Origin of the sequence: Sphingomonas sp. (assembly GCF_017304615.1) — a bacterium.
In the GTDB taxonomy this organism is placed as follows: Bacteria; Pseudomonadota; Alphaproteobacteria; order Sphingomonadales; family Sphingomonadaceae; genus Sphingomonas.
Genome location: NZ_JAFKLZ010000001.1, coordinates 166,427 through 278,434 on the forward strand (window position 1 = coordinate 166,427; position 112,008 = coordinate 278,434).

Annotated in this window: 115 protein-coding genes (2 of these 115 only partly in view); 58 read left to right on the forward strand and 57 right to left on the reverse strand. The window is 65.2% G+C overall.

Annotation, left to right across the window (positions count from 1 at the left end):
* The 9 genes from prsK to J0J06_RS00915 all read left to right on the forward strand — a co-directional run.
* Positions 1-993, forward strand: partial view of an XrtA/PEP-CTERM system histidine kinase PrsK gene (gene prsK, locus J0J06_RS00875; RefSeq protein WP_294039472.1) — the end only. The gene continues 1,056 nt to the left of window position 1, outside the view; the window shows 993 of its 2,049 coding nt (coding positions 1,057-2,049); its start codon lies beyond the left edge, outside the window; its stop codon occupies positions 991-993.
* Positions 990-2,336 (forward strand): PEP-CTERM-box response regulator transcription factor, encoded by a 1,347-nt coding sequence (gene prsR, locus J0J06_RS00880; protein ID WP_294039473.1) that lies wholly within the window; start codon positions 990-992, stop codon positions 2,334-2,336. The genes prsK and prsR overlap by 4 nt, the downstream gene beginning before the upstream one ends.
* A gap of 10 nt (positions 2,337-2,346) precedes the next feature.
* Positions 2,347-4,380, forward strand: a complete 2,034-nt coding sequence (locus tag J0J06_RS00885; protein WP_294039474.1) for a tetratricopeptide repeat protein — start codon at positions 2,347-2,349, stop codon at positions 4,378-4,380.
* 15 nt (positions 4,381-4,395) lie between these two features.
* Positions 4,396-5,205, forward strand: coding sequence for a DUF815 domain-containing protein (locus J0J06_RS00890; RefSeq protein WP_294039475.1), 810 nt, complete (start codon positions 4,396-4,398; stop codon positions 5,203-5,205).
* 50 nt (positions 5,206-5,255) lie between these two features.
* Positions 5,256-6,281, forward strand: a complete 1,026-nt coding sequence (locus J0J06_RS00895; RefSeq protein WP_294039476.1) for a sensor histidine kinase — start codon at positions 5,256-5,258, stop codon at positions 6,279-6,281.
* Positions 6,282-6,312: 31 nt separating this feature from the next.
* Positions 6,313-7,083 (forward strand): metallophosphoesterase, encoded by a 771-nt coding sequence (locus J0J06_RS00900; RefSeq protein ID WP_294039477.1) that lies wholly within the window; start codon positions 6,313-6,315, stop codon positions 7,081-7,083.
* Positions 7,084-7,113: 30 nt separating this feature from the next.
* On the forward strand, positions 7,114-8,385 hold the full coding sequence (locus tag J0J06_RS00905; RefSeq protein WP_294039478.1) for a dipeptidase: 1,272 nt from the start codon (positions 7,114-7,116) through the stop codon (positions 8,383-8,385).
* A complete protein-coding gene (locus tag J0J06_RS00910) occupies positions 8,382-8,924 on the forward strand; it encodes a GNAT family N-acetyltransferase (protein ID WP_294039479.1) in 543 nt (180 codons plus the stop codon). The genes J0J06_RS00905 and J0J06_RS00910 overlap by 4 nt, the downstream gene beginning before the upstream one ends.
* Before the next feature lie 138 nt (positions 8,925-9,062).
* Positions 9,063-9,794 carry a hypothetical protein gene (locus J0J06_RS00915; RefSeq protein WP_294039480.1) on the forward strand — a complete coding sequence of 244 codons (732 nt, stop codon included), beginning with the start codon at positions 9,063-9,065 and terminating at the stop codon, positions 9,792-9,794.
* 1 nt (position 9,795) lies between these two features.
* Here the strand turns inward: J0J06_RS00915 and J0J06_RS00920 are convergent, their stop codons facing one another.
* The 5 genes from J0J06_RS00920 to sseA form a co-directional block, all read right to left on the reverse strand.
* Positions 9,796-10,263: a transcriptional repressor gene (locus J0J06_RS00920; RefSeq protein ID WP_294039481.1), complete on the reverse strand. Its 468-nt coding sequence runs from the start codon at positions 10,261-10,263 to the stop codon at positions 9,796-9,798.
* Between the two features lie 41 nt (positions 10,264-10,304).
* Entirely contained in the window at positions 10,305-10,691 is a 387-nt protein-coding gene (locus J0J06_RS00925; RefSeq protein WP_294039482.1) for a MerC domain-containing protein, read from the reverse strand.
* Between the two features lie 120 nt (positions 10,692-10,811).
* Positions 10,812-11,666 (reverse strand): TorF family putative porin, encoded by an 855-nt coding sequence (locus tag J0J06_RS00930; RefSeq protein WP_294039483.1) that lies wholly within the window; start codon positions 11,664-11,666, stop codon positions 10,812-10,814.
* A gap of 212 nt (positions 11,667-11,878) precedes the next feature.
* Entirely contained in the window at positions 11,879-13,069 is a 1,191-nt protein-coding gene (metC, locus tag J0J06_RS00935) for a cystathionine beta-lyase (protein ID WP_294039484.1), read from the reverse strand.
* On the reverse strand, positions 13,066-13,914 hold the full coding sequence (gene sseA, locus J0J06_RS00940; protein WP_294039485.1) for a 3-mercaptopyruvate sulfurtransferase: 849 nt from the start codon (positions 13,912-13,914) through the stop codon (positions 13,066-13,068). The genes metC and sseA overlap by 4 nt, the downstream gene beginning before the upstream one ends.
* Before the next feature lie 83 nt (positions 13,915-13,997).
* Here sseA and queF point away from each other — a divergent pair, with 83 nt between their 5' ends.
* The 3 genes from queF (at position 13,998) to J0J06_RS00955 (ending at position 18,185) form a co-directional block, all read left to right on the forward strand.
* On the forward strand, positions 13,998-14,444 hold the full coding sequence (queF, locus tag J0J06_RS00945) for a preQ(1) synthase (protein WP_294039486.1): 447 nt from the start codon (positions 13,998-14,000) through the stop codon (positions 14,442-14,444).
* 138 nt (positions 14,445-14,582) lie between these two features.
* The gene (locus tag J0J06_RS00950; protein ID WP_294039487.1) at positions 14,583-16,850 is read left to right on the forward strand and encodes a glycosyltransferase; all 2,268 of its coding nucleotides are present in this window, start codon (positions 14,583-14,585) and stop codon (positions 16,848-16,850) included.
* Positions 16,851-16,898: 48 nt separating this feature from the next.
* Positions 16,899-18,185, forward strand: a complete 1,287-nt coding sequence (locus J0J06_RS00955; protein ID WP_294039488.1) for a glycoside hydrolase family 130 protein — start codon at positions 16,899-16,901, stop codon at positions 18,183-18,185.
* On the opposite strand, the gene J0J06_RS00960 is transcribed toward J0J06_RS00955, so the two are convergent.
* The 8 genes from J0J06_RS00960 to J0J06_RS00995 all read right to left on the reverse strand — a co-directional run bounded on the left by J0J06_RS00960 (position 18,182) and on the right by J0J06_RS00995 (position 28,146).
* The gene (locus tag J0J06_RS00960; protein WP_294039489.1) at positions 18,182-20,134 is read right to left on the reverse strand and encodes an OPT family oligopeptide transporter; all 1,953 of its coding nucleotides are present in this window, start codon (positions 20,132-20,134) and stop codon (positions 18,182-18,184) included. The two genes, J0J06_RS00955 and J0J06_RS00960, sit on opposite strands and share 4 nt — an antisense overlap.
* A gap of 20 nt (positions 20,135-20,154) precedes the next feature.
* A complete protein-coding gene (locus tag J0J06_RS00965) occupies positions 20,155-20,808 on the reverse strand; it encodes a GNAT family N-acetyltransferase (protein ID WP_294039490.1) in 654 nt (217 codons plus the stop codon).
* 106 nt (positions 20,809-20,914) lie between these two features.
* Complete coding sequence (locus J0J06_RS00970; protein WP_294039491.1) at positions 20,915-22,120, reverse strand: M20 family metallopeptidase; 1,206 nt, start codon at positions 22,118-22,120, stop codon at positions 20,915-20,917.
* 35 nt (positions 22,121-22,155) lie between these two features.
* A complete protein-coding gene (locus tag J0J06_RS00975) occupies positions 22,156-22,803 on the reverse strand; it encodes an MOSC domain-containing protein (protein WP_294039492.1) in 648 nt (215 codons plus the stop codon).
* The gene (locus J0J06_RS00980; RefSeq protein ID WP_294039493.1) at positions 22,800-24,413 is read right to left on the reverse strand and encodes a helicase HerA-like domain-containing protein; all 1,614 of its coding nucleotides are present in this window, start codon (positions 24,411-24,413) and stop codon (positions 22,800-22,802) included. The genes J0J06_RS00975 and J0J06_RS00980 overlap by 4 nt, the downstream gene beginning before the upstream one ends.
* Positions 24,414-24,496: 83 nt before the next feature.
* Positions 24,497-26,020, reverse strand: coding sequence for a Do family serine endopeptidase (locus tag J0J06_RS00985; protein ID WP_294039494.1), 1,524 nt, complete (start codon positions 26,018-26,020; stop codon positions 24,497-24,499).
* Positions 26,021-26,149: 129 nt separating this feature from the next.
* Complete coding sequence (locus tag J0J06_RS00990) at positions 26,150-27,025, reverse strand: protease modulator HflC (RefSeq protein WP_294039495.1); 876 nt, start codon at positions 27,023-27,025, stop codon at positions 26,150-26,152.
* A complete protein-coding gene (locus tag J0J06_RS00995; RefSeq protein WP_294039496.1) occupies positions 27,025-28,146 on the reverse strand; it encodes a protease modulator HflK in 1,122 nt (373 codons plus the stop codon). The genes J0J06_RS00990 and J0J06_RS00995 overlap by 1 nt, the downstream gene beginning before the upstream one ends.
* Before the next feature lie 72 nt (positions 28,147-28,218).
* Here J0J06_RS00995 and J0J06_RS01000 point away from each other — a divergent pair, with 72 nt between their 5' ends.
* The 5 genes from J0J06_RS01000 to J0J06_RS01020 all read left to right on the forward strand — a co-directional run bounded on the left by J0J06_RS01000 (position 28,219) and on the right by J0J06_RS01020 (position 30,769).
* Entirely contained in the window at positions 28,219-29,178 is a 960-nt protein-coding gene (locus J0J06_RS01000; RefSeq protein ID WP_294039497.1) for an Mrp/NBP35 family ATP-binding protein, read from the forward strand.
* Complete coding sequence (locus tag J0J06_RS01005) at positions 29,178-29,609, forward strand: CoA-binding protein (protein WP_294039498.1); 432 nt, start codon at positions 29,178-29,180, stop codon at positions 29,607-29,609. Before J0J06_RS01000 ends, J0J06_RS01005 begins: the two co-directional genes overlap by 1 nt.
* Before the next feature lie 55 nt (positions 29,610-29,664).
* Positions 29,665-30,006 (forward strand): hypothetical protein, encoded by a 342-nt coding sequence (locus J0J06_RS01010; protein WP_294039499.1) that lies wholly within the window; start codon positions 29,665-29,667, stop codon positions 30,004-30,006.
* A complete protein-coding gene (locus J0J06_RS01015) occupies positions 30,003-30,443 on the forward strand; it encodes a hypothetical protein (protein WP_294039500.1) in 441 nt (146 codons plus the stop codon). The genes J0J06_RS01010 and J0J06_RS01015 overlap by 4 nt, the downstream gene beginning before the upstream one ends.
* A gap of 65 nt (positions 30,444-30,508) precedes the next feature.
* Positions 30,509-30,769: a hypothetical protein gene (locus tag J0J06_RS01020; RefSeq protein ID WP_294039501.1), complete on the forward strand. Its 261-nt coding sequence runs from the start codon at positions 30,509-30,511 to the stop codon at positions 30,767-30,769.
* On the opposite strand, the gene J0J06_RS01025 is transcribed toward J0J06_RS01020, so the two are convergent.
* From J0J06_RS01025 to J0J06_RS01040, 4 genes are all read right to left on the reverse strand, one after another.
* Positions 30,766-32,058: a homoserine dehydrogenase gene (locus J0J06_RS01025; RefSeq protein ID WP_294039502.1), complete on the reverse strand. Its 1,293-nt coding sequence runs from the start codon at positions 32,056-32,058 to the stop codon at positions 30,766-30,768. The genes J0J06_RS01020 and J0J06_RS01025 overlap by 4 nt on opposite strands.
* A 40-nt stretch (positions 32,059-32,098) precedes the next feature.
* Positions 32,099-32,479 (reverse strand): hypothetical protein, encoded by a 381-nt coding sequence (locus tag J0J06_RS01030; protein ID WP_294039503.1) that lies wholly within the window; start codon positions 32,477-32,479, stop codon positions 32,099-32,101.
* A gap of 53 nt (positions 32,480-32,532) precedes the next feature.
* Positions 32,533-33,486 carry a 2-oxoglutarate and iron-dependent oxygenase domain-containing protein gene (locus tag J0J06_RS01035; RefSeq protein WP_294039504.1) on the reverse strand — a complete coding sequence of 318 codons (954 nt, stop codon included), beginning with the start codon at positions 33,484-33,486 and terminating at the stop codon, positions 32,533-32,535.
* Positions 33,487-33,595: 109 nt separating this feature from the next.
* Positions 33,596-33,955: a DUF3597 domain-containing protein gene (locus tag J0J06_RS01040; protein ID WP_294039505.1), complete on the reverse strand. Its 360-nt coding sequence runs from the start codon at positions 33,953-33,955 to the stop codon at positions 33,596-33,598.
* Positions 33,956-34,116: 161 nt separating this feature from the next.
* Between J0J06_RS01040 and J0J06_RS01045 the strand changes: the two genes are divergently transcribed.
* The 7 genes from J0J06_RS01045 to J0J06_RS01075 all read left to right on the forward strand — a co-directional run bounded on the left by J0J06_RS01045 (position 34,117) and on the right by J0J06_RS01075 (position 38,365).
* Entirely contained in the window at positions 34,117-35,334 is a 1,218-nt protein-coding gene (locus J0J06_RS01045) for a multidrug effflux MFS transporter (RefSeq protein ID WP_294039506.1), read from the forward strand.
* Positions 35,335-35,408: 74 nt separating this feature from the next.
* A complete protein-coding gene (locus J0J06_RS01050; protein ID WP_294039507.1) occupies positions 35,409-35,738 on the forward strand; it encodes a DNA primase in 330 nt (109 codons plus the stop codon).
* A 39-nt stretch (positions 35,739-35,777) separates the two neighbouring features.
* The gene (locus J0J06_RS01055) at positions 35,778-36,371 is read left to right on the forward strand and encodes a YdeI family protein (RefSeq protein ID WP_294039508.1); all 594 of its coding nucleotides are present in this window, start codon (positions 35,778-35,780) and stop codon (positions 36,369-36,371) included.
* A gap of 79 nt (positions 36,372-36,450) precedes the next feature.
* Positions 36,451-36,858 carry a biopolymer transporter ExbD gene (locus J0J06_RS01060; RefSeq protein WP_294039509.1) on the forward strand — a complete coding sequence of 136 codons (408 nt, stop codon included), beginning with the start codon at positions 36,451-36,453 and terminating at the stop codon, positions 36,856-36,858.
* Between the two features lie 51 nt (positions 36,859-36,909).
* Positions 36,910-37,521, forward strand: a complete 612-nt coding sequence (locus tag J0J06_RS01065) for a hypothetical protein (RefSeq protein WP_294039510.1) — start codon at positions 36,910-36,912, stop codon at positions 37,519-37,521.
* A gap of 53 nt (positions 37,522-37,574) precedes the next feature.
* Positions 37,575-38,081: a CHRD domain-containing protein gene (locus J0J06_RS01070; protein WP_294039511.1), complete on the forward strand. Its 507-nt coding sequence runs from the start codon at positions 37,575-37,577 to the stop codon at positions 38,079-38,081.
* Positions 38,082-38,155: 74 nt separating this feature from the next.
* Positions 38,156-38,365, forward strand: coding sequence for a hypothetical protein (locus J0J06_RS01075; RefSeq protein ID WP_294039512.1), 210 nt, complete (start codon positions 38,156-38,158; stop codon positions 38,363-38,365).
* 4 nt (positions 38,366-38,369) lie between these two features.
* On the opposite strand, the gene J0J06_RS01080 is transcribed toward J0J06_RS01075, so the two are convergent.
* Complete coding sequence (locus J0J06_RS01080) at positions 38,370-38,705, reverse strand: DMT family protein (RefSeq protein WP_294039513.1); 336 nt, start codon at positions 38,703-38,705, stop codon at positions 38,370-38,372.
* A gap of 374 nt (positions 38,706-39,079) precedes the next feature.
* The gene (locus tag J0J06_RS01085; RefSeq protein WP_294039514.1) at positions 39,080-39,376 is read right to left on the reverse strand and encodes a YjhX family toxin; all 297 of its coding nucleotides are present in this window, start codon (positions 39,374-39,376) and stop codon (positions 39,080-39,082) included.
* 199 nt (positions 39,377-39,575) lie between these two features.
* Here J0J06_RS01085 and J0J06_RS01090 point away from each other — a divergent pair, with 199 nt between their 5' ends.
* The gene (locus J0J06_RS01090; protein ID WP_294039515.1) at positions 39,576-39,749 is read left to right on the forward strand and encodes a stability determinant; all 174 of its coding nucleotides are present in this window, start codon (positions 39,576-39,578) and stop codon (positions 39,747-39,749) included.
* Positions 39,739-40,026: a type II toxin-antitoxin system RelE/ParE family toxin gene (locus J0J06_RS01095; protein ID WP_294039516.1), complete on the forward strand. Its 288-nt coding sequence runs from the start codon at positions 39,739-39,741 to the stop codon at positions 40,024-40,026. Before J0J06_RS01090 ends, J0J06_RS01095 begins: the two co-directional genes overlap by 11 nt.
* A gap of 54 nt (positions 40,027-40,080) precedes the next feature.
* On the opposite strand, the gene J0J06_RS01100 is transcribed toward J0J06_RS01095, so the two are convergent.
* The 4 genes from J0J06_RS01100 to J0J06_RS01115 are packed head-to-tail and all read right to left on the reverse strand — an operon-like array spanning position 40,081 to position 42,644.
* Positions 40,081-41,154 (reverse strand): hypothetical protein, encoded by a 1,074-nt coding sequence (locus J0J06_RS01100; protein WP_294039517.1) that lies wholly within the window; start codon positions 41,152-41,154, stop codon positions 40,081-40,083.
* A 2-nt stretch (positions 41,155-41,156) separates the two neighbouring features.
* Positions 41,157-42,218 carry a ribonucleotide-diphosphate reductase subunit beta gene (locus J0J06_RS01105; protein WP_294039518.1) on the reverse strand — a complete coding sequence of 354 codons (1,062 nt, stop codon included), beginning with the start codon at positions 42,216-42,218 and terminating at the stop codon, positions 41,157-41,159.
* A 19-nt stretch (positions 42,219-42,237) separates the two neighbouring features.
* The gene (locus J0J06_RS01110) at positions 42,238-42,447 is read right to left on the reverse strand and encodes a hypothetical protein (RefSeq protein ID WP_294039519.1); all 210 of its coding nucleotides are present in this window, start codon (positions 42,445-42,447) and stop codon (positions 42,238-42,240) included.
* 2 nt (positions 42,448-42,449) lie between these two features.
* A complete protein-coding gene (locus J0J06_RS01115) occupies positions 42,450-42,644 on the reverse strand; it encodes a hypothetical protein (RefSeq protein WP_294039520.1) in 195 nt (64 codons plus the stop codon).
* Between the two features lie 59 nt (positions 42,645-42,703).
* On the opposite strand from J0J06_RS01115, the gene J0J06_RS01120 reads away from it, so the two are divergent.
* The gene (locus J0J06_RS01120) at positions 42,704-42,946 is read left to right on the forward strand and encodes a DUF2171 domain-containing protein (RefSeq protein ID WP_294039521.1); all 243 of its coding nucleotides are present in this window, start codon (positions 42,704-42,706) and stop codon (positions 42,944-42,946) included.
* Positions 42,947-43,049: 103 nt separating this feature from the next.
* Here the strand turns inward: J0J06_RS01120 and J0J06_RS01125 are convergent, their stop codons facing one another.
* The gene (locus J0J06_RS01125; protein ID WP_294039522.1) at positions 43,050-44,993 is read right to left on the reverse strand and encodes a ribonucleoside-diphosphate reductase subunit alpha; all 1,944 of its coding nucleotides are present in this window, start codon (positions 44,991-44,993) and stop codon (positions 43,050-43,052) included.
* A 464-nt stretch (positions 44,994-45,457) separates the two neighbouring features.
* Between J0J06_RS01125 and J0J06_RS01130 the strand changes: the two genes are divergently transcribed.
* Positions 45,458-45,808 (forward strand): DUF3147 family protein, encoded by a 351-nt coding sequence (locus tag J0J06_RS01130; protein WP_294039523.1) that lies wholly within the window; start codon positions 45,458-45,460, stop codon positions 45,806-45,808.
* Between the two features lies 1 nt (position 45,809).
* On the opposite strand, the gene J0J06_RS01135 is transcribed toward J0J06_RS01130, so the two are convergent.
* Together J0J06_RS01135 and J0J06_RS01140 are read right to left on the reverse strand one after the other, a co-directional pair.
* A complete protein-coding gene (locus J0J06_RS01135; RefSeq protein ID WP_294039524.1) occupies positions 45,810-48,446 on the reverse strand; it encodes an EAL domain-containing protein in 2,637 nt (878 codons plus the stop codon).
* A gap of 74 nt (positions 48,447-48,520) precedes the next feature.
* Complete coding sequence (locus J0J06_RS01140) at positions 48,521-49,690, reverse strand: serine hydrolase (protein ID WP_294039525.1); 1,170 nt, start codon at positions 49,688-49,690, stop codon at positions 48,521-48,523.
* Positions 49,691-49,760: 70 nt separating this feature from the next.
* Between J0J06_RS01140 and J0J06_RS01145 the strand changes: the two genes are divergently transcribed.
* Positions 49,761-50,408, forward strand: coding sequence for a glutathione S-transferase family protein (locus J0J06_RS01145; protein ID WP_294039526.1), 648 nt, complete (start codon positions 49,761-49,763; stop codon positions 50,406-50,408).
* 8 nt (positions 50,409-50,416) lie between these two features.
* Here J0J06_RS01145 and J0J06_RS01150 read toward each other — a convergent pair whose 3' ends face one another.
* On the reverse strand, positions 50,417-51,109 hold the full coding sequence (locus tag J0J06_RS01150) for a methyl-accepting chemotaxis protein (RefSeq protein WP_366931185.1): 693 nt from the start codon (positions 51,107-51,109) through the stop codon (positions 50,417-50,419).
* A gap of 116 nt (positions 51,110-51,225) precedes the next feature.
* On the opposite strand from J0J06_RS01150, the gene J0J06_RS01155 reads away from it, so the two are divergent.
* The 5 genes from J0J06_RS01155 (at position 51,226) to J0J06_RS01175 (ending at position 56,947) form a co-directional block, all read left to right on the forward strand.
* Complete coding sequence (locus tag J0J06_RS01155; protein ID WP_294039527.1) at positions 51,226-52,749, forward strand: fumarate hydratase; 1,524 nt, start codon at positions 51,226-51,228, stop codon at positions 52,747-52,749.
* Positions 52,746-53,666: an EamA family transporter gene (locus tag J0J06_RS01160; protein ID WP_294039528.1), complete on the forward strand. Its 921-nt coding sequence runs from the start codon at positions 52,746-52,748 to the stop codon at positions 53,664-53,666. The genes J0J06_RS01155 and J0J06_RS01160 overlap by 4 nt, the downstream gene beginning before the upstream one ends.
* Before the next feature lie 108 nt (positions 53,667-53,774).
* Entirely contained in the window at positions 53,775-55,121 is a 1,347-nt protein-coding gene (locus tag J0J06_RS01165; RefSeq protein ID WP_294040795.1) for a methyl-accepting chemotaxis protein, read from the forward strand.
* Positions 55,122-55,163: 42 nt separating this feature from the next.
* A complete protein-coding gene (locus J0J06_RS01170) occupies positions 55,164-56,336 on the forward strand; it encodes an MBL fold metallo-hydrolase (protein WP_294039529.1) in 1,173 nt (390 codons plus the stop codon).
* Positions 56,337-56,491: 155 nt separating this feature from the next.
* Positions 56,492-56,947, forward strand: coding sequence for a hypothetical protein (locus J0J06_RS01175; RefSeq protein WP_294039530.1), 456 nt, complete (start codon positions 56,492-56,494; stop codon positions 56,945-56,947).
* A 33-nt stretch (positions 56,948-56,980) separates the two neighbouring features.
* Here J0J06_RS01175 and J0J06_RS01180 read toward each other — a convergent pair whose 3' ends face one another.
* Together J0J06_RS01180 and J0J06_RS01185 are read right to left on the reverse strand one after the other, a co-directional pair.
* Entirely contained in the window at positions 56,981-57,502 is a 522-nt protein-coding gene (locus J0J06_RS01180; protein ID WP_294039531.1) for a DUF3617 family protein, read from the reverse strand.
* 2 nt (positions 57,503-57,504) lie between these two features.
* A complete protein-coding gene (locus J0J06_RS01185) occupies positions 57,505-58,062 on the reverse strand; it encodes a DUF3617 domain-containing protein (protein ID WP_294039532.1) in 558 nt (185 codons plus the stop codon).
* Positions 58,063-58,156: 94 nt separating this feature from the next.
* Here J0J06_RS01185 and uvrB point away from each other — a divergent pair, with 94 nt between their 5' ends.
* Positions 58,157-60,364, forward strand: a complete 2,208-nt coding sequence (gene uvrB / locus J0J06_RS01190) for an excinuclease ABC subunit UvrB (protein ID WP_294039533.1) — start codon at positions 58,157-58,159, stop codon at positions 60,362-60,364.
* A 9-nt stretch (positions 60,365-60,373) separates the two neighbouring features.
* On the opposite strand, the gene J0J06_RS01195 is transcribed toward uvrB, so the two are convergent.
* A complete protein-coding gene (locus J0J06_RS01195; protein WP_366931186.1) occupies positions 60,374-60,739 on the reverse strand; it encodes a PRC-barrel domain-containing protein in 366 nt (121 codons plus the stop codon).
* A 110-nt stretch (positions 60,740-60,849) separates the two neighbouring features.
* Here J0J06_RS01195 and J0J06_RS01200 point away from each other — a divergent pair, with 110 nt between their 5' ends.
* The 3 genes from J0J06_RS01200 (at position 60,850) to J0J06_RS01210 (ending at position 65,158) form a co-directional block, all read left to right on the forward strand.
* Positions 60,850-61,371 carry a hypothetical protein gene (locus J0J06_RS01200; RefSeq protein WP_294039535.1) on the forward strand — a complete coding sequence of 174 codons (522 nt, stop codon included), beginning with the start codon at positions 60,850-60,852 and terminating at the stop codon, positions 61,369-61,371.
* A 385-nt stretch (positions 61,372-61,756) separates the two neighbouring features.
* Entirely contained in the window at positions 61,757-63,514 is a 1,758-nt protein-coding gene (locus tag J0J06_RS01205; RefSeq protein ID WP_294039536.1) for a chloride channel protein, read from the forward strand.
* Between the two features lie 63 nt (positions 63,515-63,577).
* Positions 63,578-65,158, forward strand: coding sequence for an amidase (locus tag J0J06_RS01210; protein WP_294039537.1), 1,581 nt, complete (start codon positions 63,578-63,580; stop codon positions 65,156-65,158).
* Here the strand turns inward: J0J06_RS01210 and J0J06_RS01215 are convergent.
* Entirely contained in the window at positions 65,110-65,538 is a 429-nt protein-coding gene (locus J0J06_RS01215) for a DUF4345 domain-containing protein (RefSeq protein WP_294039538.1), read from the reverse strand. The genes J0J06_RS01210 and J0J06_RS01215 overlap by 49 nt on opposite strands.
* Positions 65,535-65,987: a DUF2721 domain-containing protein gene (locus J0J06_RS01220; RefSeq protein WP_294039539.1), complete on the reverse strand. Its 453-nt coding sequence runs from the start codon at positions 65,985-65,987 to the stop codon at positions 65,535-65,537. Before J0J06_RS01220 ends, J0J06_RS01215 begins: the two co-directional genes overlap by 4 nt.
* A gap of 81 nt (positions 65,988-66,068) precedes the next feature.
* On the opposite strand from J0J06_RS01220, the gene J0J06_RS01225 reads away from it, so the two are divergent.
* Positions 66,069-67,160: a GNAT family N-acetyltransferase gene (locus tag J0J06_RS01225; RefSeq protein ID WP_294039540.1), complete on the forward strand. Its 1,092-nt coding sequence runs from the start codon at positions 66,069-66,071 to the stop codon at positions 67,158-67,160.
* Here J0J06_RS01225 and J0J06_RS01230 read toward each other — a convergent pair.
* Positions 67,129-67,956 carry a ParB N-terminal domain-containing protein gene (locus tag J0J06_RS01230; RefSeq protein WP_294039541.1) on the reverse strand — a complete coding sequence of 276 codons (828 nt, stop codon included), beginning with the start codon at positions 67,954-67,956 and terminating at the stop codon, positions 67,129-67,131. The two genes, J0J06_RS01225 and J0J06_RS01230, sit on opposite strands and share 32 nt — an antisense overlap.
* Positions 67,957-68,110: 154 nt before the next feature.
* Between J0J06_RS01230 and J0J06_RS01235 the strand changes: the two genes are divergently transcribed.
* The 4 genes from J0J06_RS01235 to J0J06_RS01250 all read left to right on the forward strand — a co-directional run bounded on the left by J0J06_RS01235 (position 68,111) and on the right by J0J06_RS01250 (position 72,512).
* Positions 68,111-68,563 carry a MarR family winged helix-turn-helix transcriptional regulator gene (locus J0J06_RS01235; RefSeq protein ID WP_294039542.1) on the forward strand — a complete coding sequence of 151 codons (453 nt, stop codon included), beginning with the start codon at positions 68,111-68,113 and terminating at the stop codon, positions 68,561-68,563.
* A complete protein-coding gene (locus tag J0J06_RS01240; protein ID WP_294039543.1) occupies positions 68,556-69,644 on the forward strand; it encodes an HlyD family secretion protein in 1,089 nt (362 codons plus the stop codon). The genes J0J06_RS01235 and J0J06_RS01240 overlap by 8 nt, the downstream gene beginning before the upstream one ends.
* On the forward strand, positions 69,637-71,208 hold the full coding sequence (locus J0J06_RS01245) for a DHA2 family efflux MFS transporter permease subunit (RefSeq protein WP_294039544.1): 1,572 nt from the start codon (positions 69,637-69,639) through the stop codon (positions 71,206-71,208). Before J0J06_RS01240 ends, J0J06_RS01245 begins: the two co-directional genes overlap by 8 nt.
* A gap of 80 nt (positions 71,209-71,288) precedes the next feature.
* The gene (locus tag J0J06_RS01250) at positions 71,289-72,512 is read left to right on the forward strand and encodes an FAD-dependent oxidoreductase (RefSeq protein ID WP_294039545.1); all 1,224 of its coding nucleotides are present in this window, start codon (positions 71,289-71,291) and stop codon (positions 72,510-72,512) included.
* A 37-nt stretch (positions 72,513-72,549) separates the two neighbouring features.
* Here the strand turns inward: J0J06_RS01250 and trmB are convergent, their stop codons facing one another.
* A complete protein-coding gene (trmB, locus tag J0J06_RS01255; RefSeq protein WP_294039546.1) occupies positions 72,550-73,230 on the reverse strand; it encodes a tRNA (guanosine(46)-N7)-methyltransferase TrmB in 681 nt (226 codons plus the stop codon).
* A 186-nt stretch (positions 73,231-73,416) separates the two neighbouring features.
* Between trmB and J0J06_RS01260 the strand changes: the two genes are divergently transcribed.
* The gene (locus tag J0J06_RS01260; RefSeq protein ID WP_294039547.1) at positions 73,417-74,424 is read left to right on the forward strand and encodes a bifunctional 2-polyprenyl-6-hydroxyphenol methylase/3-demethylubiquinol 3-O-methyltransferase UbiG; all 1,008 of its coding nucleotides are present in this window, start codon (positions 73,417-73,419) and stop codon (positions 74,422-74,424) included.
* Positions 74,425-74,630: 206 nt separating this feature from the next.
* Positions 74,631-75,506 (forward strand): alpha/beta hydrolase, encoded by an 876-nt coding sequence (locus J0J06_RS01265; RefSeq protein WP_294039548.1) that lies wholly within the window; start codon positions 74,631-74,633, stop codon positions 75,504-75,506.
* A gap of 81 nt (positions 75,507-75,587) precedes the next feature.
* Here J0J06_RS01265 and metK read toward each other — a convergent pair whose 3' ends face one another.
* Complete coding sequence (gene metK, locus J0J06_RS01270; protein WP_294039549.1) at positions 75,588-76,796, reverse strand: methionine adenosyltransferase; 1,209 nt, start codon at positions 76,794-76,796, stop codon at positions 75,588-75,590.
* 81 nt (positions 76,797-76,877) lie between these two features.
* On the reverse strand, positions 76,878-78,449 hold the full coding sequence (gene lnt, locus J0J06_RS01275) for an apolipoprotein N-acyltransferase (RefSeq protein WP_366931187.1): 1,572 nt from the start codon (positions 78,447-78,449) through the stop codon (positions 76,878-76,880).
* Positions 78,450-78,586: 137 nt separating this feature from the next.
* Here lnt and J0J06_RS01280 point away from each other — a divergent pair, with 137 nt between their 5' ends.
* A complete protein-coding gene (locus J0J06_RS01280; RefSeq protein ID WP_294039551.1) occupies positions 78,587-79,003 on the forward strand; it encodes a VOC family protein in 417 nt (138 codons plus the stop codon).
* On the opposite strand, the gene J0J06_RS01285 is transcribed toward J0J06_RS01280, so the two are convergent.
* From J0J06_RS01285 to J0J06_RS01365, 17 genes are all read right to left on the reverse strand, one after another.
* Positions 79,000-79,494, reverse strand: coding sequence for a helix-turn-helix domain-containing protein (locus J0J06_RS01285; RefSeq protein ID WP_294039552.1), 495 nt, complete (start codon positions 79,492-79,494; stop codon positions 79,000-79,002). The genes J0J06_RS01280 and J0J06_RS01285 overlap by 4 nt on opposite strands.
* Positions 79,495-79,734: 240 nt before the next feature.
* The gene (locus J0J06_RS01290; RefSeq protein WP_294039553.1) at positions 79,735-81,060 is read right to left on the reverse strand and encodes a sorbosone dehydrogenase family protein; all 1,326 of its coding nucleotides are present in this window, start codon (positions 81,058-81,060) and stop codon (positions 79,735-79,737) included.
* A gap of 213 nt (positions 81,061-81,273) precedes the next feature.
* The gene (locus J0J06_RS01295; RefSeq protein WP_294039554.1) at positions 81,274-81,645 is read right to left on the reverse strand and encodes a hypothetical protein; all 372 of its coding nucleotides are present in this window, start codon (positions 81,643-81,645) and stop codon (positions 81,274-81,276) included.
* 151 nt (positions 81,646-81,796) lie between these two features.
* On the reverse strand, positions 81,797-83,974 hold the full coding sequence (gene katG, locus J0J06_RS01300; RefSeq protein ID WP_294039555.1) for a catalase/peroxidase HPI: 2,178 nt from the start codon (positions 83,972-83,974) through the stop codon (positions 81,797-81,799).
* A 232-nt stretch (positions 83,975-84,206) separates the two neighbouring features.
* The gene (locus J0J06_RS01305; protein WP_294039556.1) at positions 84,207-85,097 is read right to left on the reverse strand and encodes a hemolysin family protein; all 891 of its coding nucleotides are present in this window, start codon (positions 85,095-85,097) and stop codon (positions 84,207-84,209) included.
* Positions 85,098-85,106: 9 nt separating this feature from the next.
* Positions 85,107-85,616 (reverse strand): rRNA maturation RNase YbeY, encoded by a 510-nt coding sequence (ybeY, locus tag J0J06_RS01310; RefSeq protein ID WP_294039557.1) that lies wholly within the window; start codon positions 85,614-85,616, stop codon positions 85,107-85,109.
* A complete protein-coding gene (locus J0J06_RS01315; protein WP_294039558.1) occupies positions 85,616-86,614 on the reverse strand; it encodes a PhoH family protein in 999 nt (332 codons plus the stop codon). The genes ybeY and J0J06_RS01315 overlap by 1 nt, the downstream gene beginning before the upstream one ends.
* Positions 86,615-86,774: 160 nt before the next feature.
* Positions 86,775-87,563 (reverse strand): PEPxxWA-CTERM sorting domain-containing protein, encoded by a 789-nt coding sequence (locus J0J06_RS01320; protein ID WP_294039559.1) that lies wholly within the window; start codon positions 87,561-87,563, stop codon positions 86,775-86,777.
* 24 nt (positions 87,564-87,587) lie between these two features.
* On the reverse strand, positions 87,588-88,277 hold the full coding sequence (locus J0J06_RS01325; protein ID WP_294039560.1) for a PEPxxWA-CTERM sorting domain-containing protein: 690 nt from the start codon (positions 88,275-88,277) through the stop codon (positions 87,588-87,590).
* 87 nt (positions 88,278-88,364) lie between these two features.
* Positions 88,365-89,690, reverse strand: coding sequence for a tRNA (N6-isopentenyl adenosine(37)-C2)-methylthiotransferase MiaB (gene miaB, locus J0J06_RS01330; RefSeq protein ID WP_294039561.1), 1,326 nt, complete (start codon positions 89,688-89,690; stop codon positions 88,365-88,367).
* Positions 89,687-90,508, reverse strand: coding sequence for a 1-acyl-sn-glycerol-3-phosphate acyltransferase (locus J0J06_RS01335; RefSeq protein ID WP_294040796.1), 822 nt, complete (start codon positions 90,506-90,508; stop codon positions 89,687-89,689). The genes miaB and J0J06_RS01335 overlap by 4 nt, the downstream gene beginning before the upstream one ends.
* A gap of 44 nt (positions 90,509-90,552) precedes the next feature.
* Positions 90,553-90,975, reverse strand: a complete 423-nt coding sequence (locus tag J0J06_RS01340) for a Fur family transcriptional regulator (RefSeq protein ID WP_294039562.1) — start codon at positions 90,973-90,975, stop codon at positions 90,553-90,555.
* A gap of 113 nt (positions 90,976-91,088) precedes the next feature.
* Positions 91,089-91,505, reverse strand: a complete 417-nt coding sequence (locus tag J0J06_RS01345; RefSeq protein WP_294039563.1) for a MucR family transcriptional regulator — start codon at positions 91,503-91,505, stop codon at positions 91,089-91,091.
* Between the two features lie 109 nt (positions 91,506-91,614).
* Positions 91,615-92,085, reverse strand: coding sequence for a ribosomal protein S18-alanine N-acetyltransferase (rimI, locus tag J0J06_RS01350; RefSeq protein WP_294039564.1), 471 nt, complete (start codon positions 92,083-92,085; stop codon positions 91,615-91,617).
* On the reverse strand, positions 92,082-92,738 hold the full coding sequence (gene tsaB / locus J0J06_RS01355; RefSeq protein WP_294039565.1) for a tRNA (adenosine(37)-N6)-threonylcarbamoyltransferase complex dimerization subunit type 1 TsaB: 657 nt from the start codon (positions 92,736-92,738) through the stop codon (positions 92,082-92,084). The genes rimI and tsaB overlap by 4 nt, the downstream gene beginning before the upstream one ends.
* A gap of 87 nt (positions 92,739-92,825) precedes the next feature.
* On the reverse strand, positions 92,826-93,416 hold the full coding sequence (locus J0J06_RS01360; protein ID WP_294039566.1) for a malonic semialdehyde reductase: 591 nt from the start codon (positions 93,414-93,416) through the stop codon (positions 92,826-92,828).
* 44 nt (positions 93,417-93,460) lie between these two features.
* Positions 93,461-94,036 (reverse strand): NifU family protein, encoded by a 576-nt coding sequence (locus J0J06_RS01365; protein WP_294039567.1) that lies wholly within the window; start codon positions 94,034-94,036, stop codon positions 93,461-93,463.
* 143 nt (positions 94,037-94,179) lie between these two features.
* On the opposite strand from J0J06_RS01365, the gene J0J06_RS01370 reads away from it, so the two are divergent.
* Positions 94,180-95,841, forward strand: coding sequence for a hypothetical protein (locus J0J06_RS01370; protein ID WP_294039568.1), 1,662 nt, complete (start codon positions 94,180-94,182; stop codon positions 95,839-95,841).
* Between the two features lie 128 nt (positions 95,842-95,969).
* On the opposite strand, the gene J0J06_RS01375 is transcribed toward J0J06_RS01370, so the two are convergent.
* Positions 95,970-96,809 carry an aspartyl/asparaginyl beta-hydroxylase domain-containing protein gene (locus J0J06_RS01375; protein ID WP_294039569.1) on the reverse strand — a complete coding sequence of 280 codons (840 nt, stop codon included), beginning with the start codon at positions 96,807-96,809 and terminating at the stop codon, positions 95,970-95,972.
* Between the two features lie 193 nt (positions 96,810-97,002).
* On the opposite strand from J0J06_RS01375, the gene J0J06_RS01380 reads away from it, so the two are divergent.
* Together J0J06_RS01380 and J0J06_RS01385 are read left to right on the forward strand one after the other, a co-directional pair.
* A complete protein-coding gene (locus tag J0J06_RS01380) occupies positions 97,003-99,945 on the forward strand; it encodes a pitrilysin family protein (protein ID WP_294039570.1) in 2,943 nt (980 codons plus the stop codon).
* 78 nt (positions 99,946-100,023) lie between these two features.
* Entirely contained in the window at positions 100,024-100,524 is a 501-nt protein-coding gene (locus J0J06_RS01385) for a hypothetical protein (protein WP_294039571.1), read from the forward strand.
* A 71-nt stretch (positions 100,525-100,595) separates the two neighbouring features.
* Here J0J06_RS01385 and J0J06_RS01390 read toward each other — a convergent pair whose 3' ends face one another.
* From J0J06_RS01390 to J0J06_RS01400, 3 genes are read right to left on the reverse strand one after another with little or no spacing between them, the layout of a single operon-like run.
* A complete protein-coding gene (locus tag J0J06_RS01390) occupies positions 100,596-102,380 on the reverse strand; it encodes a long-chain fatty acid--CoA ligase (protein ID WP_294039572.1) in 1,785 nt (594 codons plus the stop codon).
* Between the two features lie 45 nt (positions 102,381-102,425).
* Positions 102,426-104,096, reverse strand: a complete 1,671-nt coding sequence (gene ggt / locus J0J06_RS01395; RefSeq protein WP_294039573.1) for a gamma-glutamyltransferase — start codon at positions 104,094-104,096, stop codon at positions 102,426-102,428.
* Between the two features lie 45 nt (positions 104,097-104,141).
* Positions 104,142-105,167: a quinone-dependent dihydroorotate dehydrogenase gene (locus J0J06_RS01400; RefSeq protein WP_294039574.1), complete on the reverse strand. Its 1,026-nt coding sequence runs from the start codon at positions 105,165-105,167 to the stop codon at positions 104,142-104,144.
* A gap of 226 nt (positions 105,168-105,393) precedes the next feature.
* Between J0J06_RS01400 and J0J06_RS01405 the strand changes: the two genes are divergently transcribed.
* From J0J06_RS01405 to J0J06_RS01445, 9 genes are all read left to right on the forward strand, one after another.
* A complete protein-coding gene (locus tag J0J06_RS01405; RefSeq protein ID WP_294039575.1) occupies positions 105,394-106,248 on the forward strand; it encodes an AraC family transcriptional regulator in 855 nt (284 codons plus the stop codon).
* Between the two features lie 117 nt (positions 106,249-106,365).
* The gene (locus J0J06_RS01410) at positions 106,366-106,866 is read left to right on the forward strand and encodes an SUF system Fe-S cluster assembly regulator (protein ID WP_294039576.1); all 501 of its coding nucleotides are present in this window, start codon (positions 106,366-106,368) and stop codon (positions 106,864-106,866) included.
* Positions 106,866-108,329, forward strand: coding sequence for a Fe-S cluster assembly protein SufB (gene sufB / locus J0J06_RS01415; RefSeq protein ID WP_294039577.1), 1,464 nt, complete (start codon positions 106,866-106,868; stop codon positions 108,327-108,329). Before J0J06_RS01410 ends, sufB begins: the two co-directional genes overlap by 1 nt.
* Positions 108,326-108,520: a hypothetical protein gene (locus J0J06_RS01420; RefSeq protein WP_294039578.1), complete on the forward strand. Its 195-nt coding sequence runs from the start codon at positions 108,326-108,328 to the stop codon at positions 108,518-108,520. Before sufB ends, J0J06_RS01420 begins: the two co-directional genes overlap by 4 nt.
* A gap of 9 nt (positions 108,521-108,529) precedes the next feature.
* Positions 108,530-108,922: a hypothetical protein gene (locus J0J06_RS01425; protein WP_294039579.1), complete on the forward strand. Its 393-nt coding sequence runs from the start codon at positions 108,530-108,532 to the stop codon at positions 108,920-108,922.
* A gap of 1 nt (position 108,923) precedes the next feature.
* A complete protein-coding gene (sufC, locus tag J0J06_RS01430; RefSeq protein ID WP_294039580.1) occupies positions 108,924-109,667 on the forward strand; it encodes a Fe-S cluster assembly ATPase SufC in 744 nt (247 codons plus the stop codon).
* Positions 109,664-110,416: a SufD family Fe-S cluster assembly protein gene (locus J0J06_RS01435; protein ID WP_294039581.1), complete on the forward strand. Its 753-nt coding sequence runs from the start codon at positions 109,664-109,666 to the stop codon at positions 110,414-110,416. The genes sufC and J0J06_RS01435 overlap by 4 nt, the downstream gene beginning before the upstream one ends.
* The gene (locus tag J0J06_RS01440; RefSeq protein ID WP_294039582.1) at positions 110,413-111,624 is read left to right on the forward strand and encodes a cysteine desulfurase; all 1,212 of its coding nucleotides are present in this window, start codon (positions 110,413-110,415) and stop codon (positions 111,622-111,624) included. Before J0J06_RS01435 ends, J0J06_RS01440 begins: the two co-directional genes overlap by 4 nt.
* A protein-coding gene (locus J0J06_RS01445; protein ID WP_294039583.1) for an SUF system Fe-S cluster assembly protein crosses the window boundary here: on the forward strand, positions 111,621-112,008 show its 5' portion. Its footprint extends 89 nt past the window's final position; only the first 388 of its 477 coding nucleotides appear in the window; it begins with the start codon at positions 111,621-111,623; the stop codon falls past the right edge of the window. The genes J0J06_RS01440 and J0J06_RS01445 overlap by 4 nt, the downstream gene beginning before the upstream one ends.

Below are 112,008 nucleotides of genomic sequence, written 5' to 3' on the forward strand. Positions count from 1 at the left end.
TGGCAGGGCGAGCCGCCAGTCGGCGTCGCGGGGGAAGGGTTGGCGCGCCTCCTGGCTAACGGCGCGCATATCGTCGAACTCGACACAGTGCGCAGCGGCGATGCCGAGCGCGATGAACTCGCCGCCGTCCCGCAATGGATGCTCGACCATCACGCCGCCTGGGCGGTAGTGCCGTTAGTTCATGTGAACGCGCTGATCGGCGCGATCCTGCTCGCTAGGCCGCCGATCGACCGCAGCCTGGACTGGGAGGATTTCGACCTGCTCCGCATCGCCGGGCGGCAAGTCGCCAGCTATCTGGCGGAGGCGCGCGCGCACGAGCAACTCGCCGATGCACGCCGGTTCGACGAATTCAACCGCCGTTTCGCTTTCATCCTCCATGACGTAAAGAACCTGGTCAGTCAGCTTACCCTGGTCGCGCGCAACGCCGAGCGTCATGCCGACAATCCCGAGTTCCGCGCCGATATGATCGCGACGCTGCAGGAGTCGGCGGGCAAGATGAACGACCTGCTCGCGCGCCTGTCGCAGCATAATTCCGGGCGCGCCGACGATCCACAGGCGGTCGAACTGATGCCGCTCGCCCAGCGTGTTGCCAAGACCCGCGGCGGTAGCCATCCGGTGATCGTGTCGGGTACGCGTGACGCGCTCGCGGTGGCCGATGCCGGTCGCCTCGAACAGGCGCTCGGCCATCTGATCCAGAACGCGGTCGAAGCGAGCGCGAACGGTGAGCCGGTGACGGTGACGGTCGGGCGCGGATCAATCGAGGTCGCCGACCGCGGAACCGGGATGACCGCAGCCTTCGTCCGCGACCATCTATTCCGCCCCTTCGTATCGACCAAGCATGGCGGCTTCGGGATCGGCGCGTTCGAGGCACGTCAGGTGATCCAGGCGATGGGCGGCACGCTCGACGTCGTTAGTCGCGAGGGCGAGGGCACCATTTTCACGATTCTCCTGCCGGCGATGTTGGCGCCGCAAGTGATGGAACGCGCAGCATGACGACCGCCAAACCCAAACTCCTGATCGTCGAGGACGATGCCGGGCTGCAGCGCCAGTTGCGCTGGGCGTATGACGGCTACGAGGTGATCGTCGCGAGTGATCGGCGCGAGGCAATCGACGCGGTGCGTGCCGAGGAGCCGTCGGTGGTGACGCTCGACCTCGGCCTACCGCCCGATCCCGATGGCGTGACCGAAGGGTTCGCGACGCTCTCCGAGATCCTGCGGCTCAAGCCCGACACCAAGGTCATCGTCGCCTCCGGTCACGGCGCGCGCGAAAGCGCGTTGCGCGCGATCGGCGAGGGGGCATGGGATTTCTACCAAAAGCCGATCGACATCGACGCGCTGGGTCTGATCGTCGCCCGTGCGTTCCATGTTCATGCGCTGGAGGCGGAGAACCGGCGGCTGGCGGCGTCGCCAGCGGCGGCGCTCGGTGGGCTGATTACCGGCGCGCCGGAGATGCTCAAGGTTACCGGCATGATCGAGCGCGTCGCGAGCGCCGACGTGTCGGTAATGCTGCTCGGTGCGAGCGGCACCGGCAAGGAAGTGCTCGCGCGCGGGTTGCACAACGCGTCGGGCCGGAAGGGCGAATTCGTCGCGATCAACTGCGCCGCGATCCCCGAGACCCTGCTCGAAAGCGAATTGTTCGGCCACGAAAAGGGGGCGTTCACCGGCGCGGTCAAGACGACCGAGGGCAAGATCGAACAGGCCAATGGCGGCACGCTGTTTCTGGACGAAATCGGCGACGTGCCGCTGCCTCTCCAGGTCAAGCTTCTGCGTTTCCTGCAGGAGCGCGTGATCGAGCGGATCGGCGGGCGCAAGGCTATTCCGGTCGATGTCCGCATCGTCTGCGCGACGCATCAGGATGTCGACGCGATGGTCGCGAGCGGGAGCTTCCGCGAGGACCTGTACTATCGGCTCGCCGAGATCATCGTGCGCATCCCCAGCCTGGCGGAGCGTGCAGGCGACGCGACGTTGCTCGCCAAACATTTCCTCCATCAGTACGCCAAGGCGATGAACCGGCCTGTCGTCGGCCTGTCGTCCGATGCGCTGGCGGCGATCGACGCTTGGGGCTGGCCGGGCAATGTCCGCGAGCTCGAAAATCGCATGAAGCGCGCGGTGATCATGGCGGACGGTAAGCACGTCACCGCTGCCGATCTCGACTTGGGCGGCAAGGACGAGGCCGAAGCGATCAACTTGAAGGCAGCGCGCGAAACCGCCGACCGCAAGGCGATCCGTCACGCGCTGGCGCGCGCCGAGGGCAATATCTCGAACACCGCCAAATTGCTCGGGATCAGTCGCCCTACGCTCTACGATCTGCTCAAGAGCTACGACCTCCATGCGTAGGATCAGCCCGATGAGGATGTTGGCCGCGGTGGCATTCGGCACCGCTGCGCTGACCGGGGTCGCGCTAAGCGCCGCCACGCCCGCGCATGCCGACGGCGCGGTCGCGAAGCGCGACGTGGTGCTGAGCCTCGGCCTGTTGACCGACGGCAATTTCAACGCCGCGCGCTCCTATGCGGAAAAAGCGATTGCCGCCGATCCGACATGGGGACTGGCGCATGCGATGCTGGCGCGGACCTATCTGGCGCTCGGCGACGGGGTAGGAGCGGAGGCCGAACTGGGTCGCGCCGCCGCGAATGGCTTCGACATGAAGCGTGGGCACCAGATGCTCGCACACGCCTGGCTGTTGCAGGGCGACGCCAAGCGTGCGCTGGCGGAGGCCGCGAAGGCCGATCCACGGTTCGGCGGCTATGCGACGCGCATTACCGCCAAGGCGCTGGCGATGCAGGGCAAGTCGCCCGACGCGATCGCCCTGCTCGGCGAATTGCTCGACGCCGATCTGGGTAATTCGTATGGCTGGTCGGACCTCGCGCGGATCCGCTACAATGCCGGTGACATTGCGGGCGCGACGGCCAACTCGGCGCGGGCGGTGTCGCTCGACCCGAACAATCTCGAGGCGCTGACTCTGCGCGGCGAACTGATGCGTCAGCAATATGGCCTGGCCGCCGCGACGCCATGGTTCGAGGGCGCGCTGAAACGCGATGCCTACTATTTCCCGGCGCTGATCGAATATGCCGCGACGCTCGGCGACATGGGGCGCTACAACGACATGCTGGCGACGACGCGCAAGGCGCTGGCGGCGCGGCCGGGCAACCCACAGGCGCTTTACCTCCAGGCGGTGCTAGCCGCGCGAGCGCAGAATTACGACCTAGCGCGCAGCCTGATGCAGCGCACCGGCGGTGCGATCGACGATCAGCCCGGCGTTCTGCTGCTGGGTGGAACGCTCGATTATCAGGCGGGCGCTTACGAACAGGCGATCGGGAAGTGGCGCGAGCTGATCGGGCGGCAGCCGATGAACGTGACCGCGCGTCGCTTGCTCGGCGTGGCGCTGCTGCGATCGGGTGATGCGAAGGGTGCGCTCGACGTACTGCGTCCGGTGGCGTTGCGCGGGGATGCGGACAGCTACACGCTGGCGCTGGTCGGCCGCGCGTTCGAGGCGACCGGCGAGCGCGACTGGGCGTCGAAATATCTCGACCGATCGGCCTGGCCCGCGACCGCAACGGCGACGCCGCTCGGCAGCGATGACGGGCTGGCGGTGCTGGCCAGCGCGGCGGCTAACGATCCCGGCAATCCGGTGGCGATGGTCGGGATGATCCGCGGGCTGATCGACGCGGGCCAAGCGGGCAGCGCGCTCGACAAGGCGAAGGCGCTCGTCGCTGCCAATCCCGGCGCGCCGGCCGCATACTTGCTGGTCGGCGACACGCTGATGACGATGAGGCGGTTCGGCGACGCCGCCGACGCCTATCGCCGCGCGGCCGACATTCGGTTCGACGAGACGACGATGCTGCGCGCGGTCGATGCGCTCGACCATGCCGGTCGGCGGCCGGAAGCGACTCGCGTGTTGTCGCTGTTCCTCGCCCAGCATCCCGAAAACGTACCCGCCTTGCGCTTCGTCGCGCACTGGCAGATCGCTGCGGGCGACTGGGAAGGCGCGATCGGCACGCTCGAGGATCTTCGCTCGCGCGTAGGGTCGCGCGATGCCGCACTGCTCGCCGAACTGACCTATGCCAATGTCGGGGCGCAGAATGTCGATGACGCGCTCGATTACGGCGCCGCCGCCTATGCGATCGCGCCGATGAACCCGGCCGCGACTGACGCTTACGGCTGGGCGTTTTATGCGGCGGGCGACAGCGAAAAGGCGAAGGACCTGCTGGAAAAGGCAGCGTTGCTCGCGCCGCGCCAGCCGGACATCCGCTGGCATCTCGCGCAGGCCTATGCCGATCTCGGCCGCAACGCAGAGGCGAAGGCGCAGATCGCGCTCGCACTTGCCGATCCGTCCTTCACCGATCGTGCCCCGGCGCAGGCGTTGCTCAAGACGCTTGGCTGAGTGTAACGCGGGCCGATGACCGACCCGATCGCTCGTATCGCCGCCGCGCTGGAGCGGATCGCGCCGCCCGCGCCCGTCGATGCCGATCCGCTAGCGCACCCGGCTTATGTCTGGCGCGACGGGGGTCTGGCGGCGGCGCGTGCATTCGACCCGGTGCCGATCGACCTGCTGTTCGGGATCGACGCGCAGAAGGCGACGTTGGTCGAGGATTTCCGCCGGCTTGCGGCGGGCCATGCCGCGCAGGACGTGTTGCTGTGGGGCGCGCGGGGCAGCGGCAAGTCGGCTTTGGTCAAGAGCGCGGTCGCCGCGATCCAGGCTGAAGGGGCGGCTATCGCCTTGATCGAGGTCGCGCGGATGGACGGCCTCCGCGCGCTGTTCGACCGGATCGAGGGTCTGCCGCGCGCCTATGTCCTGTTCCTCGACGATCTCGGATTCGACGCGGCGGCGGACGCCCGTGCGCTACGGTCGCTGCTACAGGGTGGGGCAGAGGCGCGTCCGGCGAACGCCCGCCTTGTCGTGACCTCCAACCGCCGCCACCTGCTCCCGCGTGACATCGCCGAGCAGGAAAGCGCGATCAACCCGCGCGACAGCGTCGACGATCATCTCGCGCTGGCCGACCGGTTTGGGCTGAGCCTGGGTTTCCACGCGCTCGACCAGAATGGTTATCTCGCAATCGTCCGGGCCTATGCCGATCGGTTCGGGTTGGTGTTCGACGCGGACGAAGCGATCGGCTGGGCTACACGGCGCGGCGGCCGGTCGGGGCGGGTCGCCTGGTACTATATCACGGACCTGGCGGGGCGCTCTGGACGCGGGCTACCTTTCTGATTAGGCAGGGTTAGTTTAGCCGCGTTCGGGCTGATATTGGGAGCACGGCTATGCCGAATTCGGTCGTGCCAAGACTAGGCGAACTCGATCTTCCCGATCGGCTCGCGCCGACCATACCGCGCTTTGGGACACAGCTTGGTGTAGCATTGTTGTGCGCGGCCGGCGTCGAGGTCAGCCGCGTGGCAGTCAACGCGATTGCGCCGGGCTCCGCGGTATTTGCCCTGATCTTTCCGGCGATAATGCTGGCGACCCTGCTGGCGCGCTGGCAGGCAGGGGCGCTGACGGCGGCGATCTCGATCGCCTATACCTTTTTCGTCGTCTATTTACCCACCGCGTCCGGCCGTACCCCGATCAACCCCCATTTGGCGGTGTTCGCGGTTGGCGTCTCGGCGTTGCTGACCATCGTTCTCGCCGAAACATTTCGCCGCGCCGTTCGGCGTGCCGCTACCGAACGCAATCGCCAGATCGCCGACCGCGACCTGATGCTGGCCGAATTCGAACATCGCGTGAAGAACAACTTCGCGGTCGTCGCCAGCATGCTCGACATTCAGCGGCGGCGTGCGGGAGACACCCCAGCCGGCGAGGCGCTGGGCGCGGCGATGATGCGGGTCGATAGTATCGCGCGCGCGCATCGCCATCTCTATCGCGACGGGCGCGGCAGCGAGGTCAACATCAAGGATTATCTGGAGGATCTGTGCGCAACCCTGTCCGATGCGCTGCTGTTGCGCGGTGGGGTGCGGCTGGAATGCGATGTCGATCCCGCGCCGATCCAGCGCGACCATGCCGTGTCGATCGGGCTGGTGGTCAACGAACTGGTGACCAATGCGGCGAAACACGCATTCGAAGGTCGCGAGAGCGGCAGAGTCATGGTGTCATGGAAACGCCGCCCGGAAGGCGGATGGCGGTTGACGGTCGCCGATGATGGCGTCGGCATACCGCCCGGGCCGCGTCCCAAGCGAAAGGACGGTGGCCTCGGCCAGCGATTGATCGAAGCCTTCGCGCATCAGGCTGGCGGCACGGTGACCACCGACAGTGACAAGGCCGGCACGCAAGTGATGATGGACGTGCCCGATTGATCGAACGCGGCGCGTGTGCGTTGGTGAAACCATGATCCGTCTGTTCCACGTCAGCGACGTCCATTTCGGGCGGGAGGACAAGGCGGCGGTGGCGTGGTTCGGCGGACTCGTCGCCGCCGAGCAGCCCGACGCGGTGGTAATGACCGGCGACTTGACGATGCGCGCGCGATCCAGGGAGTTCGCGAAGGGACTCGGCTGGCTGCAATCGCTCGGCAGGCCGGTGACGCTGGAGGTCGGCAATCACGATCTCCCCTATTTCAACCCGATCGACCGGATATTCCGGCCCTATCGCCGTTACAAAGCGATCGAGCGGATCATCGAGCAACCGCTCGACTTGCCCGGCGTGACGGTGGTGCCACTCAAAACCACGCGCCGCGCGCAGTGGCGGTGGAACTGGGCAGAGGGTCATGTCGGCCGCGTTGCGCTGGCCGAGACGTTGGCGTTGATCGCGGCGGCTCCCAAGGAGGGGCTGATATTCGTGGCTGCTCACCACCCGCTGGTCGATCTCGACGCCCGGGGATCGGCGAGGACGCACCGAGGGGAGGAGGCGCTGGCGGCGCTGGCGGCGGCGGGGGTGGATGCGGTGCTGACCGGGCATGTCCACGACGCGTTCAATATCGAACATAAGGTCGAGGGGCGCACCATCCGCACGATCGGCGCGGGGACGCTGTCCGAACGCACGCGCGCCGATCCGCCCTCCTTCAACGAGATCCGCATCGACGGGGGGATGTTCGAGGTGATGTGTCGCAAGATGGGCGCGCAACCGGACGAGGTGCTGCAGGTGGAGGCGGCGACCGCTTGACCGGGCCGGGGCTGGCGATACGCTGGCCCGATGCGCTACGCTTTCGCTCTCCTGCTCGCCGCGCCGCTGTTCGTCAGCGCCGCACCCGAAGACAAGGTTTCGGCCTATCAATCGCGCGTCGCCGCGGTGCTGGCGAAGACGCCGCTGATCGACGGGCATAACGACTGGGCCGAGACACTGGCCGAGAAAGCGGGCGATGCGCGCTGGACGATGGACCTCACCAAGCTCGACCCCAGCCAATTCAACACCGACATCACGCGGCTGCGTGCGGGGCGCGTCGGCGGTCAGTTCTGGTCGGTCTACGTTTCCGCCAGCCTGCCGGGACCGGAACAGGTCAAGGAAACGCTCGACCAGATCGCGCTGATGAAGGAGATATTCCGGCGCTACCCCAATGTATTCGCGCAGGCGACGACCGCCGCCGACGTTCGCCGCATCCACGCGCAGGGCAAGATCGCCAGCATGTTCGGGGTCGAGGGCGGGGGACAGATCGACGGCAGTTTCGCGGTGCTGCGCGCCTATCGCGCGCTCGGCGCATCCTATCTGACGCTGACCCATTCGAAGACGATCGAATGGGCGGATTCGGCGACCGACGACCCCAAGCACGGCGGGCTGACCAAGTTCGGCGAAGCGGTGGTGAGGGAGCTCAACCGGCTCGGGATGCTGGTCGACCTCAGCCATGTCAGCGAGGATACGATGATCGACGCGATCCGCGTGTCGAAGGCGCCGGTGATCTTCTCACACTCCTCGGCGCGCGGGGTCGACGATTCGCCGCGCAACGTGTCGGACAAGGTGCTGAAGCTGGTCGCGGCGAACGGCGGCGTCGTGATGGTCAATTATGCGCCGGGTTATGTATCTGAAGCACGACGGCGCTGGGACGCCGACCGCAATGCCGAGCGCGGCCGCTATTATTCGCCGCCCTATGGGGGACTGTATATCGGCCAGCCCGACCGCGCCAAAGCCGCGATGGCGGAATGGGAGCGCCAGCATCCGCGGCCTGTGGTGACTCTATCGCAGGTCGCCGATCACATCGAATGGATCGTCAAGGTCGCAGGCATCGACCATGTCGGGCTGGGCGGTGACCTCGACGGCACCGGCGGCGACTTGCCTGAGGGACTGGACGGGGTCGACACGAATCCCGCCTTGCTCGCCGAACTGATGCGGCGCGGCTGGACCGACGCGATGATCGCCAAGCTGGCGGGCGGGAATATCCTGCGCGTCATGGAGGCGGCGGAGCGTGTCGCGGCGGGTATGGCAAACGAGCCGCCGGCGACCGCGACGATCGCGATGCTCGACGGTAAATGAGCTTTACCACGCGGATTGCGACGGCCGACGACATTCCCGCCATCGCCGCGTTGATGGATCGTGCCATCGCCGAACTCCAGCGCCCCTATCTGAGCGATGCGGAGATCGCATCCAGTCAGCTGAGCATGGGACTCGACACACAATTGATCGCCGACGGCACCTATGTCGTGGTCGAGGACTTTGACGGCCGGATCGTCGGGTGCGGCGGATGGAGCTTTCGTGCGACTTTGTACGGTGGCGACCACAATCCCGCCTTGCGCGACGCCGCGCCGCTCGATCCGGCAAAGGACGCGGCGCGGATTCGGGCGATGTACACCGACCCCGATTACGTGCGGCGCGGGATCGGCCGGATGGTGCTCGCCGCGAACGAGAGGGCGGCGAAGGCGGCGGGGTTTCGGCGCGCCGAGCTGATGGCGACGCTGGCGGGCGAACCGCTCTATTTGGCGTGCGGCTACGAACCGATCGAACGAGTCAGCAAGATGAGCGACGGCGGGGTGCCGGTGCCGGGTGTACGAATGGGCAAGGCGCTGTCGAGCTGATCGGGAAGGGTCGGGCAGAAGACCCGGCGCGCCATGCAACAAACGCGCCCGCGACCCGTTTCGTCTCGGCTGCCTTGCCGCGTTAGCGCTGGTGAGGGTATGGCCATTTCAGTCATGGGGGCGGGAGAAACAACGACCATGACGTTGCGTGCGTACGTGATTTTTGTGGCCATGGGACTGGCGATCGGTCTTGCCGGATGTTCCCAGCCGACCCCGCCGCCCCGCTTCGTCGCGACGGTGACGCCGGTCAAGCCGCCGCCCCCGGTGATGCCCCCCGGCGGCTATCCCGAAGTCTATACCGCCCCACGGCGGCCCGACGGCACGTATATTCCCCCGCATTTCGATACGACGGACGGCGCTGCGGTCTGGCAATTGCGTGGCGCCCTCAATGTTGCGGCCTTGGGCTGCGACCGGGCGGGCGGGGGCGTGCTGGAGGGATATAACGCGTGGGTGCGCACTCACAGCGCCATCCTGACCCGCTATTTCAAAGAATATCTGCACGATTGGGAGGAAGCCGGCTGGAACGATTGGCGTAATGCGTTCGAAACCCAGCAGACGCGCTTCTACAACTTCTACAGCCAGTCGCCGATCAGGATGGCGTTCTGCGCCGCGGCGCGCATCGAAATCGCCAAGGTCGCGACGGTGCCGGACGCCGATTTGCCGACCTTCGCGCGGGCGTCACTCGCTCGTCTCGATCAGCCGTTCTTCGATTTCTACCGAGCCGTCGATGCGTGGCGCGACTATTATCATCCGAACACGCCACCGCCCGCGGTCGTGCCCACTATTCGGAATGAGGCTGCGAGCAGCGTGGCAGCGGCGGACGGATCGGCGTCCGTCAAGGCGCCGGATCCTCAGCCTGCGGCGAAATGACTTAGTCGCAATCCGCGCACTTGCCGCGCACTTCGATCACCGGGCGAACCGGCGAGAATCCTGCGGCCTCCGCAGCGTGGCGGACGTTGTCGGCGATCTTGTCGTCGTCGATATGCACGGTCTGGCCGCAATTGTCGCAGACCAGGAATATGCAGTCGTGCAGGCAATCCGGGTGGGCGTTCGCGACATACGCGTTCGAGCTTTCGACACGCCGCGCCAGATTGGCGCCCACGAACAGGTCGAGGATACGATAGACGCTGTTGGCGGCGACACGGCGGCCTTCGCTTTTCGAGACGGCTTCGGCGATGTCGTAGGCGCTGGCGGGTTTGTCGAACTTCGCCAGCGCGTCGAAAATGCTCGCGCGCATCGTCGTCCACTGCTCGCCCGATTTCTCGAGCGTCGCCTGCGCGGCAGCGGCCAGGTCGGCACCGGCCGGTTCGCTGTGGTGATGATGAGCGTGTGCGGACATGGGTGTAATTTAGGCGCTGCGAGCGCTGCTAACAAGCGTGGTTAGTTGGCCGCTCGCCGATTGAGATCGTGGCCGAGCGCCAGGATGGCGACGCCGACCAGCGTCCAGAATGTCTCGCCGCCATTGCCATGGGGCAGGGTCATTGCGCCCGCCATGATGCCGAGGCCGAACGAACCCGTCACGGCAGGCGCCATATAGCCGTGATCGAAGATGCCCCGTCCCAACGCCACCACACCGAGCCCGATCGCGATCGTCAGCCCGATTTCGTGGAACAGCGGATTGAGCAACATCCCGCCCGCGGTCGAGGCAAGCGCGACGAGCACCGCGCTCGCCAGGCAGTGCACCGCGCACAATCCCGACAACCCCATCGCGTAGCGATCGAGGCGTGGCATGTGTGAGGACAGGGTATGGCGAATCGTCGCGACCATGGCGTGCATCTAGGCGGATCGGCGCGACGTTACAATATCACATCTTATCTACTGATGTGATTTAGTGATGTGATTTAGACTTTTGGGCGGGGAAGGCCTGCGCCATCCCCGCCTGCTCGATCAGAAGCTGGCGCCGAGCGACACCACAACGCCGCTGCGCGCGGCATTCTTGCCATTGGCGAGCGTGAAGACGCCATCGGTGTCGACATAGCTGACGCCCAGCGTCAGGTTCTTCCACGCCAGCGAAGCGCCCACGCCCCAGTCGGTATATTCGTTGCCGAGCGCCAGCCAGCTCGGACCCCAAGTGTGGCCGATATGCGCCGAAAGCGAGAGCGGCGTCTTGGGGATCGCGGCGCTGAGATCGCCCGCCAGATAGACGTTGTCATTTTTCGGCAGCAGTCCGGTCTGGCCCTGGTCGAGCGACAGCGCCTTCTGCTTCCATGCGTAGTTGACCGTCACCTTCGCAGTGACCGGGCCGAGCGTATAGGAGACGTCGGCATAGGGTTCGAAGAAGTCCCCCTTGCTATTGTCGCCGACTGGCCGCGAGCGCGGATAGATATAGTAGAGCAGACCGCCGTCGAGCTTGAAGCCGCCGACCGTCTTGCTGTAACCAACGATGGCGTCGATTTCCTGGCTGCCGGTTCCCGAGAAGGTCACGTAGCCGGAGGTCGAGGAACTCCACACCGTGGCGTAGAAGCCCGATTTGTGGGTGACGCTCAACGTGCCCTGGATCGCGGGTTGCAGATTGGTCTGCGAGATGCCGCGAAAGCGATAATCCGACACTAGCGTCACGCCACCGGTCACGGTGATTTCGGGCGGTGGGGCGGTTTCGTCTGCGGCAGCGGCGGGCGCAGGTGCTTCGCCGGCGGGCGCTGCTGCAACGGGATCGACCGGCCCGGCCGGCTTGGGATCCGCAAACGCGGGGGTGGCGACGGCAAGCGCAAGCGCGCCGAGGCTAACGTGGGAGAAGCGCATGTTATTCCTTTCCGATCGGAAAAATCGTGCGTTCCCGCCTGCACGTGTCGGCTCTGCCTCTTTATCGGTTGAAAGCCGACGGGCCGTTGCTTCGACACGGCAACATCAGTGCCCTTTTGCGCTGCGCCGCACAACACTTTTCGGACGCAGATTGTCGCACGAACGTAATGATGTTGCGATCGCGCAACAGTTTCGGCCGTGATTCCGGCTGTTCAGCCCTGAGCGGCGCGAAAGGCGACGAACCCCTGGTCGAGGTCGGCAATCAGATCGTCGGCATCCTCCAGCCCGATATGCAGCCGCACCAGCGCACCGCCATGATGGGGTACGCCGAGTGCGCGCTTCGGATCGGCGGGTATCGCGAGGCTTTCGAATCCGCCCCAGCTGAAGCCGATCCCGAACAGGCGAAGCGCATCGATGAACGCAGCGCGGCTGGCTTCGTCGCCGTCCCTCAACGCGAACGAAAAGAGTCCCGACGATCCCTTGAAATCGCGGACGAAATATTCGTGGCCGGGGCAGCTTGGCAAAGCGGGGTGGAGGACGGTCGCAACTTCGGGCCGAGCCGACAGCCATTGCGCGATCTTCAGCGCGCTTGCCTCGTGTTGCTTGAGCCGCACCGCCATCGTGCGCAAGCCCCGCGCGCCAAGCCAGCAATCGTCCGGACTCGCGACCTGACCGAGTTGGAAGCTGATGTTGCGCAGTTTCGCAAAGAAACCGGGTCCGGCGGTGACCGACCCGAGCATCGCGTCCGAATGACCGACGACATATTTGGTGCAGGCCAGGATCGTCAGGTCGATGCCTTTTTCGATCGCCGGGAACAGCAACGGCGTCGCCCAGGTATTGTCGAGGATCGTCACGATCTCGCGCGCTTTCGCCGCCGCGACGATCGCGGGAATATCCTGCACCTCGAACGTCAGGCTGCCCGGGCTTTCGAGCAGGATCGCGCGCGTTTTCTCGCCGATCAGCCCGGCGATACCGCCGCCGACCAGCGGGTCGTAATGGCGCGTTGCAATGCCGAATGTCTTGAGGAACCCGGCGGCGAAGTTGGTCGTCGGGTCGTAGGCAGAGTCGACCAGCAGCAGTTCGTCGCCAGGCGTCAGCACCGACAGCAACGCCGCCGTCACTGCCGCCACGCCCGAGCAATAGAGGAAGGTGCCCTCCGCACCCGGCTCGAGTTCGGTCAGCGCATCGGCGAGCGCCCATTGCGTCGGCGTACCGCGGCGACCGTAATAAAGCGTGTGGTGCGTGTCGCGGCGTTTTCCGGTTTCGCGCAGATGGGCGACATTGTCGTAAAGGATCGTCGAGGCGCGCCAGACAGGAGTGTTGACCACACCCTGCGTCCATTCCTTTCGCCGCCCGCCGGTGACGACGCGGGTTGCCGGTTGATCGTCGTCCTTGCCGCTCATGCCGTTCCCGTCGATTTGGGTGTGGAAGGATCGCCGCCCCATTCGGACCAGCTCCCGTCATAGAGCGCCGCGTCGTTGCCGAGGAGATGCGAGCCGAATGCGAGGACGGCGGCGGTGATGCCAGAGCCACAGGTCGTGACCAGCGGCTTGGCAAGGTCGATACCGGCGGCGTCGAACTCGGCACGGAGCGCATCGTAGCGCTTCCACGTGCCATCGGCATTGAGCAAACGCCCATAGGGCAGGTTGCGCGACCCCGGAATGTGCCCCGACGCGGTGGCGGGACGAGGGTCGGCCTCTTCTCCCGTGAAACGCGCCGCGCCGCGCGCGTCGAGCATCTGCTCTGTCCGGCTCGCGACGTTGACCTTCATCTGATCGAGCGTGCGGACGCCCTTCGGATCGAACCGGGCGGTGAAAGAGCGCGGGGTGGGGTGTTCCACTCCACTCGCGACCGGGCGTCCCTCTGCGCGCCACTTCGCGAGGCCGCCGTCGAGGATCGCGACGTTGCGCGCGCCAATCGTGCGGAGCATCCACCACGCACGTGTCGATGTGTGATAGTGCGACACATCGTAGAGCACTATCCGATCGCCGTTGCCGATGCCGAGGGACCCAAGGCGCTCGGCGAACTGTCCGGGCGGAGGAAGCATCGACGGCAAGTCGCTGGTCGCGTCGGCCAGCGTTTCGAGGTCGAGGAACACCGCGCCCGGTATATGCGCCGCCTGGTACTCAGCGCGAGCGTTGCGCCCCGGACCGCCAGGTACCGACCCGAAATAGGTCGCATCCACCACGCGCAGATCGGACGCGCCCAGTTCCCCCGCCAGCCATTCGGTCGTCACCAGCGCATCCATCGCCACCCCTTAGCCTTATCGCACGGCGCCGGGAAACCCTCTGCCCACGTTGCTTTGGCCGACCATGCGCCTAAATATCGGCCATGACCCCCAAACATCTCGGCCAATCCAGTAGCTTGCCCGCGTCGCCTGACGAAGCGGTGCTCGACTATGTGCCCAATCCGCGCCCCGGTCGGCCCTATCTGGTGCGCTTCACCGCGCCCGAATTCACCTCGCTGTGCCCGGTCACCGGCCAGCCCGATTTCGCGCATCTGGTGATCGATTACGTGCCGGGCGACAGCATCGTCGAATCCAAGTCGCTGAAGTTGTTCCTGGGCAGCTTTCGCAATCATGCTGGATTTCACGAGGATTGTACGGTCGGGATCGGCGAGCGGCTGACTGCGGAGATGAAGCCGCAATGGCTGCGTATCGGCGGCTATTGGTATCCGCGCGGCGGCATTCCGATCGATGTGTTCTGGCAGTCCGGGCCAGTGCCCGATGGGCTGTGGCTGCCCGATCAGGGCGTGCCGACCTATCGTGGCCGCGGGTAACTTTCCTCGGACATTTAACGCAGGTCAGCATGAATCCTTTGTTGCAATGCAACAAAAGCGCAACCATATTTCTTTCAGTCCGTTCAGGGAGGTGAGTCGCGGGAAAAATCCCGGCTTTGTCCAGCAAGAAAGACCGAAATGGCCACGTCGTTCGTCCAGCCACGCACTCGTCATATCGCCCTGATCGGCAACTTTCTGCCGCGCCAATGCGGCATTGCGACATATACGACCGACACATTCAAGGCGCTGACCGATCGCTTTGCCGACCTTAAGGTCGATGTTTATGCGATGAACGACCGGCCGCAGGGTTACGATTATCCCGCCGCCGTCACCGGTACGATCGATCAGGAAGACCGCATGGCGTATCTCGCCGCGGCGCGCGATATTGGGGCGAGCGGTGCACAGGCGGTCTGGGTCCAGCACGAATACGGCATCTATGGCGGCCCGGCGGGCGAACATATCCTGGCGCTGCTCGATCGGTTGACGGTGCCGGTCATCGTCACGCTTCATACCGTGCTCGACCAGCCCAACGACGATCAGCGCCGCGTGATGGACGGCCTGCTTCAGCGCGCCGCCAAGGTCATCGTGATGGCGGAGATCGGCCGGGAGATTCTGGTGCGCGTCTATGGCGCCAATCCCAAGGCGATCATGATGATCCCCCACGGCGTGCCCGACCGTGAACTGATCGAGCCGGACACGATGAAGCAGCGTTTTGGCTGGGAAGGGCACAAGGTACTGCTGACGTTCGGGCTGCTCGCGCCGAACAAGGGAATCGAAAGCGTCATTGCGGCAATGCCGACGGTGGTCGCGGCCAATCCGGACGCGCTGTACGTCGTGCTCGGCGCAACGCACCCCAATCTGGTCGCGCATGAGGGAGAAGCCTATCGCGACCGGCTGAAGGCGCTGACCGTCGATCTGGGCGTAGCTGGCAACGTGCGCTTCATCGATGGGTTTGTGGAGCACGAGCAATTGCTCGATTATCTGCAGGCCGCCGATCTCTACGTCACGCCCTATACCAATCCTCAACAGATCACCTCCGGCACGCTGAGCTACGCGGTTGGCGTCGGGAAAGCGGTGGTATCCACGCCCTACATTCACGCGACCGAGATCCTGGCGGACGGGCATGGCGTGCTGGTCGATTTCGGCGATGTCGACGGCTTCGCGCGCGTGATCGCCCGCTTGCTGCATGACGATGCCGAACGCGCTGAATTGTCGGGGCGCGCCTATGATCGTGGCCGGACCATGATCTGGCCGCGGCTCGCGGAAACGTCGATGGCCGCGATCGACTCGATCGTCGCCGCGCGTCCGCGCCGTATCAAGAGCGCGATGCCGCTGCCGGTGCTCGAACCCAGCATCGCCGCAGTCGAGCGGATGAGCGACGCGACCGGTATGTTCCAGCATGCGATCCTGTCGGTGCCCGATCGCCGCCATGGCTATTGCATCGACGACAATGTCCGTGCGCTGATGCTGATGAGTGCGATCCCCGACCTCGACGCCGAAGTGCGCGACAAGTGGATGACCATCTACGCCGCGTTCGTCCAGTATGCGTGGAATCCGGATGCGCGGCGTTATCGCAACTTCATGCGGTTCGACCGCAGCTGGTGCGAGGATGCTGGATCGGAGGATTCGAACGGCCGCACGATCTGGGCGCTGGGCGTCACCGCGAAGCGTGCAGGTCTGGCCAAGCATCGCGACTGGGCGCTGCGTCTGTTCGACGAGACTGCCAGTCTGGCATTCGACCTGGTCAGCCCGCGGGCGCAGGCGTTCGCGATGCTCGGCGCAGCCGCTATCCTAGGCGCGCATCCCGGGCATCAACTTGCATGCAATATCCTCGAACGTTTCTCGGCGGACCTGCTCGCATTGCTCGAGGAAGCACGGCGGCCCGAATGGGAATGGTTCGAGATTGTGCTGGCCTATGATAACGCCCGGCTCCCTGAGGCGTTGATCCGCGCCGGAATGGCGCTAGGCCGCGACGATCTGCTCAAGGCCGGCCTTGCGACGCTCGACTGGATCGTCGAGCAACAGACCAGCCCGGAAGGCCGCTTTCGCGCGGTCGGCACCGAGAGTTTCGGGCGCCCCTATGAAGCGCCGCTCGCGTTCGACCAGCAACCGTTGGAAGCGCAAGCGACGATCGACGCATGTGCGGCGGCGTTCAAGGCGACCGGCGACGACAAGTGGCGCGACGAAGCGGCTCGCGCCTATCGCTGGTATCTAGGCCAGAACGACCTCGATCTGCCGCTTGCAACGGCACAGGACGGGGGCTGTTTCGACGGGCTGATGCCCAGCGGTCTGAACCGAAATCAGGGCGCCGAGTCGATTTTGGCGCTGCAATTGGCGAGTTGCGCGATTTCCGCTCTTGGAAAAGCGGCGAAAACCGTGGCAGGGACGAGTCGCGCCGTCGCGTAGCAACGACACGCGGCGCCGCTTGGGCGGGATTACAAGCGGGGTCTTTCGTTGCTCGATATTTTCACGCATCGCCTGAAGCTGCATGCCGATCCGTCGCGCGTCGTGGTGCGGCCGTTCCATATCGGCTGGGCGCCCGGCGGGGTGTCGTCGGGCCGGACGGAGCGGCTGGTCGGCGAAGTGCTGGCGCTGTCGACGCAGGAAACGCGCGCCGAACTGGAGACGGTGCTCAAGGATTTCGAGGCGCGACACTGGCAGACACGCCGCGTCTTTATGACCCGCTACGACGAGATCGAGGAGATGATGGGCCTCGACGGGACCGAGATCGGCGACGAGAAGCGGCAGTTGATCGGCGCCTATTTCTGCCACGAATACAGCTATGCCGCCGCCGCGCTGATGAACCCCAGCGCGGTGCCGCATTTCGACCAGTCGGGCATGCCCAAAGGGTCGATGCGTATCCTGATGTCGTTGCGCGCGGTGGGTGAGGGTCACATTTCGTCAGTCGCGTTCCGCGAGGGCATCATTACCGCGAAGAACGAACTCAAGCTCGCGCCCGAACCGCCCTTCGCGACCGCCGCCGACATCTATGGCAGCGACGAGGAGCATATCCCGTCGGGACCGGTCACGGTGCATCGCCATCGCGATTCGACCTTGTCCGGCACGGTAATCTTCCCGATCACCGCCGCGCAGTCGAAGGGGCTGGAGGATCTGCGTCTCGTCCAGTTCACGCACGACGACGGTGAGATCGAATGGCTCGGCACCTATACCGCGTATAACGGCTCGCAGATTCAGTCCGAACTGCTGCGGACCAAGGATTTCCGCTCGTTCGATCTCGTGCCGATGACGGGTCCGGCGGCGCGCAACAAGGGCATCGCCCTGTTCCCGCGCAAGATCGGCGGGCGCTATCTGGCGATCGGGCGGCAGGACGGCGAGAATCTGTTCCTGCTCGATTCCGACCGGCTGACGCACTGGGAGGAGGGGGTTCGTATCCTCGAGCCACATTATCCGTGGGAGCTGGTCCAGATCGGCAATTGCGGACCGCCGATCGAACTCGACGAAGGCTGGCTGTTGTTGACCCATGGGGTCGGCGCCATGCGCAAATATTCGATCGGCGCGGTTTTGCTCGACAAGGGCGACCCGTCGAAGATCATCGGCCGCACGCCTCAGCCGATCCTCGCCGCCGCCGATGAGGATCGCGAGGGCTATGTCCCCAACGTCGTCTATTCGTGCGGCGCGATCCGCCACGGCGACTGCCTGTTCCTGCCCTATGGCGTGGCGGACAGTTCGGTTGCGTTCGCGTTCGTCCCGATCGCCGGGCTGGTTGCCTCGATGGCCTAGCGCCCGGCGCGTTGCGCGTAGCGGTACAGTGCGGTGGTCAGCGCGATAAACAGCAAGGTCCCGCCGATCAGGGCGGTCGAAACGAAGCCGTCGCCGACGACCGCCAGCGGGGTGTCGGTCCCCGACGCCGCGACGATCCCGGCGAACGCGACGCCCCACAGGCTTTCACCGACGATCATGCCCGTCGCGGTCAGCACGCCGAGCCTCTTCGCGAATTCCGGGTCGCGCGTACCGTCCGCCCATCGCTCGTAGAACCAGCCGACGATCGACCCGATCGTCACCGGCAGGATCACCGCCATCGGCAGGTAGATACCGATCCCGATCGCTAGCGGCGGCAAACGAAGTCGCTTGAGCACACCCAGCGTCTCGTCCATCGCGATGAAGATCACGCCCGCGACCGCGCCCCATCCGAGCATCCGCCAGTTGAGGTCGCCGCCCAGCACTCCCTTGGCGAGGCTGGAGATGAGGTTGGCCTGAGGCGCACCGAGCGCGTTCGGCCCGGCATTGGGCGCGCCGGCGAACCCGAACGCGACGTTCAGCAATTCGAGCACCGGCGGCACGACGATCGATCCGAACACGACGCCGATGATCAAGGCGACCTGCTGCTTCCACGGCGTTGCACCGACCAATTGACCGGTCTTCAGGTCCTGCAAATTGTCGTTCGCGATCGTCGCGACACCGAAGATCACGCCCGTAACGATCAGCGCGTAGGCGACCAGTGCTTGGGTCGTGTCGTGCGGCGTGCCGCGTCCGAACAGCCCGACTAGCATCAGCGACGAAGCGAGCACCGACAGGATCCCGATCCCCGACACCGGCGAATTCGACGCGCCGATCAATCCAGCCATATAGCCCGTTACCGCCGCGATCATCAGCCCGATTACGACGATGAAGACCAAAGCGCCCCCGATCAGCAACAGCGCCGATCCGGCGATCGGGCCGCCGGCGATAGTGCTCCACAGCAGCCATGCAATCGGGGCGAGGATTGCGAGCGAACCACCGGCCACCCAGCCGATCGGCAAGTCGCGCTCGGTCAGTTCCAGCGCCTCGCCCGCATGGCGCGCGCGGCTCGCGGCCATTGCCGACCGGATGCCGCCGATCACCGGCCCCGCGATCTTGAGCAGGGTCCAAACCGCTGCAACGCCGATCACGCCCGCGCCGAAGAAGCGGACATCGGCGCGGAACACGGTGTTGGCGATTTCCTCCGCCGTCCCGCTGCCTCCCGCCTGCGCGGTCAGGATCGGCAGCACGATCCACCATCCGGTGACCAGCCCGACAAGCTGCGCCAGCCCGACCGACAGCCCGACCAGATGGCCGACGCCGAACAACGCGAATGACAGCCCACCGGAAATTCCCGTCGCGCCGCGCCCTACCCGGAACCAGGTCGATGCCTCGGCGGCGGCGAGCTTCATTTGCGTCAGGATCGCGAACCCGGCCGACACGATGCTGTTCCATAGGAGGATACGCAGGCCCGCCGCATTCTGCTCGGCCGCGCCGCCTTCGCCCGATCCGACTTCCAGCACTTCGGCCGCCGCGCGTCCTTCCGGGTAGGGCAGGTCGGTATCGACCACGAGCGCGCGGCGCAGCGGGACCGAGAACATCACGCCCAATATGCCGCCCGTCGCGGTGATTGCCGCCGTCGTCCAGAATGGAAATCCGTGCCACCAGCCGACGATGATCAAACCGGGCAGCACGAAGATGATCGCCGCCAGCGTCCCGGCCGCGCTCGCGATCGTCTGGACGATATTGTTCTCCAGGATCGACGAGTTCTTGAACAATCGCAGGATCGCCATCGAGATCACCGCTGCGGGGATCGACGTCGCGAAGGTCAGCCCGACCTTCAGGCCGAGATAGACGTTCGCTGCGGTGAACAGCAGGGTGATGAGGCCGCCCAGGATGATGCCGCGGACGGTGAGTTCGGCGATCGGGCGGGGGGATGCGGAAGTGCTCATTCGTCCACCGTGGCACAGTTTTACGGAGCGAGCGAGGCCGTGGTGTAATCGCTGTGCAGCGACCAGCCGAGGCGTTCGTACAGCGCGCGGCCCGGTGGTGTGGCGCAGAGCATCGCGTCGTGGATGCCGAGCATGTCGGCCTCCGCGGCGAGCGTGCGCATGATCGCGCTGCCGAGGCCGCGGCGCTGATGTTTGTCGGCGGTGCGGATGCGGTCGAACACGACGAGATCGCCCATCGCGATGATGCGGCCGCGCGCGGCTTCTTCGCCGCTGGGGTCTGTGATGGTGGCGAATGTAACGGCGCCGTCGCGGGCTAGGTAGGCGGTGAATTCGTCCGGCAGCACTGGCGGACTCGCCAGCATCGCCGCGACCGGAGCGGTCATCATGTAGCCGGGCGTCGCGATCTCCCAGCCGGGCGGGAGCAGGGGGCGGACGGAGTCTGCGGGCGCGCAAACTTTGAGGTAGAGGAGGGGCTGGTCGATCCGCGCGGCAAGATCGCGGATCGGCTCCGCGTCGAGGCTCGCGAATATGTAGCGCCCGACCTGTTCGGGCTGGCCGACATGGATGTAGAGGCCACGGTCCTGCGCGACTGGCGCCGCCGCGTCACGCGAGATCGCCCAAGCTTCGGCCCAGCGGGTGATCAGCGCGGGATCCGCCTCCAGCCATTCCGTCATGCCGGTCTTGTTCCGGCATCCAAAGTGCCGCGAGGTATGCGGCTTGGGGAGGGTTGGACCCCGCAACAAGTGCGGGGTGACGACGGAGTGGAGGACGTAGCCGAGCTCAATCGAACCCGTTTTCCAGAAATCGCTCGGCATACGCGCAGTGCATCGCGATGCCCTTGGCCATCACCGATTCCTCGATGGTCATCTTCGTGTTGTGGAGCGGCGGATTGGTCGACGGGTCGCTGCCCTCCGGCGCGACGCCGATGAACGCCATCGCGCCGGGAACTTCACGCAGCACGTAACTGAAATCCTCGCCGCCCATGATCGGCGCGGGCATCGGGAGCCACTGGCCTTCTTCCAGGCTGTCGGAGACCTTCTCGACCAAGTCGACCGCGCGCGGATCGCACATCGTCACGGGGTAGCCGTCGTCGATCCGCACCTCCGCCGTCAGCCCGTGCGCCGCGGCGACATTCTCGACGATGCGAGTCAGACCGCTGCGCGCCTTTTCGCGAGTTGCGGAGCTGAGCGTGCGGAGAGTGCCGAGCATTTTCACCTCGCCCGGCACGATGTTGTAGGCGGAACCGGCCTCGATCTTGGTGATCGACAGGACGGCAGGGTCGGTCGCCGGGATCTGGCGCGCGACGAATACCGACAGCGCAGTGACGATCTCGGCCGCGACCGGGATCGGATCGAGGCAATCGTGCGGCATCGCGGCATGTCCGCCCGCGCCCTTGACGGTGATGTTGAGCGCATCGGTCGAGGCGAGCAACGGGCCTTTACGGGTGCGGATCGCCCCGGCGCGGCTGTTCGGGTCGATGTGCAGCGCAAAGGCGCTGTCGGGCCGTTCGATGTCGAGCAACCCGTCCTCAATCATGAAGCGCGCGCCATGATGGCCCTCTTCGCCCGGCTGGAACATGAAGACCACGGTGCCGGGGAGCTTGTCCTTGCGGGCACTGAGCGCGCGGGCGGCGCCGACCAGCATCGAGCAGTGCGAATCGTGGCCGCACGCGTGCATCGCGCCCGGCACCTGGCTGGCGAAGTCGAGGCCGGTTTCCTCCGGCATCGGCAGCGCATCCATGTCGCCGCGCAACAGCACGACGCGGCCATTGTCGCCGCCCCCCCGCAGGATCGCCACGAATCCGGTGGTCGAGGTCGATTCGTGGATTTCGAGCGGCAAGCCCTCAAGCGCGGCGCGCAGCTTGGCGGTGGTGCGTGGGCAGTGGTTGCCGATTTCGGGGTCGGCGTGGATCGCGCGGCGCAGCGCGACGATCTCGGCGAGTTCGGCTTCGCCCGCGGCGGTCCAGTCGGTGGTGAATTCGGTCATGACGGTCTCCCAGTCTTCCGACCGTAACGCATTTGTCAGGCGGCTTCCAACGCCTCTCGCGCCTTCTGACCGATCCGGCTGGCGAGGCCGGGCATCGCGGCGAGTCGCCGAAGTTCGGGGACGGTCGCACCCCCGCGGTTGATGATCGTGACGAGGCGCGCAAAGCCGAAATCGGGATTGGGCCGCTCGGTCAGCGTCGGCACGTCGCCAGGGGCGATCGGCCCTTCCTGCACGACGCGATAATACCAGCCCGAATGACCCGTGCGGACCATATGCTTGACGAGACGCGGCTCGCCTAGCGCCAGCGCAAGCTTGAAACAGGGTTGGCGCGGCTGGCAGACCTGAAGCCGAGCGCCGCCGATCGCGTGGACGTCGCCGACACACAAACCGTCCTCGTTCATGCCCTCGACCGTGAGATTCTCGCCCATGCAGCCCGCGACGAAGCGCTCCGCAAGATCGGGAAAGGCCGCGGCCCAGTCGACATAGCGTCCAGCGGAGTAAGCGTAGATCGCCTTTTCCGGGCCGCCATGGACCGACAGATCGGCTTGCTCGTCCCCGGCGAGTCCGAGGGCACCGGCGAGCACGGGCCCTGCGATGCCGGTCTTGATGAAGGCGCTGGGAACGCGCTCCGGTCCCAGCGGCGCGATCCGCCCGATCTGGATCGAGGCGATGCGGGCGGTCACCGCCCTTTGAACAACCCGCCCAGCACGCCGCGTACCAGCCCGCCGATCACCCCGCCCGCCATGCCGCCCGACTTGCCGAACACCGCCTTGGTGGCCTCGCGTGCGATTACGGTGCCGGCGGAGCGTGTGGCGGATGCGGTCGCGCTGCGCACCGCGCGGTTCCACGGATTGTTGGCCTCGGCCCGCGCCTGCGCGGCGGCGGCCTGCGCGTCCGCCTTGGCCTGAGCGGCAGCGGCCTTGGCGTCGGCGGCCGCCTGCTTCTCGGCGGCTGTCTTGGCGGCGGCCTCCGCGGCGGCGGCGGCGGCTTCCTCGCCCTTGGCCTTCAGGATTTCCTCGGCGGATTCGCGATCGACGACGGCATCGTATTTGGTTCCGATCGCGTCGGTCTGGATCCAGGTCGCGCGCTCTTGCGGCGTGACCGGGCCGACGCGCGACGACGGCGGCTTGATCAGCGTACGCTGGACGGGCGAGGGGGCGCCGTCGGGTTGGAGCAGCGAGACGAGCGCTTCACCGACCTTCAACTCGGTGATGACGGTCGCGACGTCGACGCCGGGATTCGCGCGGAACGTTGTCGCCGCCGCCTTGACCGCTGCCTGGTCGCGCGGGGTGAAGGCGTTGAGCTTGTGCTGGACGCGGTTGTTGAGCTGGCCCGCGACGGTGTCGGGGATGTCGATCGGGTTCTGCGTGATGAAATAGATGCCGACACCCTTCGACCGGATCAGGCGGACGACTTGCTCGATCTTGTCCTCCAGCGCCTTGGGGATGTCGTCGAACAGCAAATGCGCTTCGTCGAAGAAGAAGCAGAGCTTTGGCTTGTCGGGATCGCCGACCTCTGGGAGGTGCTCGAACAGTTCGCTCAGCAGCCACAACAGGAACGTCGAATAGAGCCGGGGACTCTGCATCAATTTGTCGGCGGCGAGGATATTGACGATCCCGCGCCCCTTGTCGTCGAGGCCGATGAAATCCTCGAGCGCGAGCGCAGGCTCGCCGAAGAAATGGTCGCCGCCCTGGCTGCGCAATTGCAGCAGCGACCGCTGGATCGTGCCGACCGATTGCTTGCTGACGTTGCCATACGTCGTGGTCAGCTCGTCGGCGCGTTCGGCGCAATTGACCAACATGGCCTGCAGGTCGTCCAGATCGAGCAGCAGCAGCCCATCCTTGTCGGCGACGGTGAAGGCGATCGTCAGCACGCCTTCCTGCACATCGTTGAGATCGAGGAGACGCGACAGGAGCAGCGGACCCATTTCGCTGACGGTGGTGCGGATCGGATGACCCTGTTCGCCGAACAGATCCCAGAACTGCACCGGATTGTCGCTATAGGACCAGTCGGTCATGCCGATGTCCTTGGCGCGCTGCGCGAAGATGTCGGCGTTCTTGGCGGTCGGGGATCCTGCCATGGCGAGACCCGACAGGTCGCCTTTCACGTCCGACACGAAGCAGGGGACGCCGGCCTGGCTCAACCCGTCGATGATGCCCTGGATCGTCACGGTCTTACCGGTACCGGTCGCGCCGGCGATCAGCCCGTGTCGGTTGGCGCGCCTCAATTCCAGCGCCTGCGGGTTCGCACCGCCGTCGCCCGCGCCGATGAAGATCGTGGTGGTGTCGGCCATGCAAAAAACTCCCTCGCGTCCGTCCGGACCGAGGGAGTTTTAGGAGGTGCTCAAAGACCCGGCAATGGGCCTTTGCGGTGGGATCAGTTCTTGAGCTTGACCGCGATGTAGAGGCTGCCCTGGCGCACGCGCGTGATGTAGAGCAGCACCGTATTGCGCCCCGCCGCCTTCGCCGCATTGATCTGGGCGGCGAGTTGTCCGGGGGTCGAGACCGCGACGCGGTTGACCGACGAGATGATGTCGCCACGCTGGATGCTCTTGGCCGCGGCGTCGCTCGACGGATCGATATTGGTGACGACCACGCCAGAGATGCTGCCCGGCTGGATGCCCAGGCTGTTGGCGATGCCGGGGGTGAGCGCCGTCACTTGAACCCCGAGTAGATCGGTCGATGCGCGCAGTTCGGGGGCTCCCGGTGCGCCGTCGCCATCGCCGTTCGGTGCGCCGCCGGGGACGAGGTTGGCGAGTTCCTCCTCGCTTGGGCGCGTGCCGACGATCGCGTCGATCGTCAGCGGCTTGCCGTCGCGGATCACGCTCAGCTTCGCGGTCGACCCTGGCGCCAGGTTGGCGATCAGGTATGACAGCGTCTCGTCGGGGTTCACTTCGCGGCCGTTCACGGCGATGATCACGTCGCCCTGCTTGATCCCGGCCTTGTCGGCGGCCTGGCCCGGTTCGACGCGGCCGATCAGCTCGCCCTTGTCCTTCGGCAGGCCGAGCGACGCGGCGATGTCCTCATCCACCGGCTGACGACCGACGCCCAGATAGCCGCGCTGGATCTTGCCGCCCTTCATCATCGTGTCGATGATCGGCTTGGCCGCTTCGGCGGGGATCGCGAAGCCGATGCCGACCGATCCTTCGGACGGCGAATAGATCTGCGAATTGATGCCGATCACGTTGCCGTTCAGGTCGAACATCGGCCCGCCCGAATTGCCTTTGTTGATCGCCGCGTCGGTCTGGATGAAGCGGTCGTACGCGCCGCCCTGGCCGGTGACGCGGTGGAGGGCGGAAATGATGCCGGCGGTCACGGTACCGCCCAGACCGAACGGATTGCCGATCGCGATCACCCAGTCGCCGACGCGCGCCGTCGTCGAATCGCCGAACTTGACGTAGGGCAGGTTGGTCGCGTCGACCTTCAGCAGCGCAAGGTCCGAGCTGGTGTCGCTGCCGACCAGCCGAGCGACATATTCCTTGCGGTTGGCGAGCGTGATGGTGATCGATTCGACCTTCGCGCCGCGCGCCGCGGCGTTCACGACATGCGCGTTGGTGACGATATAGCCGTCGGGCGAGATGATGAAGCCCGACCCCAGGCTCTGTCCCTCCCGCGTAACCGGCTGACCGTCGCCGCCATTCTGATCCCCGAACATCTGCATCAGCGGATTGTCCTGGGTCGAGACCTGGACCTTCTGCTTGGTCGAGACATTGACCACCGCGGGCTGGAGCCTGGCGACCATGTCGGCGAAACTCATCGGCGCGCCGGGTTTGGGCGCGGCGGACGCGATCGCGCCGGGCTCGTTCTGCGCGCTTTGGGCGTAGGCCGGATGCTCCAGCACTAGCGAGGAGGCAGCGCCCCCGATCAGCAGGGCGGTGGTAATGGCGTAAGCGTAGCGCAACTTGGTATTCCTCTTCGTCTCGACGAAACCCCGGTCCGGCCGGTTATTGGGGCGGCGCGGCTTAACGGCGATTGAATATGAACGAATCGCAAGAAACGCGATTGGTCAAACCCGCCACCGTCGGGCCGATTATTTCCCCCCGCCTTCGAATTGCTTCAGATACGCGTTGTCCGGGGTCAGGATCAGGTTGGTGTCGCCCTTCGGCTGGTCCTTGGTGCCCGGCGTGAAAGTCTGGCGGTACGACTGCATCGCACGATAGAAGTCGTAGAATACCGGATCCTTGTTGAACGCCTCCGCGTAGATTTGCGCGGCGCGCGCCTGGGCGTCGGCCTGGATGATCGCGGCTTCCTTCAGCCCCTGCGAGCGGATCACCTGTGCCTGTTGCAGCCGCGCGTTTTTCATCCGCTCGATCGCTGAATTGAGCGCGGTGCCCGACGGCAAATCGGCATGCTTGATCCGCACGTCGATGATCTGCACGCCATAGGGTGCAGCGATCTGTTGCAGCCGCGACTGGATGTTATCCATCATCTGGCCGCGCTCCGGGCTGAGCAACGCCGCGAATTCGCGCTTGCCGAGCTCGTTGCGCAGCGCCGATCCGAACAATTGCTCCAGCGCCAGCGTCACGCGTTCCTCCGCGCCGCCCGCCAGGCCGACCGCCTGCAGCGTGCGCAACGGATCGACGATGCGGTAGCGCGCATAGGCGTCCACTTCGAGAGGGCGCTGGTCGGTCGACAGCACCGAGATGTTGTTGAGATCGACGTCGAGCACGCGCTTGTCGAGCCATACGATGCGGTCGAAGAAGGGTACGCGTGCCAGGATGCCGGCGCCGGTATTGCCCAGCGCTTCGCCGGGACGATAGGCGTTGACCACGGCGATCGGCTTTTCAACGCGAACGATCACGGCCTGGCGGGTTTCGGGAACGATCGCGATGGTGCTCGCGAGCAGGATGATGAGCAGCAGCGCGACGACGCCGAGCGTGATCGGGTTGCGGAGCCAGTTGGTCATCACTGGCCTCCCTGCGGCGCACTGGGCAGCGTTCGGCCCGGCGGGATGGGGAGGTAGGGCGCCACGCCGCGTGGCTCGATGATCGTCTTGTTGGTCTGGCCCAGCACCTGCTCCATCGTCTCGTAATACATGCGGCGGCGGGTCACTTCGGGCGCGAGCTTGTACTGCGCATAGACGCGGTCGAACGACTGCGCCTCACCCTCCGCGCTGGCGACCAGCGACTGGGCATAGGCGCGTGCGGCGTTGACGTTCTTGGCATATTCCTGTTGCGCGACGGTCACTTGGTTGAACGCGTCGAGCGCCGCGGACGGCGCGGACGCATTGTTGAGCGAAACGCCGACGATTGTGATGCCCGATTGATATTCGTCGAGGATGCGCTGCATCGCTTGCGTCACCTGGGTTTCGATCTGGCCCTTGCCGCGGCCGAGCACTTCATCAAGCGAGCTGTTGGCGACGACCGCGCGGACCGCGCTTTCCGCGGCCGCCTTGACGCTGTCGTCGGGCAGCTTCAGTTCGAACGCATATTTCTGCGGGTCCGCGATACGCCAGCGCACGGTATAGCTCAGATCGACGAGATACTGATCCTCGGTCAGTACCAGATTTGGGCCGCCATTCTCCGGAAACTGGATGGTGCGGATCGAATTGACGTCGATCACCTGCACCGACGAGATGGGCGCCGGTAGCGTCGTCTGCCAGCCGGGTGACAGCGTGCCCGAATATTTCCCGAAATAGGTGACGACGCCGCGCTCCTGCGGGCCGATCACGTGGAAACTCGTGAGCGCGATCCAGGCAACCAGGACAAGGCCGGCACCGCCCAACCACAAGTTGCGCGAGCTCGCGCCGCCGGTCGGGAGCTTGAATCCGCCACCGCCGCCGTTTCCGCCGCCCCCGCCCGATCGAGCGCGCTTGAGCAATTCGTCGAGCGAGGAAGCCCGGGCCGAGCGCGGCTTGCCGCCGGGCGGCTGCGCCCAGGGGTTGCGGGGGCCAGCGCCGGATTCGTCGGGCGCGTCGCCGCTGTCGTCGTTATTGTCGCTCGGGCCATCGCCGCCCCCGCCCCAGGGGCTTTTCGGCTTGGCCATGAATACGGGAAGGTGGCGCCACCAGGCGCGTACGGTCGTCATGCGTACCCTTATAGGTGCCCCGCCACGGAAAAACAGTGGCAAGCGGGCGCGGCGTCTCTATCTGGCGCAGCGATGGGCGATGATGAAATCCAGGCGCGGCTGGCCGCGATTTCGAGCGGGCGAGCCACGGCGCGGCGCGAGGGCGAGCGGATCAGTGTGATTCTCGACGTGACGGGACTGAGCGTGACGGCACGCGATGCGCTGGCCGAAGCGGTGCGCGCGGCGGCGCTGGCCGGCACGGATGTGACGGACGTGCGCGTCGCGATGACCAGCGAGCGCGTCGGTCGCCGGTTGATCGCGGTGGCGAGCGGCAAGGGCGGGGTGGGGAAATCGACCGTCGCCGCCAATCTGGCGGTCGCGATGGCGAAAGGCGGGCGCAAGGTAGGGCTGGTCGATGCCGACATCTACGGTCCCTCCCAACCGACGCTGATGGGGGTCGAGGGAGCCAAACCCGAAGCGCGTGACAAGACGATGATCCCGGTCGCGACGCCCCACGGCGTGCCGATCCTGTCGATGGGTCAACTCGTCGCACCGGGGCAGGCGATCGCGTGGCGCGGGCCGATGGCGGCGAGCGCGCTGGGGCAACTGATCGAGGGCGACTGGGGCCAGGCGGACACTTTGGTGGTCGACATGCCGCCGGGCACCGGCGACGTTCAGTTGACGATGATCCAGAAATACAAGCCGGCGGGGGCAGTGATCGTTTCGACGCCGCAGGACCTGGCGCTCATCGACGCGCGCCGAGCGATCGACCTTTTCGCCAAGGCCGGCGTGCCGGTGATCGGGTTGGTCGAGAATATGGCGGGCTATGCCTGTCCGCATTGCGGCGAAGTGTCGGACCCGTTCGGGCAGGGCGGCGCGGAGGCGGCGGCGGGCGAACTGGGCGTGCCGTTTCTCGGCCGCGTGCCGTTGGCGATGGCGATCCGCGCGGCGTCGGACGCGGGGACGCCCCCTGCGGCCGGGAACGCGCCGGAGGGGGCGGTTTTCGGGGAGATAGCCGGAAAGGTGGAGACCTGGCTGGAGGAGCCACGCTGATGCCGCTGACCGATGATGCCGAAATCCGCGACTTGCTGACGAAAGCGCGCACGATCGCGATGATCGGCGCGTCCGACCGGCCCGACCGGCCGAGCTATGGCGTCATGGCGATGCTCCAGCGCCACGGCTATCGCGTCATCCCGGTCAACCCGCAGATCACCGGCGAGCATGTCCATGGCGAGTTCGTGTTCCGCGAGCTGGCCCAGATCGGCGTGCCGATCGACATCGTCGACATTTTTCGCCGTGCTCAGGCGGCGGGGGAAGCGGTCGATGAAGCGATCGCCTCGGGAGCGAAGGCGGTGTGGATGCAATTGGGCGTGATCAATCATGAAGCCGCCGCGCGGGCCGAAGCGGCGGGGCTGAAGGTCGTGATGGATCGTTGTCCGGCGATCGAGATTCCGCGGCTCGGCATTCCCCCGATCGCAGCCTGAAAAGCGCCGCAATCGGGGATCATTCCGGCACCGAAGCGTCGCTGGAGAGTGGGTGATGTTGTTGTGGTTCGCGATTCAGGCGGTTCCCGACGTTGACGCGGCGATGGCACGCTATCGCGAGCAGACCCGGGCGACGGTGGAATGCCGCGCCGGCCGGCCAGACGACATCGTGATCTGCGATCGCCGCGCGGCGGACCAGTTTCGCTTGCCGTTGGTCGAACTCGATCTCGACAACCCGAAGAACGAGCCGGTGCCCGCCGAACGCGAGCGCTTGCTCGCGCGCACCAACAATTGCCAGGAGAAGTCGACCTTCCTGGTCGGCTGCGGGAAGGTTGGGATCGGGGTAAGCACGCGCGGCGGCCTGCGGGGGCTGGGAGAACGACCGCTCGCGCCATGATCGCGCTGATCCTCGCCCTGCAGAGCGCCACGCCCGCTGCCGCGCCGCCCCAGCCCGAACGCTGGTCGATCCTGGCGCCCGCGCCGGGTCAGAAATGCGTATCCGAACGCAAGCCCGGCGCCGCAGACGACATCGTCATTTGCGGCACGCCCGATCCGCAAGCGTCACTTCGCTTGCCCGACCCCGCCTCCGTCCCGTCGGACGCGCCCATAAAGTCAAACCCATATCTCACTGGAAGCGGCGCACTGGCGAACATGGCCACGCCATGCCCGATCAGCCGTTCGTGCGTCGTCGGGTTCGGTCCGCCTGTCGTGCCGATGATCAAGGGTGCGGTTAACGTGGCGAAAAACACGTTCCGCAAGCGGCCCGACAAGACCGGTCGCGTCGCCATCCCGCTTGATGGTAGCGACGCGCCGACAGGGCGCATCAAACCCTGAATTTTTGCATCTCGGCAACCTCTTCCCGCCGACGACGTTGGAGTGGTGGAGACAAACAGGGGTGTTTGCCGATGCTCGCGCTTTCTATTGCCGTCATGCTCGCCGCTGGCGCCAAGTTGCCCAACTATACCTTGCCGCCAGCTCGACCTTCCGCCCGTACTAGATGCACCGGAAAATGCGCGAGCCGCTATCGGCTTGCGTCGTCGGACGACAACCAGGCGACGTCTAAATACCGCGCGCTCAACGAGGACGGCACCGACTGCAACGTGACGCGCGCTAAAATCTGCCGAAAACAGCCGCGAACGTGGGTGAAGGCAGCCTATTAGAGGATATGCATCCAGAGCGGCTCGCCAGCGAGGCTGGGTGAGCCGCGCAGCTTTTCGAGGGCATGCGCGACCGAGCGCTCCGGCCCCTCGTGCGTGACGATGGCGACCAGCACGCTGCCATCGGCTTCCGCGCCGCGTTGGATGAGGCTTTCTATCGAGACGCCCGCGTCGCGCATCGCGGCGGCGATTTCGGCCAGCACGCCAACTTTGTCTGCAACCATGAAGCGAAGATAGGCGCGGCCACGCCGGCGGCCGCTGTCGGCGGGAGACAAAGCGGTCAGGCTGGCGGTGGGCATCGCGTAGGGCGGGCCGAATTCGCCGCGTGCTATGTCGATCAAGTCGGCGACTACCGCGCTGGCGGTTGGGCCATCGCCCGCACCCGCGCCCTGAAACAATAGGCGGCCGACGAAATTGCCCTCCGCCACCACCGCGTTGGTCGCGCCGGAAACGTGCGCAAGCGGGTGATCGACAGGGACGAGATGGGGGTGGACACGCTGGAACAGACCCTCCGTTCCGGCTTCCGCAACGCCGACCAGCCGGACCTTGAAACCGAGCGACGCGGCCTCGGCGATGTCGGCGGCGAGGATCTGGCGAATGCCACCGGTTGCGACGTCGCCAAACGCCGGGCTAGTGCCGAACGACAGGCTGGCGAGGATCGACAATTTATGCGCGGCGTCGACGCCGTCGATGTCGAAGCTGGGATCGGCCTCCGCAAAGCCCAACGCCTGCGCCTCGGCGAGCACGTCGGCGAAGTCGCGACCTTCGGCCTCCATCTTGGTCAGGATGAAATTGCAGGTGCCGTTGAGGATGCCATAGACTCTGTCGATGCGGTTGGCCGCCGCGCCGTCGCGCAGCCCCTTGATGACCGGCACGCCGCCCGCGACCGCCGCTTCGAACTTGAGCGCCGAACCCGCCGCCTCGGCCGCTTCGGCGAGCTCGAGGCCGTGATGCGCGAGCAGGGCCTTGTTCGCGGTGACCAGGCTCTTGCCGCCGGCCAGCGTCGCGCGCGCCAGCGCCAACGCAGGACCGTCAGACCCGCCGACCAGCTCCACCACGACATCGGCATCGCTGCGTTCGGCCAACCGCGCGGTGTCGTCCTCCCAGGCGAAGCGCGCAATGTCGACGCCGCGATCCTTGGCGCGGTCGCGCGCGGACACGGCGACGATCTCGATCGCACGGCCGGCGCGACGCTCGATCAGGTCGCGATTGGCGTCGATCAGCTTGACGACGCCCGCGCCGACGGTGCCGAGCCCGGCAAGGGCGACGCGAAGGGGAGAGGAAGTAGCCATCGCGACCGCGCTTAGGGGAGCGCGACGCGGTTTGTCTATCTCAGACGCGCGGCAGCGCGATCCCGAGCGCGCTCGCGAGCGCCGCGCGGCGCAGCACTACGCTCGACGGACCGGGCGCACCCGATCCGGCCAGGCAGGTCGCGAAGATCGGGTCGAGCCGCCTCGCCGCCTCGCTCGCATCATCCGAGCCGACCGGCGCGCGGACCAGCGCGATGCTGGTGACGCGGTCGCGCCCGACCACGCATTTGCCGACCGCGATCCAGCGCCGCATCGGCCCGGCCTGCGTCGAAATGCTGCGGTCGGTGGGACGGATCGCCGCGCTACGATCGAGCTGCATGTCGAGTCCGGGCTGCGCAACCGCCAGCGATGCGGCCGGCGCGCCGCTCGCGAAACAGCTGATTGCCATGATCATGCGACGCATCGAACCCTCCACTCGCGCCTATTCATACCATCAAATGCCCGAGCCGGGAATCCTCAAGCCTTCACCAGCCCGATTTCGACCAGCCGCTCGTGCAGGTAATCGTGCGCGGTGATCGGGATCGGATAGCGGTTCGGATTGTCCGCGGTGATCGTGCCGGGAAGCGTTTCGATCAGGAATTCGGGGTTCGGGTGCAGGAAGAACGGCATCGAATAACGCGAGAAGCCGCGGCGTTCGGGCGGCGGGTTGACGACGCGGTGCGTGGTCGAGGGCAGCACGTTGTTGGTCAGCCGCTGGAGCATGTCGCCGACGTTCACGACCAGCGCGCCCTCCGGCGGCTTGATCGCGAGCCATTTGCCGTCGCGGTCGAGCAGTTCGAGCCCGGCTTCTTCCGCGCCGAGCAACAGGGTGATCAGGTTGATGTCCTCATGCGCGCCTGCCCGGACCCCCTCGGCATCGGCGGGAATCGGCGGATAGTGGAGCAGGCGCAGGATCGAATTGCCGTGATCCACCACGGTGTCGAAATAATGCGGGTCAAGCTTCAGGTGCCGCGCGATCGCCGACAGCAGTCGCAGGCCGGCGCGGTCGAACGCGTTCCACAGGTCGGTCAGCGCTTCCTTGAACTCGGCGGGGCGCGACGGCCAGACGTTGGGCATCATGTCCTTGGCCGCGGGATGGCCGGCGGGCAAGTCGCGGCCGACATGCCAGAATTCCTTCAGATCGACATGCTTCGCGTCCTTGGCGATCTCGGTCTTGAACGGCGTGTAGCCGCGCTGGCCGCCGAGATCCTTGTCGTAATAGCCCTGCTTGTCCTCGACCGGCAGCGCGAAGAATTCCTCGGTCAGCTTCCACGCGCGCTCGATCAGCGACTGCGGGACGCCGTGATCGGTGATGACCGCGAAGCCGAACCGCTCGAACGAACCACCGAACGCTGCGGCGAAGGCATTCGGGTCGCGCGCTTCGTCAGCAAGGCTGAGCGCGGGGACCTGGGCGGAAGGCGTGTCGAGCATGGCAGTGTTCCGGATTCCTTGGAGAGCGCGGGACAGTAAACCTTACCGAGCCCAAACGAAAGCGGCCCGCCGCGCGGGGCGACGGGCCGTTCACGCGATGTAGGACGGCTCAGCCGTTCATCAACCGCTCCATCGTCTTCTGGTGGAGCCAGATATTCATGGTCGCGGTGTCGCTGGTGTCGCCCGTGTAGCCGAGTTCTCCCGCGAGCTGCTTGCGCGCGTCGAGGCTCGAATCCTGACCGATCGCCTTCATCAGGTCGACGATCGACGTCTTGTAGTTCAATTGCTCGCCGCGTTCCTGAGCGTGCTTTTCGAGCACGGCGTAGATCTCGTCCTCGCTGAGGGCGACCGGCGGCGGAGGAGGAGGTGGTGGCGGCGCAGCGGTTTCGGGGGCGGGCGCCGCTGCCGGGGCAGCAGCGGGGGTGCTGGAACCGAAGATCGCGTCCTTGATGGTGCCGAAGATACTCATCCGACTCTCCTTCACGTATAGTTGGGCGACAACGTCTAATCAGGTCGCGCGGCCCGCGACACTGTTTTTGCGGATTTTCGGGGCTGACCTGTCCCTTACGCTAGGGCATTGGGGGAGCCATGCCGCCGGCTGAACCTCTTGTCCGCGACGATCCGTCGCCGGTGACGCGTCCGCGCGACGAAAATTCCGCGCCGATTCGATTCGTCGAGTTCGTCGCTTTGATTGCGGCGTTGATCGGGATGGGCGCGCTAGGCATCGACACGATGCTGCCGGCTTTGCCGAACATTGGTGCCGACCTAGGCGCGAATCCGCACGATCTACCGCTGGTGATCGTCATGTTCTCGGGCGGCTTTGGCGCGGCGCAACTGATCCACGGGCCGCTGGCGGACAGGTTCGGGCGGCGGCCGGTGCTGGTCGGATCACTGGTACTTTATATAGTGATGAACCTGGTTTGCGCTGCCGCGAAGAGCATGGAACTGTTGCTGATTTCACGTGTGTGCGCGGGCGTGGCGATCGCGGCGACACGGGTCGTGACGATAGCGTTGATCCGTGACTGTTATTCGGGCCGGGCCATGGCCCGCGTCAGCAGTCTGTCGATCATGGTGTTCATGATCGTTCCGGTCATCGCACCGAGTATCGGGCAGGAGATATTGAAGCACGGCTCCTGGCGATTGATTTTCAACCTGATCGCGATCACGGGCGCTGTCGTGACGGGATGGTTTATCCTTCGCATGCCCGAAACGCTGCGGCCCGAAAATCGCATACCCCTGGAGCCTGCGCGGCTGATCGCGAATTGGCGGGCCACTCTCGATGATCGACTGTCGGTGGGATATTCCGCGGCAGTGATTGGGCTTCAGGGAGCCTTATTCGGCTATATCACCAGCATCCAGCCGATCGTGGAGCAGGTGTTTCACGCGAAGGATCGGCTGGGCGTGGTTTTCGCCATGTGTGCTGGCATGATGATGTGCGGCAACCTGCTCAACTCGCGGATCGTGATGCGGCTGGGGATGCGACGGATCGCCCATGCGGCGATGGTCGTATTAATCCTGGCGGCTTCAACCAGCCTGGCGATCGAGCATTTCGGCTTCGAGACGTTGTGGCTGTTCGTCGCGATGCAGGCAGTGACGATGATGTGCTTCGGTCTCGCCGCGTCGAACTGTTCGGCGATGGCGATGGCGAATATGGGCGAGATTGCGGGCACGGCGTCGAGCCTGCAGGGCTTTGTTGTGACCACCGGCGGCGCGTTGATTGGTGGGCTGATCGGACGGTCGTTCGACGGGACGACCACGCCGCTCCATCTCGGGTTCCTGAGCGCGGGGATCGTCGCGCTGGCGCTCGCGGCGTTGGTGGAGCGCGGCCGGCTGTTTCGCCCGACCTGACGCATTCCAGGTAACTTGCGGGAACCGTTATGCCCATTCGCCGTTCGCGTTTGTAGTCAGACTGGAGGTGAAGCATGGGCGGATATCAGGTGCCGGGTCAGGGTTCAGGCGACGACGGCTTTGACGAGGAAGGCTATGACGAAAGCCAGCGGGCCGAAATCCTGGAGGCGACGCGCGATGGGCCGAGCGACGGCACGCTGATCACCGACCTCGACCCCGATTTGGGTGATGACCCAGAGGACGACGACATTCAAATGGAGTCCGATGAGGTTGGCGAGGAGTATGACGACGCCGATCAGGATAAGGACGACATCGACGAGGACGACGTTCAGGACGAACTCGACGACGGATCAATCGACGACGACGAACTGAGCGACGCCGACGATCAGGCGTTGCAGCCCTGACAGGCTTGACCTAGTCTCTCCCTTGGAAGGGGAGCCGCCATGCCGAGGGATCCGCGCGTCGATTCCTATATCGCGAGCAAGGGCGATTTCGCGAAGCCGATCCTGACGCACCTGCGCGACCTGATTCACGCGCGCATTCCGGACGCGGGCGAAGATATCAAGTGGAGCATGCCGTTCTTCACATACAAGGGCGAACTGCTCGCCAACATGGCGGCATTCAAGGCGCATGCGGCGTTCGGATTCTGGAACCGGCAGGAATTGAAGACTGGGCGGGAAGGCGATGCGATGGGGCAATATGGCCGGATCACATCGCGCGATACGATGCCCGACGACACCGTCCTGCTCGACGCGCTCGACAGGGCGGTGGCTATGATCGACGCGGGCGTGAAGCCGCAGCGCCCGACGCGAGCATCGGAGCCTGAAGCTGAGGTGCCCGCCGAACTCGCCGCGGCGCTGGCGGGTGATGCCGCGGCGTCCGCCAAGTGGGAGGCCTTTCCGCCGGGGTGCCGCCGCGAATATTGCGAGTGGATTGCCGGAGCCAAGCGAGACGAGACGCGCGCGAAGCGAATAGCCCAGACGATCGAACAGGTCCGCGACGGCAAGAAGATCAACTGGAAATACGAGAATTGCTGACCGGATGACCGGGCCGCGATAGCGCTTGCGCTCTTTCCGGCGACTGATACGTTATTACATACCAAAATGGAGAGTCGCCATGACCGCACGCGCCGACCACCAGCCGATGGGATCGATCAACATCACGCCACTGATCGATGTAATGCTCGTTTTGCTGGTAATGCTGATCCTGACGATCCCGATGGCGACACAGAAGGTGTCGATCGACTTGCCGGTGGCCGGGCCGCCGGTCGCCACACCGCCGGAAAAGATGCATCGGTTGGACATTGCGGCGTCCGGATCGCTGACGCTCGACGGCGTGGCGGTCGATGAGGCGTCGTTGCCGGACCGGCTGGCGCCGCTGGTCACGGACAAGCAGTCGTTGCTGACGATCAACGCCGATCCGGCATCGCGGTACGACACGTTCGACCATGTGCTTGCAACGATCAAGCGCGCGGGCGTCACGCGGCTAGGCTTTGCGGACAACAAACGGTTCGCCGAATTCTAGGAACGCGCGATCCGGGCAGGCGTTCTATCCGCTTCATCAGCAGGATACGACATGCGTGCATTTTTCCTTTTGCCGATCCTGGCAACGGCCTGTTCGCAACAGGCTGCGATTACCAACAATGCCGCCGACATCCATGCTGCCGCTGACGAAGCGCAGGACGATATAGACAATTATGCGGCGGCCGACGCGGCGATCGAACGGCTCAATCCTGCAGCGCCCGGCCAGCCGGGCGGCCTGGCCGACGACAAGACGCCAATCTCCGAAACGCCCCTCACGCCCGAAAGTCCGCAAGGCGCGGCGAAGGTGGTGCAAACCTATTATGCGCTGATCGGCGAGGGTAAATATGCGGAGGCGTGGAAGCTTTGGGGCAACGGCGGCCAGGCTAGCGGCCAATCCGTCGACGCTTTTGCCGCGAGCTTCGCCAAGTACACCGAATATCGCGCTAACGTCGGTGCTCCAGGCCGCGAAGATGCTGGCGCGGGCCAACGCTATGTCACCGTGCCGGTGCAGCCCTATGCGCGGCTGAAGGACGGCAAGGCGGCCTATTGGATCGGCAGCGTCGTGCTCCACCGCACCGGAGATATCGACGGCGCGACTGCCGAGGACCAAGCGTGGCGGATCAAGTCGATCGACCTCAAGCCAGCGCCGCCGGGGGCAAAGTGACATTTGCGCGATGGCTTGGTAGATCGCGCCGATTGTTGCCCTGAGGTTCGTTGATGCGTTTGTTTCCGTTGTTCGCCGCCATCGCCTTCATTGGGGCGAGTCCCGCCACTGCCAAGACCATGACGTTTCGCGCGACGCTGACCGGCATCGCGCCGCCGACAGCCACCGGCTCCCCGGCGCGCGGCTCCGCTATCATTAAGGTCGATACGACGACGAAGAAGGTATCGGTCGATCTCGACGTCACCGGCATCACGCTCGATCAGCTCAATGACGGCCTGGTCGCGAAGCCGGTCGGGCCGATCCATTTCCACGTCTATCGCACCGCCGACGATGTCGAACTGATCCTGCCGCTGCCTTACGGTCCGAATTACAAGGCGACCGGCACGGGGTTTCGCGTGACCGTGCGTGGATACGATTACGAAACGGGGGCGAAGCTGCTCAATACCGGGGCAAGCTTCGACGAGTTCGTCAACGCGATGCGCGGGCAGCGCGCGCTGCTCGACATCCACACCGACAAGTTCCCCGATGGCGAGATCAGCGGGAAGACGTTGGTGAGGTGACGGCGCCGGATGCGCGCGGCCGTTAACTGTGTCCGCAGCGACAGCGTTAACCCTCCGCGTGGCATGGCGAGGGCATGTTCTCCTCGAAGATCTTCCGCAGCCGCTGGGCCGCCCTGTTCTGGGCGGGCGGGATTCTGTGGACGGCGTACGACGTGGCGCAGGCCAACGCGCCCGATCCCGCGGCGGGCAATGCGAGCGCAGCGCAGCAGGACGCGACGGGCGAGGCGGTGAGCAACGCCGATTTGGCGGTTCTCGCGAACGCGATGGGCGACGCGGGCAAGTAGGTTCTCACTTTCCGACAAAAAGGAAAGCCACCGCCCCCACCAGGCATAAGAACGCGCCCACGTGGCGCCAGCCGATCGGCTCGCCGAGCACGGTGACCATGAACACGCCGAAGACGGTCAGCGCGATGACCTCCTGCGTGACCTTGAGCTGCGCGCCGCTCCACCCGTGCGCATAGCCGATCCGGTTGGCGGGGACGGCGAGGCAATATTCGAACAGCGCGATGCCCCAGCTGATCGCGATGACGGTCCATAACGGCTTCGCCATCCCGCCCTTCAGGTGCCAGTACCAGGCGACCGTCATGAAGATATTGGAGAAGGTGAGGAGGGCGATGGTGGGCATGTCAGGCTCCGGGCCGGAATAACGCAGGTATTTCGCAGCTCGGAGCCGACCTGCCGATCGGGCCGGAGGCGCGGACTTGCTGCGCGACTAGCCGATCCAAAGGTCACACGAAAGTCACACTGGCGCTGGGAGTCGTTTGCGCGAAAATGGTGCGGGGCGTGTTACAGGCGGGGAGTGGAAAGCGGGGTCGGGGTAACTATTTGGCGAGCCGTATTGGTTATAGGTCGATCGTTGATATAGCCAAATTTGCTGGTGTAGGAAATTCATCCGGGCGCGGCGCGGCTGAGCCGCGGCGTCGGACGGGCGGAGACTGGCTCCGCCCGCCGGCCGTGCTGACCGCTAGGGCCGGAATTAGCCACGCTAATTCCGCGCGGTCAGCGGTTATCCAGCTGCCCCCGCACAGCGCTCAACCCCAACCGCGTGACGCGATAGGGCTGGCCGCCGCTCGACGCGATCAGGCCGCGCCGCTTGAGCTTCCTGAACAGGCCGAGCGTGCAGTCGCTCAGCACATGCCCGTCGCGGGTGAAGCAGTCTGCCGCCAGGATGCGGCCGGTGTCGGGACAGCGGCGGTGCTGGATACGCCCGCCCTGCGCCCCACCCCGCAAAGTGTACTTTGCGGGGATCCCGGATCGCGCGTGCAGCACGCACTGTTCGTGTCTGGAAATGTTCACGGTGGAAATGCCCGGCAGTCGAAGGAACGACTCCGCCGACGCCGGGCTGCGGTCGACATAGGAAAATAGCGGCAGCTATTTTCCGCCTCGATGTCGAACACTGCCGGCGAGTGGGCGCAGCCCAACTCGGCCGAAGGCGCGGATTTACTCCGCGCCCGAACCCGTTTCTCCGATACCGAAAATCGGTTATATCGACCTTATGAAGCCAAAAGCGCCCCTGGCCGACAAGCTGGACGACGACATCGGCGTCACCGAACCGGGATATGACGCCTGGAAGCGCGCCAAGGTCGAGCGTGGCCTGGCCCAGGCAAAGAACCGCGCCGCGATGATCCCGGCCGAGCAAGTTCTCGATACGTTGAAGCTTGCGCGTTAATTTCACGCCGCAGGCGAGCGACGACCTCGCCGCGATCCGCGACTGGATCGCACAGGACGATTTGGGGGCGGCGGATCGTGTCGTCGCCCGGATCGTGCAAACGGCGATGATGTTTGGGCAGTTTCCAATGCTCGGGCGGAACGGCGCGGTCGAAGGGACGCGCGAGTTTTCGGTCGTCGGGCTTCCGTATCTGATCGTCTATCACATCGCGTCCGAAGCGGAGATCGACGTGCTGACGGTCCTGCATACGCGGCGGAGGTATCCATCGTTAGATTAGTGAGGGTCGCAGCCCAATTCGGCTGAAGGCGCGGATTTACTCCGCGCCATAAACCTACCGGCCTCGCAACATGTCGATGTACGACCTACCGTCAGATCGCTTGGCCCATGTCGCTTTGATATGCTCTTCTAGTTCGCTGAGGTTTTTTACCACGGTAGAAGGCCAAAGATTAGCATCGTATTCCCAAACACGGATCAGATTATCGACATCGAAAATGCGACCAGTATCGTCCGACTTTATTATCGCCACCGGCTTATTTTCGGCTAGTCTAAGTCCAAGTTCGAACAATACGTTCGGATTGTGATCGGTTATATCTGCCAATACGATATCTGCTTCGTACAGCTCATTTATGATGGTCGAATGTATAAGATCACTACCTGTACGAAGCGCCGTCTCTACTCCGAAACCGGCATTTGTCACTGCGGGTTTGATGAGGCTTTCGTAAACTTCTCTAAAGAATCCGGCAGATCGAACACCCTCGCGTTCTGCTAAAGGCATAATAACGAAGCACTTATTCCCACTCGGATTTATCGCGTCGGTCCGAATCACCGGTAGGCTGTGGTCGATTCGACCACGAGAGTCCGGCATGCTCGCAGACCAGCTCTGCCCGATTTTTGTATAGTTACAGTTCGATTGGAATACGGCGACAAACTCGTCTTGAATTTCCAGTGGTATTTGGAACTTGTCGAGAAGTGTATTGGACAGATATTGCTTTTCAGGCAGATTATTTCCACCGTAGTGTTCTAAAACCTTTCTAAATACCTCTATCGATAAGAACGCGCTGCGCTTTCCGGCTAGCTCGCGTTCCGAACTATCCGCGTATACTATTTCGCGGCCTAGCGACGTTAGGCTTACGTTATCTGAGTAACGACTGCCTTCAATTATTTGATATTGGCTTCCAGACGCCGTGTATAAGTCGAGATTGCTAGATTTTTCGCTTAGACCAAGAGCCTTAGCGACTTCTGTCGGAGGCCAAGGATTTCCGCCATTCTTTTCCTTTAATATCAGGGCAACCTTCATGCACGTCTCAAGAGGCGCCCGCGGATAAGAGCGCTTTATCGACTTCGTTTTGCCGGCAGCGCTAGGCGCTGCCGCATCTGATTGTGCATCCTCAGGTTTCTTTGCCATCGCTATTCCGCAGCCATCCCATTCGCGCTGAACATGTCCTCGCCCTCAGCAGCGCCCGCATCCTCGTTCGCCGCCGGCTTGGCCTTCGCCTTTTGCCGCTTGTCGAACGAATCCCAAACGTCGTTCCACTGCCCCTTGGTCGCGGCCTTCGAATATTCCGTCGCGCGCTGTTCGAAGAAGTTGGCGTGCTCGACGCCGTTCAGCAGCGGGGTCAGCCAGGGCAAAGGATGTTCGTCGATCATGAAGATCGGCTTCATGCCCAATTGCCCCATCCGCCAGTCGGCGATGTAGCGGATGTATTTCTTGATGTCCTTCGGCGCCATGCCGTTGACCGGGCCCTGTTCGAAGGCGAGGTCGATGAACGCATCCTCCAGCCGGACGGTGGTCTGGCACTGGTCGGCGATGTCGTCCTTCACCGCCTTGGTCAGGCAATCGCGTTCCTTCACGAAGGCGTGAAAGAGGCGGATGATGCCTTCGCAGTGCAGGCTTTCGTCGCGCACCGACCAGGACACGATCTGGCCCATGCCCTTCATCTTGTTGAAGCGCGGGAAGTTCATCAGCATCGCGAAGCTGGCGAACAGCTGGACGCCTTCGGTGAAGCCGCCGAACATCGCCAGCGTGCGCGCAATGTCCTCGTCATTGTCGACGCCGAATTGCTGCAGGTAATCGTGCTTGTCCTTCATCTCGGCATATTCGAGGAAGGCGCCATATTCGCTTTCGGGCATGCCGATCGTGTCGAGCAGGTGGCTGTAGGCGGCGATGTGGACCGTTTCCATGTTGCTGAACGCGGTCAGCATCATCTTGACCTCGGTCGGCTTGAACACGCGGCCGTATTTCTCGTGATAGCAATCCTGCACCTCGACGTCCGCCTGGGTGAAGAAGCGGAAGATCTGAGTCAGCAGGTTGCGTTCGTGGTCGCTCAGCTTCTGCGCCCAGTCGCGGCAATCCTCGCCCAGCGGGACTTCCTCGGGCAGCCAGTGGAGCTGTTGCTGACGCTTCCAGAATTCGAACGCCCAGGGGTATTCGAACGGCTTGTACTGCTTGCGGGCTTCGAGAAGGGACATGGGCTTACTCCGAGACGAATCAGACAAATAGCGACGACAAAAAGACCGGGGCGGTGAACAGAAACGTCACGCCGCCGCCTAGAAAAGCGAAGACAAATCCCATCGCGCGGACATTACTCGCATCGCGCGCGGGTATCGGGCCACGACCGACATATCCTTGTGGCCGCACTATCATATGGATGCCCACCAGCAGCAATACGAGCATTGCCAAGAGCAAGATCACGCCCATGGCTAAGCTGCCCCCCAGCTCGCCAGCGACCAGGCGAAGAAACCGAGGATGAGCGCGAGCGCGAACAGCATCGTCGCGATCATGCGGCGGGCATAGGTCGCGGCCTCGCCCGCCCCGCGGATCGCGACGAGGGAGGCGACGCCGCCCAGCCCCGCGACGCTGGCGACCGCGGCCATGACGATCGGCGCGCGAGTCATGCGACCAACTCCGCGGTCGTGCGTTCTGCCCGCGTAACCATCAACCAAGGAGCATCCCCATGGCCGATACCAGCGCGATCAAGGAACACATGGAAGTCATCGGCGCCGACGGCGTCCATGTCGGCACCGTCGACAAGGTCGAGGGCGACCGCATCAAGCTGACCAAGGCCGACAGCGGCGAGGGCAGTCACGAAGGGCACCACCACTTCATCTCGACCGGGCTGATCGCCGGGGTCGAGGGCGACAAGGTGCGCCTGTCCGCCAACGCCGACGTGGCGGTGACGTTCGAGGAAGAAGCGTAACGCCGATTGCCCCGCGCGCGGGCCAGCCTGCGCGACGGTTGAGCGAGCCCCGGCCGCAGCGATGCGGGCCGGGGCGTCGTTTATGGCCGATGCTCGCGCCATCTTATTGGCAAGCGAGGCATTCATCGTAGTCGGTCGACTCGCCCAGTTCGAACTTGGGCGCTTCGATCGTGTTGTCGGCTTCCACGCCGCCCGCGAAGCCGGCGCGCTGGACCGATTTCGAGCGGAGGTAGTAGAGCGACTTCACGCCCAGTTCCCACGCGCGGAAGTGGAGCATCAGCAAGTCCCACTTTTCGACGTCCGCCGGGATGAACAGGTTGAGGCTGGTCGACTGGTCGACGAACGGCGTGCGGTCGGCCTGGAGCTCGATCAGCCAGCGCTGGTCGATCTCGAAGCTGGTCTTGTAGCAGTCCTTTTCCTCCTGGGTGAGGAAGTCGAGATGCTGCACCGACCCGCCGCGCTCGAGGATCGAGTTCCACACGGCGTCGGTGTTCTTCGCCTTTTCGATGAAGATCTTCTCGAGATACGGATTCTTGACCGAGAAGCTGCCCGACAGCGTCTTGTGGGTGTAGATGTTGGCCGGGATCGGCTCGATGCACGCCGAGGTGCCGCCGCAGATGATCGAGATCGACGCGGTCGGCGCGATCGCCATCTTGCACGAAAAACGCTCCATCACGCCCATGTCGGCGGCGTCGGGGCAGGGGCCGCGCTCGACCGCCAGCGCCATCGACGCTTCGTCGGCCTGCGCCTTGATGTGCTTGAACATCTTGAGGTTCCACGACTTGGCCATGGCGCCTTCGAACGGCAGCCCGCGCGCCTGGAGGAAGGAGTGGAAGCCCATCACGCCGAGGCCGACCGAGCGCTCGCGCATCGCGGAGTAGGCGGCGCGCTCCATACCCGGCTCGGCGCGGTCGATATAATCCTGCAGGACGTTGTCGAGGAAGCGCATCACGTCCTCGATGAACCCCTCGGCCTTGTTCCACTGGTCCCAGGTTTCGAGGTTGAGCGACGACAGGCAGCAGACCGCGGTGCGCTCGTTGCCGAGATGGTCCTTGCCGGTCGGCAGCGTGATCTCGGAGCACAGGTTCGAGGTCGAGACCTTGAGGCCCAGCTCACGGTGGTGCCGCGGCATGTTCTTGTTCACGTGGTCGGCGAAGATGATGTAGGGTTCGCCGGTCGCAAGACGCGTTTCGACCAGCTTCTGGAACAGCGCGCGGGCATCGACCTTGCCGCGCTCCGACCCGTCCTTGGGCGACTTGAGCGCCCATTCGCTGCCATCACGCACCGCTTCCATGAAGGCGTCGGGGATCAGCACGCCATGGTGAAGGTTCAGCGCCTTGCGGTTGAAGTCGCCCGAGGGCTTACGGATTTCGAGGAACTCCTCGATCTCCGGGTGGCTGATGTCGAGATAGCAGGCGGCCGAGCCGCGGCGCAGCGAGCCTTGCGAAATCGCGAGCGTCAGGCTGTCCATCACGCGCACGAACGGAATGATCCCGCTGGTCTTGCCGTTGAGGCCGACCGGCTCGCCGATGCCGCGAACGTTGCCCCAATAGGTGCCGATGCCGCCGCCGCGCGACGCCAGCCAGACATTCTCGTTCCAGGTGTCGACGATGCCGTTCAGGCTGTCGGGCACCGAGTTGAGGAAGCACGAAATGGGCAGGCCACGCCCGGTGCCGCCGTTCGACAGCACGGGGGTCGCGGGCATGAACCACAGTTGCGAGATATAGTCGTAGATGCGCTGCGCGTGCGCGGCGTCGTCGGCATAGGCGGACGCCACGCGGACGAAGAGATCCTGATACGATTCGCCCGGCAGCAGGTAACGATCGTTGAGCGTTTCCTTGCCGAAATCGGTCAGCAGCGCGTCGCGCGAATGATCGACCTCAAGCGCGTAAGGCTGTGGCTTGACCGCCTTCGAATCGCGTTCGACCGGCTGGGCCTTGGCGACGGTCGCCGCGTTCGCCGCCACCTTTTCCAGGGCCTGGGTCGCTGCCTCGATCGCATCAGTCGCCATGTTCTCGCCCGTTCCTTCGGTGTCTCTGAAATCCATCACGCGCCCCTGGTTTTACCGCTTTCGTCACTACGACTCAGGGGCGAACCCCCATGCTACCATCCGGGGTGCAGCGGCCAAGAACAAAAAGTGTCCACAGCCTGTGGATCGGACACAGGAAGACCGTCTCCGCAATATGGTATTGCGGCCATCGATCTACCAGTGCTTGGGTTCGCCCCCGAACTGAACCTCTACAGATTGTGCCGAACTGGGCCGCGACGCAAGACAGTAAATGACGATTTAAAGACTCGGTTCGTCGCTATTTTGATTCGGTTCGTCGGCGGGTCGAGGGGAGCAATTCGGCGCGACGCGCGGGTTTCTGCGGGGTTCGCGGAAAGCAAGGGAACGAACGCCGAACCGGACAAATTTTTTCGCCGACGACAGAATGGAATCAACCGGTTGTGGTCGGCGGTCGTCGTCTGGTTCGGTCGCGACCCATCAAGCAACGATTCGGATAGAGAGCCATGGCTTACCTAATTTTGAAGGCCGCCGTTTCAGGCATCCTGATCGCGATCGCATCGACCCTGGCGAAGCGATACCCCGGATTCGGCGCGCTGATCGCGTCGTTGCCGCTGGTGTCGGTGCTGGGGATGATCTGGCTCTGGTCCGAAAAGCCCGATGTGGAAAACATGGCGGCGCATGCCGGCGCGACGTTCTGGTATGTCCTGCCCTCGCTGCCGATGTTCCTGCTGATACCCCTCCTGTTGCGCCATGGGACCGGTTTCTGGCTGGCGCTGGCGCTGGGCTGCGCGCTGACGATCGCGCTGTACGCGGCGATGACGTGGATCGGGCCGCGCTTCGCGTTGACCCTCTAGCTCAGCCGGCCTTGCGCAGGCCCCGATTGGCGGCGTTCAGCCGTTCGAGATTGAAATACTGGTTGAACTCGAGTCCCGCGCGGCCGTCCTGCGCCCAACGCAGCGTGGCGGGGAACATCTGGCCTTCGAGCAGCTCGATCATCATCTCGACGCCGATCGACTGGCTCGGGAATTCGATGCCGTCGATCATCGCGCCGGTCGACGAGATATTGCGGATGCGGACTTCGCCCTGTTCGGCGCCGAGGTCGAGCTGGGCAGACCGCAGCATCGTCGCGCGCGGGCTGCGGCTGACCTTGTACCCCTGGGCGGTGGCGACGCCGGCGGCGGCCCGGAGCTGCTGGATCACGTCCTCGCACCGCGCGGCTTTGCCATAGACGAAGCCCTGAATGTGGCTGCATCCCAGCTCGCGGATCAGTTCGACCTCGTCCTGATGCTCGACGCCCTCGGCGGTGGTTTCCATGTGGAGCGTGTTGGCGAGCGTCACGATCGCCTTGATGATCGCGGCGTTGCGGTTGCCGGGTGCGGCTGCGCCGCGCACGAAGCTCTGGTCGATCTTGATCTTGTCGAACGGCGCCTTCTTCAGATAGCCGAGCGACGAATAGCCGGTGCCGAAATCGTCGAGCGCCAGGCGGACGCCGATGCCCTTCAGGGCTTTGAACATCTGTTCCGACGACGAATCCTCGTTGAGGAAGACGCCTTCGGTGATCTCGAGTTCGAGGCGCTGCGGCGCGAGGCCCGAATTGGCGAGCGCCGAGGTGACGATCGTGGGCAGCGCGGGGTTGGCGAACTGGATCGGCGACACGTTGACCGCGACGCGGACGTAATTGGGCCAGGTCGCCGCTTCCCGGCACGCGGTGCGCAGCACCCATTCGCCGATCGATTCGATCAGCCCGGCTTCTTCGGCGATCGGGATGAATTCGGCGGGGCTGATACTGCCGCGCGAGGGATGGTCCCAGCGGATCAGCGCTTCGTACCCGACGATGCGGGCGCCTTCGGTGGACACCACCGGCTGGTAAGCGACGTGGAACTGGTCGGCGACCAGGGCATGACGCAGATCGTCTTCCAGTTGCTTGCGCGACTTGGCGCCCTCCAGCAATTCCTCGCGGAAGAAGCGGTGGATGCCGCGGCCGTCACCCTTCGCCGCATACATCGCGATGTCGGCGTTGCGGATCAGCGTTTCCGAATCGGTGCCGTTTTCCGGGGCGATTGCGATGCCGATCGACGCGCCGATCGAGATGGAGGACCCCTCGATGAAATAGGGTTGCGACACCGAACCGATGATCGTCGTGGCGAGCTCGCTCAGCCGCTCGCGATTGCCCATGCCGGGCAGCACGACCTTGAACTCGTCGCCGCCGAGCCGGCCGACCAGTCCAACGTCACCGACCGCGCGTTGCAGCCGCTGCGCGACTTGCTTGAGCAGGGCGTCGCCGACCTGATGGCCGAGCGTGTCGTTGACCGCCTTGAAGCGGTCGAGATCGAGCAGGAACAGCGCGGTCGTGCCCGGGGAGCCCGCCTGCGGCGCCAGCGTCTTGTCGAGCGTGGCGCGCATGCGCTGGCGGTTTGAGAGGCCGGTCAGGCCGTCGAACATCGCAAGCCGCTGGATCTCCGCTTCCGAGCGGCGCTTTTCGGTCAAGTCGCGGCCGGAGCCGACAAAACCCTGGAACCGGCCGAGATCGTCGAGGATCGGACGGCCGGAAATCGACCACCAACGCTCGCTATCCTCCGCGGTGGCAGGGCGCACCGAATAATCGGAGAAGGACGTTCGGGTCGCCAGATGGAAATTGAGCGAGCGTTCGGTGTCGCCCGATCCAGTGTCTGTGCGGAACGCGTCGATCAGCCGCATGCCCGCCGTCTCGACCCCGAGCCGCGACAATTCATCGCCGACTTTCGCCGACAGATAGGTGAAATAGCCATGGCGATCGGTCTGCCAGAACCAGCCGTCGCCATGCTCCTCGACCTCGCGGACGAGCTGGCCTGCCAGACGCCCGGCATGGCCGGTCGAATTGTGCTGCTCGGTCGCCGTCTGATCGTCGCGCGCCAGCCGCACCGTCGCGACGACCAAGGTGGCGAAGGCGATCGCGGCGACCGCGGACGGCAGCGCGACTCCCGATTTCAATATTACCGCCACGCCGAGCGTCGCGGCATAAGCGAGCGTTGCGGCGCGGACCGGATGGATCGCGATCGCCGTGATCGTGACCGCCGAGAATACCGCGACGAAGCCGACCAGGTGGAACTGTGTGAGATCCGCGCTTGTCAGTAGCGGGAGCAGCGACAGGAGACCCGCGCCGATTCCGGCCGCGCTCAGCGTCAGGGTTCTGACCTGGGCTTGCGTGGGCCAGGTCCGAGCGCGGGGCAATTTGAGCTGGAGCAGCGCGCCCAGCGACATCAGCAGGATCAACCCGCCGCGCGTCGCGGTTTGGTCGAGCAGGTCGGCGCGTCCGAAATGGTAGAAGATCAGCGCCACCACGGCGGGCGCAAGCAGTTGCGCGAACAGGACGAACGGCCAGATCGCCGCGACTTCGGCAAGTCGGCTCAAATGGCTGTCGGTAACCTCCGGCGTCGTGTCGGCGGTGAGCCCCAGCGCCCCCCAGATCGGGCGCGGTAAATCGGTATTCCTGGTTCTGACGGTACGCGACATGATCCCGCCGTAGCGCGGGAGTCGTTAGGAAACGCTTGCCGATCGCGGCGATTTTACCGTGCCGCAACGTCGCCTCAGGGGCGATAGCCTTCCCATTCCGCGGGCAGGCCGATCGGGCCGAGCAACTCGTCGACCAACGGCACGAAGATGTTGGTCGCCCGATTGTCGTTCGCCATCAACAGGATGCAGCTTTGCCGCGCCACGACGCACACCGCATAATTGTCGGTGCCGTCGTCATGTCCTTCCTTGAAAAAGGCACGGCCGAAGCGGCTTTCGAACGTTCCCCAGCCGACCCCGTAGCCGAGCTTCTTTGCTTTCCACCGGTCGGTCCGCGCGTCGGTGAGCGTCGGAAATTGCGTCGGGCTGTCGATAAAAACGGTCGGGCGAATCATTGCGGCAAACGCGGCGCGGCTGAGCCCGTCGCCGCGCACAACGGCCGCGAGGAAGCGCGACCAGTCGGTCAGCGTCGTGTCGAGCGAGCCGAGCGCGCCCGCCACGCGGCGCTGGCGGAACCCCTGGCGCTCGCCCTGCTCGTTATAGCCGAACGCCAGCCGCCCGGTAAAATCGTCGCGCCACGTCATCGACGAATCGTTCATGCGGAACCGGTCGAAGATGCGACGCTGCATCTCCTTGCCGACGTCGATGCCAAGTCCCTGTTCGAGCACCAGTTGCGCGACGCGGAAGCCCTCGCCCGAATAGCCGTAGCGCGTGCCCGGATCGCGGCGCAGGCGCAGCTTCTTGTCGTCCTCGAAGAAGCGGAGGTTGGGGAAGCCGCTGGTATGGTTGAGCAGCATCCGCATCGTCAGCCGCCGCCAGCGCTCGTCACCCTTCAGGTCGGAGAAATTCTCGTAATCAGGCAAGGGTTTGGGGAGGTATTCTGCGATCGATTTGTCGAGGTCGATCTTCCCCTCATCGACCAATTGCATCACCATCCAGGCGAACGTCGCCTTGGTCAGCGACCCGGCATACATGATCGTCCCCGACGTCAGCCGCGTCTTCGTCTCCAGATCGGCATAGCCGTAGCTCTGGCGGAACACGACCTTGCCGCCGCGGATGACCGCGATGCCCAGCCCGGTGACGTTGTTGGCCGCCATCAGGCGCGCGACGCGCGCGTCAATCGCCACCTCCGATATGCGGCGACCGTCGAGCGTCGCATAAGCGCGCGACGGCAAATCGGTGGTGGCGGCGGGCGCGGCGAACGGCAAAGCGGCCAGCGATAGTGCGAAGGCGATCCGAATCTTCATGCGATCGACGCTAGCGCAACGCGGTTTCCGTGACGATAGAGGAGGCAATCGATCGCGACGGAGACCGCCAATGCCCCTTTCGCTCTATGCCCACCCGCTGTCCTCCTATTGCCACAAGGCGGAGATGGCGCTGTACGAGAACGACACGCCGTTCGAGCTGAAGATGCTGGACGGCAGCGAGCCGGTCTGGGGCGAATTCATGCGGCTGTGGCCGATCGGCAAGTTCCCGATCCTGACCGATGGCGAGCGCGTCATCACCGAAGCGACGATCATCATCGAATATCTCGACACGCATTATCCCGGCGCGACGCGCTTCATCCCCGACGACCGCGATGCGGCGATCGAGGTGCGGCAGATGGACCGCTTCTTCGACAATTACATCCAGACGCCGCAACAGCGGATCGTCACAATCGCCCTCAAGCGCGACCAGGGCGACGAGGCAATCTTCCGCGCGCGGTTGGAGACGGCGTATCGCGTGCTCGACGGATTGCTGGAGGAGCGCGAATGGGCGGCGGGGGACACGTTCAGCCTCGCCGATTGCGCGGCGGCGCCGGCGTTGCTCTATGCGGATTGGACGCATGCGATCCCGAAGGAGCATAAGAACGTCTGGGCGTACCGCGACCGGCTGCTCGCGCGGCCCAGCTACGCGCGGGCGCTCGATGAGGCGCGGCCGTACCGCCACATGTTCCCGCTCGGCGCGCCGACCGACCGCGACTGAGGCGCGGATCAGGACCGGCCGATGAGGCGGCCGGCGCGCCTGGTCGCTTCGCGGGTATCCGCAGCGAGCTTTTTCACTTCCTGTGCGACGACCGCGAAGCCGCGCCCGGCATCGCCGGCACGTTTGGCCTCGATTGTCGCGTTAAGCGCCAGCAGGTTGGTCTGGTGCGCGATCTGACCGATCGAATCGACGATCGCGCCGACTGCGGCGATCGTGTCCTGCAATTCGCGGTGGCGCGTGTCGGCCTCGGCGCGGAGTTCCTCCACTTCGTACAGGCGGGCTTGCGCCTCACGCTCGAGCACGACCTGTGCGGTTACATCGCTGGCGAACTTGATGACTTTGCGCGGGTTGCCGTCCGCGTCGAGCAGCGGATTGTAGGTGGCCTGGATCCACACTTCGCGTCCGCCGCGGCCGATCCTGCAATAGCGACCCGAATCGAACTCGCCACGGCCGAGCTTCGTCCAGAAGCGGCGATAATCGTCTGAATGGGCATATTCGGTATCGCAGAACATGCGATGATGCCGCCCGACGATCTCACCGCGGCTATAGCCAAACAGGTGGCAGAAATTGTCGTTCGCCTCGATCACATTGCCTTGGAGATCGAATTCGATGATTGCCTGCGAACGATCGATCGCGGCCATTCGCGCGGCGCTCTCCATCTGGGTGGGCGTATCGTTATCGTCATCTATACTAACCGTCATAGGCGCTCTTAACGCCGGAACGGCCAGATCGGACGCATCTCCACTAACTTTAATCGAACGCTTCCCTTGTTCAGGGCGGCGTTGCGGGAAACGCGGGCGTCGCATAGGGGCGGGCTATGACTACCACCATCCGCACCGCCGACCTGATAGAGAGCGTCGCCGACGCTTTGCAGTTCATCTCCTACTTCCATCCGATGGACTACATCCATGCGCTGGGCGAGGCGTATGAGGCAGAGCAAGGGCCGGCGGCGAAGGATGCTATCGCGCAGATCCTGACCAATTCCCGAATGTGCGCGGAGGGGCATCGGCCGATCTGCCAGGACACCGGCATCGTTAACGTCTTCATCGAATGGGGCATGGATTGCCGGTTGGACGACACCTCGCGGTCGTTGCAGGACGTGGTCGATGAGGGCGTCCGGCGCGCTTACCTCAATCCTGAGAACAAGCTGCGAGCGTCGGTGCTGGAGGACCCCGCCTTCACGCGGCGCAACACCAAGGACAACACGCCCTGCGTGCTCCACGTCGTCATGGTACCGGGCAGCCGCGTGTCGGTCGATGTCGCGGCGAAGGGCGGAGGCAGCGAGAACAAGTCCAAGTTCAAGATGATGAACCCGAGCGATTCGATCGTCGACTGGGTGATCGAGATGCTGCCGCAGATGGGCGCGGGGTGGTGCCCGCCGGGGATGCTCGGCATCGGCATCGGCGGGACGGCTGAGCATTGCGTGCTGCTGGCGAAGCAGGCGCTGATGGAGCCGATCGACATGGGCCCGCTGAAGGCGCGCGGGCCGAAGAACGACATCGAGGCGCTGCGCATCGAGATTTTCGACAAGGTCAACGCGCTCGGCATCGGCGCGCAGGGGCTGGGTGGGCTGTCGACCATCCTCGACGTCAAGATCAAGGACGCGCCGTGCCACGCTGCGGGCAAGCCGGTCGCGATGATCCCGAACTGCGCCGCGACCCGCCACGCGCATTTCACGCTCGACGGGTCGGGGCCGAGTTACCTGCCCGCGCCGAAGCTGGACGAATGGCCCAAGGTCGACTGGAAGCCGGACGGCGCGGCGATCCGCGTCGATCTCGACACGCTGACGCCGGAGCAGGTGCAGGGGTGGAAGCAGGGCGACCGGCTGCTGCTCAACGGCAAGATGCTGACCGGCCGCGACGCTGCGCACAAGCGCATCGCCGACATGCTGGCCAAGGGCGAGGAACTGCCGGTCAGCTTCCGTGGCCGCGTGATCTATTATGTCGGACCGGTCGATCCGGTCGGCGAGGAAGTCGTCGGCCCGGCGGGTCCGACGACCGCCACGCGCATGGACAAGTTCATGCGGATGATGCTCGACCAGGGCCTGCTGGCGTGCGTCGGCAAGGCCGAGCGCGGCCCGGCCGCGACCGAGGCGATCAAGGAGGCCAAGTCGGCCTATCTGATGGCGGTCGGCGGGGCGGCGTATCTGGTCGCGCGGGCGATCAAAGGCTCGAAAGTGGTCGGGTTCGAAGACCTGGGCATGGAAGCGATCTATGAGTTCGAGGTGGTCGATTTCCCCGTCACCGTCGCGGTCGACAGCGAGGGGCACAACGTCCACCAGCTCGCGCCGCTGGTGTGGAAGGAAAAGATCGCGCGGGAGAAATTGCTGGAACGGGCATGATCCCGCTCTGGCTGCCCGCCGCGCTGATCGGTGGCGCGTTGCAGGCATGGCGGACCGCGGTGCAACGCCGCGTGTCGCGGACGCTGTCGGTCAACGCGGCCGGGCTGGTTCGCTATCTCTACGGCCTGCCGATCGCGGTCCTGCTCGTATGCGGCTACCAGTTCTGGTTTGCCCCGGCGGCGTTTCCGGCGCTCGGAAACTGGTTTCTTCCTTACTGCCTGGGCGGCGGCCTCGCGCAGATTATCGCGACCAACCTGTTGCTGATGGCATTCGGCGAACGCAACTTCGTCGTCGGCACGGCCTATTCTAAGACCGAAGCGGTGCAGAGCGCGTTGCTGTCGGTCCTGTTGCTCGGCGATCACCTGAGGCCGCTAACCTGGATCGGCATCGGCTTCGGCGTCGCGGGCGTCATGATCCTGTCGACCGGCGGCAAGCGGATGGGGCCGGGCGAGCTGTTGCGTTCGCTCGGGCAGCCGGCGGCGCGCTACGGCATCGCGTCCGGGTTCATGTTCGCGCTGACGACGATCGGGATACGTGCCGCGACGCAGGAAGTGCGGACGCCCGATCATATCCGCGCCGCGCTGATCGTGCTCGCGGTGACGGTCGCGCTGCAGACGGTGCTGCAGGGCGCATACCTGGTGTGGCGCGAGCGTGATCAGGTGGCGGCGGTGTTCGCCGAATGGCGCACGGCGGGGCAGGTCGGGTTGATGTCGTCGGTCGCGTCGGCGTGCTGGTTTACCGGCTTCGCCTCGGCGCCGGTGGCCTTGGTGCGGATCGTCGGGCAGATCGAGGTCGCGTTCACGATGGCGTTCGCGCACTTCTATCTGGGCGAACGGACCGCGCGCAGCGAGATGCTGGGGTTGTTCCTCGTCGCCATCGGCGTCGTGCTCGCGCTCGCGGGCGCGTGGCACACCTAGGCCGGTCATTCGCTAAGCAGTATTTAACCATCATCCCCTAACGCTTTCCCCTGATTTTCCAGGGGGTTTGATTTGGACATCGCGCAAACCGTCCAGACCGCGGCGCGGATGTCGGGCGAGCTGGGTATCCGGACGCTCGATCTTCAGGCCGACATCAGCGAACTGGCGGGCCGCGTGACCGACCAGGCGACGACGATCGAGACGATCGGCGGGGATGCCATACGGCTGGCGGAAAACGGCGAGAGTATCGCGACCGCGGCGCAGGAAGCGCGATACAGCGCGAGCGCGGCGCGCGCGGTGATCGACGATTCGAGCCGCCAGCTGTCGACCGCGACCGCCAATGTCGTCGAGCTGATCGACCAGGTCAGCGACATCCACGCCGCGCTGGGCGGTTTCAACGAAGCGCTGGAGACGGTGGCCCACGTCACCTCGGTCATCAGCGGGATCGCCAGCCAGACCAATCTGCTCGCGCTCAACGCGACGATCGAGGCGGCGCGCGCGGGCGACGCGGGCCGCGGCTTCGCGGTTGTCGCGCAGGAAGTGAAGAAGCTCGCCAACGAAACCGCGACCGCGACGCAGAAGATCGAACAATCGATCCGCGCGCTGACCGGCGAGGCGTCGGGGATGCTCGGCCGTGTCGCGCACGGCGTCGAAAAGGCGCAGTCGGCGCATGACGGCACGCGCGACATAGAGGCGCTGGTCGGGCGGCTGTCGACGCTGATGCATGGCCTGTCGGACAATAGCGAGGACGTGGCGGACTCGATCGGCTTTATCGTCGAATCGATCGGCAATATCCGCACCGGCCTGGGCAGCCTGGCGCACAGCTCAACCGGCAATGCCGACGGCCTGCAACGGCTGTCGCAGCGCCTGACCGGGGTCAGCGACGACACCAACACCCTGCTGCAATATTTCGCGCAAAGCGGCGTCGAGATCGTGGATTCGCCCTATATCCGGTTCGGCCTCGATACCGCGAACGCGGTGGCGGGACGGCTCGAAGCGGCGCTGGCGGACGGCGAGATCAGCGCGGCCGACTTGTTCAGCGATGATTATACGCCGATCCCGGGCAGCAGTCCGGCGCAGTTCACGCACCCGGTCCAGCGCATCATCGTTCCGGCGGCGCGCCCCCACCAGGAGACGGCGCGCGGACACAAGGGCTTCTTCGGCATGACATTCACCGATCGCAACGGCTTCGGCGCGGTGGCGATGCCCGAACGCGCGCATCCGCAACGCCCCGGCGACGATGCGTGGAACGCCGAACATTCGCGCCAGGGACTGGTGTTCGATTTTCCGGAGACGCAGGCGCAGTGCAAGATCACCGATCCGTTCTGTCTCAAGGCGTATCGCCGCGCGACGGCGTCGGGCGAAGTGCTGTTGCTCAAGCAAGTGATCGCGTCGATCGCGGTAAAGGGGCGGCACTGGGGTATCCTGCAATTCGCGTACGAGGACCAGGGCTGATCGCGGCTTGAACCGCCCGGCCCGCTGTGAGACGGGCGGGAAATGGCGTTTGTCGGCAGAGTATCGCGGTGGATCGGCACGGCGCTGTTGTGGACCGTCATCCTGTCGTCCCTGACGTTGGCGATCCTCCCGCATTTCCTCGACGCGCGCTATTATCGCGGGTCCGCGAGCAGCCATTTCGACGGCGAGCATTTCTTCAACCCCGATGGCAGCGACGAAGTATTCACGCCGGCCAACGGTTTCGCGACGATCGCGCGCTATGCGCTGGGCAATGACGACCGCCCGGCATGGCCCGCTCGCATCGCGGTGACGCCGGCCCGGCCGCCCGCGCGAGTCGAGGGCGACCGGATGCTGGCGACATGGGTCGGGCATTCGAGCGTGCTGGTGCAGACGGCGGGCATCAACATCCTGACCGATCCCGTGTGGAGCAAGAGTGCGGGGCCGCTCGGGTTCGGACCGACGCGCGTCGCCGAGCCGGGCATCCGGTTCGAGGATCTCCCCAAGATCGACCTCGTGCTCGTCAGCCACGATCATTACGATCACATGGACCTGACGACGCTCAAACGGTTATGGGATCGCGACAAGCCGCTGATCGTCACCAGCCTGGGCAACGACAGCGTGATCGGGCAGGCGGGGGTCCCGGCGACCGCGCGCGACTGGGGCGGGCGCGTGGCGGTGCGGCCGGGGATCGACGTCGTGGTCAATCGCGGCCACCATTGGGACAGCCGTTGGTTCACCGACCGCAACCGCGCCTTGTGGTCGAGCTTCGTGGTGCGATTGCCGAGCGGCGGCAATCTGTTCTTCGCGGGCGACACCGGGGCGGGCGATCTCGGCTGGGCGGACAAGGCCGCGAGTTACGGCCCGATCCGGCTCGCGCTGATCCCGATCGGCGCGTTCCGCTTTACCGCCGGGCAGATGGCGTCGGGAAGCCATATCGGGCCGGTCGATGCGGTCGAGGTCTATCGCCGGCTGGGCGCGGCGCGAGCGATCGGCGTGCATTGGGGGACGTTCCGGCTATCCTACGAGGCGTGGGATACGCCGCCCAAGCTGCTCGCGGCGGCGGAGCGGTGCACCGGCCAGCGCGGGTTCGGCACGCAGCCGATTGGGCGGACGGTCGAGGTGCCGGCCTATGTCGCGCCGCCGTCACGCCCGACGCTTTCGCGCGTTGACCTCCTGCGTTGTCTGGATACGCCCGCGGTGAAAGCCCTGCGCTGACCGTCAACCCCGTTCGTGCTGAGCTTGTCGAAGCACGTGTTGCAAGCGATGCCGATGGTCCCGCACTTCGACAAGCTCAGTGCGAACGGAGCAAACAGTCCAGGCGCTTGAGCGCCGTCGCCGCGATGCTAAGGTGGCGCGCAAAGGGGAGGGGCATGCCCGCACGGCCAGTATCGAGCCAGTACGAGACCAGCATCGACCGCGTCGGGCTGGCGATCGGCGCGGGCGGGCTGATGGGCGGCGCGATCGGCGTGCTGCTGATGGCATTTGCGGGAACGCACAATGCCGCCGCGTTGCTCGCGGGTCTGCTGATCGGGTCATTGATGACGGCGCTGTCGATCACTGCGCTGGCGGCGATCCCCTGGGCGTTGCTCCACGCCAGCGGCCGGCGCGGGCCGATGGCCGCGGCGGTTCTGGGCGCGGCGATCGGGTTCGCTCTGTTTCTCGGCGGCCAGACCTATGGCTATGGCCTGTTCACCATGCCCGCCACGGACGCGGGCGCGTTGCTGTATCGCTGGGCGAGCGGATTCCTGACCAGCCTGGTCATGGCCGCGATGGCCGCCGGCGTCGCGGTCGTGATGTGGCGGGTGGCCTACCGCAAGGTGGGGTAGGCGGGAGGGTCGCCCCTCCCGGCCGCCCCATGATTACATCGCCGTCGCGCCCGGTGCCTTCATGTCGCTCGCGGTGCATTCGCCCTTGCGGGTCGAATGGACGCGGACTTCCATCAGGCCTTCCCTGGCGCCCGATGCGTCGAAGCCTTCGACGGTCATCGTGATATCCTGATCGGTCGCGCCGAGCGAGCCGGCCGCGGTGATCTTCGCGGTCTTGCCCCCGGCGTCCTTGCAGGTGCCCGCGACGTCCAGCGAGCCGCCCGCCGCCGACTTCTTGTCGAACGTGCAGGTGCCGCCGCCGCTGCCGAGCTTTTCGAGATTGGCGGTCGGGTCTTCCTTTTCCGCCATTTCTGGCGTGACGCACACGGTCACCGAATTCATCGCCGCGAACATCTGACCGAGCGCGGCCTTGGCCTTTTCGGCGTCCTTGCCCTCGAACCGCTTGAGCTCCATCGTCTGCGACCAGCTTCCCGGCTGGCGCTTGGGCGGCGGACCCTTGGCGCATCCGGCGAGCAGCATCGCCGCGATCGCGGCGGTCATCATGGTCTTGTGCATCGTCACTCCTTGTCTTCGGTTCCGCGGCAAGCCCCCGTGCGCTTGCCGTCCACGGTCATCTTCATCGACATCGCGGCATAGGGCGAGCTGCTGTCCGTATTCGATGCCATCTCCATATGATAGCTGTCGGGCGAGAAATTGCCCGTCATCGTGGCGGTCATGTTGCCGCCTTCGTTCTTGCAGGTCATCGCCGCGTCGATCTTGCCGCCGCCCATCGTGAAGCGGTTGTAGGTGCAGCTCTTGTCGGCCTCCTTGTCGCCGGTGAAGAAGGCGCGCTTGGCCTTGACGTCCTCCTCGGTCACGCAGCTGACGAACTTCTGCGCGCCGCCGATCCGGCCGGCCAGCTTCGCCTGCGCTTCGGCCGGCAGCTTGGGCATCTTCATGTTGTTGATCGTCATCGTGCCTTCCCACCGGCCCGGCGAGATCATGTCCGCGCCGCCGGTCGCTGCGGCGACCTTGGCCTTGACCTCCGCCTCGCTGGCGTTGGTGGCGGTGACGGTCGGGCCGCTGTTGCATGCGGCGAGCGGCAGCAGGGCGGTGACGAGCAGGAAACGGCGCATGATTGGACTCCCCTGAAGTATCTGGCCTGAAAATCCGACGCGACCGTTCCCGCTTTGTTGCGGGTTGGCCACCTTCATCCCATATTCCGTGACTATGGCAATCCAGATTCGCACCAACCTGGCCGAACCCGAGACCGGGCAGTCGTTCATTCCGCACCGGCCCGAGCGCCCAGCCAAGGTCGAGGGCGGCAAGGCGTTCAAGCTGGTCAGCGACTACGAGCCGTCGGGCGATCAGCCGACCGCGATCAAGGAACTGACCGAGGCAGCGCTGGCCGGGGAACGCGACCAGGTACTGCTGGGCGTGACGGGGTCGGGCAAGACCTTCACCATGGCCAAGGTGATCGAGACGCTGCAGCGGCCGGCGTTGATCCTGGCGCCGAACAAGATTCTCGCGGCGCAGCTTTACGGGGAGTTCAAGAGCTTCTTCCCGGAGAATGCGGTCGAGTATTTCGTCAGCTATTACGACTATTACCAGCCCGAAGCCTACGTGCCGCGGTCCGACACGTACATCGAGAAGGAAAGCTCGGTGAACGAGGCGATAGACCGGATGCGGCATAGCGCCACCCGGTCGCTGCTCGAACGCGACGACGTGCTGATCGTGGCGTCGGTGTCGTGCCTGTACGGCATCGGATCGGTCGAGACCTATTCGGCGATGATCTTCGACCTGAAGAAGGGTCAGACGGTCGACCAGCGCGAGATCGTGCGGAAACTCGTCGCGCTGCAATACAAGCGCAACGACGCCGCCTTCGCGCGCGGCAATTTCCGCGTGAAGGGCGACAATCTGGAGATATTCCCGTCGCACTATGAGGACACGGCGTGGCGCGTGTCGTTCTTCGGCGACGACATCGAGGAGATCGTCGAGTTCGACCCGCTGACGGGGAAGAAGATCGCGTCGCTGAACTATGTCCGTGTGTTCGCCAATTCGCACTATGTGACGCCGGGGCCGACGCTCAAGCAAGCGATGGAGGCGATCAAGTTCGAGCTCGCCGAACGGCTCAAGGAGTTGCAGATCGAGGGCAAGCTGCTCGAGGCGCAGCGGCTCGAACAGCGTACGAACTTCGACCTGGAAATGATTGCGGCGACTGGAAGTTGCGCTGGGATCGAGAATTACTCGCGCTTCCTGACCGGGCGCATGCCGGGCGAACCGCCGCCGACCCTGTTCGAATATCTGCCCGAAAACGCGCTGCTGTTCGTCGACGAGAGCCACCAGACGATCGGCCAGATCAACGGCATGGCGCGGGGCGACCATCGGCGGAAGATCACGCTGGCGGAATATGGCTTCCGCCTGCCGAGCTGCATCGACAATCGCCCGTTGCGCTTCAACGAATGGGACGCGATGCGCCCGCAGACAACCTACGTCTCTGCAACGCCGGGCGGGTGGGAGATGGAGCAGACCGGCGGCGTGTTCGCCGAACAGGTGATCCGTCCGACCGGGCTGATCGACCCGCCGGTCGATATTCGCCCGGTCGAGGACCAGGTGCAGGATTGCATCAACGAATGCCGCAAGACCGCGGAGGCCGGATATCGCACGCTCGTCACCACGCTGACCAAGCGGATGGCGGAGGATCTGACCGAGTTCATGCACGAGGCGGGCTTGAAGGTCCGCTACATGCATTCGGACGTCGAGACGCTGGAAAGAATCGAGCTGATCCGTGATCTTAGGCTCGGAGTCTATGATGTGCTGGTAGGGATCAACCTGCTGCGCGAAGGCCTCGATATTCCCGAGTGCGGCCTCGTCTGCATCCTCGACGCCGACAAGGAAGGGTTCCTGCGCTCCGAAACGTCGCTGATCCAGACGATCGGCCGCGCCGCGCGCAACGTCGACGGGCGCGTGATCCTCTATGCCGACCGCATGACCGGCAGCATGGAACGCGCGATCAACGAGACCAACAGGCGGCGGGAGAAGCAGCGCGAATACAATGTACTGCACGGGATTACGCCGACGACGATCAAGCGCAATATCGGCGACATCATCCAGGATGTTGCCAGCCGTGACCAAGTGACGGTCGAGATCGACGAGGACCGCCCGCACATGGTCGGCCACAACCTGCGCGCGTATATCGAGGAGCTCGAAAAGAAGATGCGCGCGGCGGCGGCGGACCTGGAGTTCGAGGAAGCCGGGCGGCTGCGCGACGAAATCCGGTCGCTGGAGGCGGAGGAACTCGGCTTGCCGCCTAGCGAGCACAAAGCGCCGATCATGGGACGGTCGAACGAAGGCAAGCCAGGGACGCGCAAGACGCGTTACGGCAAGAGCCAGAAGATGCGCGCCGGTATGCCGGGGAGCAGTCGGCGCGCGCGCTGACTCGCGCCGTCACCCGATCGCCAGATCCTGCCGGTCCGCGCCGTAATAGCTGGCGACGCGATCGGCATAGTCCTGATCGAAGGCCGGCGCCGTGCTTGCCCAGCTCGGACCGCCCTCCAGCACCTTCGGCTCGACCGATGCGATATATTGGTCGCCCGCGCTGTCATAAGCCAACAGCGCGACCGGCACAGCGTAATAGGCTTTGCCGATGCCGAGAAATCCGCCCAGCCGAAGCACGGCGTACATCGCGCGGCCCGATCGCTTATGAATCATGTACGCGTGCACCGCGCCGATCGTCTTGCCCTCGCGGCTCTTCACCTTCATCGTTTCGCCCAGATTGGCGGTCAGCAAATGTTGTGCGGCGTCGTCGGTCACGTTCAATCCCCTTGGTGGCGCGATCAGCAACGAACGTGACGCGTCGCCGATCCCGATGCGTTCGCCGCTTTCGGGTTGAGGCGCGGCGCCGGTGTCGCCATGATCGGGCGATGCGTAGATTTTTGGCTGTTTCGTTCCTCGCCCTGACCCTCGCCGGATGCGTGGCGCCGCCCCAATCGCCCGAAGCGCCGCCGGCCCCGGTCGTCACGCCGCCGCCGCGACCGACCCCTGCGCCACCGCCCGCGCCGCTGGCGAGCGACTGGAACGATTGGCCTTTCACGCCGGGGCAGTGGCGATACAGGAAGCAGGGCGACGCCACGATCGGAAGGTTCGAGAATGGCGAGCGAGCGCTGGTATCGCTGACCTGCGACCGCATTTCCCGGCAGGTGCGGCTGACCGGCATCGCCGCTGCCCCGGCGACGATCCGGACGACGACGTTGACTCGTGTGCTGGCGACCACAGCGGATGCTGGCGAAGCTGTGCCGATGCTGTTTTTTGCGGCTAAAGATCCGATGCTCGATGCCATCGCGTTCAGCCGCGGGCGTTTCGTGATCGAGCAGAAGGGTGTCGCGCCGCTGGTGCTTCCACCCCATGCCGAAATCGGGCGCGTGATCGAGGATTGCCGGGGGTAGTCGCTAGGGAGCCGACCAAGGCGAAAGAGAATCGTCGAATTTTGTGTGAATTACAAGACTTGAAATGCTTATCCACGTGATTCACATTCCACTTGTACCCAGCGTTGGGTACGCCGTTTCAACAAGCGAAAGGAGGTGATCCGATGTCTCATGGTTCAGCAATGGGGTCGGTTCAGTTCGTTCGGGGGACGCGCCGCTAAGCCTCGCCGGACCTTGACGGGGGGTATCTTCCCCCAATCAACGCAAGGTCCATAGAGCTAGCGGTCCGCATGGTCCTCCGGGCTGGAGCTCTCCGGCCGCTGACCATGTCAGGAGGTTGCCGGGGCGTCGAGAGACCCCCGGCAGCCTCTTTTCATTTCCGGCCTATGCGCGGATAGCGCGCGCCATGGCCGGGTTGCAGCTTTCCTATCGCGCGCTGACGCCGATCGCGTGGGTGCGGCGTAAGTTTCGTTCCAGCGAATTCTGGTTCATTGGCCTCGCCATCGCGGTTGGAGCGGCGTCCGGCCTTGCGACGGTCGCGCTGGGGTCGATCGCGCGGGGAATCCAGCATCTGTTGTTCCGGCTGCCCGATGAACAACGGCTCAGCCTGATGCCGGCGCTAAGTCCGGCGCAACTCGCGATGCTGCCGCTCGGCGGCGTGGTGCTGGCGGCTTTTTCGTGGGCGGTGCGGTCGCGCAAGCGGACCCTGGTCGATGCGGTCGAGGCGAACGCGCTGCACGGTGGGCGCATGTCGATGACCGACAGCCTGATCATCGCCGCGCAGACCGCGATCTCGAACGGATTCGGCGCGTCGGTCGGACTCGAAGCGGGCTATGCTCAATTGGGTAGCGCGGCGGGGTCGGCCGTGGGCCTTGGGCTTGGCGCGCGGCGAGCGGACTTGCGCATTCTGGTCGGGGCGGGAGCAGGAGCATCGATCGCTGCGGCGTTCGGCGCGCCGCTGGCCGGGGCGTTTTACGCTTTCGAGATCGTGATCGGCGCCTACACGCCCGCCGCGATCGCGCCGATCGTCGCGGCGTCGCTCACGGGGAGCCTCGTGGCGCACGCCATGGGCGCGCCGCCTTATGCCGTGGCGGCGGTCAACTCGTCGCTCGCCGTGCCGGGCGATCATTATATCCTCTACAGCCTGTTGGGCGCGATCTGCGCGCTGATCGCGATTGCGTTGATGCGCGCGGTGGCCGCGGTGGAGTGGGGCACACGTCGCATCAAGCTGCCCAGTTGGGCGCGCCCAGCGGTGGGCGGCGTCCTCATGATCCCGATCGCAGCCTGGTCGCCGCAAGTGCTGTCGGCCGGACATGGCGCACTGGGCACCGACCTGGCGGTGGGCGCATCGTTGCAGTTCCTCGCGATCGTGCTGGTCGCCAAGGCGCTTGCATCGGTGGTCTCGCTGGGTTTCGGGTTTCGCGGCGGGTTGTTCTTCGCCTCGTTGTTTCTGGGGACGCTGGCCGGGCATCTGTTCGCCGGGCTGGTCGCGCTGGCGGCCGGCTATCAGATCCTGCCGTCGGGCGATGCGGCGCTGGTCGGCATGGCCGCGATGGCGGTGGCGGTGATCGGCGCACCGCTGACCATGGCGATGCTGGTGTTCGAAGCGACCAAGAGCTTCCTCCTGACCGGCGCGGTGATGGCGGCGTCCCTGATCGCGTCGACGATCGTGCGCGAAATGTTCGGCTACAGCTTCTCGACCTGGCGGCTGCATCTGCGTGGCGAGACGATCAAGAGCGCGCGCGACGTCGGCTGGGTGAAGCTGCTGACCGCCGGGCGCATGATGCGGCATGAGGTCCAGGAAATTCCGGCGAGCGCGACCGCCGCCGAGTTTCGCCGCCGCTATCCGCTGGGCGCGGTCAGTCGTGTCGTGCTGACCGACGCGAACGGCGATTATGCCGGAATCATTCCGCCCGCGATCGTCTATGCCGAGGGCGTGGCGCCGGAGACGGTGGTCGAGACGCTCGTACGCACGCCGCTGCCGCCGCTTAGCCCGCAGGACGACATCGTCGCGATCATGGGCAAGTTCGACGTCGTCCAGGCCGATGAACTCGCGGTGGTCGGGAATGACGGCGTGGTGCTGGGGACGTTGTCCGAGAAATTCGTCCGCAAGCGCTATGCCGAGGAACTTGAAAAGGCGCAGCGCGAATTGTTCGGGGAGTGAGTCGCTTGTCGTGGACGGCGGACTGGCGCACGGTGTGGACGATAACGACGTGGGGGTGAGCCGATGCGACCGTTTCTGGCCCTGTTGCTGATCGTGGCGCCCGCCGCGGCATTCGCGCAAAGCCTGCCGGTGGTCGAGGAACAGTCGATCGATCAACTGCGCGCCGCGATGGCGTCGGGCGTCTCCAGCGAGGCGATTACCCGGGCCTATCTCGCGCGGATCGAGGCGATGGACCGCAAGGGGCCGAGCTTGCGCGCGGTGATCGCGGTCAATCCCGACGCGATCGCCGAGGCGCAAGCGAGCGACGCGCGGCGCAAGGCGAAGAAACCGCTCGGCCCGCTCGACGGCGTGCCGATCCTGATCAAGGATAATATCGAGACCAAGGACCCGGTCGCGACGACGGCGGGGAGCCTGGCGCTCAAGGATAACGTCACGAAGCGCGATGCGCCGGTGGTGGCGCGATTGCGCGCGCAGGGCGCGGTAATCCTGGGCAAGACCAACCTCAGCGAATGGGCCAATATCCGCTCGACCAAGTCGATGAGCGGGTGGAGTGCGGTGGGCGGGCTGGTGCGCAATCCCTATGCGCTCGATCGCACCGCCTGCGGATCGTCGAGCGGGACGGGAGCCGGGATCGCGGCGAGCTTCGCGGCGGCGGGGCTGGGAACCGAGACCGACGGATCGGTGGTGTGCCCGTCGTCGATGAACGGGCTGGTCGGGCTGAAGCCGACCGTGGGCCTGGTCAGCCGCACGTACGTGGTGCCGATCAGCCACAGCCAGGACACGCCGGGGCCGATGGCGCGGAGTGTGAAGGACGTCGCGATCCTGCTCGATGCGATGGATGCGTTAGACCCCGCCGATCCGGCGATGGTGGCGCGCCCGCAATACCGGGTTGCGCCGCCTCCCTACACCAGTGTGCTTCCCGGCTCGTCGCTCAAAGGCGTGCGGATCGCGGTGTTGCGCACCGACACGCCGGTGCTGGAGAAGGTCAGGTTCGAGCAAGCACTGGCGGTGCTGGAGGCGCAGGGCGCGGTGCTGATCGAGGTGACGCGCCCCAAGACCGAGGGCATGGGCGACGCCGAGTTCGACGTGCTCAAGTTCGAACTCAAGAGCGACCTCGACACATATCTCGCCTCGACCCCGCCCGCGGTAAAGACTCGCACGCTCGATCAGGTGATCGCGTTCAATACTGCCAACAGCGCGGCCGAGATGCCGTATTTCGCGCAGGAAATCTTCGACATGGCGGCAAAGTCGAAGGGCGTGGACGAGCCTACCTACAAGGACCAGCGCGCCAAGTCATTCGCCGCCGCCAAGGGCGCGATCGACAAGATGCTGGCCGACGCCGGGGCGTCGATCCTGGTCCAGCCGAGCTATGGCCCCGCCTGGCTGAGCGACCCGGTCTATGGCGACCAGTATAATGGCCCAAGCTCGTCCGAGCTGCCGGCGATTTCGGGCTATCCCAACCTCACCGTGCCGATGGGGCTGGTGCGCGGGCTGCCGGTCGGCATCTCGTTCATCGGACCGGCCTGGAGCGAGCGCGAATTGCTGAAGGCGGGCTATGTCTATGAACAGGCGTCGAAGGCGCGCGTCGCGCCGCGCTACCTGCCGACCGTGGATGCCGGGCCGGAGGTCGAGGCGGCCAAATAACGCCGCGCGAACCCGGCCCGCCACAGCATCAGGAGCGGCACGACGCCGAGTTCCATCGCGAGGCCGAACAGGTGGCCCGTGCTGGGCGGCCCGACCGACAGCAGCGAGACGACGCGCGCCAGGCCGCCGCAAATCACGAGCGCGCCGAGCAAGCGGAAGCGCGAGCCCTTGACCTCGATATTGGGGATGCAGGTGGCGAACGCGACGCCGACCCCGAAGAAGATGCCCGAGATATAGCGGAAATGGCTGTCGAGATCGGTGGGCACCACCGGTGGGTGACCGAGAAACGAAGGGCCGCGGACGATGCTTTCGCCGCCGATCGACAATGGCACCAGGCACGCGATCGCGACGACGATCTGCAGCATGCGCTTTTCGGTCACTTGTGCTCGAGCAGTTCGGCGCGGATATGGACGGCGCGGAGCGAAATCCGCACCTCGACGATGAACGCGACCAGCGACGCGATCAGGAACAGCATCGCGAGGATGAAGACCAGCGCGACATAGGTGCCGAATTTCAGGTCGGCGAGTTCGGCGACGAACAGCAATGCGACGACGGTGCAGGTCATGATCGCGCTGGATACCGCGAGGAACAGCGACAAGTTGATGATCGAGATTCGCCGGTCGAGCAGCCGCAGTTCCCAGACGTGGCGGTCATGCTCCGGCCCGGTCGATCGCGGGTGCAGTTCCTCCAGCGCGCGGGCGCGGTCAACGACGCGCGCCATCCGCCCGGCCAGCACGTTGAGCAACCCCGCTATGCCCGCCAGCATGAACACCGGGGACAGCGAAAGCTGGATCGTCTGGGCGATCGTCGAGACGGTGGCGACTTGCATCGCGGCGCATGATGCCGATCAGTGCGCGTTTAGGGAAGTCATCACTGCTTGGTAACGCCTGTCGTCTAGAGCAAGCGCGCGATGACCAAGCCCATGCTGCTTTCAGAGTTCACCCGACTGCCGGCCGCGACGCGCGCGGCGGCGTTCGAAGGGCTGTCGGCGCTGATCGACACCGTCGCCGACGCCGCGCCGGAGAGTCATCGCTTCCTGCGCTATCAATGGTTCGCCGCCGCGACCGCCGCCTACGGCCTGCGCGCGCGGACTTTGGTGGTCGAGCATGACGGCGATCCGGTGATCGCGCTCCCGTTCGCGAGTTTCGGCCCGACCCCGGCGCGGCTGGCGATGGTGCCCGGATGCTACTGGCCGTTTCGCGGCTTTCCCGCCGCCGAACATGCCGAGCCCGCCGCGTTCGACGCGCTGGTCGATCGGCTGGGGCAGCAGGTCAACGGCCTGCGGATCGGGCCGAGTTATGACGGCGATCCCGCAACGACCGCGCTGATAGCAGCGGCGAAGCGGCGCGGCTGGGTGGTGCTCGATCGCTTCGTCGCCGACAGCTACGCGCTCGACATGGTCGCGGCGCAGGCCGGGGAGGGCGGCTGGCCCCGCAATTCGACGCTGAAGAAGAATCGGTTCCACGAAAAGCACCTTGCCGAGCACGGCGAGCTTGCCTGGACGTTCCTGTCGGGGGCCGACTTGCTCGCGGGCGGGTTCGATCTGCTCGCAAAAATCGAGGAAAAGAGCTGGATCGCCGACCGCACCGACGGCAGCGACGCGAAGTTCACGAAGCACGGTCATGGCGCGTTCTGGCGACAGGCAGCGGGCGATCCGGTGGTGGCGGGCATGATGTGGGCGGCGTTGCTGACGGTCGATGGCGAACCCGCGGCTTTCTCGTTCGATTTGAACGTCGGCCGTCTCAAATATGCGATCGCCAACAGCTACGATCCCGCGTTCGCCAGGCATTCGCCGGGCAAATTGCTCTATTATCGCAATCTCTCTCGCGCACTCGACGATGGTATGACGACGGTCGATTGGGGTGCGGGCGATAGCGGTTACAAGCGTGTCATCGGCGCGGAGAAGGGCCCGGCGATTCGCGACTGGCTGTTGCTGCGGCCCGGCGCGCCCGCGTTGCTGGGCCAGGTGCTCAAGGGGATGTGGCGGCGGTCGGGTCAGTAGCCCACGTCACGGCGATGCCGTCCTCCGCGGCGCCATCGATCATCGCTTTCACGACGCGGGCGAGCGTTTCTGGCGGGAGTTGGTCCTCTGCGCCGATCCGGAACGTCACGCCGTTCGCGCTCGCATCGACGATGCTCAGCGACACATCGAGCGGCGGCGGCGCGTCCGCCAGGCCGACAGCATCGATCAGCCGCATTACCTCGCCCGCCGGATAGGGCGGCAAGCCGTCGCTCCGCCGCGCATCCTGCGCGCGGGCGATCTGGCGGGCGGTCGCGAGGATGGCGGGGGCCAGCGGGCCGTCGAGCCGCTCCGCCAGATCGGCGGCGACGTCGGCGGGAAGGGCCTCACCGCCGAGCGCGGCGACGATCGGTTCGGGCAATACCGGCTGTAGCAGTGCGGGCGCTTCGGTCGCCAGCTGCCCCGCGCCGTCGTCATCGACCAGTTCGACCCGCACCAGCAGATCGAGGTGCGGAATCGCGACGTCGCGCAAATGACGCACCGCGACCCAGTCGCGCGCGCCGGCGATCACCTCATATTCGAACAGGGCGTCGTCGAACACGGGACGCACCGTTACCGGCTCGCGCTGCCCTTCACGCGCGATCACCGTGATGCGATCGCGACATTCCTCGGGGGTTGGCCCCTGCAGACCGCTCCACAGCCGGACGCGCGCCGGATCGACGCGAAACGAACCCGGCGGGTCGGCGGTTGGGACAGCCTCTTCCTCGTCGTCCTGGCGGCGGGACATGGAGCGCAGCAGGCTGGCGAAGCTGGGCTTGCTGCTGCGGGGCGCGGTCATGGCGTCAGTGTATGCGGCATTCACGCGTGGCGGTAGCGAAAATGCGCGTGTTCGCGTGTCTCCAATCGGCCCGGACGTTCAACTTTTATGTTGCACCGCAAAATAATTGGGGTAGAGGCTTTAACATATAAGCAGGCTTATTATATTGACGGTCATGAGCGACTCACTCGGTTTCCTGATCAGCGACGTATCGCGTTTGCTCCGCCGCCGGTTCGACGAGCGCGCGCGGCAGATCGGGGCGACGCGCGCGCAATGGCGCACCCTGACGGTGCTCAACCGCAGCGAAGGCATCAATCAGGGCGCGCTGGCCGAGTTGCTGGATGTCGAGCCGATCACGGCATGCCGGATGATAGACCGGCTGGAGGAGTCCGGGCTGGTCGAGCGTCGCCGCGATCCCGCCGATCGGCGCGCTTGGTTGTTGTTCCTGACCGACAAATCGCGGCCGATGCTCGACGATCTCCGCGACATGGGCGGCGATTTGATCGACCAGGCGTTGGTGGGAATGCCGCCCCCGGCGCGAGAGGCGTTGAACGATTCCCTCGATTTGATTCGCGCGAACCTGCTCGCGCTTCCCGCTCCCCGCACGACCGAGACCGCCCATGGCTGACGCCGATCCCAAGATTAAACCAGTGGCCGACCAGGTCGCCGCGGCCAACGTCATCGAAAGCGTCGAGGCGCCCGCGCCCAAGCAGCGGCGCTGGGGCCGGATCGGCCTGATGGCGATCGTGCCGCTGCTGATTGCGGCGGTCGCGGGCTATTTCTACCTGACCGGCGGCCGCTACGAATCGACCGACAACGCCTATGTCGAACAGGACACAGTCTCGATCAGCCCCGACGTGTCGGGCCGCATCGTCGAAGTCCGCGTTCGCGAGAACCAGCCGGTCAAGGCGGGCGACATCCTGTTCGTGATCGACCCCGAACCGTATCGCATCGCGCTCGAACAAGCCAACGCAGCGATCGCGAGCGCGCGAGTCAACGTCTCGACCATGGCGACGGACACCGGCGGCGCCGCGGCTGATGTCGAAAGCGCCAATGCCGACATCGCGCTGGCGCAGGCGACGTGGGAGCGGCAGAACGCGCTGTGGAAGAAGGGCTTCACCACGAAGGCGTCGCTCGACGCCGCGCAGCATGAGGTGCTCGCCGCGAAGGCGCGCCTCGCGACCGCGCGCGCCGCAGTGGAAAAGGCGAAGGTCCAGCTGGGATCGGGCGTCGCCGGGTCGGGCGTTCCCGCCGCCGTCCAGGCCGCGATGGCCGAGCGCGACAAGGCCGCGCTCAACCTGGCGCGCACCGTGGTCCGCGCGCCGCATGACGGCATCATCACCCAGACCAGCCGGTTGCAGGTCGGCAACATCACCCCATCGGGCGTTCCCGCGCTCAGCCTGGTCGTGACCTCGCCCTGGGTGACGGCGAACTTCAAGGAAACACAGCTCGCCAACATGCGCGTCGGCCAGCCGGTCGAGTTGAAGTTCGACGCCTATCCCGGCGTGAAACTGTGCGGCAAGGTGCAGAGCATCGGTGCGGGCACCGGATCGTCGGCGTCGATCCTGCCGGCGCAGAACGCGACCGGCAATTGGGTCAAGGTGACCCAGCGCGTGCCGGTTCGCATCTCGATCGCCTGCAAGACGGACCGCGCGTTGATCACCGGCCTGTCGACCGACGTCAGCGTCGATACCAAGCCCAATGGCTAGCGCGGCCGCTCCCGCACGGTCGGGAGCGGCGGCAGCGCAACCGGCGCTCAGCAAGCCGCTGCTCGCAACGTCGAACCGTCCGCTCCTCACTATCGGCGTGATGGGCGCGATGGTGATGCAGATCCTCGACACGACGATCGCCAACGTCGCGCTGCCGCACATGACGGCGGAATTGGGCGCGACCAACGACACGATTACCTGGGTTCTGACCAGCTATATCGTGGCGACCGCGATCGCGTTGCCGGCGACCGGCTGGCTGAGCGATCGGCTGGGCAGCCGCAACCTGTTCCTGATCGCGGTCGGCGGTTTTATCGCCGCCTCCGCTTTGTGCGGGACGGCGGTCAATCTGGGCGAGATGGTGATGTTCCGCGCGCTCCAGGGGATTTTCGCGGCGTTCATCAACCCGCTGTCGCAAACCGCGATGATCGACATCAACCCGAAGGAGCGCCAGGCGCAGGCGATGTCGGTATGGGGGATGGGCGTGATGGTCGGCCCGATCCTGGGCCCGGTGTTGGGCGGCTATCTGACCGACAATTTCAACTGGCGCTGGGTATTCTACGTCAACGTGCCGGTCGGCGCGCTGACCTTCGCGATCCTGTGGTTCCTGCTCCCGTCGCGCCCGAAGGCGGAGCGGAGTTTCGACTTTACCGGCTTCGTCTTTGTCGGGCTTGCCGTGTCGAGTTTTCAGCTGATGCTCGACCGCGGCCAGAGCCAGGACTGGTTCTCGAGCTGGGAAATCATCATCGAGGGGCTGATCGCCATCGCCTCTCTATGGGTGGCGGTGGTGCATTTCGCGACCGCCGAAAAGCCGCTGTTCGACCGCCATCTGTTCAAGAATCGCAACCTGGTCATGGGCATGGTGTTCATGGTCATCATCGGCATTTCGACGATGGCGCCGATGGCGCTGCTGCCGTCCATGCTGCAGCAATTGTTCGGCTATTCGGTCGTGCAGACCGGCGAGATGATGGCGCCGCGTGGCGTCGGCGTGCTGTTCACGATGTGGCTCGCGGGCCGCCTGCTCGGCAAGGTCGATACGCGCGCGGTGATCGCGATCGGACTGATCCTGTTCGGCTGGTCGTTGCACATGATGGCGACCTGGTCGCTGGAAATGGATTTCTGGCCGGTCATCATTTCCGGCTTCGTCCAGGGGCTGGGCATGGGACTGGTGTTTATGCCGCTCAACAGCCTCGCCTTCGCGACGCTGGAGGCGCACTTCCGGACCGACGGGTCAAGCCTGCTCAACCTGATGCGGTCGATCGGTCAATCGGCGGGCATCTCCATGGTTACCGTGTTGCTCGCGCGCAATATTCAGGTGAGCCACGCCGACCTTGCCCAGCATGTAACCGACAAGATGGTCCCCGGCCTCAATCTGACGCAGATCTTTCAGTTCGGCATCGTGTCCGACGCTGTGTTCGAAATGATGGACGGGATGATCAACAAGCAAGCGGCGATGATCGCCTATATCGACGATTTCTACCTGATGATGTGGATCACGATCGGCGTGCTGCCGCTGGTGCTGCTGCTCAAGAAGCCGGCCAAGATCGAAGTGGTCCACGCGGAATAAATCGTGTCATGTGCGCGTGATTTCCGCGTCGGCGCCTCCATCGCGTCGTGCTGGCGGGTCGCGGGTGGGAGAGTGGTCGCGTGACGCAACACTATGATGTCCTGATCGTGGGCGCCGGGCATGGCGGGGCGCAGGCCGCGATCGCGCTGCGCCAGGCGAAATATGCGGGGTCGATCGCGGTCGTCGGCGACGAGCCGGACTTGCCCTATGAACGGCCGCCGCTGTCGAAGGACTATCTGTCGGGCGACAAGACGTTCGAGCGTATCCTGATCCGGCCGGACGCCTTCTGGCGCGAGCGAGACGTCGCGATGCTGCTCGGCCAGCGCGTCACCGCGGTCGATGCAGCGGCGCATCGTGTCTCGACCGATACGGGGGTCGAGGTCGGCTATGGCGCGATGATCTGGGCTACGGGTGGCCGTGCGCGGCGACTGAGCTGCGAAGGTCACGACCTGATCGGCGTGCATACCGTGCGGACTCGCGCCGACGCCGATCGGCTGCGCGCCGAGCTGGCGACGGTCGATCGGGTGGTCGTGGTGGGCGGGGGCTATATCGGGCTGGAAGCGGCGGCGGTGCTGCGCAAGTTCGGCAAGCATGTCACCGTCGTCGAAGCGCTCGATCGCGTCCTCTCGCGGGTCGCCGGCGAGACGCTGTCGCGCTTCTACGAAGCCGAGCATCGCGGGCAGGGCGTGGAAATCCTGCTCGGCACCCAGGTCGACGGCATCGTCGGAACGGACGGACGCGTGTCCGGCGTCAGGCTGAGCGACGGCACGATCCTGCCGTGCGAAACGGTGGTGGTGGGGATCGGCATCGTTCCCGAGGTCGCGCCGTTACTGGCGGCTGGTGCTGCAGGCGGCAATGGTGTGCGGGTGGACGAATATTGCCGGACCAGCCTGCCCGATATTTTCGCGATCGGCGATTGCGCGTTGCACGCCAACGCATTTGCCGACGGCGCCGAGATCCGGCTCGAGTCGGTGCAGAACGCCAATGACCAAGCCACCGTAACGGCGAAGGCGATTACTGGCGCGGCCGTGCCATATCACGCGGTACCGTGGTTCTGGTCGAACCAGTACGACCTGCGGCTGCAGACCGTGGGACTATCGATCGGTCATGACGATGTCGTGGTGCGTGGCGACCCGGCGACGCGAAGCTTTTCGCTCATCTATCTGCGGCAGGGGCGGGTGATCGCGCTGGATTGCGTCAATGCGACCCGGGATTATGTCCAGGGCCGCGCGCTGGTGGTCGATGGCAAGACCCCCTCCCGAGCCGCGCTGGCGGCTACCGAGACGCCGTTGAAGGAGCTCTAATCATCGGGGTGTTCAGGCCTGCCCCATGGCGGGTGGGCTAAACGCGCCGGTACCGGAAATACCAGACCTCGTGCCCCTGCCGCCGCGCCTTGCGTTCGTAGCGGGTTTCGGGCCAGTCGGCGGGGCGCGTCAGGAAGTCGTTCGCGTCGCGCGCCAGCCACGCGAAATCGCGCCGCCGGTTCATCACCATCATCGACCAGCGGCAATAGGTGGGGTCGTCCGTGCCCAGCCGGAACTCGCCGCCGGGTTTCAGCTTGGCGGCGATCAGGTCGAGCGGACCGTCATTGACCATGCGCCGCTTGGCGTGGCGCGCCTTTCGCCAGGGATCGGGGTGGAGCAGATAGACGCGATCCAGGCTGGCGTCGGGCAGCCGCTCCACGACGTCGAGCGCGTCGCCCATGTGCAGGCGGACGTTGCCCAGTCCTTCATCGCGGACATGGTTGAGCGCGCCGACCACGCCGTTCAGGAACGGCTCGCAGCCGATAAAGCCATGATCGGGCCGCGCCGCCGCTTGCCCCGCCAGATGCTCGCCCGCGCCGAAGCCGATCTCGAGTTCAAGCGGCCGGTCATCGCCGAACAGGATGCGGGAATCGAGCGGTCCGGTGTCGGGCACGCTGATCCGGGGCAGCAATTCCTCGACCAGCGCCGACTGGCCCTGACGCAGCTTGTGCCCCTGTCGGCGTCCGTACAGCCGGCGGATCGTGATCGGGTCGTTCATCGCGCTTCCTTAGGACAAGGAGCGTGCCGTGCAATCTGTCGCGACTGGCGTTTATTGGCACAGATCGCCCGGCTGCGACCGTGAAAACCACTATCAATCGATGGCCCACGACAATAGCGTGCCAATTCGTTGGCTGTTCACGTCGCCGTGATCGGCCGACCGACGATCGAGCACTTGGGGGGTTAAGTGACTGGCATTTCGACCGGCGAACTTGCGTCGCGCATCATCGATTACAGCAACGGGTCGGACCATCCCGACCTTCTCGTCTATCGCCGCGACATCGAGAGCCACAATTGGGAGCGGTTCGGCTGGTGGATCCGGCTGATCGCGGGGCTCGGCAATTTCTATGGCGACAAGCGCATCCTGGAAATCGGGTGCGGGTTCGGGTGGGAAGCCGCCGCGCTATCGCTCGAAACTGGCGCGACGGTGGTGGCGATGGACATCCTGCCGTCGATGATCGACGGCGTGCAGCAATGCCTCGACGCCGCGAAGGCGCGCGGCGAGACGCTCAAGGTCGAGGCATTGGTCGGCGACGTGTGCACGGTCGATCTGCCTCCTGCATCGTTCGACGGCATGTTCAGCAGCGAGGCGGTCGAGCATGTCCACAGCCTGGAGCTGATGTACGACCGCTGCTTCACCTTGCTGAAGCCGGGCGGGCGCTTGGTCATCGCCAACGACAGCAACGCCTATAACGACGAGTTCCGGACGCGGAACATGGCGATGTGGCCGGAGCGCGACGAATCGTGGGAACATGCCGAATGGCTCGCGACCGAGGTTCGCCCGGTCGAGCATGCCGGGACGAAACCGTACGGCGCGATGCGCGAGGAGATGATCCGCGCGGTCCAGCCACAACTGTCCGGCGAGGACATGAAGAAGCTGGTCCATGCGACCGCCGGGCTGGTCAAGCCGGAGGTCGAGGCCGCCGCCGCGAAGTTCGTCGCCGACGGCACGCTGCCGGTGCGGCCCGAACTGTCATGGTGCCGCAATCCGGAAACGGGCGAATATGCCGAACGCCTGCTCGATCCGTTCGAGATGGTCGATGGCCTGAAGAAGGCCGGGTTCAAGGTCGGCATCCAGCATTCGTTCCGCCGCTTTCCGCTGACCTGGCTGAACCACATGCCGATCCGTGCGGTCAGCAAGCTGATCTTCCGCAGGAAGGCGCTGTTCCTGATTGTCGCGGAGAAGCCGGCCTAAGGACGGGCGGGCGCCGGGCCACGTTCAGCCGTGTGTCAAATCGCGCGCGCCGTTGCTGACGGGCAGCGCCCAGGGTGTTACGCTCCGGCCCGTCCCGTGACCGAGTCGAACAGGTTCCCGGACGATCAGCTTACCTGCTTTTTGGCTTCGCGCGTGACGACGGCGCCGGTCCTGCTGGCCGGTAGAATTGGCTAGGGATGCCCCCCATGACGCACATCACGACCCAAGACGGCACCACGATCTTCTACAAGGACTGGGGGCCGCGCGACGCGCAGCCGATCATGTTCCACCACGGCTGGCCGCTGAGCGCCGACGATTGGGACAGCCAGATGCTGTTCTTTCTGGCCGAAGGATTTCGTGTGATCGCGCATGATCGGCGCGGCCATGGCCGATCGACCCAGACGAGCGACGGCAATGAGATGGACACCTATGTCGCCGACGTCGCCGAACTGACCGCCGCGCTCGACTTGCGGAACGCGATCCATATCGGTCATTCGACCGGCGGCGGCGAAGTCGCGCGCTATGTCGCCCGCGCGGCACCGGGGCGCGTTACGAAGGCGATCCTGGTCGATGCCGTGCCGCCGGTGATGGTCAAGAAGGAGTCGAACCCCGGCGGGCTGCCCATCGAGGTGTTCGACCAGTTCCGCGCCGCGCTGGCCGCGAACCGCGCGCAATTCTACCTCGATGTCGCGAGCGGGCCGTTCTACGGCTTCAACCGGCCGGGCGCGAAGGTATCGCAGGGCCTCATCCAGAATTGGTGGCGACAGGGCATGATGGGCAGCGCCAAAGGGCATTACGAGTGCATCAAGGCGTTTTCGGAAACCGACTTTACCGAGGATCTGAAGGCGATCGACGTGCCCGTTCTGGTGATCCACAGCGAGGACGACCAGATCGTGCCCTATGCCGATGCGGGGCCGCTGACGGTCAAACTGCTGAAGAACGGCACGCTGAAGACCTACAAGGATTTGCCGCACGGCCTGTTGTCGACGCATCCCGAGATCCTCAATCCCGACATGCTCGCGTTCATCCGCGGGACGGAAGCGGGCGAGGAAAACCTGATCGTCAACGCCATTCCGGCGTAATTCGTTCGAGTCTGGCTCTGACAAAAGAAAAGGGCCGGGGGAAACCCCGGCCCTTCCTATTTCAAACGCGTCGGCGCGTCCTTAGGCCAGCGCCGCCTTCAGATCAGCGACCAGATCGGTGCGCTCCCACGGGAAGAAGTCGCCTTCCGCCTTGCGGCCGAAGTGACCGTATGCCGCGGTCTTCGCGTAGATCGGCTTGTTGAGGCCGAGGTGCGTGCGGATGCCGCGCGGCGTCAGGCCGCCGAGCTTTTCGATCTTGCCGATCGCTGCTTCGAGCTTGTCGTCGCCGACCGTGCCGGTGCCGTGCGTGTCGACATAGAGCGACAGCGGCTTCGACACGCCGATCGCATAAGCAAGCTGGATCGTGCAGCGCTGGGCGAGACCCGCGGCCACGATGTTCTTCGCCAGATAGCGCGTGATGTAGGCGGCCGAGCGGTCGACCTTGGTCGGGTCCTTGCCGCTGAACGCGCCGCCGCCGTGGGGGGCAGCACCACCGTACGTGTCGACGATGATCTTGCGGCCGGTGAGGCCAGCGTCGCCGTCCGGCCCGCCGATCTCGAAGCTGCCGGTCGGGTTGATGTGATAGACGGTCTCGGCGCTCAGCAGGTGGGCCGGGATCACCTGGGCGATCACGTCCTTCACGTACGCGTGAAGCTCGGCTTCCTTTTCGCCCTGGTCATAGCCTTTGCCGTGCTGGGTCGAGACGACGACCGCGGTGCAGGCGACGGGGACGCTGCCTTCGTAGCGGAGCGTCACCTGGCTCTTGGTGTCGGGCTCGAGGAACGGGGCCTTGCCGCTGTGGCGGTCGGCGGCCATCTGCTCGAGGATCTTGTGGCTGTAATAGAGCGTCGCCGGCATCAGGTCCGGCGTGTCGTTGGCGGCATAGCCGAACATGATGCCCTGATCGCCCGCGCCCTCGTCCTTGTTGCCCGAGGCATCGACGCCCTGCGCGATGTGCGCCGACTGGCCGTGCAGGTTGTTTTCGAAGCGCAGCGTCTGCCAGTGGAAGCCGTCCTGCTCGTAGCCGATCCGCTTGACGGTATCGCGCACGGTCTTTTCGATTTCCTCGAGCGCGCCGGGCGCCCAGGTCTCGTTCTCGTACACGCCCTTGCAGCGGATTTCACCCGCCAGCACGACGAGTTGCGTCGTGGTCAGCGTTTCGCACGCGATGCGCGCTTCGGGGTCCTTCGACAGGAACAGGTCGACGATGGCGTCGGAAATCTGGTCGGAAACCTTGTCCGGGTGGCCTTCGCTGACCGATTCGGACGTAAACAGGTAATTGGAACGCATGTATTTTTCCTCTTGGGATGCCAAGGAAAGCCGGGCCGTTGCCATGCCCATATAAAGCTTTCCTTATATGTCGTCGGCGTCCTAGCGGCGGCGGCGGCGAATGGCAATCGCGATCAGCGTTAACGCGGCTGCGATCAGCGCAACTATCCAGTTGCCGATCCGGCTGAACGGGGTGGGAGCGAGGCGCGGCGGGATTGGCGCTTCGATCGCGCCGGTCCGGTGCATCGGGATCGAGGCGATGATGCGGCCGTCGGCGGCGATGATGGCGGAGATGCCGGTCGGGGTGGAGCGGACGACCGGCAACCCTTCCTCGATCGCGCGAAGCTGTGCCTGTCCAAGATGCGCCGGCGGGCCGAGGTCTCCGAACCACGCGTCGTTCGACGGGTTGAACAGGAAATCAGGGCGGTCGGCGGGATCGACCGTCGCGCCGGAGAAGATCACCTCGTAACAGATCAGCATCCCGACCTTGCCGAAGCCTGGCACGTTCATCGTGCGCGGGCCGGGACCGGGGATGAAGTCGACGTCGCCGGGGACGAGGCGCTGCAGGCCGAGCGCGGTGAGGAGAGGGCGCATCGGCAGATACTCGCCGAACGGGACGAGGTGTGCCTTGTCGTAGCGCCCGTGCACGCGCGCGTCCGGCCCCGCCAGCACGATCGAATTGGTCGCGGAGACCATTTCCTCGGACTTGTCGAACCGCATCGTCTGCGTGCCCGTCAGGATCGCATCCTGATCGCCGAGCAATGCCGCCATCCGAATCCGCGCGAGCTTCGCGCTGCCGAGATAGGCATAGACATAGGGTGGGTAGCCGTCCTCGACCGGGAAACGCACCGCGCCTTCTGGCCAGAAGATCAGGCGGGGCGGGGCGGCTGGATTGCTGCGGCGCGAGAGCTTGGCGAGCGCCTGGAAGTTGTTCTCCGCATAATCGTCGGTCGGGCGTTCTTCCTCGGGGAGGTTGGGCTGGACGACGCGGACCAGCCGCGCGCTTTCGGATTGGGGGACGCAGGTGGCGATTCGGCAGCGGTCCGTCGAGGCGAGGGTCATCGCGGTGAAGGCCGCCAGTCCGATCGCGGCGAACTTCCACTGCCGTTGCACAAGCAACATCAGCGCGCCTGCGGCGATCACGACCAGTCCCGACAGGGCATAGGTGCCGATCAGCCACGCCGACTGCGCCAGGTCGTGCGGCACCAGCACCAGCGACAGAGGGTCCCACGGATAGCCGGTGAACAGTGTCCCGCGCAGATACTCGCTGACCATCCACCCCGCGCCCGCGACCAGGACGAAGGCGGCGTCGCCGGCTGGGGCCGGATCGCCCTTCGCCGCAGGACTGGCGAACCGCCAGGCGAGACCTGCGGCGAGCATCGGATAGAGCGCGAGATAGAGCGACAGCACCAGCACCGCGACATAGCCGAGCCAGTGCGGCATCGCGTCCTGATATTCGAACGGCTGCTGGATCCACGCATTGGCGACGCAGAAATGGCCGACGCCGAACAGCCAGCCGATGCCGAGCGCGCGGCGCAGGCGGGGCGCTTCGTGGACGAGGTGCAGCCAGACCGCGAATGCGATCAGTGTGAGGGGCAGGGCGTTCCATGGCGAAAAGCCCAATGCTGACAGTGCCCCGAGGATGAGGGGGACTAGAGATCGAAGGCGGTTCAAGGCGCGGACTTTACCCAGTTCGTCGTGCCGGACTTGTTCCGGCATCCAAATCTCAACGAGCGATAGCGCTTGAGGCACTTTGGACCCCGGAACAAGTCCGGGGTGACGAACAAAGGGGTATGGAATACCTAAGCCGTATGACCCTCCGCCCGTTCCACCTCGCCTTTCCGGTTCACGATCTCGCCGCCGCTCGGGCGTTCTATGGCGATACGCTGGGCTGTCCCGAGGGACGGAGCAGTGACACCTGGATCGATTTCGACCTGTTCGGGCACCAGATCGTCGCGCATCTCGCCGCCGCGAAACCGGTGGCCGTCGAGAATGCGGTGGACGGCCATGACGTGCCGGTGCCGCATTTCGGGGTGGTGCTGACGATGGCGGATTGGCGGGCGCTGGCCGACCGCGTCGCCGCCGCCGGCATCGGGTTCGGGATCGAACCGCATATCCGCTTCGTGGGCCAGCCCGGCGAACAGGCGACGATGTTCTTCCGCGATCCCAGCGGCAACGCGCTGGAATTCAAGGCATTCGCCGACGACGCGCAATTGTTTGCGACCTAGCCGCCCGGCTTGACCTCGATCACCCCGGCGCGCAGCAACGCTTCGTTAGTCCGCGCGAATTCGGTCAGCAGCTTTTCCAGCAAAGGCTCGTACCCGCGATCCTGGATCGCCCCGGGCACGATCGTCACGCCGCCGCGCGGATCCTCGATCAGCAAGCCCTGATCGACCAATTGCCCGATATGCCGGCGGACGGTTTCGCGGGGCAGGCCCGTCGCCGCCGCGATCGCGCTGCGCGACATCGGCACCACCCATTCGCGCGGGAGCACCGCCGTCGCGACGAAGCCGTCGGGCACGTTGCGTTCCCGCATCAGCTTCTGGATGTTGCCGACGCAAACGGTGAGATAGATCAACAGTACCGACGGCCCCCTTTCCTCGTGCTCGGACAACATCCGATGCATCGACAGGAACAGGTTGAGCAGCGGAAACATCGCCGCGCGCCACTGTGTCGCCATCCGGTCTGGAACTGTCGTGACGCGATCGCCGGCGGCCATATGTCTTACTCCCGCCCCTGAGTGCCCATTTTGGGCAGGCCGGCTATTTTCGTCAACGCATTACTGACACGGATGTGTATAAGATCGTAAATCGATCGGAAAGAAGTGTGCGTCCGACGACGGTCAGCGCACGGACCCCTTCGGTGTCGTAACCCAAAGGTGGGCCGCGCAGTCGGGGGGGGCTGTCGCGGCCCGCCGTTTATCTGGCGTCGGTCGATCGCCCTGCGGCGCCGCGCAAACTTACTTCGAACTCACCCGCCAGATCACGTTGCCGACATCGTCCGCGACCAGCAGCGATCCCGTCGCGTCGAAGATGACCCCGACCGGCCGCCCGCGCGCATTGCCGTCCTGGTCGAGGAAACCGGTCAGCACGTCGACCGGCTTGACGTTGGGGATGGGGAATCCTTTCTCGCCGAACGGGATGTAGATGACCTTGTAGCCCGATACCGGCTGGCGGTTCCACGATCCATGCTGGCCGACGAACGCGCCGTTCATATATTGCCCGCCGAGCCGCGACTCCGCGGCGAAGACGAGGCCGAGCGACGCGGTGTGCGGGCCGAGCGCATAGTCGGGCCGTTTCGAATATTGCTGCAGCCCCGGATTTTCGGGCTTCACGCGGCGATCGGGATAGCCCCCCCAATAATACCACGGCCAGCCGAAATTATCCCCGGCCTCGACCGCGCTCATATAATCGGGCGGCCCGTCGGAGCCGAGCATGTCGCGCTCGTTGACCGTCACCCACAGCGCGTTGGTGTGCGGCTCCAGCGCGAGGCCGTTCGGGTTGCGCGTGCCCGCGGCATAGATGCGATAGCCCTTCTGGTCGGGATAGACTTGAAGGATGTTGGCGCGGCCGCGCTCCGCCGCCATGCCGTTTTCGGCGATGTTGCTGGACGATCCGACGGTCAGGTACAGGCTCTTGCCGTCCTCCGCGACGATGATGTTCCGCGCCCAGTGGTTGCCGCCGCCGGGATAGGTGACGATCGTTTCGGGCTTGGCGGTGATCTTCGTCTCGCCCGGTTTGAACGGGAAGCGCAGAAGCTTATCGGTGTCGGCGACGTAGAGATAGCCGTCGAGCAGCGCCATGCCGAACGGCGAATTGAGCCCGCTCAACAGCACCGACCGGCTTTCCGCCACGCCGTCGCCGTTCGCGTCGCGAAGCAGGGTGATGCGGTTGGCCGATGGCACGCCCGCGCCGCCCTTGTCCATCAGATAGGTCATCACCAGCCCGGTGATCCCGCCGCCTTCGCGCGGCGGCGAGTTGGTTTCGGCGACCAGCACGTCGCCATTGGGCAAGCGATACATCCAGCGCGGATGGTCGAGGCCCGCCGCGAAGGCCTTCACCGTCAGCCCGGCCGCGGGCGTCGGCGCTTCGCCGGCTTTCCAGCCGACCGCCTTGGCGACAGCGATGGTCGGCACGATCTGCGCGCGCGGCTGCTCGATCCGCGGCGTGCGCCCGCTGACCGCGGCGACGCTGAGCTGCGCCTGGTCCGGCTGGGCGAAATAGAGATACAGCCCGCCCAGCAACGCTAGGACGAGCGCGAGACCGATCAGGATTCGCTGGCGCATGGCGACAGGATAGTCGGGGCGCGGAGAGGGAGCAATGTTATCGTGTTACGTCGCGTGACAGTGCGCGGGGCGGCGAACGGCGGTTGCCGGTTCGCGCTGGTGTGTCGGCAACGGGAAGATGAGCGCAGTCGGTGCGCGATCACGGCGACTTATACTCAACACAGAGAGTGAATGGCGTTAGTGCTGGTGGAGAATGGAAATGCGATTTCAGGGCTAGTTGACGACGGGCCGCACTGCTTTCCACGGTGCCTCGGCACAGAGAGATTGCTCGCAGTAGCCGTATGCTAAAATCTGGTGACGAACCCACTGCACCCGCTCGTCAGATGTGCCGGGTTCGATTTGAACCACTATGCGCGCTCGTCCTTTAGCTTCCTTCAAATAGGCCAGTAAGGTTTCGCCACTCACGTCCTGGCTGTTCCATGAGAAGTTCCCAGTCTTTGGTACCTCGAGTCTGACCCCGTTTAATAAGGTCGTAAGATCATCCGCGGGAAAAGAAGTAGCTTTTATCACCTCGGCAGGTTCGCTGCCCTGTTCGGAGCCACATCCTCCCAATATGGCGATGAGAAAGAGCGGCCAGACGTGCATCAGTGCACGGCTGCCAGTTTCTCTATTTTTCTGCAATCGCCAGTAGAAGCCTGTCCGTTATGCCTGTCCATCTTCCTCGCAACAGAGGCTAGGATCGGGTCGTGAGCCGCTATCTGGAAACTCCTCCCCCTAAGGGGAGGAGTGCTGACCCTCACGCCAAGTCGAAGCGGTCGGCGTTCATCACCTTGGTCCAGGCGGCGACGAAGTCCTTCACGAACTTCGCTTCACCGCCCTTTTCGGCATAGACTTCGCCCACCGCGCGCAGTTCCGAATTCGACCCGAAGATCAGATCGGCCCGGGTCGCGCGCCACTTCTCGCCGCCATCCTTGCGATCGGTCGCGACATATTCGTCGTCGCTGCCCTCGACCGCCTTCCAGACGTTCGTCATGTCGTAGAGGTTGACGAAGAAGTCGTTGGTCAACTGGCCGGAGCGCTTGGTGAAGTGGCCCTGGCCACGCTCGCCGTGATTGGCGCCGAGCACGCGCAGGCCGCCGATCAGCACCGTCATCTCGGGCACCGACAGGCCAAGCAGCGAGGCGCGGTCGATCATCATCTCCTCGACCTTCACCGCCAGCTTCTTCTTGCCGACATAGTTGCGGAAGGCGTCGGCCTCCGGCTCCATCACCGCGAAGCTGTCGGCGTCGGTCTGTTCCGCCGTCGCGTCGCCGCGGCCGCCGGTGAAGGGCACGTTGGTCGCCCCCGCCTTTTCGAGTGCGACCACGCCGCCGAGCACGATCGCATCGGCGAGGCTCATCGATCCGCGCAGGCCGTTGAGCGTGTCGATCACCTTGGCGAGCATTTCCGGCTCGTTGACTTCCCAGTCCTTCTGCGGGGCCAGCGCGACGCGCGCGCCGTTGGCGCCGCCGCGATGGTCCGACTTGCGATAGGTGCTGGCCGAGGCCCAGGCGGTCTTGATCAGTTGGCTGACGGTCAGGCCGCTTTCCGCGATCTTCGCCTTCACCGCCGCGACGTCGGCGTCGGAGGGCGTCGTGCCGGCCGGGATCGGGTCCTGCCAGATCAGGTCTTCCGCCGGGACTTCCGGCCCGAGGTAACGGACCTTGGGCCCCATGTCGCGGTGGGTCAGCTTGAACCAGGCGCGCGCGAAGGCGTCCTTGAACGCCTCGTGATCGGCGCGGAACCGCTCGCTGATCGCGCGGAATTCGGGGTCGCGCTTCAGCGCCATGTCGGCGGTGGTCATCATCGTCGGGACCTTGATGTTCGGGTCCCAGGCCGCCGGGGCCATGTCCTCGGGCTTCTGGTCGATCGGCTGCCACTGGTTGGCGCCGGCGGGGGACTTCACCAGTTCGTATTCGTAGTCGAACAGCAGGCGGAAATAATTTTCGGTCCATTCGCGCGGCGTGTTGGTCCACGCGCCCTCGATGCCGCTGGTGACGGTGTGTTCGCCGATGCCGCCGCTCTCATGGCTGCTGACCCAGCCGAAGCCCTGCGCGACGAGGTCGCCGCCCGCGGGCGCGGCCCCGAGCAGCGAGGCGTCGCCGTTGCCGTGCGCCTTGCCGAAGGTGTGGCCGCCGGCGGTGAGCGCGACGGTCTCCTCGGCGTTCATCGCCATGCGCGCGAAGGTCTCCTTCATGTCGCGCGCCATGCCGGCGTCGTCATGCGGGTTGCCGCCGGGTCCTTCGGGATTGACGTAGATCAGGCCCATCTGGATCGCGGCGAGCGGGCCTTCGAGCATCTCGAACCCGTGCGCGGGGTCGATGCGGGTCTGGACGCCCTGGTTGACCCACTTGTCTTCCGAGCCCCAGTAGATGTCGCGCTCCGGCTCGAACACGTCGGCGCGACCGCCGCCGAAGCCGAACACCGGCCCGCCCATCGATTCGATCGCAACGTTGCCGGCCAGGATGAACAGGTCGGCCCAGCTGATCGCCTGGCCGTATTTCTGCTTGATCGGCCACAACAGACGGCGCGCCTTGTCGAGGTTGCCGTTGTCGGGCCACGAATCGAGCGGGGCGAAGCGCTGCTGGCCGCTGTTCGCGCCGCCGCGGCCGTCGGCGGTGCGATAGGTGCCGGCGGCGTGCCATGCCATGCGGATGAAGAACGGGCCGTAATGCCCATAGTCCGCCGGCCACCAGGGCTGGCTGTCGGTCATCAGTGCGGTGAGATCGGCCTTGAGCGCTGCGTAATCGAGGCCCTTGAACGCCTCGGCATAGTCGAAGTCCGGGCCCATCGGGTTGGACGCGCCGTTCGGATTGAGGATTTCGGTCGCCAGCATTTCCGGCCACCAATCCCTGTTGGTGCGGCCCAACAGCGCACGTACGCCGCCGTGCGCGGGGCAGCCGCCATTGTCGATCGATCCGGTCTTCGCGTCCATTGCCGTCGTTCCTCTCGCTTGGTTTGGAACTGTCCTAACGAGCGACGATGACAGGTCAAAGATTTACGCCATGACTTAATCCAATCTCGGCGAGCGAGAAAATCGATCAGTGCGGCGTAGCGTTGATACTTAGCCGAATATTCCCGTCACCCCCGCCTCGAGCCGGGGTTCCGCTATTTCCTACCGCTCGAAGTAGCGGGACCCCGGCTCAAGGCCGGGGTGACGATTGGGGCTAAGCCTCGACCCCCTCCGGCACCGGCTTTGGCGGGTGGAGGCGCAGGCGTTCGACGCGGCGCGAGTCGGACTGGAGGATTTCGAGCGTCCAGCCCGACGGCGTCGCGAGGCATTCGCCCTTGGCCGGCACGCGACCCGCGATCACCGCTGCGAGTCCGCCCAGCGTGTCGACGTCCTCGTCATGGTCGCCAAGCCGTGGATCTACCGTCTCGGCGACGTCCTCGAGTTCGACGCGCGCATCGGCGTCCCACGCGCCGCCGTCGAGCGGCACCAGCAACGCCTCGGGCGCGTCGTCATGCTCGTCCTCGATGTCGCCGGTGATTTCCTCGATCAGATCCTCGATCGTGACGAGACCCTCGGTGCCCGAATATTCGTCGAGCACGATCGCGAGGTGGACGCGTTTCGACCGCATCTCCGCGAGCAGATCGAGCGCGCCCATCGACATCGGCACGTAAAGCGGTTCGCGCACCAGGATGCCAATCGTTTCCGGCGGCGGCGTGTCGCTGGCCAGGATGGCGAACACGTCCTTGACGTGGATCATGCCGATCACTTCGTCCAGGCTCTCGCGATAGACGGGCAGGCGGCTGTGCCCGGCCTCGGCGAATTGCTTCACGAGGTCGGTGAAGCTGATATTTTCCTCGACCGCGATCACGTCGGCGCGCGGCACCCCGATCTCGCCCGCGTCGCGTTCGCCAAAGTGAAGCAGGTTCTTCACCATTTGCCGTTCGAGCGGGGTCAAGTCGCCCGCGGCATCGGGGGCGGGGTCGTCCTCGTGACGCTCGATCACGTCCTCGAGCTGGTCGCGCAGGCTCGCTTCTTCGCCGAAGATGGTGGATTTCAGCTTTCGCCAGATACTGTCGCCAGCGTCGCTACTGGGGCCCTCGGACATGGTGAGTGGTCAGTCCTCGTCGATCAAATAGGGGTCGGCGATGCCGAGCGACGCCAACGCATCGACTTCGATCGCCTCCATCTTGTCGGCATCGCCGTCGTCGATATGGTCATATCCTAGCAGATGCAGCGTGCCGTGCACGATCAAATGCGTGGCATGGGTTTCGAGCGCAATCCCGCGCGCCGCCGCTTCGCGCGCGCAGACGCCGTGCGCGAGGACGATGTCGCCGAGCAGAACCTCGCCGTCGTCGCTGTTCAGCGTGACGGTTTCGAGCAGATCGGACTGAACCATCGGGAAACTGAGGACGTTGGTCGGCTTGTCCTTGTGACGGTACTGTTTGTTGAGTTGGTGAACTTCATCGTCCGCGGTCAGCCGCACCGAAATCTCGACCGCCGCATCACTCGTCAACAGCTCGCCATGCGGCGTCAGCCCGATCGCGGCGCGCGCGGCGCGAGTCGCGACCGCGTCCCAGTCCTGGTCGGGCCATGGTTCTTCAGCCGAAAGGGCGACGTCCAGCACTAGCCAGCATTCCCCTCATACGCCTCGACGATCCGCCCGACGATCGGGTGGCGGACGACGTCGCCGGGGCCGAAGCGGCAGAGCGAGATGCCTTCGACGCCCTCCAGCCGCGTCGTCGCATCGGCGAGGCCGGACGCACCGACGCCGCCGGGCAAGTCGGTCTGGTTGGGGTCGCCGCAGATCACCATCCGGCTGTTCTCGCCGAAGCGGGTCAGGAACATCTTCATCTGCGCGGGCGTGGTATTCTGCGCCTCGTCGAGGATGATGAAAGCGTCGGCGAGCGTGCGCCCGCGCATGAAGGCGATCGGCGCGATTTCGATTTCCCCGCTCGCGATCCGGCGCTCGACCTGCTCGGCGGGCAAGCAGTCGTTGAGTGCGTCGTACAAGGGGCGGAGGTAGGGATCGACCTTCTCCTTCATGTCGCCAGGGAGGAAGCCGAGCTTCTCGCCCGCCTCGACCGCGGGGCGCGACAGGATCAGCCGCTGGATGCTGCCGGCGATGAGTTGCGACACCGCCTGTGCGACCGCGATATAGGTCTTGCCCGTGCCCGCCGGGCCGAGCGCGAAGATCATTTCGTGCGTCGTCAGTTCGCGCATGTAGTGCGCCTGCGCGGGGGTGCGCGGGACTATTGTCTTCTTGCGCGTGCGGATCATGATCGGCGGGGTGGAGTGCCGCTCGGTCGAAATGATCCCGTCGAGTACTGGTTCGGACGCCATGGCGATCGACGCGTCGACCAGCCCGGTATCGATCTCCTCGCCGCGTTGCAGCCGCTTGTAGAGATCGTTGAGCACGTCGCGGCCCAGCGCGACCTGTTCGGCGGACCCTTCCAGCCCGATCTTGTTGCCGCGCGCGGTGATGTAGATGCCCAGCCGGTGTTCGAGCGCGACGAGGTTCTGGTCGTATTGCCCGAAAAGTTGCGCGAGCAGTTGCGGCTTGTCGAAGGTCAGCTCGACCCGGCTGCGTTCACCGGATTGGGCGGGGACAGGCTTGCGGCTCATGCGGTCCTTTCAGCGTGGGTTGCCGGCATTGTGGCAGAGCGACCGAGTCCATGACAGACAAAAACATCGCCCGAACGCGAAGGTTCGGGCGATGTTGCAGGAAAGTCGCGGAGGGAAACGAGGAAGCACCGCCCGCGACTCGGGCGGTGCTCCTTAAGGGTCAAGCGAAGCGGACCCGCTGCGCCACGCGGCCGCGACGGCGAACCGCCCCCGCCATCGCGCCGAAGCCGAGGATGATCATTCCCCAGGTTGCCGGTTCGGGCACCGCACCGGTGACGCCCGTCGTGGAGGTCAGCGAGAAATTGTCGATCGCCAAGCCATGGTCGTTGCCGCCCGAATTGAGGTCGGTCCAGCGGAAGCCGAAATTGGCCCCCGATGTGATCGACAGGCCGCCGATCGTCGCCGCCAGACTGCGCTGGTTGGCGGTCAGGTTGCCGTTGAGCGCGCCCTGCGTGCCCGACGTCAGCACCGGCAGGAAATCGAGCGCGCTGACGCGGACCCAGGTGCCGGTGGTCAGGCTGGTCGCGTTGGTCGAATATTCGAACGTGAGGCCGTCGTCGGTCGAGTTACCAAGACGCCATTGCTCGCCGATATAGGCGATGTCGAACGCGGTGATCGCGCTGCCCAGCTGGTTGGTGAACAGCACGCCATAGGTCGCCTCGAGCGAGCCGCTACCCAGGCTGCCCAGCGCGCGCTCGGTGCTGCCGGTCGTGCCGAAGCTGTAGGTGTTACCCGAATTCGAACTGCCGTCGCCGATGCCGTAGCTCGCATTGGCGTTGGTGCCGGTCTCGTTGATCGCCCAGCCCGCCGGCAGCGCGGTCCCGGTCGAGCCGGACGAGGCCAGCGTGTCGAAGTTCTGGATGTAGCTGGTCGTGGTCAGCGCGGTCTGCGCGGACGCCGCGGCCGGCGCGAGCGCGGCGGCCACGACGATGGGCATAAGATAACGCATTGCGATACTCCCTTTGGAGATGGTTCAGGCGGTGAGCAGATTCGTGGCGCGCGAACGACGGCGCAGCGCTCCGCCCATCATGCCGAAGCCAGCGATCATCATCGCCCAGGTGGCAGGCTCGGGAACCGCGCCGGCAACCTCACGCGTACCCGTCACGCGGAAGTTGAGATCGCAGGCGCTGGCCGGCGTGTTGGGGCAGTTCGGATAGGATTGAACGCCGAATGCCTGGCCGCCGGTATAGGCGTCGCCGCCCAGCACCTGGCCGGTAAAGATGTTTATGTCCGGCCCGAGCACGACGCCGTAGCGCAGGCTGCTGTTCGACAGCACGAAGGTGTAGACGCTGCCGATGTTCACCGCGAGGCTGGGCAGGCTGACGTCGAACCAGTTGAGGCCGCTGGTCGGGATCGTCGTCGGCAGCGTGAACTGCGTCGTGTAGACCTGCGTGCCGCCGAGGCCCGAGCCGTTCAGCAGGCTGAGCGTGAACGGCGTGTTGGCGTTGCTGGTATTGAACAGCTGGAACTGGAAGCCGACCGAGGTCAGCGCCGTGTCGAGCGACGTGAAGCTCTGGCCGATCGGGCCATTGTAGAGCGTCGTGGCGCGCATTCCGCTGCCCGAGACGACCTCGATCGTGTCGGTCGTGGGGTTGGCGAACGCCGGCGCGGCGATGGCGACGAAAGAAAGGCTGGCGGCAGCCGCCAGGGTCTTGAAACGCATTACGTAGCTCCCTTGTTGGATAGGGAGCCAATGAGGAATGGTTATTACAGTGTTAAGACATTTTACGTCTTATTCCGGTAACTTGCGTCAAGCCGCGGCGCGGGTCGTGCCAATTCCGGACAAAGAATTCGGGTCGGCGCGGGCAATTTCCACCTCGACAATTTCGCCGATCTGCGCAGCGGTCATCAGATGCACCGACTGTAGCCAGGGCGACTTGCCGAGCATCTGGCCGGGTAGCTTGCCGCGGCGTTCGATCAGCACGTCGCAGGTGCGGCCGACGGTCGCGGCGTTGAACGCCGCCTGATCGCGATTGAGCGCGGCCTGGAGGCGTTGCAGGCGGTCGTCCATCACCTCGGCGGCGATTTGGCCGTCCATATCGGCGGCAGGGGTGCCGGGGCGCGGCGAGTATTTGAAGCTGAACGCCTGCGCGTAGCCGACCGCGTCGATCAGGCTCAGCGTGTCGGCGAACTCCGCCTCCGTTTCGCCGGGGAAGCCGACGATGAAGTCGCCTGACAGCGCGATGTCTGGACGTGCCGCGCGGACGCGGTCGAGGATGCGGAGATAGCTGTCGCGGCTGTGGCTGCGGTTCATCGCCTTGAGCACGCGGTCGTTGCCTGACTGCACCGGCAGATGAAGGAACGGCATCAGCTTCTCGACGTCGCGATGCGCGTCGATCAGCCCCTGCGTCATGTCGTTGGGATGGCTAGTGGTGTAGCGGATCCGGGCGAGGCCGGGGATGCGGTCGAGCTCGCGGATCAGCGCGCCGAGGTCTTGCTCCCCGTCCGACCACGCATTCACGTTCTGGCCCAGCAGGGTGATTTCCTTGGCACCGGCATCGACCAGCGCCTTCGCCTCGTCGACCAGGGCGTCCCACGGCCGGCTGATCTCGGCGCCGCGCGTATAGGGAACGACGCAATAAGTGCAGAATTTGTCGCACCCCTCCTGCACCGTCAGGAACGCGGTCGGCCCGACCCTGCGGCGGGCAGGAAGTGCGCCGAACTTCGACAGGACGGGCATATCGGTGTCGATCCCGAGCTGGCCCCGCGTCGCTAGCTCCACGAGATCGGGCAGGTTGTGATAGGCCTGCGGGCCGACGACGATGTCGACCTTCGCGCGGTGGGCGATTTCCTCACCCTCGGCCTGCGCGACGCAGCCCGCCACCGCGATCATCGGGTCGCGCCCTTCCGCGCGCTGCACTTTGCGGATCCGGCCAATGTCCGAATAGACCTTTTCGGTCGCCTTTTCGCGGATGTGGCACGTGTTGAGCACGACGAGGTCGGCGGCGTTGGCGTCGTCCGTCGCGGTCAGGCCCTGCGCGGCCATCAACTCGCCCATGCGCTCGCCGTCATAGACGTTCATCTGGCAGCCGAACGACTTGACGTGATAGGTCTTTGGGGACGTCTTCGCGGTCATGGGGCGGGCGCTATAGCGCCGGGATCGGGCGCGGCATAGGCTACCGGCGCAACGTCGTAGGCGAAGGGCCGCAGCGGCTTGCCGAGCACCGCGACCAGCGCTTCCTCGATGCGACGGCGACTCTCCGCGGCGATCGCCTTGCGGCCGGGGAAATCGCGCGGATGAAAGGGTTCGAGGAAGTGGACCTTGACCGGAAAGCTGCCGCGTCGCGACAACAGGCGCTTGGCGTTATTCAGGCCGGTCTCGACGCCGATCCAACCGATTTCCTCGGCGACCGCGCCGTAGTCGAGCATAACCGGCTGGACCAGGACGCCAGGCGGCGGCGGTTCGAGAACGCGCAGCATCGGCGTCTTGAACGGGAGCAGTGACTGGCCGTCGGTCGTGGTGCCCTCGGGAAACACCGTCACCGACCAGTTTTCCGCCAGCGCGTCGCGCAGCGCGTTGATCTGCTCGGCGACGCCCATGCGGTTTTCCCGCTTCACATAGACGGTGCGGTTGAGAGTCGCGAGCCAGCCGACCACCGGCGCGTCGCGCAGTTCCTCCTTCGACACGAACGCAGTGCCGCTCTGGCCAGCAATGGCCAGGATGTCGATCCAGCTGAGGTGGTTGGAAATGTAGAAGACGTCGCGCTTCAGCGGGACGCCGACGCGTTTGACGCGCGCGCCCGCCAGTCGGGCAGCCCAGCCGAGGAAGATCTTCGGCCATGGCGAACTCAACCGGAACAGCCGCCACAGATAATGTAGCGGCACCGTCAGCAGCAACGCGAAGATCAGGCCCAGCGCGCGGAGGATGATGCGGACCCAGCCGAGCGGGTCGATCGGCGGCGGATCGCCGGCGGCCGCGGCGGCGCGTTGTTCCGGGGTCAGGGCTTCCGGTCCAGCGTGACGCCGTACAGCTCCATCCGGTGGTCGACCAGGCGGAAGCCGAGCTTTTCGGCGATCTGTTTCTGGAGCTGTTCGAGTTCGGGATCGACGAATTCGATCACCTTGCCGGTCTCGATGTCGATGAGATGGTCGTGGTGCGATTCGGGCGACGGTTCGTACCGCGCCCGGCCGTCGCCGAAATCGTGGCGGTCGAGGATGCCGGCTTCTTCGAACAGCCGCACGGTACGATACACCGTCGCGATCGAAATGCCCGGGTCGATCGCCGACGCGCGTTCGTAAACCTTTTCGACGTCGGGATGATCTTCGGCTTCGCTCAGCACGCGGGCGATGACGCGCCGCTGCTCGGTGATGCGGAGGCCCTTTTCGTTGCAAAGGGCTTCGAGATCGATCTTGCGCGCCATGTTCGAGATATAGGCGGGTAGCGCTTATTGCGAAAGGGTAGATTCATTCGCAACAAGCCCCGCGGCGCTGGCGCGTCGCGGGGCTTTCGATAGCTTACCCTGGAGAAGATAAGTTACTTGGTCTTGCGTCGCTTGGTGCCGAGACCGATCTTCTTTGCGAGACTGCGGCGTTGTTCGGCATAGTTCGGCGCGACCATCGGATAGTCGGCGGGAAGGTTCCACTTGGCGCGGTACTGTTCCGGCGTCATCTGATAGTGCGTCATCAAGTGGCGCTTGAGCATCTTGAGCTTCTTGCCGTCTTCCAGGCAAATCACATAATCTGGCTTGATCGATGCGCGGATCGAGACGGCTGGCTCCTGCTTCGGCTCGGGAGCCGGCGCGGCAGGGCTGAGCTTCGACAAGCCGCGATAGATATTCTGGATGACCAACTCGATGTCGGACACCGCGACATTATTATTACCCAGATACTCCGCAGCGATATCCGCGGTCAGCGTGACCAGCGTTTCCTGCATGTCGGTATCATTGTCCATTCTATTTCCTTCACGACCCGTTTTTAGATTTTGACGGTTCCCCCCGGAACGGGGCTTTGATCCCTGTTTTCGTGGTGTGCAAGCGGCAATTGTCCATAACGCGATGATCTTATCGAGTCGCGCGACGAAGGGTCAGAGCAGAATAGCTCTTTCCGTCGGAACCGCGATAGTAATCGCGCCGTTCGCCAACCTTGGTAAACCCCGATTTTCTATACAATTTAATCGCGTCGTTACCTTCGCGGACTTCGAGATGGAGCGAAGAGATGTTGCGCAAGGCGCTGTCGCCGATCACCGACCGCAGCAGCGCCGCGCCGACACCCGCGCGCCGCGCTTCGGGCGCAACCGCGAGCAACAGCAACTCCGCTTCGTCGAGCACGCCGCGCGTCAACGCGAATCCGACCGCGCGTCCGCCGAGTTCGGCGATCGTCAGCCACACGCCGGGAACCGCCAGGATGCCGATCACCTGGTTGCGCGTCCACGCCTCGCCCCAGCGCGGGTCGAACGCATCGGCCATGATCCGCTCGACGCGGTCGAGGTCGCGGACGTCGCCTTCGCGCAGGTCGATCGCGGCGGTGCTCAAGCGGTGGGGTCCTTGGCCGCCATCGGCTTGGCGTCGGGCGCGCGGCCATAGATCGGGCGTGGCGGGAGCGCGGTAAGGGCAGGGGGCAGCAGGACGGCGTGCGTCGCGTGGGGCAGCATGTCGCCGCCCTCTAGTCCCAGAAAGCGCACACCGTTGCCGACCGGCCGTGCACCGTCGAGCCGCGCAACCGCGCCGGCAGGGGGCAGCGACACCAAATTGGCGGTCGCGGCGAAGGGGTCGGCGGTGAAGGGCTGCATGAACACCTCACCATGCCCACCCTCCAGCACGACGGCAAGCCGATCGCGCGACGGGTCGGCGGCGAAGGCAGCGGCGGCGATCAACGGCAGCGAGGAATAGCCTTGGACCGGCACGCCCCAGCCCAGCCCCAGCCCCCGCGCAGCGGCGATCCCGACGCGGATGCCGGTGAAGCTGCCCGGCCCGACATCGACCAGCACCGCGCCGGCGCGGCCGCCATCAGGGAGTTCGGCGATCATCGGGATCAACCGCTCGGCATGGCCACGCCCGACGACCTCATGCCGCGCGGCGACCACGCGCCCCCCCTCGATCAGCGCGACCGAGCAAGCGGCGGTGGCGGTTTCGATGACTAGAGTTCGCAATCCATCCTCGTCATTCCCGCGAAAGCGGGAACCCATCTCGCGCGCTCACTTAAAGAACTACGCGATCGGTTTGGGCAACCCCCGGAGGTAGGTCCCCGCTTTCGCGGGGATGACGGTCGACAGTCAAACGATCGTGTTGAACTTCGCGAACTCCGGGCGCGGCAAGCGGCCGAAGATGCTCGACGGGTCGCCATGGCCGAAGGTCGAGATCATGAACGAGCGGTAGTGCGGCTGGTCGGCGAAGAAGCCGGCATCGACCGCGGCGTTGTCGAACCCGGTCATCGGACCGGTGTCGAACCCGACCGATCGCGCCGCGATGATGAAATAGGCGGCCTGGAGAGTCGCGTTGAGGAAAGCGTGCCGCTCGCGCATGACCGGCTCCGCGAACCAGGGACGGGCATCGACGTGCGGGAAGAATTCCGGGAGATGCTCGTGGAATTCCTTGTCATAGGCGATGATGACCGCCGCCGGCGCTGCCTTGATCTTCGCCGAATTGTTGGCGCTGGCGAACCCGGCGAGCTTGTCCTTCGCGTCCTGGCTCAGCAGCCAGACGAACCGCGCGGGCTGCTGGTTGGCGGAGGTCGGCCCCATCTTCACCAGTTCGTAGATTTCGTGGATGTCGGCTTCGGTGACGGGTTCGTCGACATAGCCGTTGTAGCTGCGTGCGGCGCGAAACAGCGTGTCGAGTGCGTCGTCGGTGAGCTTGGCGCCCATGACTTTCCCTTTCGATTTGAAAACTGAACTGTGTGGACTGGCGGTCAGACCGCGCGGACCTCGGTGACTTCGGGGACGTAATATTTGAGCAGTTGCTCGATGCCGTTCTTCAGCGTGGCGGTCGACGACGGGCAGCCCGAACACGCGCCCTGCATGCGCAGGAACACCTTGCCCTTGTCGAACCCGCGATAGACGATGTCGCCGCCGTCATTGGCGACCGCGGGGCGGACGCGCGTGTCGATCAACTCGCGGATCTGCGCGACGATGTCGGCGTCGGCGGGATCGTCGGCCAGGCCCTCGTCGTCGGCGGGAACGCTAATCCCCGCAGCGCTGGCCGGCTTGAACAGCGGCATGTTGGCGCTGAAATGGTCGAGCAGGATCGCGAGCACGTCGGGCTTGAGGCCCGGCCATTCGACGCCAGGCGCTGCCGTGACCGACACGAAATCGCGGCCGAAGAACACGCCGGTTACGTCGCCCAGGTTGAAGATCGCTTCCGCCAGCGGACTTGCTTCGGCCTCTTCGGGCGTCGCGAAATCGCGCGTGCCGCCGTCCATAACCGTGCGGCCGGGCAGGAACTTCAGCGTCGCCGGGTTGGGCGTGGTCTCGGTCTCGATCAGCATGCGCGTGATGTGGGCCGGAAGTCGCGGCGTATCAAGCCGCCGACCGGAAATGAATGGTTTCCCGTTGTGAAGGATTGAGTCTACGATCGCGACCCAAGGGTGGACGAGGAGTGATACGGCCCGCCCAATAAAGGCGTAACGCTATGAGTGATCGTCAGGCCCCCGAAACTCCGCGCATTGCCAATTTCGTGTCGCGCCGACGTGCTGTGTTGATGCTGTCATCGTCTGCCCTGCTGGCCGCTTGCGGCGGTGGAGGCGGCGGAGGCAGCGGTGGTGGCGGCACGCCGACACCGACGCCCTCGACGCCGACACCCTCACCATCGACCCCCACGCCAACGCCCGGCCCGGTGATCGGCGCCGCGTGGTTCAGCTACGGCCACGACGCCCAGCACACCGCGGTCAGCGCGAACACGTCGCAGGACCTCGGGCGGATCGCGTGGCAGACGCCGGTCGATCTCGCTCCGCAATATACGACCTACGGCGCGCTGCTGACGCACTATGGATCGCCGGTCGTGACGACGCGCAATACTGTCGTGATCCCGGTCAAGACGGGCGCGAACGGGGGGTATCGAGTCGAAGGGCGCAACGGCGCGACGGGCGCGCTGATCTGGTCGGCGACGAATAGCTACACCCCGCCGCCGCACAATTGGCTGCCGCCCTACAACGTGCTGCTGACGGCGGACGGCAAGCTCTACATGCCCGATGTCGGCGGCAAGCTGGCCGTGCGCGGCGACGCGGACGCGGCGACCGGTACGATCCAGACGATCGCCTTCTACGGCGACGCCGCCTATGCCGCAAATCCGAGCGGGTTCGACAACAACGTCTTCATCTGCACGCCGCTGACGGCCGATGCGAACGGCAACATCTTCTTCGGGTTCCAGGTCGCGAGCGGGACGAGTCCTAGCGGGCTGGTCAGCGGCATCGCGCGCGTTTCGGCGAGCGGCGTCGGCAGCTGGGTCGGCGCGTCGACGGCGGCGGGGGATGCGGGGATCAGGAAGCCCGCAATGAACTGCGCGCCCGCGATCTCGAACGACGGCACGACGGTCTATATCGCGGTCAATACCGAAGTGATCACCGGCGTCACCCAGCGCGGCTACCTGCTCGCGCTCGACAGCACGACGCTGGCGACCAAGGCGAAGGTCGCATTGAACGACCCGAGCACGGGTACATCGGCGCGGATCAGCGACGACGGCACGGCGGCACCGGTGGTGGGGACTGACGGGCGTGTATTCTACGGCGTGCTCGAGCCGACCTTCGGCACGCATAACGGGCGCGGCTGGCTGTTGCAGTTCGATGCGTCGCTCAACCCGATCGGTGTGCCGGGCAGCTTTGGATGGGACGTGTCGCCCAGCGTCATCCCGGCGTCGATGGTGCCGTCCTATGCCGGTTCGTCGACCTATCTGCTCGCGGTCAAATACAACAATTACGCCGGCGCGGGGACGGGCGACGGGCTGAACCGGCTTGCGATCCTCGATCCCAGGGCAAGCCAGGCCGATCCGATCATCCCGAGCGTGTCGGTGATGAAGGAGGTCTTCACGATTCTGGGTCCGACGCCTGATGGAACCTCCGGCATCGGGCGGCGCGAATGGTGCATCAACACCATGGCCGCCGACCCTGCGCGCAAATCGATCCTGGCGAACAACGAGGACGGCATCGTCTATCGCTGGGACCTGACCAACAACACGTTGTCGCAGAGTATCCGCATCACCGCCGGGCTGGGTCAGGCGTACACGCCGACACTGATCGGCGCCGACGGTGCGGTCTATGCGATCAGCAACGCGATCCTGTTCTCGATCAGGGCTTGACGCAAACCGGCCATTTGAAACGTTTGTGCTCCGGCGAAGGCCGGAGCCTTGGCAATCGTAGTTTTTTACCGCCAACGCTCCGGCCTTCGCCGGAGCACGAGAGCCAATAATGATCCGGCTGTCAGCGCTCAAACATCCAGCTGCTTCACCGCGGCGTTCCACGCCATCACGTTATCGCGTGCTTCCTGGACGAAGGCGGAGCGACGGATCACGTTGAGGAACGTGTCCGAAATCCACTTGCCCGGATTACGCAAGGGACGGCGGACCTGGATCAGCAGGACGACGCGGGTATGTTCCGCGTCGTTCCAGACTTCGTGGTCATAAGTGTCGTCGAACACCAACGTCTCGCCCTCCGCCCAGCGTACGATGCGGTCATCGACGCGCATGCGGACGTCGCCGTCCCTGGGCACGATCAGCCCGAGGTGGCACGTGATCAGTCCCTTTGTCACGCCGCGATGCGCGGGAATGTGCGTGCCCGGTGCGAGGATCGAGAAGAACGCGCTGTTCAGGTTGGGAATGTGCGCGACGGCTGCGGCGGTGACCGGGCAGCGTTCGAGGTTTTCCTCCACGCGATAGCCATAGCCCCACAGGAAGAAGCTGCGCCATTTGCCGACCGGGGCGATCGCGCGATGGTCGGGTGAGATACTGGCGAGCGAAGGCGATTCCCGCTCCAGCGCCGCGCCGATCGCCTCGTCGCGGATCGCTTGCCAGTTTTCGCGGAGCACTTGGGTCCAGGGGAAGTCGCGGACGTCGAGCACCGGGTCGTTCGGCACCAGCGACGACGACGCGATCAACCGGTCGAAGAAACCGCGCAAATGCTTTCCATAACGGATGAGGATGGGGCGCTTGGTCTTGGCCCGTTGCCCCGCCGCCGGCATTATCCTCGCATGGGCCGCGCGGCCGAGGGGAAGATTGGAGATATCGGGGTCAGCCGCCATTACCGGCGCTATCTTCTCGTAAATGCTCACGAACAGCCTCTTCGTCTGCCGTGTCCTCCCAAACACGTCGCCTGAATATCCGCGCTGCCCCGCGCGCCCCACCACATGGGGATAGAAACGGCGTTTGACCAAAACATGGCGAATTCGCGCGGGGATCGTGATCTTTCCGCCACACAGTTCCAGCCATTGCCCGTTCAGGGTCCGGCTCCTAGAGAGGGCGCCTATGCCGATCCTGCCCCGCGCGCGCCGCCTGTCGCTTCTCGTCGCCGTCACCCTGAGCCTGTCGCTTCCCGCGATCGCGCAGACCGTGGCGAAAAAGAAACCCGCCGCAGCGCCGACGCCGGTCGCGACCGCTGCGTCCGGAATCCGGCCCGAAGTCGATCGCTCGCCCTGGCTGTTCAAGGGCAGCGACATCACGCCCGACCTCAACTGGCATTTCGGGACGCTGCCCAACGGATTGCGTTACGCAGTGCGCAAGAACGGCGTACCGCCCGGACAAGTCTCGATCCGTGTCCGCATCGACGCCGGGTCTCTCTATGAGAATGACAGCGAACAGGGCTTCGCGCACTTCATGGAGCATCTCGTGTTCCGTGGCAGCGCCTATGTCGTCGATAACGAAGCCAAGCGCACGTGGCAGCGGCTCGGCGCGACCTTCGGCAGCGACACCAATGCGTCGACGACGTTCACGCAGACGGTGTTCAAGCTCGATTTGCCATCGGCGACGCCGGACACGGTCGACGAAAGCCTGAAGATCCTGTCGGGAATGATGGAAGCACCGAGTTTCGACGACAAGGTCGTCAATTCGGAGCGCCCCGTCGTGCTCGCCGAACAGCGCGAAGCGCCGGGGCCGCAGGTCCGCTATGGCGACGCGATGCGCGCGACGATCTTCGCCGGCCAGCCGTTCGCGGTGCGCTCGCCGATCGGCACGACCAAGACGCTCAACGCGGCGACGGCGGCGACGCTCCGCGCGTTCCACGACAAATGGTATCGCCCGGAACGTGCGGTGGTGATCATCTCCGGCGACATCGACCCGGAGACTTTCGAAAAGCTGGTCGACAAGAATTTCTCGAGCTGGAAGGGAAAGGGGCCGAACCCCGCCGATCCCGATTTCGGCACGCCCGCGACCGAACAGCCAGTGACCGGATCGCTGGTCGAGCCCGGTATCCCGAGCGTGGTGTCGATGGCCGTGCTGCGCCCGTGGAAGTTCAACCAGGACCTGGTGCTCTTCAACCAGAAGCGGCTGGTCGATCTGCTCGCGGTGCAGATCATCAACCGCCGCCTGGAATCGCGCGCGCGGAGCGGCGGCAGCTTCATCGCCGCCGGGGTCAATCTGGATGACGTTGCGCGATCGGCGAACGCGACGATGGTGACGATCCAGCCGGTCGGCAACAATTGGGAACAGGCGTTGAAGGATGTGCGCGCGGTGATCGCCGACGCCACGACCAACCCGCCCAGCCAGGCCGAACTCGACCGCGAATATTCCGAATATGATTCGGCGATGAAGAACGGCGTCGATACCTCGCGAGTAGAGGCCGGGTCGGCGCAGGCGGACAATATGGTCTCCGCGCTCGACATTCGCGAAACGGTCGCCGCGCCCGACGTGTCCTATGCGATCCTGACCGACGCGAAGAAGAAGGGGATGTTCACCCCCGAAGCGATCCTCGCATCGACCAAGCGCATCTTCCAGGGCGACGCCACGCGTGCGTTCGTCTCGACGCCGACCACCGACACCGGGGCGAGCGCCAAGCTCGCCGCCGCGCTGACCGCCGACGTGTCGAAGCTGGTCACCAAGCGCACCGCCTATACGGCGGTCGATTTCTCGAAACTGCCGCCGCTCGGTACGCCGGGTACCGTCGTCAGCCGCGAGATGTTCCCCGAACTCGAAATGGAAAAGGTCGTCTTTTCCAACGGCGTGCGGCTGATGCTTTACCCCAATTCGGGCGAGACCAACCGCGTCTATGTCCGGGTGCGCTGGGGCGGCGGGTATAACGCCTTGCCATCGAACAAGCGGACCCCCGTCTGGGCGGGCGACCTTGCGCTCGTCGCCAGCGGCATCGGCAAGCTGGGCCAGGAACAGATCGATCAATTGACCACCGGCCGCCGGCTCGGGATGGATTTCGGGATCGACGACGACGCGTTCGTGCTGGGCGCGGTGACGTCGCCGCCCGATTACCAGGACCAGCTCCGCCTGCTCGCCGACAAGCTCGCCAATCCCGGCTGGGATCCGGCGCCGATCGCCCGCGCCAAGGCTTTGCTGACGAACAATTATGCCGGGCTTGATTCGTCGCCCGACGGCGTGCTGAGCCGCGACCTCGAATATTTCCTGCACGACCGCGATCCGCGCTGGGGCATGCCGCCCAAACCGGTGGTCGACGCGCTGACGCCGGCGAGCTTCAAGTCGTTCTGGCAGCCGGTGCTGGCGAGCGGCCCGATCGAGGTGCAGGTGTTTGGCGACGTCAAGGCGGACGAGGCGATCGCCGCGGTCGCCAAGACGCTCGGCGCGCTCAAGCCGCGATCGGCCGCCAAGGGCGCCGCGCCGGCCATCCGTTTCCCCGACCATAACGCCACGCCCGTCGTCCGCACGCATTCGGGCCAGGAGAATCAGGCGGTCGCGCTGATCGCCTGGCCGACCGGCGGCGGGGTCGATGGCATTGCGGAGAGCCGCAAGCTGGAAGTTCTGGCGCAAGTGTTCAGCGACCGGCTGTTCGACCGCCTTCGCACCGAATCCGGGGCGAGCTATAGCCCCAGCGTGCAGTCGAGCTGGCCGACCGGCCTCAGCGGCGGCGGGCGCGTGATGGCGATCGGGCAGGTGCCCCCCGACAAGACGGAATTGTTCTTCCGCCTGTCGCGCGAAATCGCCGCCGACCTCGCCAAGAACCCGATCAGCGAGGACGAACTGCGGCGCGTGAAGGAACCGATGATCCAGTACGTGCTGCGCTCGTCGACCGGCAACGGCTTCTGGCTCAACCTGCTGGGCGGCGCGACCTACGATCCGCGCCTGATCGACGCCGCGCGGTCGATCATCGTCGACTATAACGGCATCACCGCGACCGAGTTGCAGGCGGTGGCGGCGAAGTATCTGCGCCCCGACAAGGACTGGACGATGGAGGTGTTGCCCAAGTCGGTCGCGGCGAAGGCCGGGCTGACGGTGGCGGCGGGGCAGTAGAGCTGGCCGGGCGAGACTTTCTGGCGGTGTCTGTGTTTGGGTGGTGAGCTGCCGTTGGCGACGAGCGCATCGCCGCGTATGAGTTTTTCCATGAATCCGCTTTCTATCCTCATCGAAGCCGGATTGCCGAAGATCGATGTCGGCGTGATGAGCCACGGCTTCGCAGATCACGGGCGCGATTATGAGTTTGTGATCGAGGACTGCATCGGCGCAAATCCAGGAACCTACCGCTTAACGTTCACGCACGTTGTAGCGATGGAATATTCTACCGCCCTTTCTGCTCCGCTCTGGAACGAAGCATGGTCTGACGACTTCATCGACCATGAATGTTGGGAAGCAGCGGGAGAGCCACCGGGCTACGTGTTCGGCACGAATTGGTCGAACGCCTATCCCGGTTTTGCCGTCATCAGTGGTAGCGCGGGCGCTGCTGAATGGTCGCTCAAGCTGGGACGCCCGATGCACGCTGCTTCATTGCACACTGATCGCTTCAAAATCACTCTGGTGTATCATCACGCTGTGTTGACGAAGCTAAGCGATGATGCACCAACCGTCAGCAAAGTGACCTTTCCTCTGACTTGACGCGACGTCCGCCATTGGGTCGCTAGCCGTCGCCGACATCGGAGCAATTCCTCTATTGGGCGCGACCAGTTCTATCCCTTGTACAGCGCGTCCAATCGTGCGCCGTACACTTCCTTCAGCACGTGACGCCGGATCTTCAGGCTCGGCGTCATTTGCTGGTTCTCGATCGTGAACGGCTCGTCGGCGAGGATGAAGCGGCGGACGCGTTCGATCACCGACAGGTCCTTGTTGACCCGTTCGACCGCCGCCATCAGCGCGGCGCGATAATCGAGATCGTCGAGCAGCGCCTTCGAGTCGCAGATGGCGCCGGTCTTCGCGCACCATTCCTGCGTCCATTCCTGATCGGGGACGAGGCACGCGACCATATAGGGGCGCCGGTCGCCGACGATCATCGCTTGGCCGATTTCGGGCTGCAGCGTCAGCATGCCCTCGACCTTTTGCGGCGAGACGTTGTCGCCCTTGTCGTTGATGATGAGGTCTTTCTTGCGGTCGGTGATCTTGATCCGTCCGCGCTCGTCGATCTCGCCGATGTCGCCGGTGTGGAGCCAGCCGTCCTTCAGGACGCGGGCGGTCTCCTCCGGGTTGCGCCAGTATCCGTGCATGACGAGTTCGCCGCGGACCAGAATCTCGCCGTCCTCCGCGATCACCACTTCGGTGTTGGGGAGGGGCGGCCCGACCGTGTCCATCTTGAGGCCCGCGCTCGGGCGATTACAGGAAATGACCGGTGCGGCTTCGGTCTGGCCGTAGCCTTGCAGGAAGGTCAGTCCGAGCGACTGGAAGAAGATGCCGATTTCCGGGTTGAGCGGCGCACCGCCCGACACCATCGCCTTGATCCGTCCGCCGAAGCGCTTCGCGATCTTGGGCATCAGCAGACGCTTGACGATCAAGTTCATCGGCTGGTCGTACAGCGGCACGCCGCCCGCGGCGCGCTTTCCGCCGATCGAGACGGCGCGGTCGAGCAGGTAGTTTGAGACCTTGCCCTGCTTTTCGATCGCCTTGACGATGCGCGTGCGCAGCACCTCGAACAGGCGCGGCACGACGACCATGATCGTCGGGCGGACTTCCTCGATATTGCTCGCGAGCTTCTCCAGCCCCTCCGCATAATAGATCTGCGCGCCGAGCCCGATCGGGAAATGCTGGCCGCCGGTATGTTCGTACGCGTGGGAAAGCGGGAGGAACGAGAGGAACACTTCCTCCTCCCAGCCGAAATCCTCGGAGATCACCGCGCAGCAACCGGCGACATTGTGCAGGATGGCACCGTGATGCTGCTGCACCCCGCGCGGCGCGCCGCCGGTGCCCGACGTATAGATGATACACGCCAGATCTTCGCGCTTGGCGTCCGACACGATGCTCGCGGGATCGGTGGGATGGTCTTCGATCAGTTTGGACCACTGAAAATATTCGAGCGTTCCGGCCTGCATCATCCGTAAATCGTCGATGCCGATCACCACCTTCGCCTCGGTTGCGCGAATCGCAGCGGGGAGGAGCGGGCGGGCGAGCTTCGCGGTCGAAACGATCACCGCGCGCGCGCCCGAATTTTCCAGGATGTGCGTGTGGTCGCGCTCGGTATTGGTGATGTAAGTCGGTACCGTCACGCAGCCCGCGGCCATGATGGCGAGGTCGCTGATGCACCATTCCGGGCGATTCTCGCTGACCAGCATCACGCGGTCGCCGGGTTGCAGCCCGATCGCTTTCAGGCCGGCGGCGAGGCTGGCGACCTGCTGCGCGGCGTGGGCCCAGCTGAGCGACACCCACGCATCGCCCTCCTTGTGCCACAGGAACGGCTTGTCGCCGCCCTCCGCCGCGCGGGCGAAGAACATCGCGACCAGATTGGGGAAATGCTCAAGCTGCCGCATGCGGCTCTCTCTCCTGCGTGACGCGCCGTTTTCGGCTGCGCCTGTTTATTGTTCGAGTGCGACGCCCGGGCTGCGCGGATCGGCGGCGCCGACCCATTTGCCGTTTTCCCACGCGGCGGCGTTGGCCTTCAGTCCCAGCTTGGCGATCGTGACCTTAGCGCCCAGCTTTTCGAGCGGGGCCTTGAACTTTTCGAGCTCGGTGCCCTGTTCCAGGATGAGGCCGTCCTGGTTGAAATAGATGAGGCCGAGGCCGAGCGCGTCGCGCGGTTCCATGCCCCAGTCGAGCCGGGCGATGATCGCCTTCGTCACTTGCATGATGATCGTCTTGCCGCCCGCTGCGCCGACCACGAACACCGGCTTGCCGGACTTGGCGTCGTAAACGATCGTCGGCGACATCGAACTGAGCGGCCGCTTGCCCGGCTCGACGCGGTTGGCGACGGGCTTGCCGTCCCTTTCGGGCGCGAGCGTGAAGTCGGTGAGCTCGTTGTTGAGGACGAAGCCATTGGCGAGCAACTGGCTGCCGAACGGCCCCTCGACGGTCGAGGTCATGCTGACGATGTTGCCGTCGCTGTCGATCGCAACGAAATGGGTGGTGCCGGGCACCTCATTCTGGACGGCTGCGGTGCGCTGCGGCGCGCCGGGAGGCGTGCCGGCTTCGTATTTGGCGAGCGTGCGCGTTGGCGAGATCAGCTTCGAGCGCGATTTCAGATAGGCCCGGTCGATCAGCCCGGCGACCGGCACGTCGATGAAATCGCCGTCGCCGAGATATTTCTCGCGATCGGCATAGGCCAGTTCCATCGCCTCGCCGATCAGGTGCCAGGCGACGGGCGAATCCTTCCCCAGCTTCTTCATGTCGAAGCGTTCAAGCATGCCGAGAATGCCGAGCACGGTCGTCGCGCCCGACGAGGGCGGGCCCATCCCGCAGATCTTGTAGGTGCGATAGGTGCCGCAAACCGGCGGGCGCTCCTTGGCGCGATAGGCGGCGAGGTCGGCGAGCGTCATGTCGCTCGGCGCAACCGAGCTGCCGGTTGCGGCATCGACGATCGCTTGCGCGTTGGCACCCGAATAGAAAGCTTCCGGTCCCTGGTCGGCGAGCTTCTTGAGTAGTGCCGCGAGCTCGGGGTTCTTGAACGTCGTGCCAACGGGCAACGGCTTGCCACCGGGCAGGTATAGCGCGGCGGCGGCCGGGAAATCCTTCCACAGCGGAGATACCATCGCGATCGATCCGTTCAGCCGGTCGTTGACGACGAACCCTTCCTCCGCGAGCCGGATCGCGGGGGCGAACAGGTCCTTCCACGGCAATTTGCCCCAGCGCGCATGCGCCATCGCCATCAGCCGGATGTTGCCAGGCACGCCGACCGACTTGCCACCCGGAAAAGCCTTGATGAACGGCAGCGCCTTGCCGTCCGGACCGACGAAACGTTGCGGCGTCGCCGCCATCGGCGCGGTCTCCCGTCCATCGACGGTCGAGACCATGCCGGTCTTGCCGTCATTATAGACGAAGAGCCCGCCACCGCCGATGCCGGAGCTTTGCGGCTCGACCACGGTCAGCGCGAGCATCATCGCCATCGCCGCATCGGCCGCACTGCCGCCCTTGCGCAGGATTTCCTGACCGGCAGCCGACGCGCGCGGATCGGCAGACGACACCACGCCCTGCGCCGATGCGGCGACGGGCGAAAAGAACAACAGAGCGACGGCGAGGAGGAGCTTCTTCATGGTCCGCGACCCTAAAGATGTGGGCCGGAGTGGCAAGACGCTACGTCACCCGGCGCCAATGGCATCCGCTACGCTTGCGAACCCGTCGCGCGCGAGAAAATAAGCGAGGTCGCGAAGGATGCAGCGGGGCAGGCCTGGGCCGCCATAGACGAGCGCCGTGTAAAGCTGGACCAGGCTCGCCCCCGCGCGAATGCGGGCATAGGCCTCCGCGCCACTGTCGATCCCGCCCGCTGCGATCAGCGGGAGCTTGCCGCCGGTCGCGGTACGAAAATCCTTCAAGCGTTGCGCGGCGAGGCCGGCGAGCGGGGCGCCCGACAGGCCGCCTTGTTCGCCGGCGTTCGAGGAGCGGAGCGGGGGGCGGCTGACGGTGGTGTTGCCCACGATCAGTGCATCGATTCCCGCGTCGATCGAGGCCTTGGCAATCTCGTCGATCTGCGAAGGTTCCTGATCGGGCGCGACCTTGAGGAACAGCGGCGTGGTACCGCGCGCCGCCGCCGCCCGCGCGAGCAAGTCGGTGAGCGCCGGCCCGTGCTGAAGGTCGCGCAACCCCGGCGTGTTGGGAGAACTGATGTTGATCGTCACATAGTCCGCGACGGGCGCGGCGGCGGTGACTCCGGTTTCGTAGTCGGCGATGCGGTCGGCCGCATCCTTGTTCGCGCCGACATTGATGCCGAGCACGCCCTTTCGCCTGGCCGTTTTCGCTCGCGGCAAAGCGGCGGCGAGGCCGCCATTGTTGAACCCCATGCGGTTAATCACCGCGCGATCCTGAGCGAGCCGGAACAGGCGCGGTTTGGGGTTACCCGGCTGGGGCAGGGGGGTGAGCGTGCCGATCTCGACGCTCCCCAAACCGAGCGCCAGGAAGCCGTCGATCGCCTTTCCGTCCTTGTCCGCGCCGGCGGCCAGTCCCAGCGGATTGGCGAAGGTCAGCCCGGCGACGGTGATCGGCAGCGATGGCGGCCGAACCGCCAGCGGCGTCCCCGCCGCCCCCCAACCTGCGAGCAGATCGATGGTCAATCCGTGCGCCCTTTCGGCGTCGATCGCGAACAGGAAAGGTTTAAGCAAGAAGGCCATGTCCCGCCATGGCACCGGTGCGAGAAATTCGCAAAACGGCGAATCCGTCCAATACGACTCGGCAAGTGCTGCCTAGACGAAACCTGCGACCCGAAGGGCCCTGGGAGGGGTTCTTTCCCTCGACGGCCCGGCCCTCCTCGGAAGGCCGGGCCGATTTTTTATGGTCTGCCCAAGAAAAATCGTATAAAAGCGACATCACGAAAGCAGAACAAGGGGCGCATCTTTCGTGAGTGATATTGGGCTCGACTACCGGGTTCCCGGACCCGATGTTGCCGACTACGCAACCCTATTCTATTACTTCTACACCGATTTGGCGGTGTTCGAGGATATGGAGCGCGCCGATCACGCGCAGATGCGGTTCCGTCTCGACGACGGCCCCGCCGAATATCATTTCCCCGACGGCACGGTACAGCAAGCGCCGTTCGTCCATATCATCGGCCCGACCAGCACGGCGTTCAAGGTGCGTGCGCAAGGGCCGATCCGGCTGTTCGGCTGGGGTATCACCGCAGGCGGCTGGGGCGCGATGATGGGCGGCGACGCGTCGAACGCGCTCAACCGCATGCTCGACGGCGCCGCGGTGCTCGGTTTGCGGGTTTTGGAGGCGCGCGCGCGACTACAGGCGGCGCGCGATTTCGACGAAATGGCGGCGATCGGGGCTGCGCTGCTTCGCGAATTCGTCGGCGGCGCGTGCCCCGACATGGTGCGGTTCGCGCGGCAAGTCGATGCTTGGCTGGAGAACAGCCGATCGCCCGAGATCGATGATCTGATCAGCGCGACCGGGCTGTCGCGGCGTCAGATCGAGCGCAAGTGCAACGCGATCTATGGTGCGCCCCCCAAGCTGCTGGCGCGCAAGTTCCGCGCGTTGCGCGCGGCGGTCGCGATGCGGGGGTACGATCTGAGCTTCGACGATGCGATCGGGCATGGTTTCTACGACCAGTCGCATTTGATTCGCGAGGTCAAACAGTTCACCGGTCTGACCCCCAAGCAAATTCGCGACGAGCCGACCGCGCTTGCGGCGATCACCGTCGCCCAGCGCACTGCACTCGGCGGGCAGGTGAAGTCGCTGATTTCCGAGACCTAGGCCCGGAATCGGGTTGACGGCGCCGTCTAGCGCGCCCATCTGCCAATCAGATCGATTTGATCTGATTTGAGAACCGTTCGCAACAGTCTGCTTTGTTGCGCCTAGGGCTAACTACAAATGCGCCTTTCGAGCCTTGCCGACTATGCGGTCGTGATGATGTCCGCCGCCGCGCGGCATTGCGGGGGGATCGGTCGCCTCAACGCGACGAGCCTGGCCGACGAGACCGGGCTGCCGTTGCCGACTGTGCAGAAACTGGTGAGCAAGCTGAGCGCCGCGGGGCTGATCGAGAGCCAGCGCGGCACCGGTGGCGGCTTTCGTTTGTCGCGGCCACCCGCGACGATCACGCTGGCTGACATCGTAGAGGCGATCGAGGGGCCGATCGCGATGACCGCGTGCGTCGATCACGGCGCGCACGATTGTTGCGTCGAGCATAGCTGCAAGGTGAAGCCCCACTGGAACGCGGTGAACGGCGCGGTGCGCGGGGCGCTGGCGGGGGTTTCGTTGGCGTCCTTAGCTAACCCGTGCTCCGGGGAAGGCCGGAGCGCTGGCGAACATAGCGACGTTCTTTCTTCCCAACGCTCCGGCCTTCGCCGGAGCACAGCGGGAGCGGTTGCATAATGGCCACCAAGAACGCCGAGGCGCATGCCGCCGCGAACAAGACGTACGAATGGGGCTTCTCCTCGCCAGTCGAGCAGGAGTTCGCGCCAAAGGGCCTGTCCGAGGATACTGTCCGCTTCATTTCCGCCAAGAAGAACGAGCCCGCATGGATGCTCGACTGGCGGCTGAAGGCGTATCGGCTGTGGCTAACGATGGAGATGCCTGACTGGGCGAAGCTCAACGTCGACCCGATCGATTACCAGGACGCTTATTATTACGCCGAGCCGAAGGTGAAGCCGAAGCTGGGAAGCCTCGACGAGGTCGATCCCGAGATCCTGAAGGTTTACGAAAAGCTCGGTATCCCGATCGAGGAGCAGAAGGTGCTCGCCGGCGTCGAGGGCGCGCGCAAGGTCGCGGTCGATGCGGTGTTCGATTCGGTCAGCGTCGCGACCACCTTTCGCAAGGAACTGGAGGCGGCGGGCGTCATCTTCCGCTCGATCAGCGAAGCGATCCGCGAATATCCCGACCTCGTCCGCAAATGGCTGGGCAAGGTCGTGCCGCCGCATGACAATTACTTCGCGGCGCTCAATTGCGCGGTCTTCAGCGACGGGACGTTCGTTTACATTCCGGAGGGTGTGCGCTGCCCGATGGAGCTTAGCACCTATTTCCGCATCAACGCCGAGAATACCGGCCAGTTCGAACGCACGCTGATCGTCGCCGACAAGGGTGCGTACGTGTCGTATCTCGAAGGCTGCACCGCGCCGATGCGCGACGAGAACCAGCTCCACGCGGCGGTGGTCGAACTGGTCGCGCTCGACGATGCCGAGATCAAGTACTCGACCGTCCAGAACTGGTATCCGGGCGACGAAAATGGTCGCGGCGGGATCTATAATTTCGTCACCAAGCGCGCGCTGTGCCAGGGCCGGAACAGCAAGGTGTCGTGGACGCAGGTCGAGACCGGCAGCGCGATCACCTGGAAATATCCCAGCTGCATCTTGAACGGCGAAAATAGCGTCGGCGAATTCTATTCGGTCGCGGTCACCAACAATTTCCAGCAGGCCGACACCGGCACCAAGATGATCCACAACGGCAAGGGATCGCGGTCGACCATCGTGTCGAAGGGGATTTCGGCGGGGCGCTCCGAGAACACCTATCGCGGGCTGGTGCGCGTGGCGCCGGGCGCGGAGGGCGTGCGCAACTTCACCCAGTGCGACAGCCTGCTGCTCGGCGACCGCTGCGGCGCGCATACCGTGCCATATATCGAAGTGCGCAACCCCTCGGCGCAGATCGAGCATGAGGCGACCACGTCGAAGATCAGCGAGGATCAACTGTTCTACGCGATGCAGCGCGGGCTCGACCAGGAAGCGGCGGTCGCGCTGATCGTCAACGGCTTCGCGCGCGAAGTGCTGCAGCAATTGCCGATGGAGTTCGCTGTCGAAGCGCAGAAGCTGCTGGGGATTTCCTTGGAAGGGAGCGTCGGATGATGGACGGTCATGGTTGCGACGGGGGTGGTCATTGCGGCGGGCACGCTGCTGCGGACAGCTGGGGCGATGCTGGCTGTGCGACGGGTGCCGATGGCAGCATGCCCATCCCGAAGCCAAAGCGCCTTGAAGTTAACGGCGCGCCGGTGAGCGAGACGAAGAATGAGTTCGTGATGAAGAAGCCGAGGGTCTGAAGTCATATTATGATCGCCTTCGCCCTTACCGCCGCGACGACGGCCGACCCGACCGATTTCGACGCGCTCAGCAAGGCGGTCGCGAAGTGCGATCGCGCGGTCGTGACCAAGACGGTCACCGACACGATCGCGCGGCACTCGACCTTCCTGATCGACGCCTATGCCGAACAGCGCGCGATCGCGGCGGCGCGGGGCGATTTCGCCGAGCGGCGGCGCAAGCTGCATTCGGGCGAGAAGACCGGCGACACCGAAGCCGCGCTGACGCTGGCGCGCGAGGCGCTGGACGACCGTCAGCGCGCGCTGGACGACCTCCGCACGCTCGACCGGCTCGAACAGGACATGATGTATTACTTCCGCCAGCAATATCTGACGCAGTGCGCTGGCCGCGGGACCGAGAAATAAGATGCTGAAGATAGAGAACCTCCACGCCGAAATCGACGGCAAGGAAATCCTGAAGGGCTTGAGCCTGACCGTGAATGCGGGCGAGGTGCACGCGATCATGGGGCCGAACGGCGCGGGCAAATCGACGCTGGGCTATGTGCTCGGCGGGCGGCCGGGCTATGAGGTGACCGCGGGATCGGTGACGTTCGATGGCGCCGATCTGCTGGAAATGGAACCGCACGAGCGCGCCGCGGCGGGGTTGTTCCTGGGGTTCCAATATCCGGTCGAAATCCCCGGCGTGTCGAACGTCCAGTTTTTGCGCGAGGCGCTCAACAGCCAGCGCCGGGCGCGCGGCGAGACGGCACTGTCGGGCGGCGATTTCCTTAAAGTTGCGCGCGAGCAGGCGGCGGCGCTGTCGATGGATGCGGAAATGCTCAAGCGGCCGGTCAATGTCGGTTTCTCGGGCGGCGAGAAGAAGCGCAACGAAATGGTGCAGATGGGGATCGTCGCGCCGAAGCTGGCGGTGCTCGACGAGACCGACTCCGGGCTCGACATCGACGCGCTGCGCGTGGTCGGCGACGGCATCAACCGGATCATGCGTAGCGCGGACAAGGCGGTGGTGCTGATCACGCATTACCAGCGGCTGCTCGATTACGTGCGGCCCGATTTCGTCCACGTGCTAGAGGCCGGGCGGATCACGCGGTCGGGCGGGCCGGAACTGGCGCTCGAACTCGAACGCGAAGGCTATGGAGCGGTGGCGGCGTGACCTTGCTCGCGCTCCCTACGCGCCGCGACGAGGCGTGGCGGTACAGCGACCTCGACGCGCTTGCCGGGGCGTGGCCGGTCGCCGGGCCGGAAGTCATCCGTGTCGCGGCGGGCGAGGAGATCGCGCGGCTGATCGTGCAGGATGCGGCCGCCGATGCGGTCGCGGTGAACGATTTCGTCGTCATCCTCGAACGCGACGCGCGGGCAATCTTCAGCGTGCTCAACATCGGCGGGAAGTTCGGGCGCGTGGCGATCGACGTGACGTGCCACGAGGGCTCGCATTTCGAACTCGCCGGGGCGATCATCGGCGGGGGCGACCAGACGCTGGAGATCGTAACCACGCTCAACCATGTCGAGCCCAACGCGACCAGCAACCAGGTCGTCCGCACGGTGTTGGGCGGCAAGGCGACCGGATCCTATCTCGGCAAGGTCGCGGTGGCGCGCGATGCGCAGAAGGTCGATGCCGGCCAGTCGGTCAAGGCGATGCTGCTGACCCGCACCGCGACCGCCAACGCCAAGCCGGAACTCGAAATCTTCGCTGACGACGTAAAGTGTGCGCACGGCGCGACGGTCGGCGAGCTGGACGCGAATGCGCTGTTCTACCTCCAAAGCCGCGGCATCGCGCCCGCCGACGCCAAGGCGATGCTGCTCCGCGCATTCATCGGCAGCGTGTTCGACGGGATCAAGAACGACGTGCAGCGCGATGGCGTCGAGGCGGTCGCGCAGGCGGCGCTGGAGCGGATATTGTGAGCGTGCTCGCTGATACCCGTCCCCTCGACGTGCTCGCCGATTTTCCGGCGATCCCGGCGGGTTGGGCATATCTCGATACGGCGGCGACGTCCCAGAAGCCGCGGCCGGTGCTCGACGCGATCAACCGCGCCTATGGCGAGACCTACGCGACGGTGCATCGCGGCGTGTATCAGCGATCGGCAGACATGACGCTGGCTTATGAGGCGGCTCGGCGGCGGGTGGCCCAATTCATCGGCGGCGAGGAACGCGAGATCGTGTTCGTGCGCGGCGCGACCGAGGCGATCAACCTGGTCGCGCAATGTTGGGCTGGCGAGCAACTCAAGGCGGGCGACCGCATCCTGCTCTCGGCGCTGGAGCATCATTCGAACATCGTCCCGTGGCAAATGGCGGCCGAACGCGTCGGCGCCACGATCGACGTCGTGCCGCTGACCGAGGACGGACGGATCGATCTCGACGCGATGGCGGCGATGATCACGCCGCAGCACAAACTGGTTGCGCTGGCGCATGTGTCGAACGTGCTCGGCTCGGTGCTCGACGCGACGCGTGCGACCGCGATCGCGCACAGCGTCGGCGCGAAGATCCTGCTCGACGGGTGCCAGGCGGTGCCGCGGATGGCGGTCGACGTCGCCGCGATCGGCTGCGATTTCTACATATTCTCGGGGCACAAGCTTTACGGTCCGACCGGGATCGGCGTGCTGTGGGGACGCTACGACTTGCTCGACGCGATGCCGCCGTATCAGGGCGGCGGGTCGATGATTGATCGCGTGACATTCGCCAAGACGACCTATGCCCCGCCGCCAGGCCGGTTCGAGGCGGGAACGCCGCATATCGTCGGGGTGGTCGGGCTGCACGCCGCGATCGACTATGTCGATGGCATCGGCCTCGATCGCATCCACGCGCACGAGACCGCGCTCGTCGCCGCCACCCGCGAGCGGCTGGGCCAGATCAATTCGGTGCGGCTGTTCGGTCCCGCCGATGCCGCCGGGATCGTCAGTTTCGCGGTCGAGGGGGTGCATCCGCACGACGTCGCCACCATCTTGGACGAAGGATCGGTGGCGATCCGCGCCGGGCACCATTGCGCGCAGCCGCTGATGGAGATGCTCGGCGTGCCCGCGACCGCGCGGGCGAGTTTCGGGGTCTATAATTCGCTGGCCGATGTCGAGGCATTGGCGGCGGGCGTGGAACGAGTGACGAGGATCTTCGGATGAGCATCGAAGAGTTTGGGGAACGCAAGATTGCCGTGGAAGAAGTGGACGCCGTGGAGGCGCCGCCCAAGGCGCGCGTCGAGGGTGCGAGTGAGACGTTCGAGCGCAAGCGCGACTATCTCGCCGGGTTCCTGGCGCAGAAGCCCGAACCGCTGGCTGGCGGCGAGCCGGGGGGTGAACTCTACGAAGCGATCATCGCGTCGCTCAAGGAAATCTACGATCCCGAAATCCCGGTGAACATCTACGACCTCGGGCTGATTTACGGCGTCGAGGTGACCGACGACGGCCATGCAGCGGTGACGATGACTTTGACCACGCCGCATTGCCCGGTCGCGGAATCGATGCCGGCCGAGGTCGAACTGCGCGTCGCCAGCGTGCCGGGGGTTG

Coding starts and splice junctions, on each gene's coding strand:
- prsR (WP_294039473.1), top strand. CDS start 990: ATGACGACCGCCAAACCCAAACTCCTGATCGTCGAGGACGATGCCGGG.
- J0J06_RS00885 (WP_294039474.1), top strand. CDS start 2,347: ATGAGGATGTTGGCCGCGGTGGCATTCGGCACCGCTGCGCTGACCGGG.
- J0J06_RS00890 (WP_294039475.1), top strand. CDS start 4,396: ATGACCGACCCGATCGCTCGTATCGCCGCCGCGCTGGAGCGGATCGCG.
- J0J06_RS00895 (WP_294039476.1), top strand. CDS start 5,256: ATGCCGAATTCGGTCGTGCCAAGACTAGGCGAACTCGATCTTCCCGAT.
- J0J06_RS00900 (WP_294039477.1), top strand. CDS start 6,313: ATGATCCGTCTGTTCCACGTCAGCGACGTCCATTTCGGGCGGGAGGAC.
- J0J06_RS00905 (WP_294039478.1), top strand. CDS start 7,114: ATGCGCTACGCTTTCGCTCTCCTGCTCGCCGCGCCGCTGTTCGTCAGC.
- J0J06_RS00910 (WP_294039479.1), top strand. CDS start 8,382: ATGAGCTTTACCACGCGGATTGCGACGGCCGACGACATTCCCGCCATC.
- J0J06_RS00915 (WP_294039480.1), top strand. CDS start 9,063: ATGACGTTGCGTGCGTACGTGATTTTTGTGGCCATGGGACTGGCGATC.
- J0J06_RS00920 (WP_294039481.1), bottom strand. CDS start 10,263: ATGTCCGCACACGCTCATCATCACCACAGCGAACCGGCCGGTGCCGAC.
- J0J06_RS00925 (WP_294039482.1), bottom strand. CDS start 10,691: ATGGTCGCGACGATTCGCCATACCCTGTCCTCACACATGCCACGCCTC.
- J0J06_RS00930 (WP_294039483.1), bottom strand. CDS start 11,666: ATGCGCTTCTCCCACGTTAGCCTCGGCGCGCTTGCGCTTGCCGTCGCC.
- metC (WP_294039484.1), bottom strand. CDS start 13,069: ATGAGCGGCAAGGACGACGATCAACCGGCAACCCGCGTCGTCACCGGC.
- sseA (WP_294039485.1), bottom strand. CDS start 13,914: ATGGATGCGCTGGTGACGACCGAATGGCTGGCGGGGGAACTGGGCGCG.
- queF (WP_294039486.1), top strand. CDS start 13,998: ATGACCCCCAAACATCTCGGCCAATCCAGTAGCTTGCCCGCGTCGCCT.
- J0J06_RS00950 (WP_294039487.1), top strand. CDS start 14,583: ATGGCCACGTCGTTCGTCCAGCCACGCACTCGTCATATCGCCCTGATC.
- J0J06_RS00960 (WP_294039489.1), bottom strand. CDS start 20,134: ATGAGCACTTCCGCATCCCCCCGCCCGATCGCCGAACTCACCGTCCGC.
- J0J06_RS00965 (WP_294039490.1), bottom strand. CDS start 20,808: ATGACGGAATGGCTGGAGGCGGATCCCGCGCTGATCACCCGCTGGGCC.
- J0J06_RS00970 (WP_294039491.1), bottom strand. CDS start 22,120: ATGACCGAATTCACCACCGACTGGACCGCCGCGGGCGAAGCCGAACTC.
- J0J06_RS00980 (WP_294039493.1), bottom strand. CDS start 24,413: ATGGCCGACACCACCACGATCTTCATCGGCGCGGGCGACGGCGGTGCG.
- J0J06_RS00990 (WP_294039495.1), bottom strand. CDS start 27,025: ATGACCAACTGGCTCCGCAACCCGATCACGCTCGGCGTCGTCGCGCTG.
- J0J06_RS00995 (WP_294039496.1), bottom strand. CDS start 28,146: ATGACGACCGTACGCGCCTGGTGGCGCCACCTTCCCGTATTCATGGCC.
- J0J06_RS01000 (WP_294039497.1), top strand. CDS start 28,219: ATGGGCGATGATGAAATCCAGGCGCGGCTGGCCGCGATTTCGAGCGGG.
- J0J06_RS01005 (WP_294039498.1), top strand. CDS start 29,178: ATGCCGCTGACCGATGATGCCGAAATCCGCGACTTGCTGACGAAAGCG.
- J0J06_RS01010 (WP_294039499.1), top strand. CDS start 29,665: ATGTTGTTGTGGTTCGCGATTCAGGCGGTTCCCGACGTTGACGCGGCG.
- J0J06_RS01015 (WP_294039500.1), top strand. CDS start 30,003: ATGATCGCGCTGATCCTCGCCCTGCAGAGCGCCACGCCCGCTGCCGCG.
- J0J06_RS01025 (WP_294039502.1), bottom strand. CDS start 32,058: ATGGCTACTTCCTCTCCCCTTCGCGTCGCCCTTGCCGGGCTCGGCACC.
- J0J06_RS01030 (WP_294039503.1), bottom strand. CDS start 32,479: ATGCGTCGCATGATCATGGCAATCAGCTGTTTCGCGAGCGGCGCGCCG.
- J0J06_RS01035 (WP_294039504.1), bottom strand. CDS start 33,486: ATGCTCGACACGCCTTCCGCCCAGGTCCCCGCGCTCAGCCTTGCTGAC.
- J0J06_RS01040 (WP_294039505.1), bottom strand. CDS start 33,955: ATGAGTATCTTCGGCACCATCAAGGACGCGATCTTCGGTTCCAGCACC.
- J0J06_RS01050 (WP_294039507.1), top strand. CDS start 35,409: ATGGGCGGATATCAGGTGCCGGGTCAGGGTTCAGGCGACGACGGCTTT.
- J0J06_RS01055 (WP_294039508.1), top strand. CDS start 35,778: ATGCCGAGGGATCCGCGCGTCGATTCCTATATCGCGAGCAAGGGCGAT.
- J0J06_RS01060 (WP_294039509.1), top strand. CDS start 36,451: ATGACCGCACGCGCCGACCACCAGCCGATGGGATCGATCAACATCACG.
- J0J06_RS01065 (WP_294039510.1), top strand. CDS start 36,910: ATGCGTGCATTTTTCCTTTTGCCGATCCTGGCAACGGCCTGTTCGCAA.
- J0J06_RS01070 (WP_294039511.1), top strand. CDS start 37,575: ATGCGTTTGTTTCCGTTGTTCGCCGCCATCGCCTTCATTGGGGCGAGT.
- J0J06_RS01075 (WP_294039512.1), top strand. CDS start 38,156: ATGTTCTCCTCGAAGATCTTCCGCAGCCGCTGGGCCGCCCTGTTCTGG.
- J0J06_RS01080 (WP_294039513.1), bottom strand. CDS start 38,705: ATGCCCACCATCGCCCTCCTCACCTTCTCCAATATCTTCATGACGGTC.
- J0J06_RS01090 (WP_294039515.1), top strand. CDS start 39,576: ATGAAGCCAAAAGCGCCCCTGGCCGACAAGCTGGACGACGACATCGGC.
- J0J06_RS01100 (WP_294039517.1), bottom strand. CDS start 41,154: ATGGCAAAGAAACCTGAGGATGCACAATCAGATGCGGCAGCGCCTAGC.
- J0J06_RS01105 (WP_294039518.1), bottom strand. CDS start 42,218: ATGTCCCTTCTCGAAGCCCGCAAGCAGTACAAGCCGTTCGAATACCCC.
- J0J06_RS01110 (WP_294039519.1), bottom strand. CDS start 42,447: ATGGGCGTGATCTTGCTCTTGGCAATGCTCGTATTGCTGCTGGTGGGC.
- J0J06_RS01115 (WP_294039520.1), bottom strand. CDS start 42,644: ATGACTCGCGCGCCGATCGTCATGGCCGCGGTCGCCAGCGTCGCGGGG.
- J0J06_RS01120 (WP_294039521.1), top strand. CDS start 42,704: ATGGCCGATACCAGCGCGATCAAGGAACACATGGAAGTCATCGGCGCC.
- J0J06_RS01125 (WP_294039522.1), bottom strand. CDS start 44,993: ATGGATTTCAGAGACACCGAAGGAACGGGCGAGAACATGGCGACTGAT.
- J0J06_RS01130 (WP_294039523.1), top strand. CDS start 45,458: ATGGCTTACCTAATTTTGAAGGCCGCCGTTTCAGGCATCCTGATCGCG.
- J0J06_RS01135 (WP_294039524.1), bottom strand. CDS start 48,446: ATGTCGCGTACCGTCAGAACCAGGAATACCGATTTACCGCGCCCGATC.
- J0J06_RS01140 (WP_294039525.1), bottom strand. CDS start 49,690: ATGAAGATTCGGATCGCCTTCGCACTATCGCTGGCCGCTTTGCCGTTC.
- J0J06_RS01145 (WP_294039526.1), top strand. CDS start 49,761: ATGCCCCTTTCGCTCTATGCCCACCCGCTGTCCTCCTATTGCCACAAG.
- J0J06_RS01150 (WP_366931185.1), bottom strand. CDS start 51,109: ATGACGGTTAGTATAGATGACGATAACGATACGCCCACCCAGATGGAG.
- J0J06_RS01155 (WP_294039527.1), top strand. CDS start 51,226: ATGACTACCACCATCCGCACCGCCGACCTGATAGAGAGCGTCGCCGAC.
- J0J06_RS01160 (WP_294039528.1), top strand. CDS start 52,746: ATGATCCCGCTCTGGCTGCCCGCCGCGCTGATCGGTGGCGCGTTGCAG.
- J0J06_RS01165 (WP_294040795.1), top strand. CDS start 53,775: ATGTCGGGCGAGCTGGGTATCCGGACGCTCGATCTTCAGGCCGACATC.
- J0J06_RS01170 (WP_294039529.1), top strand. CDS start 55,164: ATGGCGTTTGTCGGCAGAGTATCGCGGTGGATCGGCACGGCGCTGTTG.
- J0J06_RS01175 (WP_294039530.1), top strand. CDS start 56,492: ATGCCCGCACGGCCAGTATCGAGCCAGTACGAGACCAGCATCGACCGC.
- J0J06_RS01180 (WP_294039531.1), bottom strand. CDS start 57,502: ATGCACAAGACCATGATGACCGCCGCGATCGCGGCGATGCTGCTCGCC.
- J0J06_RS01185 (WP_294039532.1), bottom strand. CDS start 58,062: ATGCGCCGTTTCCTGCTCGTCACCGCCCTGCTGCCGCTCGCCGCATGC.
- uvrB (WP_294039533.1), top strand. CDS start 58,157: ATGGCAATCCAGATTCGCACCAACCTGGCCGAACCCGAGACCGGGCAG.
- J0J06_RS01200 (WP_294039535.1), top strand. CDS start 60,850: ATGCGTAGATTTTTGGCTGTTTCGTTCCTCGCCCTGACCCTCGCCGGA.
- J0J06_RS01205 (WP_294039536.1), top strand. CDS start 61,757: ATGGCCGGGTTGCAGCTTTCCTATCGCGCGCTGACGCCGATCGCGTGG.
- J0J06_RS01210 (WP_294039537.1), top strand. CDS start 63,578: ATGCGACCGTTTCTGGCCCTGTTGCTGATCGTGGCGCCCGCCGCGGCA.
- J0J06_RS01220 (WP_294039539.1), bottom strand. CDS start 65,987: ATGCAAGTCGCCACCGTCTCGACGATCGCCCAGACGATCCAGCTTTCG.
- J0J06_RS01225 (WP_294039540.1), top strand. CDS start 66,069: ATGACCAAGCCCATGCTGCTTTCAGAGTTCACCCGACTGCCGGCCGCG.
- J0J06_RS01230 (WP_294039541.1), bottom strand. CDS start 67,956: ATGACCGCGCCCCGCAGCAGCAAGCCCAGCTTCGCCAGCCTGCTGCGC.
- J0J06_RS01235 (WP_294039542.1), top strand. CDS start 68,111: ATGAGCGACTCACTCGGTTTCCTGATCAGCGACGTATCGCGTTTGCTC.
- J0J06_RS01240 (WP_294039543.1), top strand. CDS start 68,556: ATGGCTGACGCCGATCCCAAGATTAAACCAGTGGCCGACCAGGTCGCC.
- J0J06_RS01245 (WP_294039544.1), top strand. CDS start 69,637: ATGGCTAGCGCGGCCGCTCCCGCACGGTCGGGAGCGGCGGCAGCGCAA.
- trmB (WP_294039546.1), bottom strand. CDS start 73,230: ATGAACGACCCGATCACGATCCGCCGGCTGTACGGACGCCGACAGGGG.
- J0J06_RS01265 (WP_294039548.1), top strand. CDS start 74,631: ATGACGCACATCACGACCCAAGACGGCACCACGATCTTCTACAAGGAC.
- metK (WP_294039549.1), bottom strand. CDS start 76,796: ATGCGTTCCAATTACCTGTTTACGTCCGAATCGGTCAGCGAAGGCCAC.
- J0J06_RS01280 (WP_294039551.1), top strand. CDS start 78,587: ATGACCCTCCGCCCGTTCCACCTCGCCTTTCCGGTTCACGATCTCGCC.
- J0J06_RS01285 (WP_294039552.1), bottom strand. CDS start 79,494: ATGGCCGCCGGCGATCGCGTCACGACAGTTCCAGACCGGATGGCGACA.
- J0J06_RS01290 (WP_294039553.1), bottom strand. CDS start 81,060: ATGCGCCAGCGAATCCTGATCGGTCTCGCGCTCGTCCTAGCGTTGCTG.
- J0J06_RS01295 (WP_294039554.1), bottom strand. CDS start 81,645: ATGCACGTCTGGCCGCTCTTTCTCATCGCCATATTGGGAGGATGTGGC.
- katG (WP_294039555.1), bottom strand. CDS start 83,974: ATGGACGCGAAGACCGGATCGATCGACAATGGCGGCTGCCCCGCGCAC.
- J0J06_RS01305 (WP_294039556.1), bottom strand. CDS start 85,097: ATGTCCGAGGGCCCCAGTAGCGACGCTGGCGACAGTATCTGGCGAAAG.
- J0J06_RS01315 (WP_294039558.1), bottom strand. CDS start 86,614: ATGAGCCGCAAGCCTGTCCCCGCCCAATCCGGTGAACGCAGCCGGGTC.
- J0J06_RS01320 (WP_294039559.1), bottom strand. CDS start 87,563: ATGCGTTATCTTATGCCCATCGTCGTGGCCGCCGCGCTCGCGCCGGCC.
- J0J06_RS01325 (WP_294039560.1), bottom strand. CDS start 88,277: ATGCGTTTCAAGACCCTGGCGGCTGCCGCCAGCCTTTCTTTCGTCGCC.
- miaB (WP_294039561.1), bottom strand. CDS start 89,690: ATGACCGCGAAGACGTCCCCAAAGACCTATCACGTCAAGTCGTTCGGC.
- J0J06_RS01340 (WP_294039562.1), bottom strand. CDS start 90,975: ATGGCGCGCAAGATCGATCTCGAAGCCCTTTGCAACGAAAAGGGCCTC.
- J0J06_RS01345 (WP_294039563.1), bottom strand. CDS start 91,505: ATGGACAATGATACCGACATGCAGGAAACGCTGGTCACGCTGACCGCG.
- tsaB (WP_294039565.1), bottom strand. CDS start 92,738: ATGGGTTCCCGCTTTCGCGGGAATGACGAGGATGGATTGCGAACTCTA.
- J0J06_RS01360 (WP_294039566.1), bottom strand. CDS start 93,416: ATGGGCGCCAAGCTCACCGACGACGCACTCGACACGCTGTTTCGCGCC.
- J0J06_RS01365 (WP_294039567.1), bottom strand. CDS start 94,036: ATGCTGATCGAGACCGAGACCACGCCCAACCCGGCGACGCTGAAGTTC.
- J0J06_RS01370 (WP_294039568.1), top strand. CDS start 94,180: ATGAGTGATCGTCAGGCCCCCGAAACTCCGCGCATTGCCAATTTCGTG.
- J0J06_RS01380 (WP_294039570.1), top strand. CDS start 97,003: ATGCCGATCCTGCCCCGCGCGCGCCGCCTGTCGCTTCTCGTCGCCGTC.
- J0J06_RS01385 (WP_294039571.1), top strand. CDS start 100,024: ATGAGTTTTTCCATGAATCCGCTTTCTATCCTCATCGAAGCCGGATTG.
- J0J06_RS01390 (WP_294039572.1), bottom strand. CDS start 102,380: ATGCGGCAGCTTGAGCATTTCCCCAATCTGGTCGCGATGTTCTTCGCC.
- ggt (WP_294039573.1), bottom strand. CDS start 104,096: ATGAAGAAGCTCCTCCTCGCCGTCGCTCTGTTGTTCTTTTCGCCCGTC.
- J0J06_RS01400 (WP_294039574.1), bottom strand. CDS start 105,167: ATGGCCTTCTTGCTTAAACCTTTCCTGTTCGCGATCGACGCCGAAAGG.
- J0J06_RS01410 (WP_294039576.1), top strand. CDS start 106,366: ATGCGCCTTTCGAGCCTTGCCGACTATGCGGTCGTGATGATGTCCGCC.
- sufB (WP_294039577.1), top strand. CDS start 106,866: ATGGCCACCAAGAACGCCGAGGCGCATGCCGCCGCGAACAAGACGTAC.
- J0J06_RS01420 (WP_294039578.1), top strand. CDS start 108,326: ATGATGGACGGTCATGGTTGCGACGGGGGTGGTCATTGCGGCGGGCAC.
- J0J06_RS01425 (WP_294039579.1), top strand. CDS start 108,530: ATGATCGCCTTCGCCCTTACCGCCGCGACGACGGCCGACCCGACCGAT.
- sufC (WP_294039580.1), top strand. CDS start 108,924: ATGCTGAAGATAGAGAACCTCCACGCCGAAATCGACGGCAAGGAAATC.